The sequence below is a fragment of the Pseudomonas sp. TZ252 genome (assembly GCF_056110345.1).
In genome coordinates, this window is the sequence record NZ_CM148566.1 from 3,290,913 (window position 1) to 3,402,565 (window position 111,653).

At 68.1% G+C, this 111,653-nt stretch carries 98 protein-coding genes and 1 pseudogene (2 of these 99 cut by a window edge); 36 read left to right on the forward strand and 63 right to left on the reverse strand.

Annotated features, from left to right (window positions below):
- Positions 1-935 carry the 5' portion of an acyl-CoA synthetase gene (locus ACYAF3_RS15235; protein WP_003093598.1) on the reverse strand. It extends 688 nt beyond the left edge of the window, so only the first 935 of its 1,623 coding nucleotides appear in the window; its start codon is at positions 933-935; its stop codon lies beyond the left edge, outside the window.
- Positions 936-1,180: 245 nt separating this feature from the next.
- Between ACYAF3_RS15235 and bfiS the strand changes: the two genes are divergently transcribed.
- The 7 genes from bfiS to ACYAF3_RS15270 all read left to right on the forward strand — a co-directional run bounded on the left by bfiS (position 1,181) and on the right by ACYAF3_RS15270 (position 8,327).
- Positions 1,181-3,457, forward strand: coding sequence for a two-component system sensor histidine kinase BfiS (bfiS, locus tag ACYAF3_RS15240; RefSeq protein WP_003123960.1), 2,277 nt, complete (start codon positions 1,181-1,183; stop codon positions 3,455-3,457).
- Between the two features lie 2 nt (positions 3,458-3,459).
- On the forward strand, positions 3,460-4,104 hold the full coding sequence (gene bfiR, locus ACYAF3_RS15245) for a two-component system response regulator BfiR (protein WP_003101391.1): 645 nt from the start codon (positions 3,460-3,462) through the stop codon (positions 4,102-4,104).
- A gap of 155 nt (positions 4,105-4,259) precedes the next feature.
- On the forward strand, positions 4,260-5,090 hold the full coding sequence (locus ACYAF3_RS15250; protein ID WP_033886973.1) for an ABC transporter substrate-binding protein: 831 nt from the start codon (positions 4,260-4,262) through the stop codon (positions 5,088-5,090).
- An 84-nt stretch (positions 5,091-5,174) separates the two neighbouring features.
- A complete protein-coding gene (locus ACYAF3_RS15255) occupies positions 5,175-5,873 on the forward strand; it encodes an amino acid ABC transporter permease (protein WP_003101388.1) in 699 nt (232 codons plus the stop codon).
- Positions 5,870-6,574: an amino acid ABC transporter permease gene (locus ACYAF3_RS15260; protein ID WP_010793457.1), complete on the forward strand. Its 705-nt coding sequence runs from the start codon at positions 5,870-5,872 to the stop codon at positions 6,572-6,574. The genes ACYAF3_RS15255 and ACYAF3_RS15260 overlap by 4 nt, the downstream gene beginning before the upstream one ends.
- Positions 6,571-7,314: an amino acid ABC transporter ATP-binding protein gene (locus ACYAF3_RS15265; RefSeq protein ID WP_128669623.1), complete on the forward strand. Its 744-nt coding sequence runs from the start codon at positions 6,571-6,573 to the stop codon at positions 7,312-7,314. The genes ACYAF3_RS15260 and ACYAF3_RS15265 overlap by 4 nt, the downstream gene beginning before the upstream one ends.
- Before the next feature lie 8 nt (positions 7,315-7,322).
- Positions 7,323-8,327 carry an isopenicillin N synthase family dioxygenase gene (locus ACYAF3_RS15270; RefSeq protein ID WP_003101381.1) on the forward strand — a complete coding sequence of 335 codons (1,005 nt, stop codon included), beginning with the start codon at positions 7,323-7,325 and terminating at the stop codon, positions 8,325-8,327.
- A 40-nt stretch (positions 8,328-8,367) separates the two neighbouring features.
- On the opposite strand, the gene pqsL is transcribed toward ACYAF3_RS15270, so the two are convergent.
- The 6 genes from pqsL to ACYAF3_RS15300 form a co-directional block, all read right to left on the reverse strand.
- Positions 8,368-9,564, reverse strand: a complete 1,197-nt coding sequence (pqsL, locus tag ACYAF3_RS15275) for an FAD-dependent monooxygenase PqsL (protein ID WP_003101379.1) — start codon at positions 9,562-9,564, stop codon at positions 8,368-8,370.
- Positions 9,565-9,731: 167 nt separating this feature from the next.
- Positions 9,732-11,222, reverse strand: coding sequence for an aldehyde dehydrogenase (locus ACYAF3_RS15280; protein ID WP_003101377.1), 1,491 nt, complete (start codon positions 11,220-11,222; stop codon positions 9,732-9,734).
- The gene (locus ACYAF3_RS15285) at positions 11,215-12,126 is read right to left on the reverse strand and encodes a dihydrodipicolinate synthase family protein (protein WP_003093588.1); all 912 of its coding nucleotides are present in this window, start codon (positions 12,124-12,126) and stop codon (positions 11,215-11,217) included. Before ACYAF3_RS15285 ends, ACYAF3_RS15280 begins: the two co-directional genes overlap by 8 nt.
- A gap of 64 nt (positions 12,127-12,190) precedes the next feature.
- Positions 12,191-13,519: an MFS transporter gene (locus ACYAF3_RS15290; protein ID WP_003129340.1), complete on the reverse strand. Its 1,329-nt coding sequence runs from the start codon at positions 13,517-13,519 to the stop codon at positions 12,191-12,193.
- 135 nt (positions 13,520-13,654) lie between these two features.
- The gene (locus ACYAF3_RS15295; protein ID WP_009877094.1) at positions 13,655-14,974 is read right to left on the reverse strand and encodes an NAD(P)/FAD-dependent oxidoreductase; all 1,320 of its coding nucleotides are present in this window, start codon (positions 14,972-14,974) and stop codon (positions 13,655-13,657) included.
- Between the two features lie 92 nt (positions 14,975-15,066).
- Positions 15,067-15,795 (reverse strand): GntR family transcriptional regulator, encoded by a 729-nt coding sequence (locus ACYAF3_RS15300; protein WP_010793455.1) that lies wholly within the window; start codon positions 15,793-15,795, stop codon positions 15,067-15,069.
- A 306-nt stretch (positions 15,796-16,101) separates the two neighbouring features.
- Between ACYAF3_RS15300 and ACYAF3_RS15305 the strand changes: the two genes are divergently transcribed.
- Positions 16,102-17,124, forward strand: coding sequence for a GlxA family transcriptional regulator (locus ACYAF3_RS15305; protein ID WP_003118991.1), 1,023 nt, complete (start codon positions 16,102-16,104; stop codon positions 17,122-17,124).
- Between the two features lie 25 nt (positions 17,125-17,149).
- Entirely contained in the window at positions 17,150-17,617 is a 468-nt protein-coding gene (locus ACYAF3_RS15310) for a VOC family protein (protein WP_004351747.1), read from the forward strand.
- Positions 17,618-17,620: 3 nt separating this feature from the next.
- Here the strand turns inward: ACYAF3_RS15310 and ACYAF3_RS15315 are convergent, their stop codons facing one another.
- A complete protein-coding gene (locus tag ACYAF3_RS15315) occupies positions 17,621-18,259 on the reverse strand; it encodes an FMN-binding negative transcriptional regulator (RefSeq protein ID WP_003101360.1) in 639 nt (212 codons plus the stop codon).
- Positions 18,260-18,286: 27 nt separating this feature from the next.
- On the reverse strand, positions 18,287-19,006 hold the full coding sequence (locus tag ACYAF3_RS15320) for a B3/B4 domain-containing protein (RefSeq protein WP_003144549.1): 720 nt from the start codon (positions 19,004-19,006) through the stop codon (positions 18,287-18,289).
- A 300-nt stretch (positions 19,007-19,306) separates the two neighbouring features.
- On the opposite strand from ACYAF3_RS15320, the gene ACYAF3_RS15325 reads away from it, so the two are divergent.
- Complete coding sequence (locus tag ACYAF3_RS15325) at positions 19,307-20,950, forward strand: acetolactate synthase large subunit (RefSeq protein ID WP_003101357.1); 1,644 nt, start codon at positions 19,307-19,309, stop codon at positions 20,948-20,950.
- 42 nt (positions 20,951-20,992) lie between these two features.
- Here ACYAF3_RS15325 and ACYAF3_RS15330 read toward each other — a convergent pair whose 3' ends face one another.
- From ACYAF3_RS15330 to ACYAF3_RS15340, 3 genes are all read right to left on the reverse strand, one after another.
- Positions 20,993-22,288, reverse strand: coding sequence for an OprD family porin (locus ACYAF3_RS15330; RefSeq protein ID WP_004351744.1), 1,296 nt, complete (start codon positions 22,286-22,288; stop codon positions 20,993-20,995).
- 236 nt (positions 22,289-22,524) lie between these two features.
- Positions 22,525-23,268 carry a class I SAM-dependent methyltransferase EftM gene (eftM, locus tag ACYAF3_RS15335; protein WP_003101353.1) on the reverse strand — a complete coding sequence of 248 codons (744 nt, stop codon included), beginning with the start codon at positions 23,266-23,268 and terminating at the stop codon, positions 22,525-22,527.
- A gap of 99 nt (positions 23,269-23,367) precedes the next feature.
- Positions 23,368-23,769, reverse strand: a complete 402-nt coding sequence (locus tag ACYAF3_RS15340) for a GFA family protein (protein WP_058876692.1) — start codon at positions 23,767-23,769, stop codon at positions 23,368-23,370.
- Positions 23,770-23,911: 142 nt separating this feature from the next.
- Here ACYAF3_RS15340 and ACYAF3_RS15345 point away from each other — a divergent pair, with 142 nt between their 5' ends.
- Positions 23,912-24,193 carry a peptidylprolyl isomerase gene (locus tag ACYAF3_RS15345; protein WP_003101349.1) on the forward strand — a complete coding sequence of 94 codons (282 nt, stop codon included), beginning with the start codon at positions 23,912-23,914 and terminating at the stop codon, positions 24,191-24,193.
- Positions 24,194-24,513: 320 nt separating this feature from the next.
- Here the strand turns inward: ACYAF3_RS15345 and piv are convergent, their stop codons facing one another.
- Complete coding sequence (gene piv / locus ACYAF3_RS15350; protein ID WP_003101348.1) at positions 24,514-25,902, reverse strand: protease IV; 1,389 nt, start codon at positions 25,900-25,902, stop codon at positions 24,514-24,516.
- A gap of 534 nt (positions 25,903-26,436) precedes the next feature.
- The gene (locus tag ACYAF3_RS15355; protein WP_023082755.1) at positions 26,437-27,360 is read right to left on the reverse strand and encodes a LysR family transcriptional regulator; all 924 of its coding nucleotides are present in this window, start codon (positions 27,358-27,360) and stop codon (positions 26,437-26,439) included.
- 139 nt (positions 27,361-27,499) lie between these two features.
- Between ACYAF3_RS15355 and ACYAF3_RS15360 the strand changes: the two genes are divergently transcribed.
- Positions 27,500-27,898 (forward strand): RidA family protein, encoded by a 399-nt coding sequence (locus tag ACYAF3_RS15360; protein WP_003101334.1) that lies wholly within the window; start codon positions 27,500-27,502, stop codon positions 27,896-27,898.
- 31 nt (positions 27,899-27,929) lie between these two features.
- On the opposite strand, the pseudogene xth reads toward ACYAF3_RS15360, so the two are convergent.
- The 3 genes and pseudogenes from xth to ACYAF3_RS15375 form a co-directional block, all read right to left on the reverse strand.
- A pseudogene (gene xth / locus ACYAF3_RS15365) lies at positions 27,930-28,729 on the reverse strand (exodeoxyribonuclease III).
- A 22-nt stretch (positions 28,730-28,751) separates the two neighbouring features.
- On the reverse strand, positions 28,752-29,315 hold the full coding sequence (locus ACYAF3_RS15370) for a type 1 glutamine amidotransferase (protein WP_003118177.1): 564 nt from the start codon (positions 29,313-29,315) through the stop codon (positions 28,752-28,754).
- Between the two features lie 135 nt (positions 29,316-29,450).
- Positions 29,451-30,383, reverse strand: a complete 933-nt coding sequence (locus tag ACYAF3_RS15375; protein WP_073637146.1) for an NAD(P)/FAD-dependent oxidoreductase — start codon at positions 30,381-30,383, stop codon at positions 29,451-29,453.
- 80 nt (positions 30,384-30,463) lie between these two features.
- On the opposite strand from ACYAF3_RS15375, the gene ACYAF3_RS15380 reads away from it, so the two are divergent.
- Positions 30,464-30,892 (forward strand): Rrf2 family transcriptional regulator, encoded by a 429-nt coding sequence (locus ACYAF3_RS15380; protein WP_003115857.1) that lies wholly within the window; start codon positions 30,464-30,466, stop codon positions 30,890-30,892.
- Positions 30,893-30,956: 64 nt separating this feature from the next.
- Here the strand turns inward: ACYAF3_RS15380 and ACYAF3_RS15385 are convergent, their stop codons facing one another.
- Positions 30,957-33,365, reverse strand: a complete 2,409-nt coding sequence (locus tag ACYAF3_RS15385; protein ID WP_128669618.1) for a TonB-dependent siderophore receptor — start codon at positions 33,363-33,365, stop codon at positions 30,957-30,959.
- A 342-nt stretch (positions 33,366-33,707) separates the two neighbouring features.
- Here ACYAF3_RS15385 and dkgB point away from each other — a divergent pair, with 342 nt between their 5' ends.
- On the forward strand, positions 33,708-34,526 hold the full coding sequence (dkgB, locus tag ACYAF3_RS15390; protein WP_016263076.1) for a 2,5-didehydrogluconate reductase DkgB: 819 nt from the start codon (positions 33,708-33,710) through the stop codon (positions 34,524-34,526).
- 49 nt (positions 34,527-34,575) lie between these two features.
- Here dkgB and ACYAF3_RS15395 read toward each other — a convergent pair whose 3' ends face one another.
- Positions 34,576-35,034, reverse strand: coding sequence for a GNAT family N-acetyltransferase (locus ACYAF3_RS15395; protein WP_003159290.1), 459 nt, complete (start codon positions 35,032-35,034; stop codon positions 34,576-34,578).
- A gap of 131 nt (positions 35,035-35,165) precedes the next feature.
- Here ACYAF3_RS15395 and pdxR point away from each other — a divergent pair, with 131 nt between their 5' ends.
- A complete protein-coding gene (gene pdxR / locus ACYAF3_RS15400) occupies positions 35,166-36,656 on the forward strand; it encodes a MocR-like pyridoxine biosynthesis transcription factor PdxR (RefSeq protein ID WP_003101316.1) in 1,491 nt (496 codons plus the stop codon).
- Between the two features lie 15 nt (positions 36,657-36,671).
- On the opposite strand, the gene ACYAF3_RS15405 is transcribed toward pdxR, so the two are convergent.
- Both ACYAF3_RS15405 and ACYAF3_RS15410 read right to left on the reverse strand, forming a co-directional pair.
- Positions 36,672-36,998: a gamma-glutamylcyclotransferase family protein gene (locus ACYAF3_RS15405; RefSeq protein ID WP_003093540.1), complete on the reverse strand. Its 327-nt coding sequence runs from the start codon at positions 36,996-36,998 to the stop codon at positions 36,672-36,674.
- Between the two features lie 61 nt (positions 36,999-37,059).
- Positions 37,060-38,769 carry an amidase gene (locus ACYAF3_RS15410; protein WP_003101313.1) on the reverse strand — a complete coding sequence of 570 codons (1,710 nt, stop codon included), beginning with the start codon at positions 38,767-38,769 and terminating at the stop codon, positions 37,060-37,062.
- A gap of 304 nt (positions 38,770-39,073) precedes the next feature.
- On the opposite strand from ACYAF3_RS15410, the gene ACYAF3_RS15415 reads away from it, so the two are divergent.
- Positions 39,074-39,790 carry an SDR family oxidoreductase gene (locus ACYAF3_RS15415; protein WP_003101310.1) on the forward strand — a complete coding sequence of 239 codons (717 nt, stop codon included), beginning with the start codon at positions 39,074-39,076 and terminating at the stop codon, positions 39,788-39,790.
- A 9-nt stretch (positions 39,791-39,799) separates the two neighbouring features.
- On the opposite strand, the gene ACYAF3_RS15420 is transcribed toward ACYAF3_RS15415, so the two are convergent.
- From ACYAF3_RS15420 to fepB, 3 genes are read right to left on the reverse strand one after another with little or no spacing between them, the layout of a single operon-like run.
- Entirely contained in the window at positions 39,800-40,831 is a 1,032-nt protein-coding gene (locus ACYAF3_RS15420; protein ID WP_003119001.1) for a FecCD family ABC transporter permease, read from the reverse strand.
- Entirely contained in the window at positions 40,828-41,850 is a 1,023-nt protein-coding gene (locus ACYAF3_RS15425) for a FecCD family ABC transporter permease (protein ID WP_003118181.1), read from the reverse strand. The genes ACYAF3_RS15420 and ACYAF3_RS15425 overlap by 4 nt, the downstream gene beginning before the upstream one ends.
- A 30-nt stretch (positions 41,851-41,880) precedes the next feature.
- Complete coding sequence (gene fepB / locus ACYAF3_RS15430) at positions 41,881-42,786, reverse strand: Fe2+-enterobactin ABC transporter substrate-binding protein (protein ID WP_003093531.1); 906 nt, start codon at positions 42,784-42,786, stop codon at positions 41,881-41,883.
- 126 nt (positions 42,787-42,912) lie between these two features.
- Between fepB and ACYAF3_RS15435 the strand changes: the two genes are divergently transcribed.
- On the forward strand, positions 42,913-43,710 hold the full coding sequence (locus ACYAF3_RS15435; protein ID WP_016562281.1) for an ABC transporter ATP-binding protein: 798 nt from the start codon (positions 42,913-42,915) through the stop codon (positions 43,708-43,710).
- A gap of 6 nt (positions 43,711-43,716) precedes the next feature.
- Here the strand turns inward: ACYAF3_RS15435 and ACYAF3_RS15440 are convergent, their stop codons facing one another.
- Complete coding sequence (locus ACYAF3_RS15440) at positions 43,717-44,505, reverse strand: IclR family transcriptional regulator (RefSeq protein ID WP_003119004.1); 789 nt, start codon at positions 44,503-44,505, stop codon at positions 43,717-43,719.
- A gap of 255 nt (positions 44,506-44,760) precedes the next feature.
- Between ACYAF3_RS15440 and ACYAF3_RS15445 the strand changes: the two genes are divergently transcribed.
- From ACYAF3_RS15445 to ACYAF3_RS15455, 3 genes are all read left to right on the forward strand, one after another.
- Positions 44,761-46,845 carry a TonB-dependent receptor gene (locus ACYAF3_RS15445; protein ID WP_023083970.1) on the forward strand — a complete coding sequence of 695 codons (2,085 nt, stop codon included), beginning with the start codon at positions 44,761-44,763 and terminating at the stop codon, positions 46,843-46,845.
- A 67-nt stretch (positions 46,846-46,912) separates the two neighbouring features.
- Positions 46,913-48,220, forward strand: coding sequence for an NtaA/DmoA family FMN-dependent monooxygenase (locus ACYAF3_RS15450; protein WP_003104777.1), 1,308 nt, complete (start codon positions 46,913-46,915; stop codon positions 48,218-48,220).
- Positions 48,221-48,657: 437 nt separating this feature from the next.
- Positions 48,658-49,326, forward strand: a complete 669-nt coding sequence (locus tag ACYAF3_RS15455) for a TIGR04211 family SH3 domain-containing protein (protein ID WP_003104779.1) — start codon at positions 48,658-48,660, stop codon at positions 49,324-49,326.
- Positions 49,327-49,409: 83 nt separating this feature from the next.
- On the opposite strand, the gene ACYAF3_RS15460 is transcribed toward ACYAF3_RS15455, so the two are convergent.
- Genes ACYAF3_RS15460 through ACYAF3_RS15485 form a run of 6 tightly spaced genes read right to left on the reverse strand, consistent with a single transcriptional unit; the run spans position 49,410 to position 55,510 of the window.
- Positions 49,410-50,471 carry a 2,3-butanediol dehydrogenase gene (locus ACYAF3_RS15460; RefSeq protein WP_223656448.1) on the reverse strand — a complete coding sequence of 354 codons (1,062 nt, stop codon included), beginning with the start codon at positions 50,469-50,471 and terminating at the stop codon, positions 49,410-49,412.
- Positions 50,472-50,514: 43 nt separating this feature from the next.
- Entirely contained in the window at positions 50,515-51,627 is a 1,113-nt protein-coding gene (locus ACYAF3_RS15465; RefSeq protein WP_128669616.1) for an acetoin dehydrogenase dihydrolipoyllysine-residue acetyltransferase subunit, read from the reverse strand.
- Positions 51,624-52,643, reverse strand: a complete 1,020-nt coding sequence (locus ACYAF3_RS15470) for an alpha-ketoacid dehydrogenase subunit beta (protein WP_003104786.1) — start codon at positions 52,641-52,643, stop codon at positions 51,624-51,626. The genes ACYAF3_RS15465 and ACYAF3_RS15470 overlap by 4 nt, the downstream gene beginning before the upstream one ends.
- 32 nt (positions 52,644-52,675) lie before the next feature.
- A complete protein-coding gene (locus tag ACYAF3_RS15475; protein WP_012613564.1) occupies positions 52,676-53,650 on the reverse strand; it encodes a thiamine pyrophosphate-dependent dehydrogenase E1 component subunit alpha in 975 nt (324 codons plus the stop codon).
- 22 nt (positions 53,651-53,672) lie between these two features.
- A complete protein-coding gene (locus tag ACYAF3_RS15480; protein ID WP_003112999.1) occupies positions 53,673-54,713 on the reverse strand; it encodes an ATP-NAD kinase family protein in 1,041 nt (346 codons plus the stop codon).
- Positions 54,710-55,510 (reverse strand): SDR family NAD(P)-dependent oxidoreductase, encoded by an 801-nt coding sequence (locus ACYAF3_RS15485; RefSeq protein ID WP_003104791.1) that lies wholly within the window; start codon positions 55,508-55,510, stop codon positions 54,710-54,712. Before ACYAF3_RS15485 ends, ACYAF3_RS15480 begins: the two co-directional genes overlap by 4 nt.
- Before the next feature lie 331 nt (positions 55,511-55,841).
- On the opposite strand from ACYAF3_RS15485, the gene ACYAF3_RS15490 reads away from it, so the two are divergent.
- Positions 55,842-57,719: a sigma-54-dependent Fis family transcriptional regulator gene (locus tag ACYAF3_RS15490; protein WP_003104795.1), complete on the forward strand. Its 1,878-nt coding sequence runs from the start codon at positions 55,842-55,844 to the stop codon at positions 57,717-57,719.
- A 204-nt stretch (positions 57,720-57,923) separates the two neighbouring features.
- Positions 57,924-58,535 carry a LysE family translocator gene (locus ACYAF3_RS15495; protein ID WP_019371441.1) on the forward strand — a complete coding sequence of 204 codons (612 nt, stop codon included), beginning with the start codon at positions 57,924-57,926 and terminating at the stop codon, positions 58,533-58,535.
- On the opposite strand, the gene ACYAF3_RS15500 is transcribed toward ACYAF3_RS15495, so the two are convergent.
- From ACYAF3_RS15500 to ACYAF3_RS15530, 7 genes are all read right to left on the reverse strand, one after another.
- Complete coding sequence (locus ACYAF3_RS15500) at positions 58,522-59,412, reverse strand: LysR family transcriptional regulator (protein ID WP_019371442.1); 891 nt, start codon at positions 59,410-59,412, stop codon at positions 58,522-58,524. The two genes, ACYAF3_RS15495 and ACYAF3_RS15500, sit on opposite strands and share 14 nt — an antisense overlap.
- Positions 59,413-59,507: 95 nt before the next feature.
- On the reverse strand, positions 59,508-60,923 hold the full coding sequence (locus tag ACYAF3_RS15505) for a TolC family protein (RefSeq protein ID WP_128669614.1): 1,416 nt from the start codon (positions 60,921-60,923) through the stop codon (positions 59,508-59,510).
- Positions 60,923-63,082, reverse strand: a complete 2,160-nt coding sequence (locus ACYAF3_RS15510) for a peptidase domain-containing ABC transporter (RefSeq protein WP_003105688.1) — start codon at positions 63,080-63,082, stop codon at positions 60,923-60,925. The genes ACYAF3_RS15505 and ACYAF3_RS15510 overlap by 1 nt, the downstream gene beginning before the upstream one ends.
- 9 nt (positions 63,083-63,091) lie before the next feature.
- Entirely contained in the window at positions 63,092-64,348 is a 1,257-nt protein-coding gene (locus ACYAF3_RS15515) for an HlyD family secretion protein (RefSeq protein ID WP_003159293.1), read from the reverse strand.
- A gap of 96 nt (positions 64,349-64,444) precedes the next feature.
- Positions 64,445-64,744, reverse strand: coding sequence for a type I secretion effector TesG (gene tesG / locus ACYAF3_RS15520; protein ID WP_003093484.1), 300 nt, complete (start codon positions 64,742-64,744; stop codon positions 64,445-64,447).
- 308 nt (positions 64,745-65,052) lie between these two features.
- The gene (locus ACYAF3_RS15525) at positions 65,053-66,846 is read right to left on the reverse strand and encodes a cholesterol oxidase substrate-binding domain-containing protein (RefSeq protein WP_003113002.1); all 1,794 of its coding nucleotides are present in this window, start codon (positions 66,844-66,846) and stop codon (positions 65,053-65,055) included.
- Positions 66,847-66,977: 131 nt separating this feature from the next.
- A complete protein-coding gene (locus ACYAF3_RS15530; RefSeq protein WP_003093477.1) occupies positions 66,978-67,277 on the reverse strand; it encodes a hypothetical protein in 300 nt (99 codons plus the stop codon).
- A 758-nt stretch (positions 67,278-68,035) separates the two neighbouring features.
- Between ACYAF3_RS15530 and tyrS the strand changes: the two genes are divergently transcribed.
- A complete protein-coding gene (gene tyrS, locus ACYAF3_RS15535; RefSeq protein ID WP_003113003.1) occupies positions 68,036-69,274 on the forward strand; it encodes a tyrosine--tRNA ligase in 1,239 nt (412 codons plus the stop codon).
- A gap of 28 nt (positions 69,275-69,302) precedes the next feature.
- Here tyrS and ACYAF3_RS15540 read toward each other — a convergent pair whose 3' ends face one another.
- Positions 69,303-70,559 (reverse strand): OprD family porin, encoded by a 1,257-nt coding sequence (locus ACYAF3_RS15540; RefSeq protein WP_003105682.1) that lies wholly within the window; start codon positions 70,557-70,559, stop codon positions 69,303-69,305.
- Between the two features lie 364 nt (positions 70,560-70,923).
- On the opposite strand from ACYAF3_RS15540, the gene ACYAF3_RS15545 reads away from it, so the two are divergent.
- Together ACYAF3_RS15545 and hpaR are read left to right on the forward strand one after the other, a co-directional pair.
- Positions 70,924-72,132 carry a Bcr/CflA family multidrug efflux MFS transporter gene (locus ACYAF3_RS15545; RefSeq protein WP_114012160.1) on the forward strand — a complete coding sequence of 403 codons (1,209 nt, stop codon included), beginning with the start codon at positions 70,924-70,926 and terminating at the stop codon, positions 72,130-72,132.
- 85 nt (positions 72,133-72,217) lie between these two features.
- Positions 72,218-72,640: a homoprotocatechuate degradation operon regulator HpaR gene (gene hpaR / locus ACYAF3_RS15550; protein ID WP_003093470.1), complete on the forward strand. Its 423-nt coding sequence runs from the start codon at positions 72,218-72,220 to the stop codon at positions 72,638-72,640.
- 15 nt (positions 72,641-72,655) lie between these two features.
- Here the strand turns inward: hpaR and ACYAF3_RS15555 are convergent, their stop codons facing one another.
- From ACYAF3_RS15555 to ccoG, 4 genes are all read right to left on the reverse strand, one after another.
- Positions 72,656-72,898, reverse strand: a complete 243-nt coding sequence (locus ACYAF3_RS15555; RefSeq protein ID WP_003093468.1) for a hypothetical protein — start codon at positions 72,896-72,898, stop codon at positions 72,656-72,658.
- 83 nt (positions 72,899-72,981) lie between these two features.
- A complete protein-coding gene (gene ccoN, locus ACYAF3_RS15560; RefSeq protein ID WP_003093467.1) occupies positions 72,982-74,409 on the reverse strand; it encodes a cytochrome-c oxidase, cbb3-type subunit I in 1,428 nt (475 codons plus the stop codon).
- 263 nt (positions 74,410-74,672) lie between these two features.
- A complete protein-coding gene (gene mapR, locus ACYAF3_RS15565) occupies positions 74,673-76,088 on the reverse strand; it encodes a GntR family transcriptional regulator MpaR (RefSeq protein WP_003101248.1) in 1,416 nt (471 codons plus the stop codon).
- 97 nt (positions 76,089-76,185) lie between these two features.
- The gene (ccoG, locus tag ACYAF3_RS15570; protein WP_128669610.1) at positions 76,186-77,907 is read right to left on the reverse strand and encodes a cytochrome c oxidase accessory protein CcoG; all 1,722 of its coding nucleotides are present in this window, start codon (positions 77,905-77,907) and stop codon (positions 76,186-76,188) included.
- Between the two features lie 105 nt (positions 77,908-78,012).
- On the opposite strand from ccoG, the gene ACYAF3_RS15575 reads away from it, so the two are divergent.
- Together ACYAF3_RS15575 and ACYAF3_RS15580 are read left to right on the forward strand one after the other, a co-directional pair.
- Complete coding sequence (locus ACYAF3_RS15575; RefSeq protein ID WP_003101256.1) at positions 78,013-79,686, forward strand: nitrite/sulfite reductase; 1,674 nt, start codon at positions 78,013-78,015, stop codon at positions 79,684-79,686.
- Entirely contained in the window at positions 79,683-80,171 is a 489-nt protein-coding gene (locus ACYAF3_RS15580) for a DUF934 domain-containing protein (RefSeq protein WP_003101258.1), read from the forward strand. The genes ACYAF3_RS15575 and ACYAF3_RS15580 overlap by 4 nt, the downstream gene beginning before the upstream one ends.
- An 81-nt stretch (positions 80,172-80,252) precedes the next feature.
- Here the strand turns inward: ACYAF3_RS15580 and hpaI are convergent, their stop codons facing one another.
- The 8 genes from hpaI to ACYAF3_RS15620 all read right to left on the reverse strand — a co-directional run bounded on the left by hpaI (position 80,253) and on the right by ACYAF3_RS15620 (position 87,654).
- The gene (gene hpaI, locus ACYAF3_RS15585; protein WP_003101259.1) at positions 80,253-81,059 is read right to left on the reverse strand and encodes a 4-hydroxy-2-oxoheptanedioate aldolase; all 807 of its coding nucleotides are present in this window, start codon (positions 81,057-81,059) and stop codon (positions 80,253-80,255) included.
- A 12-nt stretch (positions 81,060-81,071) separates the two neighbouring features.
- Complete coding sequence (hpaH, locus tag ACYAF3_RS15590; RefSeq protein ID WP_003101261.1) at positions 81,072-81,875, reverse strand: 2-oxo-hept-4-ene-1,7-dioate hydratase; 804 nt, start codon at positions 81,873-81,875, stop codon at positions 81,072-81,074.
- A 17-nt stretch (positions 81,876-81,892) separates the two neighbouring features.
- Positions 81,893-83,197 carry an MFS transporter gene (locus ACYAF3_RS15595; protein WP_003101263.1) on the reverse strand — a complete coding sequence of 435 codons (1,305 nt, stop codon included), beginning with the start codon at positions 83,195-83,197 and terminating at the stop codon, positions 81,893-81,895.
- A 92-nt stretch (positions 83,198-83,289) separates the two neighbouring features.
- Positions 83,290-83,682: a 5-carboxymethyl-2-hydroxymuconate Delta-isomerase gene (locus ACYAF3_RS15600; protein ID WP_003101265.1), complete on the reverse strand. Its 393-nt coding sequence runs from the start codon at positions 83,680-83,682 to the stop codon at positions 83,290-83,292.
- A 10-nt stretch (positions 83,683-83,692) separates the two neighbouring features.
- Positions 83,693-84,616, reverse strand: a complete 924-nt coding sequence (gene hpaD / locus ACYAF3_RS15605; protein ID WP_003093449.1) for a 3,4-dihydroxyphenylacetate 2,3-dioxygenase — start codon at positions 84,614-84,616, stop codon at positions 83,693-83,695.
- 131 nt (positions 84,617-84,747) lie between these two features.
- On the reverse strand, positions 84,748-86,208 hold the full coding sequence (hpaE, locus tag ACYAF3_RS15610) for a 5-carboxymethyl-2-hydroxymuconate semialdehyde dehydrogenase (protein ID WP_003110130.1): 1,461 nt from the start codon (positions 86,206-86,208) through the stop codon (positions 84,748-84,750).
- On the reverse strand, positions 86,205-86,984 hold the full coding sequence (locus ACYAF3_RS15615; RefSeq protein WP_003101268.1) for a fumarylacetoacetate hydrolase family protein: 780 nt from the start codon (positions 86,982-86,984) through the stop codon (positions 86,205-86,207). The genes hpaE and ACYAF3_RS15615 overlap by 4 nt, the downstream gene beginning before the upstream one ends.
- Before the next feature lie 10 nt (positions 86,985-86,994).
- A complete protein-coding gene (locus ACYAF3_RS15620) occupies positions 86,995-87,654 on the reverse strand; it encodes a fumarylacetoacetate hydrolase family protein (protein WP_003110133.1) in 660 nt (219 codons plus the stop codon).
- Positions 87,655-87,873: 219 nt separating this feature from the next.
- On the opposite strand from ACYAF3_RS15620, the gene hpaA reads away from it, so the two are divergent.
- Complete coding sequence (gene hpaA / locus ACYAF3_RS15625) at positions 87,874-88,785, forward strand: 4-hydroxyphenylacetate catabolism regulatory protein HpaA (protein ID WP_003113010.1); 912 nt, start codon at positions 87,874-87,876, stop codon at positions 88,783-88,785.
- A 51-nt stretch (positions 88,786-88,836) separates the two neighbouring features.
- Positions 88,837-89,643: an APH(3')-II family aminoglycoside O-phosphotransferase gene (locus ACYAF3_RS15630; protein ID WP_003101274.1), complete on the forward strand. Its 807-nt coding sequence runs from the start codon at positions 88,837-88,839 to the stop codon at positions 89,641-89,643.
- A gap of 123 nt (positions 89,644-89,766) precedes the next feature.
- Here ACYAF3_RS15630 and ACYAF3_RS15635 read toward each other — a convergent pair whose 3' ends face one another.
- The 4 genes from ACYAF3_RS15635 to ppnN all read right to left on the reverse strand — a co-directional run bounded on the left by ACYAF3_RS15635 (position 89,767) and on the right by ppnN (position 94,718).
- On the reverse strand, positions 89,767-90,336 hold the full coding sequence (locus ACYAF3_RS15635; RefSeq protein WP_003101275.1) for a COG3904 family protein: 570 nt from the start codon (positions 90,334-90,336) through the stop codon (positions 89,767-89,769).
- 77 nt (positions 90,337-90,413) lie between these two features.
- Positions 90,414-92,600 carry a bacteriophytochrome BphP gene (gene bphP, locus ACYAF3_RS15640; RefSeq protein WP_057387199.1) on the reverse strand — a complete coding sequence of 729 codons (2,187 nt, stop codon included), beginning with the start codon at positions 92,598-92,600 and terminating at the stop codon, positions 90,414-90,416.
- A 27-nt stretch (positions 92,601-92,627) separates the two neighbouring features.
- The gene (locus ACYAF3_RS15645) at positions 92,628-93,215 is read right to left on the reverse strand and encodes a biliverdin-producing heme oxygenase (protein WP_003132314.1); all 588 of its coding nucleotides are present in this window, start codon (positions 93,213-93,215) and stop codon (positions 92,628-92,630) included.
- Between the two features lie 117 nt (positions 93,216-93,332).
- The gene (gene ppnN / locus ACYAF3_RS15650) at positions 93,333-94,718 is read right to left on the reverse strand and encodes a nucleotide 5'-monophosphate nucleosidase PpnN (protein WP_003093432.1); all 1,386 of its coding nucleotides are present in this window, start codon (positions 94,716-94,718) and stop codon (positions 93,333-93,335) included.
- Positions 94,719-95,137: 419 nt separating this feature from the next.
- On the opposite strand from ppnN, the gene ACYAF3_RS15655 reads away from it, so the two are divergent.
- The 3 genes from ACYAF3_RS15655 (at position 95,138) to ACYAF3_RS15665 (ending at position 101,372) form a co-directional block, all read left to right on the forward strand.
- On the forward strand, positions 95,138-95,647 hold the full coding sequence (locus ACYAF3_RS15655) for a GNAT family N-acetyltransferase (RefSeq protein WP_003101282.1): 510 nt from the start codon (positions 95,138-95,140) through the stop codon (positions 95,645-95,647).
- Between the two features lie 153 nt (positions 95,648-95,800).
- Positions 95,801-96,991, forward strand: coding sequence for a sugar transporter (locus ACYAF3_RS15660; protein ID WP_003093428.1), 1,191 nt, complete (start codon positions 95,801-95,803; stop codon positions 96,989-96,991).
- Positions 96,992-97,118: 127 nt separating this feature from the next.
- Positions 97,119-101,372: a PAS domain-containing hybrid sensor histidine kinase/response regulator gene (locus tag ACYAF3_RS15665; RefSeq protein ID WP_128669608.1), complete on the forward strand. Its 4,254-nt coding sequence runs from the start codon at positions 97,119-97,121 to the stop codon at positions 101,370-101,372.
- Between the two features lie 163 nt (positions 101,373-101,535).
- On the opposite strand, the gene ACYAF3_RS15670 is transcribed toward ACYAF3_RS15665, so the two are convergent.
- Together ACYAF3_RS15670 and ACYAF3_RS15675 are read right to left on the reverse strand one after the other, a co-directional pair.
- On the reverse strand, positions 101,536-101,934 hold the full coding sequence (locus tag ACYAF3_RS15670) for a hypothetical protein (protein WP_003093424.1): 399 nt from the start codon (positions 101,932-101,934) through the stop codon (positions 101,536-101,538).
- Between the two features lie 64 nt (positions 101,935-101,998).
- Complete coding sequence (locus ACYAF3_RS15675; RefSeq protein WP_003119095.1) at positions 101,999-103,192, reverse strand: extended-spectrum class C beta-lactamase PDC-5; 1,194 nt, start codon at positions 103,190-103,192, stop codon at positions 101,999-102,001.
- Between the two features lie 148 nt (positions 103,193-103,340).
- On the opposite strand from ACYAF3_RS15675, the gene ampR reads away from it, so the two are divergent.
- A complete protein-coding gene (gene ampR, locus ACYAF3_RS15680; RefSeq protein ID WP_057393215.1) occupies positions 103,341-104,231 on the forward strand; it encodes a LysR family transcriptional regulator AmpR in 891 nt (296 codons plus the stop codon).
- A gap of 16 nt (positions 104,232-104,247) precedes the next feature.
- Here the strand turns inward: ampR and ACYAF3_RS15685 are convergent, their stop codons facing one another.
- On the reverse strand, positions 104,248-104,469 hold the full coding sequence (locus tag ACYAF3_RS15685; protein WP_003101293.1) for a hypothetical protein: 222 nt from the start codon (positions 104,467-104,469) through the stop codon (positions 104,248-104,250).
- 320 nt (positions 104,470-104,789) lie between these two features.
- Positions 104,790-106,034, reverse strand: a complete 1,245-nt coding sequence (locus ACYAF3_RS15690) for a cyclic di-GMP phosphodiesterase (protein WP_057393217.1) — start codon at positions 106,032-106,034, stop codon at positions 104,790-104,792.
- Between the two features lie 323 nt (positions 106,035-106,357).
- Between ACYAF3_RS15690 and ACYAF3_RS15695 the strand changes: the two genes are divergently transcribed.
- The 3 genes from ACYAF3_RS15695 to ACYAF3_RS15705 all read left to right on the forward strand — a co-directional run bounded on the left by ACYAF3_RS15695 (position 106,358) and on the right by ACYAF3_RS15705 (position 108,478).
- On the forward strand, positions 106,358-106,825 hold the full coding sequence (locus ACYAF3_RS15695; RefSeq protein ID WP_003121936.1) for an HvfA family oxazolone/thioamide-modified RiPP metallophore: 468 nt from the start codon (positions 106,358-106,360) through the stop codon (positions 106,823-106,825).
- A 74-nt stretch (positions 106,826-106,899) separates the two neighbouring features.
- The gene (locus ACYAF3_RS15700) at positions 106,900-107,730 is read left to right on the forward strand and encodes an HvfB family MNIO-type RiPP peptide maturase (protein ID WP_003118206.1); all 831 of its coding nucleotides are present in this window, start codon (positions 106,900-106,902) and stop codon (positions 107,728-107,730) included.
- Complete coding sequence (locus ACYAF3_RS15705) at positions 107,723-108,478, forward strand: HvfC family RiPP maturation protein (RefSeq protein ID WP_003118207.1); 756 nt, start codon at positions 107,723-107,725, stop codon at positions 108,476-108,478. The genes ACYAF3_RS15700 and ACYAF3_RS15705 overlap by 8 nt, the downstream gene beginning before the upstream one ends.
- Before the next feature lie 252 nt (positions 108,479-108,730).
- Here the strand turns inward: ACYAF3_RS15705 and ACYAF3_RS15710 are convergent, their stop codons facing one another.
- The 4 genes from ACYAF3_RS15710 to bfmR form a co-directional block, all read right to left on the reverse strand.
- The gene (locus ACYAF3_RS15710) at positions 108,731-109,240 is read right to left on the reverse strand and encodes an HvfX family Cu-binding RiPP maturation protein (RefSeq protein ID WP_003113020.1); all 510 of its coding nucleotides are present in this window, start codon (positions 109,238-109,240) and stop codon (positions 108,731-108,733) included.
- A gap of 31 nt (positions 109,241-109,271) precedes the next feature.
- On the reverse strand, positions 109,272-109,901 hold the full coding sequence (locus ACYAF3_RS15715) for a ferric reductase-like transmembrane domain-containing protein (RefSeq protein ID WP_031755690.1): 630 nt from the start codon (positions 109,899-109,901) through the stop codon (positions 109,272-109,274).
- A 129-nt stretch (positions 109,902-110,030) separates the two neighbouring features.
- Positions 110,031-111,335 carry a sensor histidine kinase gene (locus ACYAF3_RS15720; RefSeq protein WP_003113022.1) on the reverse strand — a complete coding sequence of 435 codons (1,305 nt, stop codon included), beginning with the start codon at positions 111,333-111,335 and terminating at the stop codon, positions 110,031-110,033.
- Positions 111,332-111,653 carry the end of a two-component system response regulator BfmR gene (gene bfmR, locus ACYAF3_RS15725; protein WP_003113023.1) on the reverse strand. 419 nt of this gene lie beyond the right edge of the window, so only the last 322 of its 741 coding nucleotides appear in the window; its start codon lies off the right edge, out of view; the stop codon is at positions 111,332-111,334. The genes ACYAF3_RS15720 and bfmR overlap by 4 nt, the downstream gene beginning before the upstream one ends.

Below are 111,653 nucleotides of genomic sequence, written 5' to 3' on the forward strand. Positions count from 1 at the left end.
ATCACCTTGGCCGGTGGCGCGGCGCCGGCGACCATGGCATGCACCGGGTGGTCGATGGCGGCCTTGGCCGAGTCGGGCATGTTGATCAGGGCGTTGAGCACGATGGGCGCGCCGCACAGGTGGCTGACCTGGTGCTCGCGGATCAGGGTGAGGACCTTTTGCGGATCGACCCGCCGCAGGCAGACGTGGACGCCGGCCAGCGCGGTCACCGTCCACGGATAGCACCAGCCGTTGCAGTGGAACATCGGCAGGGTCCAGAGGTACACCGGGTGCTGGCCCATGGACCAGGTCATCTGGTTGCCCAGCGCGTTCAGGTAGGCGCCGCGGTGATGGTAGACCACGCCCTTGGGGTTGCCGGTGGTGCCCGAGGTGTAGTTCAGCGAGATCGCCTGCCACTCGTCCCGGGGCCATTCCCAGGCGAACTGCGGGTCGCCCTCGGCGAGCAGCGCCTCGTAGTCCAGTTCGCCAACCGGGCGGCCTTCGCCATACTCGGGGTCGTTGACGTCGACCACCAGCGGCGGGTGGTCGAGCATACCGATGGCGGCATGGATCACCTCGTGGAATTCGTAGTCGGTGATCAGCACCTTGGCTTCGCCGTGTTGCAGCATGAAGGCGATGGCTTCGGCGTCGAGGCGTACGTTGAGGGTGTTCAGCACCGCGCCGATCATCGGCACGCCATAGTGCGCCTCGAGCATCTCGGGGATGTTCGGCAGCATCACCGCCACCGTGTCGCCCTGGCCGATGCCGCGCCCGGCCAGGGCCGAGGCCAGGCGTCGGCAGCGTTGGTAGGTCTGCGCCCAGTCGCGGCGGATGTTGCCGTGGATCACCGCGGGGTAGTGCGGATAGACGCTGGCGGTGCGCTCGATGAAGCTCAGCGGCGTCAGGGCGATGTGGTTGACGGCGGCGGGCGCGAGACCCTGTTCGAAGATCGACATGAAGAGTACCCCGTGGCTGATTGTTAGCTCTGTTCTGGGTAAGGGTCACGATCTGCCGCGCGCGGAGAGACTGCGTCGAAAACGGCTGGTTTCTCTGGCTCGGCAGATCGTGAACAGCTTCCAAGGACCAGGCGAAGCGCTCCTTGGGTTGGGGCGATTTATAGCAACGATGAAAAATATATGGAAGTTAAACCATAAGCTTATAGTATAAATACCATATAAATTCTCAGGATCATCTTCCGCCCATGAGTCCGCTTCCCGCTTCGCCTGCCCTCAACAGCCTCCTGCGCCTGCTGCGCGAGGGCGCGCCGCTGGTCGAGCGGGTCGGTGCGCTGCGCCGCTTGCTGCTCGAACATCCGGGCACGCGCCAGGCCTGGTACCTGGCCTGGCAGCCGCAGGCGCAGACCTATACCCCGGTGCCGCCGTCGCCGGCGCTGCCGCCGGGCGCCGGCGAGCCGAACCGGGCCAGCGACCTGGCGTTGCGCGAGCGGCTGGTGCGCGACGGCCGGCTGGCTCTGGACGAATTGCGGCGTTCCGCGTCCTGGCTCGGCGCGCGCTTGCGGCGTGCCGGCGTGGAGCATGGCATGGCCTTCGCCCTCGACCTGCAGGCCGGCGACGAAGGCCTGCTGCTGGTGGCCAGCGATACGCCGCAGAGCGCTGCGCTGGACTGGCTCGGCCTGCTCCTCGCACCGTTGCTCGCCGCCGCCCGTGGCGTCACCCGCGCTGCGCCGTTCCTCGCGGCCGACCCGCAGCCGGCGCTGCTGCTCGACGGCGAGGCGCAGGCGGTGGAATTCAACCAGGCCTTCCTTGCCTTGCTTGGCGAGCGGCCGCGCGAGGCCTGGCGCGCTTACCTCCCGGCCAACCATGGGCAACTGGTGCGCGCCAGCCTGGGGCAGGCGCGGGCCCTCGGCGAGGTGGAGGCGGAGTGCGACGGGCGCATCCTGCTCTGGCAGTTCATTCCCGACAGCGCCGAGGCCCGGGTGCTGGCGCGCTGCCGCGACGCCACCGCCAGCCTGCGCGGCGAGCGCGAGGCGGCGCGGGCCAGCCGGCTGTACCGGCTGATCACCGAGAACACCACCGACCTGATTTCCCGGCATACCCTCGACGGCATTTTCCTCGACGCCTCGCCGGCTTCCTGGACCCTGCTCGGCTACTGGCCGGAGGAACTGCGCGGGCGTCCGGCGCAGGCGTTGTTCCACCCCCAGGACCGCGGCCAGGTGGCGCTGCGCGCGCGCGAAGCGCTGGAGCAGGACGGCTACCTGACCATCACCTACCGTATCCGCCACCGCGACGGCCGCTACCGCTGGTTCGAGACCGCCAGCCGGGCGATCCGCGAGACCTACACCGGGGCGGTGGTGGAGGTGGTCAGCGTGTCCCGCGATGTCACACGGCGGGTCGAGGCGGAGGAGAACCGCCGGCGCCTGGCCGAAGTGGTCGAGGCGAACACCGACCTGGTGCTGTTCGTCGAGCATGGCGGCCGCGTCACCTACCTCAATCCTTCGGCACGTGCCGCCCTCGGCATCGCCGACGGGCAGGAGGCGCCGGCGCTGGAACGCCTGCTGGCCGGCGACACTCCGGCGCGGCTGGCCGAAGAGGGTTGGCGACAGGCGCGCGATGGCGGCGTTTGGAGCCGCGAGGGGCGCCTGCAACCGCAGGACGGGCGTCCGTCGCTGCCAGTCTCGCTGGTGTTGCTGGCCCATCGCGGCCGCGGCGAGGAGCGCTATTACTCGCTGGTGGCCCGCGACATGACCGAACGCGAACTGCGCGAGGCCCAGCAGCGCCGTCACCAGGACGAACTGGCGCACACTGCGCGGCTGGTCACTCTCGGCGAACTGGCCTCGGGCATCGCCCACGAGATCAACCAGCCGCTGGCGGCGGTGATGAACTACGCCAGCGCCAGCCAGCGTTACCTGGCCGTCCTCGGCAGCCAGCCCGAGGCCGCCGGGCGGGTGGCCGAGGGGCTGGCGCGGATCGGCGAGCACGCCGGCCACGCGGCGGAGGTGATCAAGCGCCTGCGCGCCTTCCTGCGCAAGGGCCAGCGGCGCCTGCAGGCGCTCGACCTCAACCAGGTGGCACGCGAGGCCATCGGCCTCTGCGCGTGGGAAGCCGGGCACTGGCAAGTGGCGGTGGAAGAGGCGATGACCGACAATCCGCCGCCGCTGTATGCCGACCGCGTGCTGCTCGAACAGGTGTTCCTCAATCTGCTGCGCAACGCCATCGAAGCCAACCGCGAGGCGCATCCCGGCTCGCCGTCGCGGGTCGTCATCGGTAGCCGCGTCGAGCCCGGCGGGCTGCTCTGCCTGTGGGTTCGCGACCAGGGACCGGGAGTGCCGGCGGATCAGCTGGAACACATTTTCACGCCGTTCCACACCAGCAAGCCGGAAGGGCTGGGCCTGGGCCTGTCGATGAGCCGCAGCATCGTCGAGGGCTTCGGCGGCACCCTCGAAGCCGAGCTGCCGGCGGATGGCGGGTTGCTCATGAACTGCCGGCTGCCGCTCGCCGCCGGCGCCACGGGAGGGTAACGATGGCTATGCCTGACGAAGCGCTGGTCTACGTGGTCGACGACGACCAGGGCATGCTCGAATCGACGGTCTGGCTGCTGGAATCGGTCGGCCTCAAGGCACGGCCCTTCACCCAGGGTCGGGACTTCCTCGATGCCTGCGAGGGCGGCCGCCATGCCTGCGTCCTGCTCGACGTGCGGATGCCCGGCATGGGCGGGCTGAACGTGCAGGACGAACTGCTGGCGCGCGGCATCGACCTGCCGGTGATCTTCGTCAGCGGCCATGCCGACGTGCCCATCGTGGTGCGCGCCTTCAAGGCCGGTGCGGTGGATTTCATCGAGAAACCCTACAACGAACAATTGCTGCTCGACAGCGTGCAGCAGGCCCTCGATCGCCACGCCCGTCGGCGCCGGCACCGCGATCTCGACGCCGGGTTGCGCGAACGCCTGGACAGCCTCACCCCGCGCGAGCGCGACGTGCTCTTGCCGCTGGTGCGCGGCTATACCAGCCGCGAGGTGGCCGAGCAACTGGAAGTCAGCGTGAAGACCGTCGACCTCTACCGCGCGCGGGTGATGAAGCGCATGCAGGCCCAGACCCTGCCGGAGCTGGTGGGCATGGCCATCGCCGCCGGGCTGGTGGACCCGCTGCGCTTGCGCGAGGGCACCTGAGCGCGCGCGGGCCCTGGCGCAGGGCGGGAAGTGGCATAGTTTGATATCTCATATGGTTATATGAAAACCATATTTCACCGGATGTTTGGTTATTAATAGACTGCGGCCCACCCGGCGCCCGACGTCGAACCCCATTCCTCCGCGAGATACCCATCATGAAGATTCGCCTGCTTGGCGCAGCCGTGGCGGCTGTGTTCACCCTGATCGGCAGCGCTGCCCATGCCGACGACCTGGCCGACATCCGCAAAAAGGGCGAGATCGTCATCGGCACCCTTGGCACCGACGAGCCGAACAGCTTCATCGACCCGAAGACCCGTCAGATCATCGGCTACGAGGTCGATCTTGGTACCGAGATCGCCAAGGCCATCGGGGTCAAGCCGGTGTTCAAGCAGATTTCCGTGGCGGCGCGTATCCCGGAGTTGCAGCAGGGCCACGTGGACCTGCTCGCCGCCTCGCTGACCCACAACAAGGAACGCGAGGCGCTGGTGGATTTCTCCTATTCGATCATCGTCACCGGGCAGAAGGCCCTGGTGAAGAAGCACGCCGGCTTCGCCTCGCTGCATGACCTCGACGGCAAGAAGGTGCTGACGGTCAAGGGCGGCACCCAGGAGCCGAACATCCGCAAGGCGCTGCCCAACGCCCAGGTGGTCACCTTCGAGACCAGCCAGCAGGCGCTGCTGGCGTTGCAGCAGGGCAAGGGTCAGGCCTTCGTCGACGACGAGTCGGCACTGATCAACGATTTCGGCAAGCTCGGCGCGGCGGCCGGCGGCTACGCCATCCTGCCGGAGAACCTGAGTACCGAGGCCCTGGCCATCGCCTTCCGCAAGGGCAATCCGCAACTCAAGCAACTGGTCGACTCGACCCTCGCCGGCCTGGAGCGCAGCGGCGCGGCGGAGCAGCTGTACCTCAAGTGGTACGGGCCGGGCACCAAGTCCAACCTCAGCGAGCGCCACTTCAAGATCGATTCCGACCGGATCCCCGAGTGAGCGCCTGACGTCTCTGCGTGACGGCGACCATGCGCGTCGCCGCCCGTCCCCTGTGAGTCCTCGCGGACAGCGTGCGCCTTTCCCATGTTCGAGTTCGATTTCTCCCTGCTGCTGCGCGGCCAGTACCATGAGATGCTGGTCGCCGGCCTGCTGCTGTCGCTGAAGCTGGCCGCCGTCACCCTGGTCTTCGCCGTGCCGCTGGCGATGCTGGTGGCGCTGCTGCGCCTGGCGCCGTTCCGCGCCCTGCAATGGCTCGGTTTCGCCTATGTCGAGAGCATCCGCAACGTACCGCTGCTGGCGCACATGCTGTTCTGGTACTTCGCCGCGCCGGAATGGCTACCCGAGGACCTCAAGGCCTGGCTCTACGCCGGCAACATCGAGGCCGCCAGCGCTATCGTCGCGCTGACCCTGTACACCGCCGCGTTCATGAGCGAGGACATGCGCAGCGGCATCCGCGCGGTGCCCACGGTGCAACTGGAGGCCGCCCGCGCGCTGGGCTTCGGCTACCTGGCGAGCATGCGCCTGGTGATCCTCCCGCAGGCCTTGCGGATCACCGTACCGCCGCTGATCTCGCAAACCCTCAACCTGTGGAAGAACACCAGCATCGCCACGGTGATCGGCGTCGCCGAGCTGATGTACCAGGCCGGCCAGGTGGAGAGTTCGACCTTCCGCAGCTTCGAGTCCTTTGCCTTCGCCACCGCGGCCTATCTCAGCGTATCGCTGCTGATCACCGGCGCCGCCGCCTGGTACCAGCAGCGCTATCCGGGAGTCGAACGGCGATGACCACCCTGGAACTGATCGATAGCTACTGGCTGTACTTCCTCGTCGGCCAGTACCCCAACGGGCCGTTGGGCGGGCTGGCCCTGACCCTGGTCCTGGCCTCGCTGGCGCTGCTGCTGGCGCTGCCGCTGGGCATCCTGCTCGGCCTGGCGCGGGTCAGCCCCTGGCGCTGGCTGCGCTGGCCGGTCACCGCGCTGGTCTTCGTGGTGCGCGGGGTGCCGTTGCTGATGGTGATCTTCTGGGCCTATTTCTTCCTGCCGACCCTCACCGGCCAGCGCACCGACCAGTTCACCACCATGCTGCTGGCGCTTGTGCTGTTCGACGCGGTGTACCTGGCCGAGATCGTCCGCGCCGGCATCCAGGGCCTCGACCGTGGCCAGTTCGAGGCGGCGCGTTCGCTCGGCCTGGGCTACCTGGCGAGCATGCGCCTGGTGATCCTCCCGCAGGCGCTGCGCAACATGCTGCCGTCGTTGGTCAACCAATTCGTCTCGACGATCAAGGAGACCTCCCTGGGCTACATCATCGGCCTGGCCGAAGTCAGCTTCATCGCCTCGCAGATCAATACCCAGGTGTTCACCCTGCCGACCCAGGTCTACCTGATCCTCGGCCTCACCTATTTCATCCTGTGCTTCGGCCTGTCGCGTTTCGCCTTCTGGCTCGAACGCCGCCAGGCGCAGCGTGGCAATCCCAAGGAGGCCCGATGATCCGGCTGGAAAAGGTCAACAAATGGTACGGTGCCTACCACGCCCTGGCGGATGTCGACGAACAGGTCGGCCGCGGTGAGGTGGTGGTGGTCTGCGGACCCTCGGGCTCCGGAAAATCCACCCTGATCCGTACCCTGAACCGCCTGGAACCGATCCAGGGCAGGCGCATCCTGATCGATGGCCAGGACATCCACGCTCCCGGCCTGGACCTCAATCGCTTCCGCTCGCACATCGGCTTCGTGTTCCAGCAGTTCAATCTGTTCCCGCACCTGAACGTGCTGGACAACTGCACCCTGGCGCCGCTCCGTTTGCGCGGCCTGAAACCCGCGGAGGCACGCCGCCAGGCCATGGCGCTGCTGGAGCGGGTCGGCCTGGCGGACAAAGCGGCGGCGTTCCCCGCACGGCTTTCCGGCGGCCAGCAGCAGCGCGTGGCGATCGCCCGCGCGCTGGCGATGGAGCCGCCGCTGATGCTGTTCGACGAACCGACCAGCGCCCTCGACCCGGAGATGGTCGGCGAGGTGCTGCTGGTGATGCGCGACCTGGCCCGCGACGGCATGACCATGGTGGTGGTAACGCATGAGATGGGCTTCGCCCACGACGTCGCCGACCGCGTGCTGTTCATGGACGCCGGCCGGGTGCTGGAGCGCGCCAGCCCCGACGATTTCTTCAACCGCCCGCAGCACCCGCGTGCGCGGAAGTTCCTCGCCGACATCCGCACCCCCTTCGCCCAACCCCTGTGAGGAACGCCATGAGCACTCCGAGTCTGCCGATCATCGATATCGCCGCCCTTGCCGGCAGCGACCCGGCGGCGCGACGGTCGGTCGCCGTGCGAATCGACCGCGCCTGCCGCGAGCAGGGCTTCTTCTACGTGGTCGGGCACGGCGTCGAGGCGCAACTGGTCGAGCGCCTGGAGCGCCTGGCGCGGCAGTTCTTCGCCCTCGACGAGACGAGCAAGCTGCGCTGGCGCATGGAGCTTGGCGGGCGCGCCTGGCGCGGCTATTTCCCTCTTGGCGGCGAACTGACCTCCAACCGCCCGGACTGGAAGGAAGGCTTGTACCTGGGCAGCGAACTGGACGCTGAGCATCCCGAAGTGCGCGCCGGGACGCCGCTGCATGGCGCCAACCTGTTCCCCGAGGTGCCCGGCCTGCGCGAGACGCTGCTGGAGTACCTGGACGCAACCACCCGCGTCGGCCACCGGCTGATGGAGGGCATCGCCCTCGGTCTGGGACTGGAAGCCGACTACTTCGCCGCGCGCTATACCGGCGATCCGCTGATCCTCTTCCGCCTGTTCAATTACCCGAGCCAGCCAGTGCCGGAGGGCCTCGACGTGCAGTGGGGCGTCGGCGAACACACCGACTACGGCCTGCTCACGCTGCTCCACCAGGACGCCATCGGCGGCCTGCAGGTGCGCACCCCACAGGGCTGGCTGGAGGCTCCGCCGATACCGGGCTCGTTCGTCTGCAACCTCGGAGACATGCTCGAACGCATGACCGGCGGCCTCTACCGCAGCACGCCGCACCGGGTGGCACGCAACACTTCGGGGCGCGACCGCCTGTCGTTCCCGCTGTTCTTCGATCCGAACTTCCATGCCCGCGTGCAGCCCATCGAAGGGCTGCCCGAGGTGCCGGAACAGGATGACAGCGCCCGTCGCTGGGACCAGGCCAACGTCCACGCTTTCCACGGCGAGTACGGCGACTACCTGCTGAACAAGGTGGCCAAGGTATTCCCGCAGTTGCGCCGCGACCTGCTCTAGGCGCGCGGCCGGACGCTACGCTCCGGCCGCGCTGGCGGGTTCAGCCGAGCGGCGCCGGCGACCGCACCGGCTGGTAGGAGCGCTCGCCGCCCAGGGCTTCCGGCGTACGGCTGCTGCCCTGCAGGGCGGTGTCGAAGACCCCGGCGAAGCGCTGGCGATCCTCCAGGCTGGTGGCCAGCGCATGGCCATAGGAGACGATCGCCTGGTTCACCGGGAAGCGCTCGGCCTGGTAGCCGGCCAGGGCATCCTCCAGCGCGCAGGCGTCGCGCAAGGCCAGGTCGAGGGCGTCGGCCAGGGCGCTGGCGTCCTCGATGGCCAGGTTCATGCCCTGGCCGGTGATCGGATGCACGTTGTGGATGGCGTCGCCGAGCATCGCCACGTTGTCCGCCCAGTAGCGGTCCAGGTTCAGGTAGCCGATGGGGATGCCCTTGAAGCGCGAAGTGCCGGTGACGGCGGCGATCGCCTCGGCGCTCTCGTCGCCGACGAAGCGTTGCAAGCGCCGGCGCAGCGACTCGCCGCGGGTGTCGGCCATCAGCTCGCGCGCCTCCTCCCTGGGGAAGCTCACCACCAGTCGCGCGCGGTCGAAACCGATCGGATAGAAGTAGGCCAGCCCGCCCTGCGAGTCCACGTACAGGCGGTTGCGCTCGGCCACGCAGGGCGCCAGGGCGAAGGTGCCGACCAGCATCGGCGACGGGTAGGGGCGGCGTTCCACATCGATATCGAGCAGCCGGCGGCGCACGTAGGAGGCGATACCGTCGGCTCCCACCACCACCCGCGGACGCAGCACGCGGCCGTCGTTCAGGCGCACCTGGTCGATCGCGTGGCGCTCGTCGCGCTGCACCGCTTCGATGCGGGTCTCGAACAGCATCTCGACGGTCGCTTCGCCGTCGATCTTTTCCAGTACCAGGCGGCGCAGCGACTCGCAGGGCATGAGGATGAAATAGCCGCGCGCGTCGACGCTGGAATAGTTGAAATAGCGAAGCAGCTCGCCGTCGTGATAGACCTCCAGCTCATGGCGGACCCGCCCACCGCGACGGGTCACCTCGGCCAACAACCCGGCCGCCTCGACCACCCGGATGCCGGCCGGCTTGAGCAGGTCGGCGCCGTTGATCGCGCGTTCGCGCCGTGCCTGCTCCACTACCACCACGCGGTGGCCCTGGCGGCCGAGCAGGTAGGCGAGCATCGCCCCGCCGATGCCGCAGCCGTTGATCAGTACATCGATATGGTTGTCCGTCATGGATGAGTCTCCGTGTCGTTCCTGGCGGAAAAGGGAAGGGTGGAGGCAGCAGCATAGCGACGGAACGTTATGCAGAATGGGTGTTGTCTGCACTTGGTCGCCTGTCCGGCCCGGTTGTCCGGTCTCGCCGCCAGGCGGGAGTGCCGGCCCTTGCGGGCCGGACAGCTTCAGGAAGCGTCGATCCAGATGGTCTTCAACTCTGTGTACTGGTCGTGTGCCCAGACCGACTTGTCGCGACCGCCGAAGCCTGACTCCTTGTAGCCGCCGAAGGGCGTCGAGGCGTCGCCCTCGCCGAAGCAGTTGACGGTGACGATCCCCGCGCGGATCTCCCGCGACAGGCGCAGTGCGTGGCGCAGGCTGCCGGTGTAGGCCGAGGCGGCGAGGCCGTAGACGGTGTCGTTGGCCAGGGCGATGGCTTCGTCGATGTCGTCGAAAGAGGTGACCGAGAGCAGCGGGCCGAAGATTTCCTCGCGGAACAGCCGGCTGTGCGGCGAGACGCCATCGACCACGGTCGGCTCGACGAAGATGCCAGCCTCGGTGGCGCCGCCGAAGCGCACCGCCAACCGCTCCGTCCTGGCCTGGTCGAGGTACGCGCGGACCTTCTCGAAGTGCGCCGGGCTGACCAGCGCGCCGAGGCGATTACGCGGATCCAGCGGGTCGCCCATGCGCCACTCGCGGAGCTGCGCGCCGATGCGTTCGAGCAGCGCCTCGCGGACCTCGGCGTGGACGATCAGCCGCGAGGACGCCGAGCAGTTCTCGCCCATGTTCCAGAACGCGCCGTTGACCACGTGTTGCGCCACCAGGTCGAGGTCCTCGACATCGTTCATCACCACCGCCGGGTTCTTGCCGCCGCACTCCAGTACCACCCGCTTGAGGTTGGACTCGGCGGCGTACTTGAGGAACAGGCGGCCGGTCGCGGTGGAGCCGGTGAAGCTGACCATCGCCACGTCCGGGTGGCGGCCCAGCGGTTCGCCGGCCTCGCGGCCGCCGCCGGGGACCACGTTGAACACCCCGGCGGGGATCCCCGCCTGGCTGGCCAGTTCGGCGACGCGCAGGGCGGTCAGGCTGGTCTCGGGGGCCGGCTTGACCACTACGGAGCAGCCTGCCGCCAGCGCCGGGCCGATCTTCCAGGCGAGCATCAGCAGCGGGAAGTTCCACGGCAGCACCAGGCCGACCACGCCGATCGGCTCGCGCACCACCATGGCCAGCGCCGCCGAACCGACCGGGGCGGTGCTGTCGTAGATCTTGTCGATCAGTTCGGCATGCCAGCGCAGGGTATTGATGGTTTCCGGCAGGTCGGTGTGCTGGCATTCGCGGATCGGCTTGCCGCTGTCGAGGCTCTCCATCACCGCCAGTTCCAGCAGGTGCTCTTCCAGCAGCTCGGCCAGGCGCAGCAGCGCCGCCTTGCGCTCGGCGGGCGTGCGCGAGCGCCAGCGGCCGTCCTCGAACGCCCGCCGCGCGCTGGCCACGGCGTGCCCGACGTCCTCCGCGTCGCAGGCGGCGACCTGCGCCAGCAGCTCGCCGGTGGCCGGGTTGGTCGAGGCGAAGGTGCGGCCGCCGCAGGCATCGCGGAACCCTCCGTCGATGAAGGCGCGCTGGGGAAGGTCCAGCGTCGCGGCGATGGCCGCGTATTCCTCCCGGCTCAGCAGCTCAGTCATGGCGGCCACCCTCGACGATCCGCGCGACCTCGCCCTTGAGCCTGGCGACGATCTCCGCCAGTGCCGCCTTGCCGGCCTCGTCCAGCGCCTTCAGCGGCGCACGTACGCCGCCGGCGCGCAGGCCGGCCAGCTCGCAGCCGTGCTTGATCGACTGGACGAAGTGACCGCTTTCGAGAAAGTCCATCAGCGGCATCATCGCCGCCATGATGCGCCGGCCCTTGGCGAAGTCGTTCTCGACCACGCAGGCCTGGTACAGGGCGAGGTGTTCGCCAGGGATGAAGTTGGAGCCGGCGCAGACCCAACTGCGCGCGCCCCAGGCGAAGAACTCCAGGGCCTGGTCGTCCCAGCCGCAGGACAAGGCGATCCGCGGGTGGCGGCAGGCCAGGCGGTGCAATTGCGCGGTGGAGCCGGAGCTTTCCTTGATCGCGACGATGTTGCGGCAGCCGGCGACGGCGGCGAAGAACGCCTCGTCCATCTCCACGCCCATCCGCGCCGGATAGTTGTAGAGCATGATCGGCAGGCCGGCGGCGCGATCCACCGCCAGCACGTGCTCGGCGATCTCCCGCGAGGTCGGCAGCGCGTAGGGCGGCGAGCCGACCAGGATGGCGTCGGCGCCGATGGCGCGGGCGGCTTCGGCGTAGGCCAGCGAGTCCTCGGTGCGGATCGCGCCGGTTCCCACCACCAGCGGCAGGCGCCCGGCGATGACTTCGCTGGCGTGGGCGGCGAGGGCCAGGCGTTCCTCGGCGGTGTGCGCGTAGTACTCGCCGGTGGAGCCGCCGATCACGATGCCGTGCACCTTCGACTCGACGAGAAACTCCAGGACCTCGGCGAAGGCCTGGGTGTCGATGCTGCCGTCGGCGCTCAGCGGGGTGATGGCGGGGGTATAGATACCTTCGAATTTCACGGGGGTTCCTCCTGTGGGATGCTGGGCCGCGGCGCACCCGGCGGACGCTGCCGCGGCGGGTGGTTCAGGTGAGCGAAGCCGCCTGCTGCAGGTTCAGCGAACGGGTTTCCGGCGCCAGGGCCCAGGTCACGAGCAGCCCGAGCAGGGTCACCAGCGCGGCGGCGTACATGGTCTGGGCGGTACCCAGGGTTTCCAGGGAAAGCGGCACCAGGTAGGTGCCCACCGCGGCGCCGACGCGCGATAACGAGGTGCCGACGCCGACCGCGAAGGCGCGGATCTCGGTGGGGAACAGTTCGTTCGGGTAGACCAGTTGCAGCACCTGGGCGCCGCCGATGAACAGCGCGTAGGCACCGAACAGGCCGAGGATGGTCGCCTCCGAGCCGGCGTGGAAGACGCCCAGCCCGAGCAGCGCCAGGCCGGACCAGAGGAAGCTGTGCAGCAGCATGCAGCGCCGGCCGATGCGGTTGATCAGGCGGGTGGCGATGATGCAGCCGATGACGAACAGCAGGGTGATCGCCACCGAACCGTAGGAGGCCCAGTCGCCCTTCAGGTTCAGCGCCAGCAGCACCTTGGGCGCGAAGGCGTAGACGGCGAACACGGGGATCACCGAGCAGGTCCAGAACAGGGTGACGAAGAGCATGCGCTTGCCGTAGCCGGCGTAGAGCAGGTGCCAGATGGTGACCTTCCGTTCCAGCGCCTGTTCGGGCAGGTTCGCCAGCGAGAAGGCTTCTCCGTAGACCTGGCGGATGACCCGCTCTGCGTCCGCGTCGCGGCCCTTGCTCAGCAGCCAGCGCGGCGACTCGGGGGTGCCGATGCGTAGCAGGAACAGCACGGCACCGATCGCCGCGGTGCTGGCCAGTACCAGGCGCCAGGCGTCCTCGCCGCCGCTGCGCAGGATCAGGTCGCCGACCAGGTAGGCGAAGGCGGCGCCGGCGAACCAGAGGATGGTCAGGGTGGCCAGGCGCGGTCCGCGATACTTCTTCGGCAAGAACTCCACCAGCAAGGCGGTGGCGACCGGGTACTCGATGCCCACCGCCACGCCGATCAGGAAGCGCAGGACGAACAGCGCCGCCGCCGAGTCGACCCCGTACTGCGCCAGGGAAGCGAGGACGAACAGGCTGGGGCCGACGAAGAACAGCCTGCGGCGGCCCAGGCGGTCGGTCAGCCAGCCGCCGAGGAAACCGCCGAAGAAGATGCCGACCAGCGCCGAGGCGGCGATCATGCCCTGCCAGAAACTGCTCAGTTGCAATGCCGCGGTCATCTGCAGCATCGCCACGCCGATGATGCTCAGCACGTAGCCGTCGACGAAGGAGCCGCCGCCGGAGCGCAGGGTCAACAGCCGGTGGAAGGCGTTGAGGGGTACGTCTTCGATCGAGGTCGTAGGATTTGTCATTATTGTCTCCTGGTTCTAACCGCTGCCGGTGAATTCGGGCCGAGCGAATCCGCGAGGCTGGAACGCTCTCCAGCTCCGGTCTTCAATGGCCGTCTGAATCGAAGTCGGCGCCCGTGGGCGCGTTACTAGGGATGCCTAGCTTTCTCTACCTGCTCGATACTGCCCCCACCTCAGGTTGAGGTTCACGCCAAGGGAAAGGAGTGGTTCGGGTGGATTGCCGCTGGGACCGGGCGCGCGCAGCAGGAAGTCGATCAGCTCGTTGCGTTCGCCCGCCAGCCAGTCGGCCAGCAGCTTCCCGGTGACGGTCCCGCGGGTTACCCCCAGGCCGTTGCAGCACAGGGCGCCATAGACGTTGGGCGCCAGCTCGCCGAAGTGCCCCATGTGGTTCCTCGACAGCGCCAGCGAGCCGCCCCAGGTGTAGTCGAAGCCGACTTCCGGGAGCATCGGGAAGCGCTGGCGGAACGAGGCGCGATGGCGTACGGCGAAGCGCTCAAGGTACTTCCCGGCGCTGCGTCCGTCAGGGTTGAAACTGAAGCTGTTGCGGATCAGCAGACGGTTGTCCGGGGTACGCCTCACCGTGGTGCCGTAAGGGTCGGCCGGGATCAGGCCCCAGTAGGGGCGCCCGCCGAGGCTGGCCTGCTCCTCGGCATCGAGCGGCCGGGTCAGGCTGGCGTAGGTGAAGATCGGCAGCATCCGCCCCTGGAGGAAGCCGAAGCTCATGCCGAAGGCGTTGTTGGCGAGGACCAGGCGGTCGGCCAGGATGCTGCCGTGGGGATGGCTCAGCAGGGTCCTGTCGCCATATTCCACGGCGGTGATCGGTGTGTGTTCGTAGAGGCTGACGTTGCCCGGCAGGCTGTCGGCCAGGCCCTTGACCAGGGCCGAGGGCTGCACCAGCAGGGTACCGGGGGTGAACAGGGCCTTGCGATAGAAGGCGGTGCCGATGTGTCCCGGGAGGTCGTCCGCCTCGATCACCTCGTAGGCCTGGCCGAGCCGATCGAGGCCGCGCCGGTAGGCGTCGAGCACAGCCACGCCGCGCGCCTCGACGGCCGCCTGGTACTTGCCGCAGGCCTTCATCTGGCAGTCGATGGCATGGCGCTGCACCTGTTCGCGGAGCAGCGACTGGCCGGCGAGATTGAGCTTCAGGCCGATCCGGGCGGTCGCTATGTCGCCGATGTAGTCGTCGGCGCCGATGTCGTGGGGCAGGTCGATGGCGAAGCCGGCGTTGCGCCCGGCGGTACCGAAGCCGACTTCCTGGGCCTCGACCAGGACGATCTCCTCGTCGGGAAAATGCAGCGCCAGCTGGCGCGCGGCGGCGAGGCCGGTGAAGCCGGCGCCGACCACCACCCAACGGGCGGCGCTCCTGCCGTAGTGGGCCGGCTTCGGCCGCCGCGGCGGGCTGAGGTGATACCAGCCGCAGGAACGGTCGTCGGCCGGAAGGTGGGTTACTTTCGTCATCGCAGGGACCTGACTCTTGTTATTGGAACCCGGTAACCATCCCCTGCGTGACCGCCTCCGCTTCTCGGGCGGGGCCGTGGCGCGGGGGCTCGCTAACCCTCGTAGACCAGCGCCACCTCTACTCCGGCCGGCGCCGCGTACTCGGCCATGCGCCGGCGCGACAGCTCGAAATGCGCACGGACGATCTCCGCCGCCGCATCCGGATCGCGCCGCTGGATGGCATCGACGATCTGGTCGTGCTGGTCGCAGGCGAGTTCCAGGTCGCGTTGCATGTCGTCGGTGGTCGGATGGCGGTAGAAGATCTTGCCCAGCCGCGCATGGTCGATCAGCAAGCGGCGCAGGCTCGGCATGAGGTAGTCGTTGTGGGCCATCCTGCCGATCTCCAGGTGGAAGGCGTCGTTGTGGATGACGCGGTTTTCCACATGCTTCTCTTCGATGGCCTTGCGGAAATCTTCCTGGATCGCCTTGAGCGTCTCGATCTCCGCTTCGCTGGCATGGGTGGCCGCCAGTTGCGTGGTGGCGATGTAGATCAGCGGCGCGGCGAGAAAGAAGGCGTGCAGCGAGTCGTGGCTCATGGCCGCGACGCGCGGCGCACGGTTGGCTTCCAGTTCGATGTAGCCCTCGGCGGCGATCTGCCGCAGCAGTTCGCGCACCGGCGGGCGCGAGAGGCCGAACTCGTCGCACAGGGCGAGTTCGTCGACGACCGCGCCGGGCGCCAGTTCCATGCTCAGGATCCGCCGGCGCAGCGCATCGCCCAGCACCGCCTTGCGGTCGAAGGGGGCATCGGCGCTGTTCGAGTCGACGTCGGGTTGGGCTTTCATGGAGGCCTTTCTACTTGTCATGGGCTTTGTCTACAGTTTGTATAATGACTATAGGGTTCTGTTAGACAATATGTCTACAGGTTTTCGGGGCGTCTCCGCACCGTTCGTCCGCGCTGTTTCCGCTGACGCCGTGGCGTGTGAAAGGGGCAGCCCCCCGAGGGCGTATTTGAGCACATTCCCCCGGCGCGCCAGGGAGGCGCCAAGTCACATGGCTTGCGCATATGATGGAGCGCCCGGGGTTTTCGCCGTGACGGCAGGCGTCGCGGCCCGCTGGCCGGGAACAAGAAGAACAAGAGGCACGAATCGATGGAAAGAAGGCGTTTCAGCGCCGCCCTGCAAGGGCAGAACCTCAGGTTCACCGGGGCCGGGGAGGGGGGCTCGGCACGGGCGCGGGTGGGCTTCCTGCTGCTCGAACACTTTTCCCTGCCGGCCTTCACCCAGGCGCTGGACACCCTGGTGACCGCCAACCTGATCCGCAGCGAGTCCTTCGCGGTGAGCAACTTCAGCCTGAGCGGCGAGCCGGTGACCAGCGACCTCGGGTTGCTGATCTGCCCGGACCTGGCGCTCGCCTCGGCGGCGTTGCAAGGACTCGACCTGCTGGTGGTCTGCGGCGGTTTGCGCACGCCCCTGCGCTCGTCCGCCGCGCTGCGGGAAGCGTTGCAGGACGTGGCGTCGCGCGGCGTCGCCCTGGCCGGGCTGTGGAACGGTGCCTGGTTCCTCGGCGACGCCGGCCTGCTGGATGGCTACCGCTGCTGCATCCATCCCGAGCACCGCGCCGCCCTCGCCGAGATCGCCCGCAACAGCCAGGTGACCAGCGACAGCTATATGGTCGACCGCGACCGCCTGACCGCGGCCAGCCCCACCGGCGCCTTCAACCTGGCGCTGGAGTGGATCGCCCGGCGCCACGGGCGCGACCTGGTGGAGGCGGTGGTGGATATCCTCGCCTTCGAGGAGTCGCGCTACCGGCGGGTGCGCCCCGCCCTGCACGAGAAGATGAGCGAGCCGCTGCGCGAAGTGATCAACCTGATGGCGGCGAATATCGAGGAACCGCTCAGCCAGGAGCAGCTCGCCCACTACGTGGGGCGCTCGCGGCGGCAGATCGAGCGATTGTTCCAGCAGCAGCTCGGAACCACGCCGGTGCGCTACTACCTGGAGTTGCGGATCACCGAGTGCCGGCGCCTGCTGCAACATTCCGACCTGACCATGCTGGAGGTCCTGGTCGCCTGCGGCTTCGTCTCGCCCAGCCACTTCAGCAAGTGCTACACCGCCTTCTACGGCTACCCGCCGTCGAAAGAAGTGCGCTACGGCAACGTCCGCTCGACGAAATGAGGGCGTTTCGCCGGACGCGGCCGGCATGCTAGAACGGACCTTTCGCCCTGGCCTGCGGAGGTCCTGCGCCATGTCCCAGCCTTTTCTCTGGCGTCGCGTCAACGACTCGTCCGGTTTCGCCGAGCCGCGGGTGTTCATCCGTGTCTACCTGGAACCGGGCAGCATCGATGCGGCCATCGCTTTCTACGAAGACCTGCAGGGCGTCGCCCACGACATGCGCTTCGACTTTCCCGAGAAACGCCTGACACTCGCCGCAGTCGGCGCCTTCCTCCTGCTGGAGGGCAGCGACGAGGCGCTGGCGCCGTTCCGCAGCACCACTGGCACCCTGCTGGTGGACGACATCGAGCCCTATCACCGGCGGTTGCTGGCTGCCGGCGCGCAGGTCATCTTCGGGCCGGCGCGCGCGCCCACAGGTGCCTGCTTCAATGCGCTGCTGCCGGACGGCACGGTGGTCGAGTTCGTCCACCACCGGCCGCAGCCGGGCGAGGCCTGAGCCTCAGCCGTCGCGCCGGGCGGCGCAATCGTCCATGGCCGCGCCGATCGCCTGTTCGCCGCGCGCCAGCAGCGCTGCGCTGGCGCCGCGGATATCGCGGGCTTCCTTGTTCTGGCTGAGCTTGAACTTGCCGACCAGGCGGGTGATCTCGATTTCGATGCCGACGATCAGCCGGAGCATCTCGTCGATGTAGTCGGCGGGGCCGTCGGTCATTTTCCAGGGCGTTTCCTGGGTCGCCTCGTGGGTGCGGGTCAGGCGCGCCACCAGTCCGCGCACATAGCGTTCGTCGTCGCGGATCCGCACCCGGCCGTGGGCGTGGACCACCCGGTAGTTCCAGGTCGGCACCTGGCGGTGGTGCTCCTGCTTGCTCGGGTACCACTGCGGCGAGATGTAGGCATCGCCGGCGCGGAACACCACCAGCACCTCGTCGCCGTCGCGCAGCTCGCTCCAAACCGGGTTGTTGCGCGCGACATGGGCTTCCAGGGTGCCTTGCGCGCCCTTTTCCGGGCTCAGCTCGAACGGCAGGTGGTTGGCGTCCAGGCCCGCTTCGCCGTGGCTGACCAGCAGGCCCAGCGGATAGTCCCGGATCAGCGCGTGCAGCGCCTGCGGGTCGGACTCTTCGAAATGCGAAGGCAGGTACATGTTCTGTTCTCCTCGGGGACTCGGCCCTTATACGCTGTCGGTGGGTTCCGTCGCCACGCACAGCAGGCGCGAGTCGGCGCGCATGCCGGGCATCATCAGGCGCAATTCGTCGAGCAGCAGGCCGCCCGCTTCGTGCAGGGCCGCCAGCGGCATTTCCGGCAGGCTCTCGAGGATGAACCACATGCGCCGGGCGCTGGCGTCCAGGCGGGTGCGCACGCCCTGGCGCCAGTTCCAGCGGCGGCAGGTGACGCCGAGGTCGTCGCGCCAGACCACCTCGCCGGGGTCGGGGGATTCGTCGACCGCCTCGCCGTTCTTCAGGGTGTCGAAGGTCTCGCTGCCGTCGGCGACCACCAGGCGCGGCGTGCCGGCATAGGCGGCGAGGTTCTCGCCGCCTACCGGAATGGCGAATTGCACGCTGATGGCGTTGTACAGGTCCACCACCGGGTCGATGCTCGGCAGCCCACCGTCGCGCAGCGCACGCTTGCGCAGGGCTTCGGCGGAGCAGGGGGTGCGCTGCGGCTTGGCGCCGAAGCGGCGGAACGCCTCGGCCCAGGCTGCCAGGTGCGCCTCGGCCCAGTCCGGTTCGCCACGCGCCAGCGCCTGGCAGGCGCGCTCTACGGCGCGGTCGGCGATTTCCGGACGAACGATCGGCGCCGCCTCGACGGTGAGGCTCAGGGCGCGGAAACCGGGGGCGAGGGCGGCCACCTCGGCGGCGATGACGGGGAGGATCGGGGCGTGCTCGGGCATGGTCGTCTTCAGGGTTCGGTGAGATGGAGGGGGCGGGGCATTCGGCTTGGCCGGCGCGTAAAGCGGTAGGTGGATTTCTACCATCCGGGCTCCGCCCTCACCATGAAATCAGCGAATGAATTATTAGCTGTGCTGATGATCAGGTGGTCGGGTTCAGCTGCGCTAATGGCGGGAGCGCCGTTCGCTTGCCGGCGAAGCCGGCGCCAGAGCCTTCCGCCGGCCGGGCGGGGCTGGACAGCGAGGCGCGAGGGGCGCAGTGTTCGAGCGGTCAGAACCGCCACCACCCGAGGTAGAACGCAGATGGCCAAGGCAGCCGATGTGGTTGTGCAATGCCTGGAAAACGAGGGCGTGCAGTACGTCTTCGGAATTCCCGGCGAGGAGAATCTCGACCTGCTGGAGTCCCTGCGCAAGTCGCAGATCCGGCTGGTGCTTACCCGCCACGAACAATCGGCCGGCTTCATGGCCGCCACCTACGGGCGCCTCACCGGCAAGACCGGGGTCAGCCTGTCGACCCTCGGCCCGGGCGCCACCAACCTGGTCACCGCCGGCGCCTACGCCTACCTGGGCGGCATGCCGATGCTGATGATCACCGGGCAGAAGCCGATCAAGAAGTCCAAGCAGGGCCGCTTCCAGATCCTCGACGTGGTCGGCATGATGCAGCCGCTGACCAAGTACACCCACCAACTGGCCTCCGCCGACAACATTCCCTCGCGGGTCCGCGAGGCGTTCCGCCTGGCCGAGGAAGAGAAGCCCGGCGCGGTGCACCTGGAGCTGCCGGAGGACATCGCCGCCGAGCAGACCGACAGCCTGCCCATCCCGCCGAGCCTGAGCCGCCGGCCGCTGGCGGAATACAAGGCGATCTGCGCCGCGGTGGAGAAGCTGCGCGCCGCGCGCAGCCCGATCCTGGTGATCGGCGCCGGGGCCAACCGCAAGATGACCGCCAAGGTCCTCAAGCAACTGATCGACAAGACCGGCATTCCCTTCGTCACCACCCAGATGGGCAAGGGCGTGGTCGACGAGCGTCACCCGCGCTTCCTCGGCAACGCAGCGCTATCCGCCGGCGACTTCGTGCATCGCGCGGTGGAGGCGGCCGACCTGATCGTCAACGTCGGCCACGACGTGATCGAGAAGCCGCCGTTCTTCATGGTTCGCGGCGGTACCGAGGTGATCCACGTGAACTTCCGTTCCGCCGAGGTGGACCCGGTGTATTTCCCGCAGATCGAAGTGGTGGGCGACATCGCCAACGCCATCTGGCAGATCGGCGAGGCGCTGGACGATACCGCGCACTGGGACTTCACCCGCCTGCTGGCGATCCGCGAGGCCAACGAGGCGCAGGTCGCCGAAGGCGCCGACGATCCGCGCTTCCCGCTCTATCCGCAGCGCCTGGTGGCCGACGTGCGCCGGGCGTTGCCGTCGCAGGGCATCGTCGCCCTGGACAACGGCATGTACAAGATCTGGTTCGCCCGCAACTACAAGGCACACATGCCCAACACCGTGCTGCTGGACAACGCCCTCGCCACCATGGGCGCCGGCCTGCCCTCGGCGATGGCCGCGCACCTGGTCTACCCGGACCGGCCGATCGTCGCGGTGTGCGGCGATGGCGGCTTCATGATGAACAGCCAGGAACTGGAAACCGCGGTGCGGCTGAAGATGAACCTGACGGTGATCATCCTGCGCGACAACGGCTACGGGATGATCCGCTGGAAGCAATCGAACATGGGCTTCGCCGACTTCGGGCTGGACTACGGCAACCCGGACTTCGTGCACTACGCCGAGGCCTACGGCGCCCACGGCCACCGGGTCGACAGTGCCGAGGGCTTCCTGCCGCTGCTGGAGCGCTGCCTGGGCACGCCCGGGGTGCATGTGATCGATTGCCCGGTGGATTACTCGGAGAACGACCGCATCCTCAACGTCGAGCTGCGCGAACGCGCCCTGGCGGTCTGAACCGCCGGAGCGTCGCGCCGGCGTGCGTTCCGGCGCGACGGCTCAGAACAGCGACAGGTTGTAGCTGGCGATCAGGCGCACCTCGTCCACGTCGCGCGCCGAGCGCTCGAAGTCGGTGCGGTAGGTGGCGTTGCGCAGGCGCAGGCTGAGGTCCTTGAAGCGGCCGCTCTGCACGATGTACTTCAGCTCGATGTCGCGCTCCCATTCCTTGCCCTCGTCGCCGTTGGCCAGGCGGATATGGTCGCCGTTGACGTAGCGGGTCATGAAGCTCAGGCCGGGCACGCCGACGCTGCGCAGGTCGAAGTCGTAGCGCAGTTGCCAGGAGCGTTCCTCGGGGTTGGCGAAGTCGTTCACCTGCAGGTAGTTGGCCAGGTACGGATTGCTGCCGTCGAGGTAGGGCATCGAGCTGGCGCCGTTCATCCGCTGCCAGCCGGCGCTGAGCGTGTGGCCGCCCTGGGCGTAGGCGAGCAGCAGGCTGAGGGCGCGGTTGTCGATCTTGCCGGCGCGGGCCGCGCCGGCGTCCTCGCTGTCGAACCAGCGCAGGTCGGCGCTCAGCTTGCCGGCGCCGAGCTGCCGCTTGCCCACGGCACCGAGGTAGCGCTGGCGATAGACGTTGCGCAGGCCGCCCTGGGCGTATTGCAGCAGCAGGCCGTCGTTGACCTGGTAGTCGAGTTGGTAGGCGTCGAAGCGGTTGCCGGTGGTGTCGCAGGCGTAGCGTTTGTTCTTGCAGTGCAGGCGGATGTCCTGGGCGTCGCTGGAGTCCCGCGCGGTGTAGCGCTCCAGGCGGGTGGCGGAGAACCTGAGCCCGGCGATCTCCTCGCTGGTCAGCTGGGCGCCGTGGAACAGGGTCGGCAGCAGGCGTCCGTCGTTGTATTTCAGCAACGGCATGTCCGGCAGCATCGCCCCGTACCTGAACTGTGTCTGCGAGAAGCGCATCTTGCCGGCTACGCCGGCCTTGGCGTACTGGTCGACCGAGCGACGCGGATCGTGGCCGCTGGAAGGCAGCAGGCCGCTGTTGCTGTCCGCGGGGCTGGAGTCGAGCTTGATCCCGAGCATCGCCAGGGTATCCACGCCGAAGCCCAGCGCGCCCTCGGTATAGCCCGAGCGCAGGTCGAGGATGAAGCCCTGCGCGGCTTCCTCGCGCTTGGAGGCGCCCTGGGGGTTGGCCGAGCTGCCGTCGCGGAAGTCGCGGTTGAAGTAGACGGTGCGCGCTTCCAGGCGCGCGCTGCCGTCCTCGAGGAAGGCGGCAGGGGCCGGGGCGACGAATCCGCCGCACAGGGCGAGGGCGCCCAGGCCGCGAAGGGTGCGGGGCGAACGGGGGGAAAACGGGGAGGACATGCGGTGACTCTCGACAGCGGGGGTAAAAAAGCGCGCGAAGGTGTCACAGATGGCCGGCGGGGTCTTTGCGACCTTGGTCTAGCCGAGAAGGCGCGCACGGATCGTCGGCCAGGCAGGCCTCTAGCGGGTCGGACGCAGCGTGCCGAAAGCGACGAAGAATCCTCCGCAGCCCCCTGTGAAACGCTGCCCCGCCCGTGCCAGCCTGATCGTCACGTTTGCGCCAGGATATCCGGAGGCTAGCGCTTCACGCAGACGAACAGGGCATTCCCGGAGCTGCCGGCCCAGGGCGTGATCCGTTCGTAGTCGTGTTCGAAGACCTGCACCTCGAAATGCGTCTGCAACAGGTGCTGCAGCTCGGCGAAGCCGAGGGCGACCATGGGGTGTTCGTCCTCCCAGGTCTGGGTCGTTCCGTCCGTGGTTTTCTCGATACCGAGGCGCAGCGCCTGGCGCTCGCCCTCGCCGCTGTAGTACCAGCCGGAACCGAAGGTGAAGCGGCTGCCTCGATGCTCCACGGAATGGCGGACGAACGCGCGATTGTCGATCTGCCCCTTGTCCACCGTGTTGAAACAGAACACGCCGCCATCCGCCAGTGCGCCATGCACGCTGGCCAGGCATGCGCGCAAGCGCTCCAGCCCTGCGTTGTAGTGGATCGAATAGAGGAAACAGGTGATCAGGTCCAGCGGCTCGTCCACCTGGAAGCCGGCCATGTCCTGCCGGCTGAAGTGCGCTTCGGGACAGCGCTGTCGGGCGAGGTCGAGCATCGGCTGGTTGATGTCCAGGCCGGCGCTGCGATAGCCGAAATCGAGGAAGTGCCGCACGTGAGGGCCGGTACCGCAGGCCAGGTCCAGGTGCCGCCGGCCCTGGTTGCCGAACAACTGGTGCAGGCGACGCACGCAGTGGCTCTGCGCCTGGTAGTCGATGTCGGCGCACATCAGGTCGTAATAGTGGGACAGGTCGGTGTACAGCGCGGTGGCGGACATGGGCGGCAAGGACCGGCGGCGAAGGGCGCGGCATGGTACCCCAGGCCCGGGCCTTGCCGGCGAAAAAACAGGCACCGGCCGGCGGATCGCGGGCGGACTTCAGTCGAAACGCGGCCAGTCGTCGGCGATCCTGCACCAGCAGGCCATCGATGCGACCTGGACATGCTTCTGTTTCGCCGCCGGGAAGGGCGTGTCCAGGCTGCCGAGGGCGACCGATACCCAGTCGGCGAACTCGCCTTCGCTCTTCGACCAGAACAGCGGCGAGCCGCAGCGCGAGCAGAAGCGCCGGAGCACGGCGGGTGAGGAGCGGAACGCGGCGAGCAGGTCGGCGCTGCGGTCGATGTGCAGGTCCGCGACGGGGACGCTGCCATAGCTGGCGAATGCCGCGCCATGGGCCTTGCGACACTGGCCGCAGTGGCAGTGAGAGAGTGCGCGCGGGGGCGAGGACAGTCGGTAGTGCAGCGCGCCGCACAGGCAACTGCCGTGGAAGGTCTGGCTCATCGGAGGGCGTTCCCGGATTCGCAAAGGCGGCGAGTCAAGCAGCCCGCGCCACGCTTGTCGAGCGCCTCCTCCGGTCGCGGGCTGTCGGTGCGGGCGTCGATGTCTGCTAGGCTCTGCCGTTTCACCCTAGGAGTATTTCCCCATGGCCCGAGCCACTGCCCGCCACATCCTGGTTTCCAGCGAAGCCAAGTGCAACGAACTGAAGACCGCCATCGAAGGCGGTGCCGACTTCGCCGAAGTCGCCCGCGAGCATTCCTCCTGCCCCTCCGGCCGCGACGGCGGCAACCTGGGCTCGTTCGGCCCCGGCCAGATGGTCCGCGAGTTCGACCAGGTGGTCTTCAGCGCGCCGCTGAACGTGGTCCAGGGGCCGGTGAAGACCCAGTTCGGCTACCACCTGCTGGAAGTCACCAGCCGCCAGGACTGAACGTGCGGCGGCGCATAACGCCCCTCTTCCACGCGCCGATCCAGGCGTGGGGCGAATAGCCGCTGCACGGGGTAAACGGCGGATAACGCCGTTGGCGTTATGCGCCCTACCTGTCCCGGACCGATGAAGGAAGCCGCACTTCCACGCGCCAATCCGGGTGTGGGGCGAATAACCGCTGCGCGGGATAAACGGCGGATAATGCCGTTGGCACCTGTTCCGGACCGATGAAAGAAGCTGCACTTTCACGCGCCGATCCAGGCGTAGGGCGAATAACCGCTGCGCGGTTATCCGCCGGTGCGCGATCGATAGCCTGGCTGGCCTCAGGGCGCGAAGTAGCGGGAGATCTGCGAATAGACGCCGCTGAAATCGGAGAAGTAGTCATTGCGCTGTGAGGTGGGCGCGCCGCAGTACGAGGGGCCGCCGTACAGGCCACCGCGCAGCTGGTAGGAGCCGTCGCCGGCGACGGTCAGCAGGCCCGAGCCGGACGAGCCGCCTTCGACCACCGCCGACGGCCAGTCGACGCGGGTCAGGGCGGTATGCCCGTCGTAGGTGACGCCCACTGCCGAGACGTTGCCCTGCGAGTACTTCTTGGCGTCGCCGCGCGGATGGTGGATGTCATGGCCGAGCGAGCCGTTGGCGATCGGCGTGGCGCTCCAGCCCTGGTAGAACACGCCGGCCGGCGGAGTGCGCTTGAGTTCCAGCAGCAGGGTGTCGCGCTTCGCGTCGCGGTGCAGGATATTCGCCCCGCCGGTCAGCACGGTGACGCTCTGGTTGATGGTCGAGGCGTCGCCGTAGCACTGGGTGGTGTTGTAGAACCAGATGGTCTGCAGCGTCGCGGCGGTGGCCTGGTCCTCGATGCAGTGCGCGGCCGACCAGAACAGCTGGCGCTTGGGCGAGTTGCCGTTGTTCAGCAGGGTGCCGGTGCAGATGTAGCTGCCGCCGTCCGCCGAGCTGGTGAAGACCATCTTCGCCACCGCTGCGGTGGCGTTGTCGTAGGCCCGTGTGCCGCTCTGGGTCGCGCAGACCGCATCCACCTCGCAGCTGCCGCTGGCGCCGAAGCCGTCGCGGTAGCCGGCCTTGTACAGGGAGTCGGCGAAATACGATACCTGGGGTACCGACAGGCGCAGGTCGCCCGGTTGCAGGTTGGCCGGCAGCACCAGTTCGACGGTCAGGGTATCGCCCTCGATGACCGGGCTCCAGTAGGGACGGTTGACCGAGAGGTCCTTGCCGCTGGCCTCGAAGATTTCCTTGCCGGCGCCGGCGAAGTGCAGCAGCACGTCGTCGGGCAGCGAGCCGCTGCGGGTTTCCAGGCGAATCGCGGCGCGCAGGCTGGCGGCACCCGCAGCGCTGATCGGGAAGCGCGCGGTGTGGCGCCCGTCCGGAGTGTCGATCCATTCGAGGGTTGTCAGGTCGATTTCCGGAGTCGCCGTTTTCAGGCCCACGCCCACTTGCAGCGGCGTACCCGGTTTCGGCGCCAGCGGCGCGGCGCGGGCCACGCGGCGGGCGGGGGGCGCGGCGAAGTGGATGCCGGCCGCCGAGATCGCCGCGTTGGGGTTGGCGAAGCGGGCGTGACCGGTGCTCGCCGGGGAGGCCTGGAGCACGGCGACGTCGCCAGCCATCTCGCTCGCACCGGGCGCCGCCAAGGCCTGGCTCGCGCCGGCAGCCAACGCCAGAACCAGGCATGCATTCAGGTACGTTCTCTTATGCATGAATCGACTCCTTCAGTTTTTTGGGAGGGCAACTTCCTCAATCGTTCGCGTGGCGAAAGATATGCAGGTGTGACGGAGTCGTTCAAATATTTTTTATATTCGTTTCTGCTAGCTATTAAATATGAAGAAGCGTTTGTGGATAGCAGAATAGATAGCTATTTCCTTCACTTGCCATTGATGTTGGATTGCTCTCTCTACCAACTAAAGTTTGGTCTGGAGTGGCTCTGCAGAGCCTTCGGTTTGCTTCAGAGAGGTGCAGGATGTAGTGCATGAGTGCTTTACTGGTGCAGCTGTCGATGTGATCGGGTTAACGAAATCCTGATTTTCAAGTTATCCGGTTTGACCACTGCCGAATATAAGGCTGGGTGAATCTTCCATTCACCGCTCGGAAACCGTTCCGATGTTGGCTTGGTTGAATTCCAGGATATCCGGCTTATGGTCGTATAAGTCATCTCTATAATCGCGGGGCATATATAGAGCCCTGGCCGCTTACCATTACTCCAGGGTTTTCCAGGATACGCCGCCGCCCTTGTTTCAGAGCGGCGGATGCAACGGCGGCGCATGCCGCGCGATCAGTTCGGCGACCCACTCGATGAACACCCGCAGCTTGCCGCTGACGTGGCGGTTCGGCGGGAACGCCAGGTACAGCGGCATCGGCTCCAGGCTCCAGTCCTCGAACAGCGGCAGCAGCTCGCCGCGGGCGAGGGGCTCGCGCGCCATGTAGTGCGGCAGCCAGAGGATGCCCAGGCCGGCCAGCCCGGCCGCCAGGTAGGCGTTGCCGTCGTCCACCGCCAGCACATGACGGCCCGCCACCCGCAGGCATTCCTCGCCCCTGCGTATGGCGTAGGGCAGGGCCTTGCCGGTGCGCGCCCAGAGGAAGCCGACGATACGCTGGTGGCTGTCCTCCAGTTCGCGCGGGTGGCTCGGCACGCCGGCGCGCTGCAAGTAGGCCGGTGCCGCGTAGACCCCCAGTTGCAGGTCGCCGACCCGCCGCGCCATCAGCGACTGGTCGCGCAGTTCGCCGCCGCGGATGACGCAATCGACGTTCTCGTCGATCAGGTCGACGAGCCGATCGCTCACGCCCAGGTCGATCTGGATCTCCGGATAGCGCGCATGGAACTCGGGCAACGCCGGGATCAGCAGCAGCCGCGCCAGCGGGCTCGGTACGTCGATCCGGAGACGCCCGCGGGGCGCCAGGGCGGCGCTGGAGAGGCTGGTCTCGGCATCGTCCAGTTCCGCCAGCAGACGTACCACCCGCTCGTAGTAGGCGGCGCCGTCGGCGGTCAGGTTGAGCTTGCGCGTGGTGCGGTTGAGCAGGCGTACCCGCAGCCGCGCTTCCAGTTGCTGGACCAACTGGGTGACGCTGGTGCGGCTCATGTGCAGCGTCTCCGCCGCCTTGGTGAAGCTGCCGGTATCCACCACACGGGCAAAGGCCTGCATCGCATCGAAACGGTCCATCGGGACTCCGGGTCGTCGGGGATTGTTTGGATTCTACAAACAGTCATGGCCAGGGTTGCGCGTTTATCCACGGCGCGCACGACCTTACCGTTCTTCCATCGACGATGACGGGGCCGGAGCCCCAGGATGGAGGTATCGCATGACTGTACGCGACGTGGTTTTCCCCGCCGGCCGCCAGGCCCTCTACGAGCGCAACCGCTATTCCCCGGCGGTCCGCAGCGACGGCCTGCTGTTCGTCTCCGGCCAGGTCGGCAGCCGCGACGACGGCTCTCCCGAACCCGAGCTGGAGACCCAGGTCCGCCGCGCCTTCGACAATCTGAATGCGGTGCTCGCCGCGGCCGGTTGCGGGTTCGACGATGTGCTCGACGTCACCGTGTTCATGGTCGACGCCGAGGCCAACTTCGAGCGCATCTGGAAGATCGTCCCGGAGTACTGGGGCGAGGCGCCGTACCCCACGCTGACGGCGGTGGGGGTGAACTGGCTGTATGGCTTCAGCTTCGAGATCAAGGTGGTCGCGAGGTTGCCGGAGGGGCGGTGAGAGCCGATGCGCAGTGCCGGGGCCAGCTCGGCTAGCGCCGGGGCTCTGAGGGACGCCGCAGGCTTACCCAGGCCGGCGCGTGGTCGCTGGCGTGCTCCTCGCCGCGCACCCAGCGATCCACCCCGGCGTCTTCCAGGTGGTCCGCCAGGCTGGCGCTGAGCAGCAGGTGGTCGATGCGCAGCCCGGCGTCGCGTTGCCAGTGCTGGCGGAAGTAGTCCCAGAAGGTATAGAGGCGCCGGTCGGGGAAACGCTGGCGTAGCGCGTCCACCCAGCCCTGCCGCAGGAGGCGCTCGAAGCACTCGCGGGACTCCGGCTGGAGCAGGGCGTCCTTTTTCCAGGAGCGGGTGTCGTAGATATCGAAGTCGCTGGGCACCACGTTGAAGTCGCCGGCCAGCACCACCGGATGGCCGCTCTCCATCAGCTCGGCGGCGTGTCGGATGAGGTGCTCGAACCAGGCCAGCTTGTAGTCGAACTTCGGTCCCGGCTGGGGATTGCCATTGGGCAGGTACAGGCTGGCCACCAGCAGGCCGTCGACGGCCGCTTCGAGGTAGCGGCTGTGGGATCGCTGGCGTTGCCCGGCAGGCCGCGGCGTACCTCCAGCGGCTGGCTGTCGCGGGCGAGGATGGCGACGCCGTTCCACGCCGACTGGCCCTGCCAGATCGCGCCGTATCCGGCCTTCTCCAGCGCCGCGGCGGGGAAGCGCGCGTCGGGCGTTTTCAGTTCCTGCAGGCAGACGATGTCCGGCGCTTCCCGCTCCAGCCAGGCCAGCAGCGCGGCCAGCCGGGTCTGGATGCCGTTGACGTTGAAGGTGGCGATCTTCAGGGTGTCCACCGGTCGCCTCCGCGAATGACGATCAGGCGGCCGCCTGCAGGGCTTCGCCGATGGCTTCGTTGAACGCCTGCAAGTCACCCGGGTTGCGCGAGGTGATCAGGGTCCAGCCGTTCGCCGGGCAGACTTTCACCCGCGTGTCGACCCAGTCCGCGCCGGCGTTGGTCAGGTCGATACGCACGCTGGAATAGGAGGTCAGGGTCTTGCCGCGGGCGACACCGGCGTCGATCAGCAGCCAGGGGCCGTGGCAGATGGCGGCGACCGTCTTGCCTGCGTCGCTGAATTCCCTGACCAGGCGCCGGGCCTCGCTGTCCTGGCGTAGGGTGTCGGCATTCACCGTGCCGCCGGGGACCAGCAGCAAGTCGTAGTCCTCGGCGCGCAGGCCTTGCAGCCTGGCGTCGGAATTGACGATCAGGTCCTTCTCGCTGTCGTGCACCCAGGTCTGCGCTTCGCCGCCCTCGATGGTCGCGTGGGTGACCGTGGCGCCCTGTTGCTTCAGGGTCTTCAGCGGTTCGAGCAGCTCGTCGCGCTCGATGCCGGTGTTGGCGGTGATGACCAGGACGTTCTTGCCTTGCAGCTTCGCGCTCATGGTTTTCTCCTCTGCTGGGGCGCCCGTGGCGGGCGCCGTGGCGTGACATGCAGGAGAGTGGAAAGCTGGAGCGCCGGGGAGTTCGAAAGATTTGCCGGGCGGTGGGCCGGATCCTTGGCCTGTCAGCCTCCGGCGTCAGCGGAACAGCAGCGAATGATGCGCCGCGCCACCGGTGCGCGCGCCGTCGCCCACCGCGATGGCGACGTTGCCGGCCGGCAGCGCCGCGTCGCCGCAGGCGAAGACGCCGGGAACGCTGGTTTCGCGCATGCCGTCGGTCCTGATGAACGGCCCGCTCGGGCCGTCCTCGAACTCGCAGCCGAGCAACGCCGCCAGCGGGCTGGCCATGCGCGTACGCGGCTGGGTGAACAACCCCGCGAGCGTAATCGTGCGGCCACTGGCCAGGGTCACGTCGGCGCGCGCGCCGCCCAGCGCGACCACGGCTTCGCGCTCGATCGTCACGCCGCGCCGGTCCAGCCTGGACATTTGCTCGGCATCCGGTTCGAAGACGCCGTTGAGGAAAAAGGTGGTCGCTCCCCAGTCGGGCAACATCAGGGCGTGGTGGATGGCCAGCGGCGAGGCCGCCAGTACGCCAATCGGCCCGCCGTCCAGTTCGTAGCCGTGGCAATACGGGCAATGGAACACGTGCCGTCCCCAGCGCTCGGCAAGACCGGGGATCTCCGGCAGCTCGTCGGCGACCCCGCTGGCGAGGATCAGCCGGCGCGCGGTGAAACGTTCTCCGTTGGCGGCCTTCACCACGAAACCGTCCGCCTCCTTCTTCGCCGCGACGGCGGCTTCGGACAGCCACTCGACGCTGGGATAGGCCAGCAACTGCGCGCGGGCGTCATCGGCGATGGCCGCCGGATCGCGGCCGTCCTGGCCGAGAAAGCCGTGGGAGGCCCGGGCGAAGCGGTTGCGTCGCAGTCCCGTATCCATCACCAGCACCCTGCGCCGCGCCCGCGCCAGTTGCATGCCCGCGGAGATGCCGGCGTAGCTGCCACCCACGATGATCACGTCGAAAGTCATGGCGTATCTCCCATTCGGATAGTCACGAAACAACGTAAGTTTCATGAGATGCGCTTGTCAACGCTCTCGTAACTTTTTCTGTAGCGAGACATACTCATGGTCTTTCCGTCACGAGCCCGCCGTTCATGAGAAACGACACCCGCCTCTCGCGCATGCTCCATGTGCTGATCCATATGGCCCGCCACGAAGGGCCGGCGACGTCCGAAGCCATCGGGCAGATGCTCGGCACCAACCCGGTGGTGGTGCGACGGACCATGGCGCTGCTGAAGAACGAAGGCTACGTGAGTTCGGAGAAGGGCCATCGCGGCGGTTGGCGGCTGGCCAAGCCGTTGGCGGACATCACCTTGCTGGATATCCACCAGGCGCTGGGAGCGTCCTCGATCTTCGCCATCGGCCTGTCTACCGATCATCCGGAATGCCTGGTCGAGCAGGCGGTCAACGAAGCGCTCGGCGAGGCGTTCGAGGCGGCGCAGGCGTTGCTCCTGGAGCGCCTGGGGAGCGTCACGCTGGAGCAGTTGGCGAGCGAGTTCGAGCGCCGCTATCGGCCCTGCTGAGGCGCCTCGAAGGGCCGTTCGGACACCGCCGCCGCGCCTGCGGAGGCACGCCGGCGGTCCGGGATCAGAGCGAGTACTTCACCGTGAACATCAGGTTGCGCGGCTCGCCGTAGTTGAGGTTGCCGAAGTCGATGCCGCTGTAATAGTACTTGTCGAACAGGTTGTTGAAGTTCAGCCGCGTGTCGATCCGTTCGTTGACCTTGTAGCCGAGCATGGCGTTGACCACGGTGTAGCCGCCCTGCTGGAAACCGGTGCTGCTGTCCTCGGTCTTGCTCTGGGTGGCCAGGTCGCCGCCGACGCGCCATTTGTGCAGTTCGCCGGGTAGCGTATAGCTGGTGGCGAGCTTGAACAGGTGGCGTGGCTTGGCCGCGTCGAATGGCTTGCCCTCGTTGGCCTTGTTGCTGTCGTGCTTGTACTTGGCGTCGACGTAGGTATAGCCGGCCATCATCTGCCAGTCGTCGCTCAGCGCACCGCTCAGCTCCAGGTCGACGCCCTGGCTGCGGACCTTGCCCGAAGCGCGCGAGCAATAGCGCGAGGTGGGGCTGAAGGGGCATGGCGAGGGGCCGCCGACGTCCTCGGTGGCGCGGTTTTCCTGGTCGATCTGGAACAGCGCGATCTGCGAATTGAGCGCGCCGCCGAAGTGTTCGCCCTTCAGGCCGATCTCGTAGTTCTTGCCGGTGATCGGGTCGAGCAGGCCGCCGCCGGCGTCGAAGTTGCTCTGCGGCTTGAAGATGTCGGTATAGCTGGCGTAGACCGAGTAGGTCTGGTTCAGGTCGTAGATCACCCCGGCATAGCGGGTGACGTTGCGGGTGACCTTGTAGCTGTCGGTATCGGCGTCGGCCTTGTACCAGTCCAGGCGCCCGCCGAGGATCACTTTCAGCGGGTCGGCGAGGTTCAACCGGGTGGTGAGGTAGGCGCCTTTCTGTTCCTGGTCGAGCTTCATGCCCCACAGGCTGGTGTTCAGCCTCGGCTTGAGAGTCGAGCTCGGGTCCCACTGGGTCGGGTCCATCGGCCCGGTGGGGGTGCCGTCCTTGTTGAACAGGCTGCCCCAGCCGCCGTGGCCGTCGAAGCGTTCCTGGCGATAGCTGGCGCCGACCACCAGCTCGTGCTCGCGGCCGAGCAACTGGAAGGGACCGTTGGCATAGGCGTCATAGCTGTCGTGGTCGTCGGTGTAGCTGTAGTCGCCGGGGTTCTGGGTCATGCTGGCGCAGCCGGTGGTCGAGTAGTAGCAGTCGTTGTACAGCCCGAGCATGTTGATTCGCGCCCACAGCTTGTCGGCGGCCAGCTTCATCTGCCAACCGTTGGCGAAGCGGTGGGTCAGGTCGCTGAACAGGTGGGTGGTGTCGGTATCCCAGTAGGACCAGTCGGCGCCGTAATAGGACGAGCGCTTGAGGTCCAGGTGGCGGCCGCCCAGCGGGCTGGGCAGGCCTACCCAGTTGTCGTTGCGGTTGTCGTTCTGGTTCGAGGCGCCGATGGCGAAGGTGGTGTCCGGGCTCAGGTCGGCTTCGGCGATCCCGTAGAACACGCCGCGTTCGCTGCTGACGTAGTCCTGGAAGCTGTTGCCTTTCTGGTAGGCGACCACCGCGCGGCCGCGCAGGGTTCCTTCGCTGTTCAGCGGGCCGGAAACGTCGGCCTCGCTGCGATAGCGGTCCCAGGTGCCGACGCTGCCTTGCAGGGAGGCGCGGAACTCCTGGGTCGGACGCTTGCGCACCATGTTGATCGCCGCCGCCGGGTTGCCTGCGCCCTGCATCAGTCCGGTGGCGCCGCGCACCACTTCGACGCGGTCGAACATGGCCAGGTCGGCGGCGGAAATGACGTCCTGGGTATAGGTGGAAATGCTCGTCGGCAGGCCGTCGTACATGATGTTGTCGACGTCGAAGCCGCGCGCCGCGTACTTCACCCGGGCCGGCCCGTACTGTTGCACGGTGAGGCCGGTGACGCCCTTCACCGCGTCGTTGAGGTCGCGCATGCCCTGGTCGTCCATGCGCTGGCGGGTGACCACGCTGACCGACTGAGGGGTCTCGCGGATCGACATCGCCAGCTTGGTCGAGGTGCGCATCGCCCGCGTGGTGTAGGAGCCGCTGTCTTCGGTGATGGCGGCGGTGGCCGGGTCCTGGGTGGCGACCACGCTGAGCGCGCCGAGGTCGACGCTGTCGCCGGGGGCGATGCCGGCACCTGTCGCCGCGGCCTCGACCCAGGCGTCGCCGCCCCGTACCTCCCCGCTCAGTCCGGAACCTGCGAGCAGACGCTGCAGTGCCTCGCTTGGCTCCAGCGTGCCGCGTAGGGCCGGTGCGCGCCGGTCGGCCACGGCCGCGCGGTCGAAACGGATGCGCAGGCCGCTGGCGCCCTGCAATTGCTCGAGGGATGCGGCCAGGGGCTGGGCGGGAAGGTCAAGGGCGATGGGAGCGGCCTGGGCGGCCAGGGAAAGCGAGGAGAGACCGAGCAATAACGCACTGGAAACGACGTGTTTCATCTGCAGTGTCCTGGATGGCGGCGCAGGCAGGCCGTTGGCGCGACCGGCTGCGTTTCTTGTTTATGTGGGAAACCGGCGTAGGAATTCGCGGCGGGGCAAGTGTATGTAAATGTAAAAATGGAGTAAATGATATAGATTATCGTTATCAGTAGTATTCGCAGGAATCCGATGAACTGCGTCCTGCCAGCGGCTGACGGGGATTTCCGCTGGATACCTCCCGTGAAGGCCGTCTGGATTCGTGACTCCAGCGCAAATGAATTTGCTCGATTCGGGTCTTAATCGAAGAGATGTAAGCCGCCACACTGCGCTTCATTCGAGCCATCCCGTCCACGGAGCGCAGCCATGTCGTCCACCATCCACCCCCTCCCGTCCTTCGGTCTCGGCACCTTCCGCCTTACCGGCCAGGTCGTCGTCGACTCGGTGCGCAGCGCCCTCGAACTGGGCTATCGCGCCATCGATACCGCGCAGATCTACGGCAACGAGGCGGATATCGGCCGCGCGATCGCCGAGAGCGGCGTACCGCGTTCCGAGCTGTTCCTCACCACCAAGGTCTGGGTCGACAACTACGCCCGCGAAAAGCTGCTCGCCAGCCTGCGCGAGAGTCTGGAGAAACTGCGCACCGACCGGTTGGACCTGGTCCTGATCCATTGGCCGGCACCCGGCAACGGCGTCGAGCTGGCGGAGTACATGGCGGCGCTGGCGGAAGCCAAGTCCCTGGGCCTGACCCGGCGGATCGGCGTCTCCAACTTCAACATCGAACTGACCCGCCAGGCCATCGCCGCGGTCGGTGCGGGCGAGATATCCACCAACCAGATCGAACTCAGCCCTTACTTGCAGAACCGCGCGCTGACCGCCTACCTCGAGGAGCAGGGCATCGCGGTCACCTCGTACATGACCCTGGCCTACGGCAAGGTGCTGAAGGACCCGACGCTGGCCGGGATAGCCGCCAGGCACCGGGCCACGGTCGCCCAGGTGGCGCTGGCCTGGGCGATGCAACTGGGCTACGCGGTGATTCCGTCCTCGACCTGCCGCGAGAACCTCGCCAGCAACCTGCTGGCGCGCGACCTGCGCCTGGACGCCGAGGACATGGCGCGCATCGCCGGCCTCGAGCGTAACGGCCGCGAGGTCAGTCCGCAGGGCCTGGCGCCGGCCTGGGACTGAGAACCGCGTCGAGGGTCCGCCGCGCCGAGGCTCCGGTCGCGCGGCCGGTTCAGAGCTCGATGCGGTATTCGATCACCCCCGGCTTGTCCGCCACCCAGTCGTACAGGCGCTGCGCCCTGTGGTTGCTTTCCTGGGTATGCCAGTAGAGCCGCGCGCAGCGACGTTCCTCGGCCTGCCGGCGGACGTACTCGATCAACTGCTTGCCGATCTGCTGGCCGCGCACGTCGGGCGAGACATAGAGGTCTTCCAGGTAGCAGACGTCCTGTGCCGCCCAGGTCGAGCGGTGGTAGAGGAAGTTGACGATGCCATGCAGGCGGCTACCGTCGGTGGCCACGGCGCAGTGCATCGGTTCGCCCTCGTCGAAGAAGCGCCGCCAGGTGGCCTCGGTGGCCTGTGCCGAGAGTTCGACTTCATAGAACGCCTGGTAGGCCTTCCAGTATTCGAGCCACTGCTCGAAGTCCTCGTGTGCCACGGGGCGTACCGATACCAGTGTGTGCAGGGATTGCATCCAGTGCTTCCTTCTTTGGCTTGATGGGGCGATCCGGCGGAGGCCGGGACCGAGGGTCTTGACCCGGCTGTTTTTATAGCCGCCTAATGGCTTGCCATACCCCACCAATTAGATAATCGAGGGCAGACCATTTGTTCAGGCAGTCACTGCTCGAGTCGGTCAAGGCGCGCCTCCTCCATCCACAGCTCCAGGCCCTGCCGCTGCATGCGCGAATCCAGCGCGCGATCCGCCAACTGATCCTCGACGGTGCGCTGGCGCCGGGCAATCCGTTGCCGGCCTCGCGGGCGCTGGCGCAGTCGTTGGGGGTATCCCGCGACACCGTCGAAGCGGCCTATTCGCACCTGCATGCCGAGGGCTTCATCGAGCGTCGGGTCGGCAGCGGCAGCGTGGTCGCCGCGGCTACCCGGCTGTCCCCCGGCCGGCGCGGCGCGGGCGCTCCACGACGGGGCGGCGGCGCGCCGCGACTGAGCCGGCGTGGCGAGGCGATGCAGGCTGGCGGCGGGGTTCGCGAGCAGCTCGTCCCGCGCCCCTTCGCTCCCGGCGTGCCGGAGACCCGCACCTTTCCCCTGGCGACCTGGGAGCGCCTGCAGCGCCAGGTCCTCAAGGAATACGGCGCGCGCGCCCTGACCCATGGCGACCCGCAGGGTGCCGAACCGCTGCGCCAGGCGATCGCCGACTACGTCAACCTGGAGCGTGGCGCACGGGCCACGGCCGACCGGGTACTGGTGCTGACCAGTTCGCAACAGGCGCTGGGTCTTTGCGCCAGCGTGCTGCTCGACGCCGGCGAGCGGATATTCGTCGAGGACCCGGCCTACTACGGCGCGCGCAAGGCCTTCGAGGCCGCAGGCCTGGAGTGCCTGCCGGTCCCGGTCGACGAACAGGGCCTGCGGCCCGAGCCGATCCTCGCCCAGCCGCAGGCAGCGCGGGCGCTGTGCCTGACCCCGTCGCACCATTACCCGACCGGCGTGACCCTGTCGCTGGAGCGCCGCCTGGCGCTGATCGAATGGGCGCAGCGGCAGCAGGCATGGATCATCGAGGACGACTACGACAGCGAGTTCCACTACGCCGGCCGGCCCACCGCCTGCGTGCAAGGCCTGGACGCCCACGAGCGGACGCTCTACATCGGCACGTTCACCAAGTCGCTGTTTCCCGGCCTGCGCATCGGCTACATGGTTCTGCCGCCGGCGCTGGTGGCGCCGATGACCGTCGCCCGCTCCCTGCAGGACGGGCACAACGCCTCGCTGGCGCAACTGACCCTGGCGCGCTTCATCGCCGGCGGCCATTTCGGCGCCTATGTGCGCGGCATGCGCAATCTCTACGGCGAGCGCCTGGGATTCCTCGCGGAGCGGGTGGGCAAGCGTCTGGGCGGCCTGGTCGAGCCGCGCGTGCCGGCCGGCGGGCTACAGATGCCCGGGCTGCTTTGCGCGGGAATCGACGAAACGCGCGCCATCGCGGCGGCATACCGCGCCGGTGTCGAGCTGGTCGGGCTCAGCGCCCTGCATCTCGCCGCGCCACCGCGAGCGGGTTTCCTGATGGGCTTCGCCGCCTACACCACGGACGAGCTGGAGGCGGCGGTCGGGGTCCTCGCGAAGACCCTGCGCGGTTTGCGTGCGAATCCCTAGGCCGCCGGCAAGCGCTCAGTCGCGCAGGGCGTAGACGTAGGCATCGACCTGGGCGCCGTCGGCCAGCGTTACCCGGGTCGCCACGCGCCGGTATTCGGTGCCTTCGAATTCATCCAGCGCGGGCCAGTGCTCGGCGAGGCGGTCGGAGACGAACACATGGCCGTGGATTTCCTCGCCGTCGGCGTCGATCGCCAGGCCCGGAAAGCCCATCCCGGCACCCCAGCCCTTTTCCAGCAGGCGACCGCGGAGGCTGGCCGCCTGCCATTGCCCGCCGATCTTCTGCATCAGGTGTTCGTTGGGACGGCCGGGGCCGAGGCTGCCGTAGACGAAGAGTCGCTGCATCGATAACTCCCTTGAACGGAACAGCGTGGGCGCAAGACGCGAAGCCTTCCGCCCGCGCCTTTCACTTGCTTGCCAGCGGTGGAGTACGCGGCGGCACGATACGCCGCGAGCCGGTCGACTCGAAGGCCGCGGCGAAGCGCAGCAGCGCCGAGTCGTCGTAGGCGCGGCCGGCGAAGGTCAGGCCCACCGGCATGCCGATGTCGGCCATCACCCCCATCGGTACGGTGACCGTCGGCACGCCGAGGTGGCGGATGGCGAGGTTGCCGTTGGCGACCCAGACACCGTTGCTCCAGGCGATGTCGGCCGAGGCCGGGTTGACGTCGGCGTCCGCCGGGCCGACGTCGGCGACGGTGGGGAAGAGCACGGCGTCCAGGCGCAGGCGTCGCATCCACTCCTCGAGGTCGATCCGCCGGGTTTCCTCGAGGCCGCGCAGGCCATCGGGGAGGGTCGCGATCCGGTCCCAGGGCTTGATGCCGCGCTCGGCCATCCGCACGTATTCGTCCATGCCGGCGGCCAGGTCGCCCTCGCGGTTGGGCAGGGTGCCGGGGTCGTGGGGGAAGATCTGCGGGCCGTCGACATCCGCCAGGCGGTTCAGCTTCGGATCGCCATTGGCGCGCAGGAAGTCGTCGAAGCCCCAGGCCGAGAGTTCCCACAGCTCGTCGTGGAGGAATTCCTTCGACACCAGGCCGCGGTTGAACACGGTGGGCGCGCCGGGTCGGTCGCCTTCGCAGTTCGACACCAGCGGGAAGTCCACCTCGATCACTTCGGCGCCGGCGGCTTCCAGGGCCTTGCGCGCCTGTTCCCAGAGGGCGATGACCGAGGGCCGGGTATGGATGCGCTGGCCGGTCGGGCCGCCGATCCCGGGGGACTCGCTGGTGCCCGCATCGGGGTCGGCGTTGATGAACATGCGCGGCACGCCGAAGCGCTTGCCGGCCAGGGCCTCGGCGCCTGCGGCCAGGGCCGGGTAGCTCGCCGGGCGTACCTCGGAGGCCTTGGGGATCGGCACCCAGGGCTGCATGCGCCAGAGGTCGCCGCGAGTATCGGGATCGTCGGCGACCACTACGTCGAGGATTTCCAGCAGGTCGGCCATGCTCCGCGCATAGGGCACCACCACGTCCATGGTCGGCGTCAGCGGCCAGTTGCCGCGCACCGAGATCACCCCGCGCGAAGGGGTGTAGGCGCACAGGCCGTTGTTCGACGCCGGGCCGCGCCCGCTCGACCAGGTTTCCTCGGCCAGGCCGAAGGCGGCGAAGCTGGCCGCGGTGGCGGTGCCGGCGCCATTGGAGGACCCCGAGGCGAAGGGCGCGGTGAGGTAGGCGGCATTGTACGGGCTCTCCGCGCGGCCGTAGACGCCGCGCTGCATGCCGCCGTTGGCCATGGGCGGCATGTTGGTCTTGCCCAGGCAGATCGCCCCGGCGGCGCGCAGGCGCTCGACGGTGAAGGCATCGCGCTGGGCCACCAGGTCCTTGAACGCCGGGCTGCCGGAAGCCGCGGTGAGGCCCTTGACCAGGTAGCTGTCCTTGGCGGTGTAGGGAATGCCGTCCAGCGGACCGAGGGGCTCGCCACGCGCCCGGCGGGCGTCGGAGGCCTGCGCTTCGGCCAGCGCATCGGGATTGCGCACCACCACCGCGTTCAGCGCGGTGGGCGTGCCGGGTGCATCGTAGGCGTCGATCCGCGCCAGGTAGGCCTGGACCAGTTCGACCGCCGTGGTACGACCGGACTCGAGCGCGTCACGCAGCTCGGCGATGGAAACCTCGGTGACCTCGATCATGCTGTCACCGCCTGGCGAATGGAGACGGGGAGACCGTTAGCGACGCTCATCATCGTTCCTCTTGTTCTCTGCTTGCTGCGACGGGGGCCGCGAGGCGGCCGGGTCGATACAGGGGATGCAGTGTACATCCTGGCCGGCGCTCGCGGCTTCCCTGGCGGGGCGCGGCAACGGCCTCGCAGGTCCTGGCCAGTGTCTGGGGTTGCCGCCGAAGCGCGGCGTCGGAGAAAGTCCGCGGGCTGTCGCCGGCCGCCGGCGAGGCGTAAGGTGCGGCGTCGGGGGGACCATTTCACACAGGGGAATCGTCATGACGAATCATCGTACCGCGCTGGTCACCGGCGCCACCCGTGGCATCGGCCTGGCCCTGGCCAGGCGCTTGGCGGCCTCCGGCTGGAGTGTAGTGGGCATCGCCCGCCATGCGAGCGACGACTTTCCTGGACGTCTGCTGTGCTGCGACCTGGCCGATCCTGCGCAAACCGCCGAGACGCTGCGCGGATTGCTCTCGGAAAGCGCCGTGGATGCCTTGGTCAACAACGCCGGGATCGCCTTGCCGCAAAGCCTGGAGAACCTCGACCTGGCCGCTCTGCAACAGGTCTTCGACCTCAACGTGCGGGTCGCCGTGCAGCTTGCCCAGGCCTGCCTGCCGGGGCTCAAGCGTTCGCCGGCGGGCCGCATCGTCAACCTGTGCAGCCGGGCGATCCACGGCGCCCGCGAACGCACCGCCTACGCCGCGGCGAAGAGCGCGCTGGTCGGGGTGACTCGCACCTGGGCGCTGGAGCTGGCGCCGCTGGGCATCACGGTCAACGCGGTGGCGCCCGGGCCGATCGAGACCGAGCTGTTCCGCCAGACCCGCCCGGTCGGCGGCGAGGAGGAACGGCGGATTCTCTCGACCATCCCCATGCAGCGGCTCGGGCGGCCGGACGAAGTGGCCGCGCTGATCGAGTTCCTGCTCAGCGAGGGCGCTTCGTTCGTCACCGGCCAGGTGATCGGTGTCGACGGCGGCGGCAGCCTGGGCGGTCGTTGAGGCCGGGGCTCAGATCCGGCGGCTGCGCAGCAGTAGCCAGAGCAGGTAGAAACCGCCGAGCAGGCCGGTCATCAGGCCGATCGGCAGGTTGGCGACGTATGCCAGGCGCTGGCCGAGCAGGTCGGCGGCCAGCAGCAGGACCGCGCCCATCAATGCGCCGGACAGCAACGGCACCCCGGCCGAGCGGGTCAGGCGCCGGGCCAGTTGCGGGCCGGCCAGGGCGATGAAGGCGATGGGGCCGGCCGCGGCGGTGGCGATGGCGGTCATGCCGACGGCGACCAGGACCATCTGCAAGCGCACGCGCTCCACCGCCACGCCGAGCTGGGCGGCGCTGGCATCGCCCAGCTCCAGCACTTCCAGGCGACGACCGTGGTACAGCGCCAGCGGCACGCTGGCGAGCAGGCCCAGCGCTGCCGGGACGACGTGCGACCAGGTCCGGGTGTTCAGCGAGCCGGCCAGCCAGAGCTGGGCATACATCGCCTGGTCGAGGTTGCCGGTGACCAGCAGCAGGCTGTTCAGGCCCGACAGGCTGGCGCCGACACCGATGCCCACCAGCACCAGGCGGTAGCCGCCGGCGGTGGCGCCCCGGCGCGCCAGCAGCACCACCGCCAGCGCCGTGCAGAGGCCGGCGGCCAGCGCCGCCAGCGAGGTGGCCAGCGGGCCGGCATCGAACAGGATGATCTGCACGATGGCGCCGCTGGCGGCGCCGGTGGTGAAACCGATGACGTCGGGCGAGCCCAGCGGATTGCGCGAGATCGACTGGAAGATCGCCCCGGCCATGCCCAGCGCGGCGCCGACCAGGCAGGCGGTGAGCACCCGTGGCAGGCGTACGCGCTGGACGATGCGCTGGGCGGTGGGGTCCTGGCCCTGGCCGAGCAGGCTGGCGAACACCTCTGCCGGGCCCAGCGCCAGGCTGCCGGTCCCCAGCAGCGCCGCCGCCAGCGCCAGTCCGACCCCCGCGAGGACCAGGCAGGCCAGCGCCGCCCGTGGCCGCCAACGCAGCGACAGGGAGCCCAGGCGCAGGGCGTGGAGACCGTTCACAGGCGGCTCAGGCGGAAGCGCCTGACCAGGACGATGAAGGCCGGTCCGCCGAGCAGCAAAGCGACGATTCCGGCGGCGATCTCCGCCGGCGCCGCCAGCAGCCGCCCGAGGATGTCGGCGCCGAGCAGCAGGCCGGCGGCGATCAGCGCCGAGAAAGGCAGGATCCAGCGCTGGTCCGGTCCGGCCAGCAGTCGCGCGAGGTGCGGGGCGACCAGGCCGACGAAGGCGATCGGCCCGGCCAGGGCGGTCGCCGCGCCGGCCAGCAGCATCACCGCCAGGCAGGCGAGCAGCCAGGTCAGGCGCAGGTCGACGCCGAGCGCCCGGCCGATCTCCTGGCCCAGGGCCAGGGCATTGAGCCTGGCGGCGAGGGCGAAGGCGGCGGCCAGCCCGGCGCCGATGGCCAGGCCCGGCCATCCGAGCAGGGCGAAGCCGCTGCCGGAAAGCGAGCCGGCGGCCCAGTGGCGGAAGCGGTCGAAGACTTCCGGCGGGGCGTTCAGCACGATGATACCGGTCAGCGAGGCGAGCATCACTGACAAGCCGGCACCCGCCAGCACCAGGCGCACCGGGTTGGTGCCGGTCTCGCGGGCCTGGCCGAGAAGGAATACGGCGATGCCGGCCAGGCCGGCGCCGAGGAAGGCGCAACCGAGGTACTGGCCCATGCTCGCCAGGTCGAACAGCGCGACCCCGACGATCACCGCCAGCGCCGCGCCGGCGTTGATCCCCAGCAGGCCGGGTTCGGCCAGCGGATTGCGCGTCAGCGCCTGCATCAGCGCGCCGGCCACTCCCAGCGCCGCGCCGGCCAGCAGCGCCACCAGGGTGCGTGGCAGGCGCAGTTCGCGTACCACCAGGTGGCGATCATCGTGCGGATCGACGGCTTGCAGGGCGTCCAGGGTGACCGCCAGGGGCACCGGCCGCGAGCCCAGCGCCAGGCTGGCCAGGGCCGCCAGCGCGAGCAGCAGCGCGCCGGCGAGCAGGCCCCAGGCGCGCAGGCGCCGGCGGCGCATCGGGGACGCCTGCATGAGCGGACTTCCGGCGAACGGGCGCATGGCTCAGCGGAAATGGCGGGCGACGTTGTCGATCATCTGCCGTCCCGAGTAGTAGTCGATGCGGAAGGAACTGGGGCCCAGGGCGTACACGCGCTTTTCGCGGACCGCCGACAGGTTGGCCAGCACCGGGTCGGCGAGGAACGCCTGCACGTCGTCGTCGCTGGCGCCGAGCAGGAACACGCTGTCGCCGGCGATGGCGGCGGGCAGGTTTTCCCGCGAGATGAACTGGAAGTCCGAGGCGCGCGTCACCTTGCCTGCCAGCGCCTCCGGCAGTTCCGCCACCTGGAAGCCGAGGGCCTCGAGCAGGCGTGCCTGGGGGCTGGCCTGGCGGCCGATGGAATAGCTGCCGGCGATGTTGTAGCCGACCACGCTGACCGGGCCCTGCGGCGGCGCGATGGCCGCGGCGACTTCGGCGGTGTAGGCGTCGAAGCGCTGGATGGCGGCCTGCGCCTGGCGTTCCAGGCCGGTGTGCCGGCCCAGCTCGGTAGCCAGTTCCTGCCAGCTGTGTTTCGAGTAGTCGACCACCAGCGTCGGTACGCCCTGCGCCTCCAGCTCCGCACGGTATGGCGCGGCGCTGTCGGCGCCGGTGGCGGAGGCGACCAGCAGGTCCGGATCCTGGGCGATCACCGCTTCGATGTCGAAGCGCAGGTTGCGGTAGAGCACCTCGACGCCACGTTGGTCGGCGACCTTCGCCCATTGCGAGAAGAAGCCCTTGGCGTCGGTCAGGCGACTTGGCGTGGTGGCGGCGCTGGCCACCAGCGGTGCGTCCATCGCCAGCAGGATGCCGGTGACGCTCGGGGTGGTGGAGACGATCCGCGCCGGCTTCGGCTCCCCGGCCGCGGCGAGGGTGGCGAACAGGCTCAGGGCGAGGGCGAGTAACGGCAGGGCGGAGCGGCGGCGGGTCGGCATGAAGGCTGTTTTCGCTGTAGGGGAAGCCGGGCGGACGGATTCATATGATAATGCTTCTCATGCAGTCTATTCCATAATGTAGAATCGATTCCACATATTCGAGCCATTCTTATCCAGGAACCTCCCATGACCCATCGCCTGCACGCGGACGCCGTGACCTTGCGCCGCGACGCGCGAACCGTTTCGCGGAATCTCTCGCTGGCCATCCCCGAGGGTTCGTTCAGTGTGATCGTCGGGCCCAACGCCTGCGGCAAGTCGACCCTGCTGGCGGCATTGTCGCGCCTGTTGGCGCCGGCCGAGGGCCGGGTGGTGCTGGACGGCAGGGATATCCACAGCCTGCCGGGACGGGAAGTGGCGCGGCGTCTCGGCCTGCTGCCGCAGAGCGCGCTGGCGCCGGATGGCATCACGGTGGCCGAGCTGGTGGCGCGCGGGCGCTATCCGCACCAGTCGTTCCTGCGCCAGTGGTCGCCGGCGGATGAGCGCGCGGTAGCGGCGGCGTTACGCGCCACGCGGGTCGACGGCCTGGCCGAGCGACCGCTCGATGCGCTCTCCGGCGGCCAGCGGCAACGCGTGTGGGTCGCCATGGTGCTGGCGCAGGAAACCCCGTTGCTGCTGCTCGACGAGCCAACCACCTACCTGGATATCGTCCACCAGATCGAATTGCTCGAACTGCTCGCCGAGCTGAATCGCCAGGGGCGCACCATCGTCGCCGTGCTGCACGACCTCAACCAGGCCTGCCGCTATGCCTCGCACCTGATCGCCATGCGTGACGGCGCGATCCTCGCCGAGGGCGCGCCGGCGCATATCTTCACCGAGCGTCTGGTGGAGGAGGTGTTCGGCTTGCGCTCGTTGATCATCGCCGACCCGGTCAGCGGCACGCCGCTGCTGGTGCCGCGCGGGATCGCCGCCGACGCGCGGGGCTGAGGTGGCTCAGCGCGGCGGCGGCCGCATGCCGGGGTGGAGTACCAGGCCACCGGTGGACTGGTTGACCTGCAGCGCCTCGTGGAACAGCGCGTCGCGGTCTTCCGCCGACTGCAACTGGCCGAGATCGGTCACCGTGGTCATGGCGCAGACGATCTCCTGCTGGGCGTCGAACACCGGCGCCGCCTGGCCGGTGACATTCGACAGCAGGTGGCTGGTCAGTTCGGCCCAGCAGCGCTCACGCACCTCGTCGAGCAGCGCGCGGCTCGGCGGGCTGCCGCGGAAGTGCGCCGGTTGCTGCTTGCGCGCGGCGTCGACCACGGCCTTCGGCAGGAAGGCCTGGAACACCAGGCCGCAAGCGGTATTGTCGATGGGCAGGATATCGCCCAGGGCCAGCGGGTTGATCGAGAAATAGGCGCTGCGGTACCAGCGCACCAGGGTCGGGCCGCGCTCGGTCCAGATCGCCACCCCGCCGCTGGCGGCATGCCGTTGGGCCAGGGCCTTCATGTGGCGGGCGGCGATATCCACCGCGTCGATCCGCTTCAGCGCGCCTATGCCGATGCTCAGCGCCGCCGGCCCGAGGTCGTAGAGACCGCTGAGCGGGTCCTGGCGGGCCAGGCCTTCCTTCACCAGGCTCTGCAGGTAGCGGTGCGCGGTGGAGCCGCCGGTGCCGGTGCGCCGGGCCACTTCGCCGAGGGCCAGCTCGCCTTCGGCGTTGGCCAGGGTCTTCAGGAAGCGCGCGGCGATGGACACCGACTGGATGGTGCCGGAGCGCTTTTCGCCCGGGGCGTCCGGCATCTCGTGCGCCGGGGGCTGCGAAGTATTCAACGGCTCGGTCTCCTCACCACGGTTGATCCATAGGCTTCGGTCCGCGCTGCGGTGGCGCGGGCGGCGCCCATGATACCGATTCCCCGGGGCGGTGGGGCGCCGCGGAAGGGACGGGCGTAGGAGATTTCATATTTCGCAATGAGGAATCTATTCCCCATTGAGGAATATTCTGGTGGCGTGATAGCCTGAATGGAAAAGAGAGTCATTCCCATTTGGAGAAGATCCTTGAACGCCCGCACGCACCGCAAGCTCAACCGGGGAATCGGCGTCGTCACGCTGTCCACCCTGCTCGCCTCGCCATCGGCACTGGCCCGGGAAAACCCGCCCGCCGAGGACGAACCCGCCGCCCTCGAGGCGCTGGTCGTGACCGGCGAGAAACGTGAACGCTCGCTGAAGGACACGGCGTCCTCGGTATCGCTCACCAGCGCCCGCGACATCGACCGCAAGCAGACCGGCAACGCCTCGGTCGCCGAGGTGATCAATGGCAGTCCCAACGTGGTCTACACCGACTCGGTGGGCGCGCCGATCATCCGCGGCCAGGACACCCAGGGCCCGAACAACGGGCAGAACGTGTTCTGGGGCGGCACAGTGCCGCGGGCGACGATCAACCTCGATGGCCACTACCTGAACTACAACGAGATGTTCTTCGGCGCGACCTCGGTCTGGGACGTCGACAGCATCGAGGTGTTCCGCGGCCCGCAGACCACCTCCCAGGGCGCCAACGCCATCGCCGGGGCGATCATCGTCAACACCAAGGACCCGACCTTCAGCCCCGAGGCTGCCTACCAGGCGGAGATCGGCAGCTACCATTCGCGGCGCAGCTCGATCGCAGTGTCCGGCCCGCTGGCGCAGGACTTCGCCGGGCGCCTGGCGGTGGACTACGCGGGTCGCGACACCTTCATCGACTACGACAACCCGAAGTTCCAGGACAGCGGCACCGACCAGGACTTCCGCGCCCTCAACGCGCGCGCCAAGCTGCTCTGGCTGCCCAGCGGAATTCCGGGCCTGGAGAGCAAGTTCACCTTCTCCCACAACGACAGCAACCGCCCGACCCAGGAAGCGGCGACCCGCCCGTTCGACAAGCTCGACCATCGCTCGACCACCATGCCCAGCTGGGAGCAGGACACCAACACCAGCATCCTTGACGTCGCCTATGACCTCGACAACGGCATCCGCCTGTTCAACCAGGCGCAGTACTCGCTGTCCTCGGTGCACCGCACCACCGGCGCGGGCGGCGAGGGCGACGCCGATATCCGCCAGAAGAACGCCTCCAACGAATCGCGGATCAGCTTCGGCGAGCAGGAGGACCGGATCAGCGGCATGGGCGGGGTCTACTACGCCCGCACCCGCACCGACGAGACACTGCACCTGCGCGGGCTGTCGGCCTTCGACGACACGAAGAAGAACCTCGGTGTGTTCGGCGAGCTGAACTACCGCCTGAGCGACCGCTGGACCCTGACCACCGGCCTGCGCTACCAGGAGGATCGCATCGAGCGCAGCGGCAACTCGGTGCTGGCGCCGCGTCCGCTGGACTACCAGAAGACCTTCTCGGCCTTCCTGCCGAAAGTCTCCCTGGCCTTCGCCGCGACCCCGGACTGGACCGTCGGCGGCCTGGTCAGCCGCGGCTACAACCCCGGCGGCGTGTCGCTCAACCTGACCACCCGCAACTGGGCCTACTTCAAGGAAGAAACCATCTGGAACTACGAACTGTTCACCCGCGCCAGCCTGCTCGACGGCCGCCTGCTGCTGAACGGCAACCTGTTCTTCATGGATTTCAAGGACGCCCAGTACAACATCCCGGTGGTGGTTTCGCCGGGGGTGGCGCAGTCGTACACCATCAACGCCGAGAAGGCCCACGCCTACGGCATGGAGCTGGACCTCGACTATCGCCTGCGCGACGACCTGCGGCTGAAGGCCAGCGCCGGCGTGCTACGCACCCGGATCGACGAGATGTCCGGCAATACCGGCTACGAGCACAACGAGTTCGCCCGCTCGCCGGGCTATACCCTCAGCTTCGGACCGAGCTGGGACGTCACCGAGCGCCTCAACCTGAACGCCCAGGTGCGCTACCTGGACGGCTACTACTCGGACACCGCCAACACCAAGGCCTACTCGATCAAGGCCTACACCCTCACCGACGCCCGCGCCAGCTACCGCTTCAACGACCAGGTGCAGCTCTATGGCTACGTGAAGAACGTGTTCGACGACCGCTCGCCCACCTACATGCAGGAAAACCGGGGGATCGGCGGCATCGAGGCGAGCATGACGCAGCCGCGGACCCTCGGCATCGGCATCAAGGGCACCTTCTAGGCGCCCCGAGAAGCCGGCCCCGCGCAGGGCCGGCCCAGCCCCAGAGCCCATACAGGAGATTGGCACGATGAGTACCCCGAAACGCCTGCACATCGGCATGTCGCTGGCCCCCACCTGGCTCAGCGGCGATGCCTGGCGGCGCCCCGACAGCAATATCGAAGGCATCTTCGGCAGCGATTTCGCCGTCGACATCGCCAGGCGCTCCGAAGCCGCCCACCTCGACTTCGTGTTTCGCCCGGACGTCAGCAGCCTGCCACTGGACGTGCTGGAGACCGGCTCCGGCTTCGCCAGCCTGGATCCCACCGTACTGCTTGCCGCGGTCGCCCGCGAAACCTCGCGGATCGGCCTGGTGTCGACGGTCTCCACCACGTTCTATCCGCCCTACGTGGTGGCCCGGCAGCTGCAATCGCTGCACTGGATCAGCAACGGCCGCGCCGGCTGGAACATCGTCACCGCGCTGCAGGGCCACGAGAACTTCGGCCTGGACGCGATGCCCGATGCGGAGCAGCGCTACGCGCGCGCCGCCGAGTTCACCCGGCTGGTGCACGACCTGTGGGACAGCTTCCCCCGCGAGGCACTCCTGGTCGACCGCGAGAGCGGCCGCTACGCCGACGTTTCCCGGGTGCACCCGGTCGACCACGACGGCGAATTCCTCAAGGTCAAGGGACCGCTCAACCTGCCGGCCTTCGGCGAGGCGCGGATTCCCCTGGTGCAGGCCGGCGCCTCCGAGAGCGGGCGCGACTTCGCCGCCTCGGTGGCCGACCTGGTGTTCGCGCCGACCCCGGACAAGGAGGCTGCCCTGGAACTGCGCCGCGACCTTTCCCGCCGCGCCGAACGCCACGGTCGCTCGCCGCGCGACGTGCGCCTGCTGCCGGGCTTCAGCCTGTACCTGGCGGAGAGCCGCGAGGAGGCGCGGGAAATCTTCATGCAGACCCACGCGCGCCTGGACCGCGCGCGCAAGTTCGCCACGATCAGGCAGATGCTCGGCCTCGACCTCAGCGACTGGCCGCTGGACCGGCCGATTTCCGCGGCCGACCTGCCGCCGCCGGTGGCCAACCCCGGCAGCCGCACCCACACCGACCTGCTGCGGCGCCTGATCGAGCGCGAGACGTTACGCCTGGACCAGTTGCTGCTGCGCCCCGAGGTGGTTTCCGCGGCGCACTGGCAGGTCATCGGTACGGTGGACGATGCCGTCGAGCAGATCGTCGACTGGGCCGCCGCCGGCGCCATGGACGGTTTCATCGCCGCGCCGGGAGGCTCGGTCGGCTCGCTGCGGCTGTTCCTCGAACAGGTGGTGCCGCGCCTGGTGGAAAAGGGGCTGTTCCGCGAGCGCTACAGCGCCACTACCTTCGCCGGGCACCTGGCAGAGGAATGATGGAAAGGGCCGGCGACGGCCGCGTCCTGGCGGCGATGGCGAGCGAGTGACCGCCTGCGGATTGGCCGCCTGACGGGCCCGCTGTATCGCAGCACGCCATCCGACCGGTGGGACGTGGTACAGGCGAGGGAGCCTCTGCCTTGGCGTAGATACCGTCGTACCCCGGGGATCATCCGGACAGGTCGCAGCCTGGGCAGCGCTGGCCGTCGGCAGGCCTGGCATTCTGCTGTTACAACCATCCATCCATTCCTGCGGAAACGAGTGAACTCAATCGCCCCGAGCGCTGTCTGTCAGCCGTCGGCCCAACCGGGCCGGGCGCATGGCCCTTGGCCATGCGGTAGCCCCGCCCCGGTCGCGCGCTTGTCCATAACAATTCGACTGGCCGGCTTTTTCGCTCCCCTTTGCGGGTTTCGTTCTCTCGCCATGTGAAGATTGCCATGTCCCTATCCCGTCGCATCCCCGCCGCTCTTTCCCCGTTCCAGAACCGCGTCATCGGAGCCTGCCTGCTCGGCGGCCTGCTGGCGGCCGGCGCCCCGGCGCAGGCCGAGGAGGCGACCGGCAACGCGCGCTGGGTGAGCGACAGCCTGACCACTTTCGTGCGCAGCGGCCCCACCGATGGCTATCGCATCGTCGGCACCCTCACCTCCGGGCAGAAGGTCGAGCTGCTTGGCACCCAGGGCAACTACAGCCAGGTGCGCGGCGAGAACGGCAGCACCGTGTGGATTCCCAGCCGCGACTTGCAGGAGGTTCCCGGCCAGGCCGAGCGCCTGCCGCAACTGGAACAGAAGGTGGCCGCCCTGACCGCCGAGCTGGACGGCATCAACGACACCTGGAAGACCCGCGTGCAGGGCATGCAGGAAACCCTCGACACGCGCAAGAAGCTGATCGACGAATTGCAGGCGGCGCGCAGCAACCTGGACGCCGAGCTCGGCAAGGCCCGCTCCGACCTGCGTGCGGTGCAGGCGCAACTGGGCGACGAGAACAAGCAGGTGCTGATGCGCTACATGGTCTACGGCGGCAGCATCGCCGGCGCCGGCCTGTTCGCCGGGCTGATCCTGCCGTCGCTGCTGAGGGTGCGGCGCAAGCGCAACGACAAGTGGTTCTGAGCCTCCGCCCGCGTCTCTGCGTTTCGTAAAGCAAGCCCCGCCGGCCGCGGGGCTGTGTCGCAAGCGCGACAAGGGCTGAAGCGTCAGCCGCCCGGCGAGACGATGATCTTCACGTTGTGCTCCTTGTTGTTCACCAACTCTTCGAAACCGCGCTCGACGATTTCTTCCAGGCCGATGCGACCGGTCACCAGCGGTGCGATGTCGAGGCGGCCGTCGGCTATGAAGGCGATCACGTCGGCGAACTCGCCGTTGTAGGCGAGGGCCCCGAGCAACTGCTTCTCGGTGGAAACCAGCTCGAAGAAATTGAATTCACTGGGCTCCTCGAAGATTCCCACAAGCACGCATTTGCCGGCCTTGCGGATGGCATCGATGGCCAGCTTGGCGGTGTGCTTGTTGCCGATGCATTCGAAGCTGACGTCGGCGCCAAGCCCGCCGGTGAGGGCGCGGATTTCGCCTAGGGCGTCGCACCGCGAGGGGTCGAGCACCTGGCTGGCGCCGACCTCCAGGGCCTTGGCCTTGCGCGCCGAGGACATCTCCAGGGCGATCACCTGTGCCGCGCCGGCGGCGCGCGCGCACATGATGGTGCACAGGCCGATGGTGCCGGCGCCGACCACCACCACGTTCTGCCCGAGCAGGCTGCCGGCCTTCTTCACCGCGTGCATGCCCACCGCCAGCGGCTCGATCAGCGCGCCGGCCTCGCTGGGAAATCCGGCCGGCAGGGCGTAGAGCAGGTTGGCCGGTACGTTGACGTATTCGGCGAAGGCGCCGTTGTTCATCAGCCCGGTGAAGGCCAGGTTCTCGCAGATGTTGTACAGCCCATGCCGGCAGTAGTAGCAGGTGCCGCAATGCTGGCAGGCGTCTGCGGCGACCGCCTGGCCGACGGCGAAGCTGGTCACGCCGTTGCCGAGGCGGACGATTTCGCCGCTGAACTCGTGGCCGAGGATGCATTGATCCTTGAGGCCGGTGAGCGGGTGCGGCGCCTCCACGGGGATGAATACCGGGCCGGCCAGGTATTCGTGCAGGTCGGAGCCGCAGATGCCGCACCAGTGCACACGGATCTGCACCCAGCCGGGCGGCGGCTCGGCCGGGAGCGGCACGTCTTCCACGCGGATATCGTGGCGGCCGTGCCAGACGGCGGCGCGCATCGCCGCGTTGGCTTGCGGGGAACTGTTCATGTCGGTCGTCTCCTCAATGCTGGCGGAGGAAGTCGAGCAGCAGGCGGTTGACCTGCTCGGCGGCTTCCATCTGCACCATGTGCGCCTGTCCGTGAATGATCTCCACCTGGGCTGGCAGGCCCTCGGCATGCCGCGCCGGGATGATCGCGTCATCGCTGCCCCAGATCGCCAGGACCGGCTGGCGGCCGTCGCTCGCCACGGCACGCAGGTCGTTGCGCTGGCGACCGTCGGCGAACAGGTTGTCCAGCAACTGGCGCAGGGCCGCATCGACGCCTTCCAGGCGCTTGTAGCGGAGCATGTCCTCGAGCATCTGCCGGGTGACCAGCGCGGGGTCGGAGAACAACTGCACCAGTTGCGGCTTCAACGCGTTGCGGTTGGCCGCCTCGACGAAGCCGCGCAGGTAGTCGCCGTTGATCTCCTCGCCGAGGCCGGCGCTGCCGATCAGGCTCAGCGACAGCACCCGCTGCGGCGCCAGGCGCGCGCAGTTCAGCGCCACCGCTCCCCCCATGGAGTGACCGGCCAGGTGTACCTGTTCCAGGTCGAGGTGGTCGAGCAGGGCCAGCACGCTGCCGCTGAGTTCATCGAGGTCGCCGCGCACCAGGGCCTTGCCGGACTCGCCGTGGCCCGGCAGGTCTAGAGCGATCACCCGCCGCTCGGCGGCCAGCGCCTCGTGGTTGAACAACCAGTTGTTCAGGTCGCCACCGAAACCGTGGATCAGCAGTAGCGCCGGATCGCCCTCGCCGCGGTCGAAATAGCGCAGGAGGCGCCCGTCCAGCTCGACTTTCCGCGGTGCCGGTCCGCTATCCCCAGCGTCCTCGTCGGCGGGTACGAATTCGGCCTGGAAGCGTTGCACCAGTACGTCGATCTCCTCGTCGCTCGCCTCGCCCTCGACCACCACGCCGAGCAGCGCGCCGACCGCCAGGGTCTCGTCCTCGCGCGCCACCTTGCGCCGCAGCACGCCCGAGAAGGGCGCCTCGACGCTGCTGGAGATCTTGTCGGTCTCCACGTCGAGCACCTCGTCGCCTTTCTCGATATGCGCGCCCTCTTCCTTGAGCCAGGCGTCCACCCGACCCTCGGTCATCGACAGGCCCCACTTGGGCATGGTCAGTGTATGGATCCGGCTCATGCCGCGTCCCTCCCTTCCAGGGCCTGGCGCACGGCTGCCTCGATCTTCGCCGCGTCGGGGATGTAGAGGTCTTCCAGGGCGTCGGAGAAAGGCACCGGCGTATGGGGCGCGGTGACCCGGCGGATCGGCGCGCGCAGCGCGGAGAAGGCCCGTTCGGCGACCAGCGCGGCGATGTCGGTGGCCATCGAGCAGCGTGGGTTGGCTTCGTCGACCACTACCAGGCGGCCGGTCTTTTCCACGCTTTCGAGAATGCTGTCCTCGTCCAGCGGGCTGGTGCTGCGCAGGTCCAGTACTTCGCAGGAGATGCCCTGGCGCGCCAGGCTGGCGGCGGCGTCCAGCGCCAGGTGGACCATGCGGCCGTAGGTCACCAGGGTGACGTCGTCGCCGTCGCGGAGGAAGTTCGCCTCGCCGAAGGGTACGCTGTACAGCTCCTCGGGTACCTCGCCCTGCATCGAATAGAGCAGCTTGTGCTCGCAGAAGATCACCGGGTCGTTGTCGCGGATCGCCTGGACCAGCAGGCCCTTGGCGTCGTAGGGCGACGACGGGCAGACCACCTTGAGGCCGGGGATGTGGGTCCATAGCGAAGTGAGCATCTGCGAATGCTGGGCGGCGGCGCGCAGGCCGGCGCCGACCATGGTACGGATCACCAGCGGGGTGACCGCCTTGCCGCCGAACATGTAGCGGAACTTGGCGGCCTGGTTGAGGATCTGGTCCAGGCAGCAACCGGCGAAGTCGACGAACATCAGTTCGCACACCGGGCGCATGCCGCGGGTGGCGGCGCCGACCGCGGCGCCGACATAGCCGATCTCTGACAACGGGGTATCCAGCACACGGCCGGGGAACTGGTGGTAGAGGCCCTTGGTGACCCCCAGCACGCCGCCCCAGGCGTCGTCCTCGCCGGGCGCGCCGGCGCCGCCGGCATTGTCTTCGCCCATGATGAAGACGCTCGGGTCGCGGCGCATTTCCTGGGCCAGCGCCTCGTTGATGGCCTGCTGGTAGCTGATCTTTCTCGCCATGATGGTTCTCCTCGTTCTTGTTTTCGGGCGGCTCAGGGATAGGACACGTAGACGTCGCGCAGCAGGTCGTCCGGCTCCGGCTTGGGATCGTTCTTCGCGCGCTGCACGGCATCCTCGATGCGCGCCTCGATCTCGGCGTCGATGGCGTCCAGGTCGCTGGCGGAGAGCAGGCCGGCGTGGCAGGTGCGTTCGCGGAACTGCTTGAGGCAGTCGCGGGTTTCCCGGTAGTGCTTTACTTCGTCGGGATCGCGGTAGGTCTGTGCGTCGCCCTCGAAGTGTCCGTAGTAGCGGGTCAGCTTGACTTCGATCAGCGACGGCCCCTCGCCGGCGCGGGCGCGCTCGATGGCGGCGCCGGCAGCCTCGTGGACGGCGAAGAAGTCGAAGCCGTCGACGGTCACCCCGGGCATGCCGAAACCGGCGGCGCGGTCGGCGATGTGGTCGCAGGCCACCGACCAGTTGGCCGCGGTGGCCTCGGCATAGCCGTTGTTCTCGGCGACGAACAGGCACGGCAGGTTCCACACCGAGGCCAGGTTCATCGCCTCGAACACCGCGCCTTCGTTGGAGCCGCCATCGCCGAAGAAGGCCACCGCCACCGCATCGCTGCCTTTCAGCTTGGCCGCCAGCGCGGCGCCGGCGGCCAGCGGCGCGCCTGCGCCGACGATTCCGTTGGCGCCGAGCATGCCTTTCTCCAGGTCGGCGATATGCATGGAGCCGCCCTTGCCCTGGCAGACCCCGGTCTTCTTGCCATAGATTTCCGCCATCATGCCGTGCACGTCTACGCCCTTGGCGATGCAGTGGCCGTGGCCGCGATGGGTGGAGGCGATGCAGTCGTCGTCGCGCAGGTGCGCCATCACGCCGGCGGCGGAGGCTTCCTCGCCGGCGTAGAGGTGGACGAAGCCGGGTATCTCGCCCGTGGCGAACTCGACGTGCAGGCGTTCCTCGAAGGCGCGGATGGTGCGCATCACGCGGTAGGCATGGAGCAGTTGGTCGGTGCTCAGAGTGGACATCTTGTTGTTCTCCAGGTTGTCTTCACGGGGTCATCGGGGTTCGCTGGCCGGCCAGCAGGCGATGGCGGGCGGCGTAGGCGAGGGTGGCCGGCACATCGACGCTGAACGGGCCGGAAGGGTCGAGGGTGATGCTCGGGCGGTCGGTGGCGCTGAACTCGATCTCGCGCTCTCCGTCCAGCGCCAGGGTCCCGCTGGACAGGCTCGGTGCGTGGGCCACGCCGGGTTGCAGGTAGCCGGCGGCAGAGACCCCGCAGCCCACCAGCAGGCCCGGCGCCAGCGGCACCAGCAGGCTCTCGCGGGCGTCCGGATGCAGGCGCATCCAGGCGCCGTGGGGCTCCTCGCGGCTCACCGGCGACCACAGTCCGCAAAGCGCCGAAAGGCCGATGGCGTGGGGTTCGGCGAAGCTGACGAAGACTTCGGCGAGGTCTTCGGCGCGACTGATGGCGCGGGCGCCGATGAACGGCTGCGGCGACACCGCGACGTCCACCAGCGCCCACTCGCAGAGCCCGCGGCGCGGCTCGCGCACCAGCAGGCGCTTGTTGCGTCGCAGGCCGATCTCCGGCGGCACCCGGTTGCTGGCGCAGAGGCCGCCGGCGAGCCCCGCGCCGGTGGCTTCGCGCAGCTCCGGGAAGGCGTTGTTGGTCCCGGTGGACAGCGCCAGCAGGGGGACGTCGCCGACCTCGGCGGCCACTGCCTTGTGCGTGCCGTCGCCGCCGAGCACGGCGATCAGCGCCACGCCGCGCTCGACCATGCGCCGCGCCGCCAGGCGGGTATCCTCGACGCTCTGGCGCAGCGGCATGTCGAGGAACTCCAGGAACGGCCAGTGGCCGTCGCGGGCCTGGCGGGTCTGGCTGGCCCGGAGCACGGCGGCGGCGATGCCGGTCATGTCCGGCGGCAGCAACGCATGGCGGATGCCGGTGGCGCCGAAGGCGGCGAGCAGGCGTTGCACCACCGATGCCTTGTCGGTGCTGGAGTGCAGCCCGGCATGGGCGGTGAGGCGACGCAGGTCGCGACCGGAGGCCGGGTTGGCGATGATGCCGACGATCGGCGAGGGCGGGGTCATAGCGAGAATCCGCCGTCGACGGCGATGGCCTGGCCGGTGACGTGCGGCGCGCAGGCCAGGTAGACGACGAGCTGGCCCATGTCTTCGACGGTCTGCGCCTCGCCCTGGGGCAGCAGGCTGGCCTGGTGGCGTTCCCAGGACTGCGCCTCGCTTTCGCCGGCCTGCCGCCAGCGGCCCGACAAGCCGTCCTCGCCGCGCCACATTCCGGTGCCGACGATTCCCGGGCAGAGCGCGTTGACCGTCACCCCGTCGCGCGCGACCTCCTTGGCCAGGGCATTGCTGAAACCGATCACGGCAAACTTCGAGGCACAGTAGTGGGCGAGGTCGGGGAGACCGACCTTGCCGGCGATCGATGACAGGTTGACGATCCGCCCCCAGCGCTGCGCCTGCATCAGCGGCAGTTCGGCCTGGCAGCAGAGGAACACGCCGCGGGCGTTGACGTTCATCACCCGGTCCCAGTCGGCGAGGCTGAGTTCGGCGACCTTGCGGATGCTGATCACCCCGGCATTGTTCACCGCCACGTCGAGCCGGCCGAACTCCGTGGCGACCCGCTCGACCATCGCCCGGACGCTGTCGCCGTCGCTGACGTCGACCCCAAGGGCCAGGCTGCGGCGACCGAGGCTGCGGATCGCGGCGGCGGTTTCCTCGGCGACCTGCGGATCGAGGTCGGCCACCGCCACGTCGGCGCCGGCGCGCGCCAGGGCGAGGGCGATGCCCCGGCCGATGCCGCGTCCGGCGCCGGTCACCAGCGCGACCCGGGAAGACAGGGAGAAATCGTCGGACGACGTAGCGTGCATGCTTCACCTCTGATTGTTCTTGTAGGTGTATGCGGCAGGGCGTTGGGAGGAGCGGACAGTCCGCCCTGCCGTCGCCGTGGCTGGAGCAAGGCCGATGCCAGGTTGCGGTGTGGCGGCCGGAAGTCCCGTCGTAGAGCGCCGGCATGGGAAGGCCGGCGACCGCCGGGGCGACGTCCGGCGAGACAACCCATGTCATCGCGCACGGGTTCCCGGCGAGACGCTGAGACGCTCCGTCTCAGTCGTCGGCTGTGGCGGCCCGGCGCTTGTCGAGGGTCGCCGATGGGCGCTTAATGGGCGGCACAACAACAAGATGCCGAGCAACGGAGGCCCCATGCTTTCCGCACACTCGAAGGACCATGTGGACTGTGTCAGCCGTGTCCTGAGGAACGCCGCGCGCCTGCCGCAGGCGCCGGTGCCGACGCCGATCCTCGACTCCTGGCGCCGCTCCATGGAGCAGCACCGTCTCGATCCGGGGTCCCTGCAAGGGCCGCGGATTCTCTCGCAGACCCTCCTCGACGAATGTCGCGAGCGTTCCGAACTGTTCCTGCGCATCGCCAGCGAAGAAGTGGCGCGACTGCATGGTCGGGTGCGCGATGCCGACTACTGCGTACTGCTCACCGATGCCCAGGGGCGGACCATCGACTACCGTGTCGAGTCGACCATCCGCAACGACTGCCGCAAGGCCGGGCTGTACCTCGGCACCTGCTGGTCGGAAGGCGAGGAGGGCACCTGCGGGGTGGCCGCCGTACTCACCGACAGGACTGCGGTGACGGTGCACAAGCGCGATCACTTCCGCGCCGCCTTCATCGACCTGACCTGTTCCGCGGCGCCGGTCTTCGATCCGCAGGGCGAGTTGCTCGGTGTGCTCGACGTTTCCGCCGTGCAATCGCCGGACGACCGCCGTAGCCAGCATCTGATCCGGCAGATGGTGGCGCAGAGCGCGCGGGAGATCGAGAACGCCTTCTTCATGCACAGCGCCCAGGGCCATTGGGTGCTGCGCGCGCACCGTGCGCCGGGCTACGTCGACAGCCAGCCGGACTACCTGTTCGCCTGGGACGCCGATGGGCGCCTGCTGGCGTTGAACCCGGCGGCGCGGCACTACCTGCGGCAGCGCCTGGGGCAGGTGCCGAGCCACATCGGCGAGGTGTTCGACCTCGACGCCCTGCACGCCGCCGCCGACCAGGCGCCGTGCCTGCTGCGCGGCCAGGCCGGCGAGCTGCACGTGCGTCTCAGCGCGCCGCGGGCCAAGGCGCGGCGGCTGGAGCGCGAGGTGCCCGACGACGCTGCGCTCGACCCGCGCATCGCCGAAAGCCTGCGCCTGGCGGTGCGGGTCAAGGACCGCAACCTGCCGGTGCTGATCCAGGGCGAGACCGGCGCCGGCAAGGAGGTTTTCGCCCGCCAGTTGCACCAGGCCAGCGCCCGTCGCGACAAACCCTTCGTCGCGCTCAACTGCGCGGCGATTCCCGAAAGCCTGATCGAGAGCGAGCTGTTCGGCTACGTTGGCGGAGCCTTTACCGGCGCGGCGGCGAAAGGGATGCGCGGCCTGCTGCAGCAGGCCGATGGCGGTACCCTGTTCCTCGACGAGATCGGTGACATGCCGCTGGGCCTGCAGACCCGCCTGCTGCGCGTGCTGGCCGAGGGCGAGGTGGCGCCGCTGGGGGCTGCGCGCCGGCAGGCTGTGGATATCCAGGTGATCTGCGCCACCCACCGCGACCTGGCGGCGCTGGTGGCGGCCGGCGGCTTCCGCGAGGATCTCTACTTCCGCCTCGGCGGCGCCCGCTTCGAACTGCCGCCGCTACGCGAACGCAGCGACCGGCTGGCGCTGATCCGGCGCATCCTCGACGAGGAAACCGCGCACTGCGGCGTACGCATCGAACTCGGCGAGGCAGCCCTGGAATGCCTGCTCGGCTATCGCTGGCCGGGCAATGTCCGCCAGTTGCGGCATGTGTTGCGCTACGCCTGCGCGCTGTGCGGCGGCGCCACCCTGCAACTCGCCGACCTTCCGGCAGAGCTGCGTGGCGAAGGCCGGACACCGGCCAGTGCGTGCGAGAGCGGCGGCGGTCCGGAGCGCGACGCCCTGCTCGACGCCCTCGTGCGGCATCGCTGGAAACCCATGGCCGCGGCGCGGGAACTGGGTATCTCGCGAGCGACCCTGTATCGGCGGGTGCGCCGGCATGGCATCCGCATGCCGGGCCAGGCGGACGACTGAGGTGCGCCGGCGGCCGGCGCAGTCGTCAAGCGCGGAAAATCAAAACCAGCCTTGAGCCTTGCCCCGTTAATGCCGGTGGGCTTTCCCTGTAGCGTTCCGGGCAGCGGCGCAACCCGTTCGGTCGCGCCCCGCCAGGAGCCTACGGAGGAAACCCATGCCCGCCCCGCACCAGCCAGCCCGCAATCCGACCGGGGAGTTCGACCCATGCCGCTAGCCCTGCTGCTCGCCATGGGCGCGTTCTCCCTGAGCCTGTCGATTTCCCCCGGTCCGGTGAACCTGACCATCGTCGCTTCCGGCGCCAACCATGGTTTCCGCCGGACCCTGCCGTTCGTCACCGGCGCCACCCTCGGCTTCGTCCTGCTGCTGGCCTTCGTCGGCTTCTGGTTCGTCCGCGCGATCGAGGCCTACCCGCGCTTCTTCGACTACCTGGGGATGGCCGGCGCGGCGTTCATCGCTCATGTGGGCTACCGCATCGCCACCGCGGATCCACGCCTGGCCCTGGAGGAAAACGGGGTCCCCGGGTTCTTCCAGGGCGTGCTCCTGCAATGGCTCAATCCCAAGGCCTGGATCGCCTGCGCTTCCGGCGTGGCCTTGTTCGCCAGCCCGAGCACGCACGCGCCGCTGCTGGTCTTCATGGCCATCTACCTGGTGGTCTGCTACCTCTCGCTGGCCGCCTGGGCACTGCTCGGTGACCGCGTGGCGCTGCTGCTCGACAGCCCCCGGCGGGTGCGCCTGTTCAATCGGGCGATGGGCGGCACCCTGGTGCTGACCGCTGGCTACATGCTCTACCTGCAGCTCGCCGTTAGCCCGGATTGAAGGCCTCGTAGAGGCGATTGATGAGGGTATAGGCGATGCTGCTGGCGGGTACGTTGGGCGGCCACACCGCATACACCTTCAACGGCTCCAGGCGCCATTCCGGCAGCACCGCGCGCAACTCGCCGCGGCGGATCGGCTCGTCGCTCAGGTAGGTCGGCGGCGCGGCCAGGCCGACGCCGAGGCGGGCCAGGCGGCAGGAGGCTTCGACGCTGTCGACGCGCACCCGCGGGGTGTAGTCGACGCGTGCCTCCTCGTCGTCCCGCGCATGACGGAATAGCCGGCTGTCGGGGCGCATGCCGAGCCCGATCCATTCCAGCCGCTGCAGGTCGCGCGGGTGTTCCAGCGGCGCGTGCCGGGCCAGGAATGCCGGTGCCGCCACTACCTGGCGCGGCAGCAGGAACAGGTGACGGGCCTTCAGCGAGCTGTCCGGCAGGTCGCCGATGCGGAAGGCGATGTCGATGCCGTCGCCGATGATGTCGTGGCGGCTGTCGTCGCAGGCGATGCCGAGGTCGAGGTCGGGATGCTCCTCGATGAAGGCTGCCAGGTGACGGGTGAAGTCGCCGTTGACGAACACCGCGGGCATCGAGATGCGCAGGCTGTTGCGGGTCGAGACGGCGCGCTGGCGGAACTCGATGAAGCCCTTCTCGTAGAGTTCCAGCATGGAGCGGGCGGTGTCCAGCAACTGCGTGCCGTCCTGGGTCAGCGACAGCTTGCGGCTGTTGCGGTAGAGCAGCGCACGGCCCAGGTTCCGTTCCAGCCTGGACAGGTGCAGGCTGGCGGTCGCGGCGCTCAGGCCCAGCGCCTCGGCGCCGCCGGAGACGGAGCCGGTCTCGGCGATCTTGGCGAATACGATCAGGTAGCGGATGTCGTCGATCATGCGGTCTCTCGTCGCGGGGGCTGGGTGCATCCTGCGCGATGGCGGCCAGCCGGACAAGCGCGAGAGGTAGAGAGCGGCGGCGCTTCCCGGGCTTTTCAGCGCAGGCTCCAGAAACCCAGGCGACCGAGGCTCGCCGCCAGTCGCAGACGCGAGGTCTGCCAGTTGCCGAGGGCGCGGATGTGCTGGTCCTCGGCGCTGGCGTAGGCGGTCAGGGCGTTGAGCAGCTCGATCATGCTGCCGACCCCTGAGCGGTAGCGGCCCTGCACCACCTCCAGGCTTTGCCGCGACTGTTCGACCAGTTCGCGGGTGCGCGCCAGGCTGCGGGTCTCGACGCTGAGCGACTGGTAGTTGTTCCACACCTCCAGCGAAACCTGCTGCTCGGTGTCGGCCAGCTCCGCTTCGCTGGCTTCGCGGCGGGCCAGGGCGTTGCGGACCTGGTAGGTGCGTTCGAAGCCTTCGAACAACGGGATGTTCAGTTGCAGGCCGATGCTGCGGTCGCGTTCGCGGGTATCGCCGTTGAACGCCATCGCCTGGTCGCTATGGCTGCGTGCCAGGTTGGCGCTCAGCGCCAGGCGCGGCCGGCCGGCGGCGCGGCTTTCCTCCATCGAGGCGGCGGCGGCTTTCAGCCGCGCCTGGGCGGCGAGCAGCGCCGGATGCTCGCGGCGGGCTTCGGCGAGCATCTCGTCGATGGCCTTGACGAAGCCGGTGTCGGGTTGCGCCTCCAGCTCGCCGGAGAGGCGCAGCGGGGTATCCGGCGCCAGGCCCATGCGCAGGGCGATGACGCCGAGGGCGTTGCTCAGGGCGCCTTCGTCGCGGACCTGGGCGAGGCTCGCCTGGGACAGCGCGGTCTGCGCCTGCAGGCGATCGGAAAGGGCGGCGGCGCCGGCCCGGTACTTGGCGTCGGCGGCTTCCAGGTTCTGCGCCGCCAGCTCCGCGACCTGACGCGAGGCGGCCAGGCTGCGCTGGGCGGCGAGGGCGTCGTAGTAGGCCTGGGCGGCGAGGGCGAAGGTGTTCTGCAGGGTCGCGTCCTGGCTGGCGTTGGCCGCCAGCAGCAACTGCTGGGCGTTGCGCAGGGCGGCGCTGCGGCGGCCGAAGTCGAACAGCACCCAGCTCAATTGGAGGCTGGCGCCACGCCGGTGGCGATGGCCGTCGCCGGAGAGGTAGGGGGCATCGCGATAATCCATGTCGCTGTAGCCGCGACTGGCGTCGAGACGGCCGTCCAGGCGCGGCAGGTAGGCGGACTTGCCGATCCCGACCTGGGCCGCCTGGGCCTTGGCATTGGCCCAGGCGAGGCGGGTCTGTGGGGCGTGGCAGAGGATCCGCTCGATGGCTTCCTCCAGGCTCAGCTCGGTCGGTGGCGGCCCGCCGCGGCAGGGCAAACCGCTGCCGCCGAGGTCGTAGACCGCCTGGCCGGCGACCTGGCCGGCGGTGCCGAACACGTCCGGCTCGTAGGCGGCGGCGCCGGGAACCAGGCCGAGCAGGCCGCACAACAGGCCGGCGAGGGCACGCATCAGGCCTGCTCCCGCGCCGCGGCGGCCTGGCGTTCGGCCAGGCGCGCGGTGCTTTCGTCGAGGCTTACCTTGCCCTGGCCGAGGACTATCACGCGGTCCGCCGAGGCGATGGTCTCGGGCCGATGGGCGACCATGATGCGGGTGATGCGCAGCGCTCGAATGGCGGCGTTGACCCGCTGTTCGCAGTGTACGTCGAGGTGGCTGGTGGCTTCGTCGAGGAACAGGATGCGCGGCTTCTTGTACAGCGCTCGGGCCAGCATCACCCGCTGCTTCTGGCCGCCGGAGAGCACCGTGCCCATGTCGCCGACCAGGGTGTTGTAGCCCATCGGCATGGCCTGGATGTCATCGTGGATGGCAGCCATCTGCGCGCACTGCAGCAGCCAGGGCATGTCCGGTTGCGGGTCGAAGAAACTGATGTTGTCGCTGAGCGAACCGGCGAACAGCACGTCGTCCTGCAGCACCGTGCCGACCAGTTCGCGCAGGCCGTCCAGGCCCAGTTGCGCAAGGTCCAGGCCGGCCATGCGGATCTGTCCCTCCACTGGCGGGAGGATGCCCAGCAGGACGTTGAACAGGGTGCTCTTGCCGCAGCCCGAGGGGCCGACGATGGCCACCGACTCGCCGCCGGCGATGCGCAGGTCGAGGCCGTCGAGGACCCAGGGCTCCTGTTCCGCGTAGCGGTAGCGCAGGCCCTGGATCTCGATGCTCGCCTCGCGCTCGCGGAGGTTCTCCGGGAGGATGTCGCCGTGGCTGACCTCCGGGGCCTGGAGCACGATGTCGGCCAGGCGCTCGCCCTGCAACTGGAGCATGCGCAGCTCGAAGAACTTGTCGATCAAGCTGCCGACGCGGCTGTCGAACTGCGACTTGTAGGCGTTGAAGGCCATCAGGATGCCGACGCTGAACTGGCCGTCCATCACCATGGTCGCGCCGAGCCAGATCACCAGCAGGTTCTCCACGCCGAACAGCAGGCCGTTGAGCTGCTGGTAGAACAGTTGCAGCTTCTGCGTACGCAGGCCGGCGTTGATCTGTTCCACCAGCAGGCCGAGCCATACCGAGCGGCGCTCGTCCTGGCGCTGGAACAGCTTCAGCGGGCGGATGCCGCGCACCGTCTCGAGGAAATGGCTCTGCTGGCGCGCGGCGTGGACGATCTGCTCCTCGGTGGCGTTGCGCAACGGCCGGTACCAGATCCAGCGGCCGAGGGCGTAGAGGCTCATGGCGGCGATGGCGATGGCCGCCAGTGGCGGACTGTAGAGCAGCATCATGCCGAGGGTGGCGACGGTCATCAGGCCGTCCAGCACCGCCGAGAGGAAGGCCGCGGTGAGGGTCTGCTGGATGCTGTTCACCGCGCCGAAGCGCGACACCACGTCGCCCAGGTGGCGCTTCTCGAAATACTGCGCGGGCAGCCGCAGCAGGTGGCTGAAGACGTTGGCCTGCCACTGCACGCCGAGCAGGGTGCTCATGTGCATCATCACCCAGGCGCGCACCCCGCTGACCGCCTGCTGCATCAGCAGCAACAGGCCGAAGCCGATGGCCAGGGTGCTGAGCAGGTCACGGTCTTCGCTGACGATGACGTTGTCGATGGTCCATTGCAGGAAGAACGGACTGATCAGCGAGAACACTTCCAGCGCGCCGGCGAGCAGCAGCACCTGGGCCAGCGAGCGGTACAGCCCGGTGACCTTGCCGAGCATGCCCAGCAGCTTGATCCGCGGCGGCGCCTCCTGTTTCTCGAAGCCGCTCTCCGGCCAGAGTTCCAGGGCTACCCCGGTGAAGCTCCGCGAGACTTCCTCCAGGCCCAGCCGGCGCTGGCCGTGGGCGGGGTCGTGGAGCACCGCGCCGCGCCCGTCGACCGCCTTGAGCACGACGAAGTGGTTGAAGTTCCAGTGCAGCACGCAGGGCAGCTTGAGCTTGCCGAGGTCGCCGAGGTCGAGCTTCACCGCGCGGGTACCCAGGCCGAGGCGGTGGGCGGTCTGGATCAGTTGCTTGAGGGAGATGCCCTTGAGCGATACGGAGAAGCGCCGGCGCAGTTCCATCAGGCCGGTATGGTGGCCGTGGTAGCCGGCGATCATCGCCAGGCAGGCCAGGCCGCATTCGGTGGCTTCGGTCTGCAGCACCAGCGGCAGGCGGCGGCCCAGGCGCAGGGCGAGAGCGTCGAGAAAGGCCATGGGTCGTTCCTAGAGTTTGCCGGTCAGGCTGTAGAGCGGTTCCAGCACCCATTCGTAGAGGCGCCGGGTGTCCTGGAGGATGTCGGCGTCCAGCAGCATGCCGCTCTGCAGCGGACGCGGCTGGCCGTAGGCGGTCACCGCCTGGTCGTCGAGGGTTACCCGCAGCCGGTACAGCTGCTCGCCATCCTGGCCGAGCCCCGGTACGCCGCCGACCATGCTGGAAAGCTCGGCATAGGAGACGCTGGCGCGGGAGATCGACTGCACCTTGCCGTGGTACTGGCCGAACTTCTGGTACGGATAGGCCTGGTAGCGGATCAGCACCGCGTCGCCCGGCCGGATGAAACCGATGGACTTGCTCGGCGCGTAGAGTTCGGCCTGCAACGGGGTGTCGGCGGGAACGATGCTCAGCAGCGGACGCGAGCTGTCGACGGTCTGCCCGGCTTCGGCGAGCACGGCGGTGGCGATGCCGCTCTCCGGCGCGGTGACCAGCAAGGTGCGCTTGGCTTCGCTTTCGGCCAGGTCCTGCTCCACCGCGCTGAGCTGGCGGCGGGTTTCCGCGAGCTGGTTGGCCTGGCGCGCGGAAAGCCCGGCGAGTTCGTTGCGGCGCTCGGTCAACTGCTGCCGCAGCGACGTGCGTTCGCGCTCCAGGCCTTGCAGGGTCTGGCGCTGGCCGAGCAGCTCGGCCTGGCGCTGCTGCAACTGGTCCATGGAGATGTAGCCCTTGTCCATCAGCCCCTGGTAGCGCGCGGCGGCGTCGCTGGCCAGCGCCAGCAGGCGTTGCTGGCTGTCGGTCTGGGCGGCGAGGGTGGTGAGTTCGCGCTGCAGGCTGGCGACCTTGCTGGTCAGGCTGTCGCGCTCGTCGTCTTGCAGGCGGCGAAGCTTTTCCAGTTCGTCGCGCAGGGAGTCGCGGCGTTGTTCCAGGCGCCTGCTGATGCCGGCCTGCACCGGCCCGGCATCGCTGCCGTAGCGTTCGCTGGAAAGCACCATCAGGCGCTCGCCGCGTCGTACCGCCTGGCCTTCCTGGACGAACTTGCGCAGCACGATGCCGGCCTGCGGTGCGTGCACCTTGACCTGGCCGCTGGCGGGCACCAATTGGCCGCTGACGGTGCTGCGCTTGGTGTAGCTGCCGAACAGGAAGAAGCCCACCACCAGCAGCGCCATCACCGCGGCCAGCAGGGTGAGAAAAGTGAAGGAGACCGGGCGGATCAGCACGATCTCGCCCAGGCCGCCGGCATGCTGGGCGTCGAGGGCTTCCTGGCGAAACATGGTGGCTGGATCCTGGATTCGAATAATACTTGCATGACACTCCGACACCCTTGCGAAAGTTCAAACGCATGAAGTGCCGGAGTGCGACTTTTCTAATTAGATGGTGGTGCGGCCTACATCACCGGGACCGAAGTTTTCCCGGTATTGGCCCAAGTAACCGACAGCCGTCTCTGCATTGGTGAAGAGACCGACCGTGCCCCCGGCAATAGCACCCATGGCGGTTGGCACGATCAGGCCGACCAACTGGGAAAGAGCGCCGAAGCCGAAGCCGCCGGCACCGCCCCATTTCCCGCCGATTGCCATGCCCGTCGCGGCGCCGTCGACGGCGCCTACGATCATGCCGGAAAGAGTTCCACCCGAAACGCAGGTGACTTCAATGTCATTGAGTTCTTTCATTTCATATATCTCCTTTAGGCTTTCCGTGAGTCTGGAAAGCCATTCGATGGTACTAATCCGAAAGAGTGGGATGAACTGCCAGGATTAGCGGTTTTTCATGGGATCGATAATTCGTTTGACAATGAGTTTCAATATTCGGCGGATGAAGGTTTGCCACTCCGGGTAAACTTTGCGAATGATTAAGGCCGGTTCGTGCGACACCTCGATAAGACCTGTTGAACAAGTCAACGCCGTATCGAGGGCTCATTCATATCGGCTCCGGCCAACCGCTCTTCGTCCGAGTCAGTACGGCCTCGCATAGCGGCATTTCATGGCATCAGCCGGTCGAGCAGCGGCGAGCTGAACAGCCGATGCGGATCGGCTTCGTTCAACTGGCGCACCGCGCTGTCCCAATCGTTGTCTGCGACCAGGCCCTGGCGTAGCGACTGCGCCACCAACTGGTCGACCACCGTCGGCTCGTCCCAGGCGGCGGCGGGGCTGTAGCCCCAGCCCTTGCTCCACTCCACCCGCAGCGAGGCGTAGTCGCCGCTGAAGTGGTCGAACAGCCAGGCCTCGAACTCGTGGTAGAAGGCATTGGCCTGCGGGGTACCGGGCAGGCTGAGGATGTCCAGCCAGATCGCCGTGTCCCACTCCGGTTGGTCGGGGCGCGGACGGATCGCCGACAGGCTGGGCACCTGGGCGCCGGGAACGATCGACTCGCCGGGCTGGTCGAGCCCGCTGACGCGAATCTCCACCGGGCCGTTCATGGGGTAGTGGCCGTTGGCGCGGTAGGCGGCGACCATCGTCTGGTACTGCAGGTAGAACTCGTTGATCACCCGCTGCACGTCGCGACGCCGGGTCAGTACCGCGTAGCCGTTGGCGGTGACGCGCAGCGTGCTGGGCTTGATGTACAGCAGCAGGTCCTTGCTCCAGCCCCACAGGTCGTAGCCCAGGGTCAGCGCCATGCCGCCCACTACCAGGTCGTACTGCAGCTTGCCGAGCAGCGGGGTGAGTTCCGGGTGGCCGGTGTTGATCGCCGCCAGCAGGTCGGACAGCGCCTTGGGAATGTTGTCGGAGAAGGGGTAGTTGAACGGGCCGTTGACCGCGCGGGCGCCGAACGGGCAGCGCGGGGTCGGCGTCCAGACCTTCAGCCAGGGCTTGTCGGTGAAGGGGAACCAGATGGCCTCGGCGCGTCCGCTTTTCTGCAGGAAGCTGTCGAAGGTCCTTCCGCCGCTGCCGGCCGCGGCGAACATCTCGCTCGCCGGGATGTTCACGTAGCTCTGGCAGCGCATGCGCTTGTTGACCCCGGCCTGGAGGGTCGCCTCGACGATGAAGGCGCGTCCGAGGTGGACGAGGAACGGCGCGCAGGCCGGATCGTCGCGGCGGAAGGTCTTCAGCACGTATTGTCCGGCGGCGCCGTCCCAGACCACCGCGGTCAGCGCCACGATGCTGTTGCTCAGGGAGCCGTAGCTCTGCCCCGGCAGGCGGCTTTCGCCCTGCGCCGGGATGCCGGTGCCGTGGCCGTCGATGGCGAGCACCCCGCCGAGGGTCAGGTCACCCGGCGCCGGCGTGGCGACGAAGCCGAGCTTGACCCGCTCCAGTTGTTTCAGCAGGGCTTCCATGGTGACGCCGGTCTGCGCGCTGAACAGGCCGAACTCGCCCTGGGCGTCGATCCGTACGCGGGTCAGGTAACGGCTGGTTTCCACCAGCACGATGCGGCTCTCGCAGTTCTCGCCGCCTTTCAGCAGCAGCGGGGACCAGTTGTGACCCATGCCGCGCGGGCGCACCTTGAAGCCGTTCTGCCAGGCCCAGTTGACCACCGCGAGAACCTCTTCGTTGGTGCGCGGGGCGCAGCTCCAGAGGTCGTCGGCGGCGATTTCCCCCGACCAGTTGCGGAACGCCCGCCGATAAAGTTCGAGGCCGGCCGGAAAGCCTGCCGGCGCCGGACAACTGCTGGCGGCGGCTTCGGCGGGCTGGATGACGAAGGCCGGGGTCCAGCCGGCCACCAGGCCGACCGCGCCGAGCGTGGCACTCTTGCCGAGGAAGCTGCGGCGCGACAGGCCGCCGGATTCCTGGTCGGGATCGCCGACGAAGGCGTCGGCGTGCTGGATGAGGTCGTGCATGGCGGTTCTCCTGATCGGGGCGCTGGTCGCCCCTTCCCGGTTGCCGGGTCCTAGGTCGCCGCCGGGGGCGTCCGGGTCTCCGGCGACGGTGGAGGCCCGCTCCGCGACGGGAGCGGGCCGAGGTCCTGGGATCAGGTCCACTCAGTGTCGTAGTGGTAATCGATGCGGCTGGTGTCGCCGCCGAGCAGGCCGCCGACCGCGGCGACGCCCTTGAACACGCCGTAGCCGAGGGTGTCGGCCAGTTGATGGATGGGGGTCAGGCCGACGGCGTTGAACACCTTGCCGACCGAAGAGATGACCGACGTGTTGAGCAGGTCGTTGGACACCTTGACCACATCGACGATGGCATCGCCGACGAAGCTGAAGAGTCCGGCGCCCGATACCTGGTCGATTTCATCGAAGCTCAGTTCCTGAAGTGTGGCGAGTTGCATGGCGCTATTCCTTCATCAATCAAGTTTTGAGCGATAGCCGGCCCTCTCGCATAAACATCGGTTTGCGAAGATAGAGTGACTATCGGTTGCCAGCCGCTCTGGAAAAGTACTTTGCCGGCTGGTCGCTGAAAATTACTGATCTGCCGGCGAGAGTGTCAATCTGGGAAGTTGATAGGGTGAACTTGGAATATCCATGCTAGGCAAATGACGCCGATATTCTGTCAGTGGAATTGGTCGATGTTTTTTCGAATGCCGCGATAAGCATCTGGATATTGCTGATCCATTGATATTCGTGGGTACTGGGAAGCGGTTCGCTATTTTTACGAGATGATGCGCCAATCCAGAAAAGTATCGAATTATTGCTTTCGGAAAAAATTCAACTGCCTTGCTGATAGGTTTCTTCCGGTCGAGTTATTGAAGTCCATGTCCGGTCTTGCGTTGTTTTTCAAAGTAGAGAAACCGGCGTCATAAATTTGTGCGGATAACTGGCGGGCAAACTTTCCCAGGCTGCGCTTCTGTTGCGGGGAAGTGCTTCGGTTCGTGTCGAGGCGCTTTCCAGTCTTGACAGCCCGGCACAGGCGCGTAGAGTGCCGCGCATGAATCGTGCAGCCCTGACCTTCAAGCGCTATTACGCCTATCTGCTCCCTCATTGAGGCGGTAGATGCGTCGCTGCATTCCCGAACCGCCCGAGGCGGCGGTCCGGTGAACTCCCTCCCAACCTGTCTCCTCGGGCATCCACCGTGCCAAAGGAGATACCCGTGTCCGTCCCGACCCATCAGCAAGACCTGATCGCCCTGCTCGAAGAGCGTGGCTTCGTCCACCAGTGCACCGACCGCGACGGCCTCGCCGCGCACCTGGCCGCCGGTCCGGCAACCGCCTACCTGGGCTTCGACGCCACCGCCGACAGCCTGCACGTCGGCCACCTGCAGGGCCTGATGCTGATGCGCTGGCTACAGAAGGCCGGGCACCGCCCGTTGCTGCTGATCGGTGGCGCGACCACCCGGATCGGCGATCCGAGCTTCCGCGATTCGAGCCGGCCGATCCTCACCGAGGCGCAGATCCAGGCCAATATCGACGGCATCGCCCGGGTTTTCTCGCGCTACGTCGAACTGCACGACGACAGCCTGGTGAACAACGCCGAATGGCTGGACGGCGTCGGCTACCTGGAGTTCCTCGACCGGGTCGGCCGGCACTTCTCGATCAACCGCCTGCTGACCTTCGACGCCATCAGGCAGCGCCTGGACCGCGAGCATTCGCTGTCGTTCCTCGAGTTCGGCTACACCCTGCTGCAGGCCTACGATTTCGTCGAACTGTCGCGCCGGCGCGGCTGCACCCTGCAACTCGGCGGCGCCGACCAGTGGGCGAACATCATCAACGGCGTGGAGCTGTCGCGACGCCAGGGCGGCGCCCAGCTGTTCGGCCTGACCATGCCGCTGCTGGCCACCAGTGACGGGCGCAAGATGGGCAAGTCGGCGCAGGGTGCGGTATGGCTCAACGCCGAGCGCCTGGCGCCGTTCGACTTCTGGCAGTTCTGGCGCAACTGCGATGATCGCGACGTCGGTCGCTTCCTCGCCCTGTTCAGCGAACTGCCGATGGATGAGGTGCGCCGCCTGGGCGCCTTGCAGGGCGCCGAGCTGAACGAAGCGAAGGTGGTCCTGGCCAATGCCGCCACCGCCCTGGCGCACGGCGAGCACGCCGCGCGATCCGCCGCCGATGCCGCGCGCGGGGTGTTCGCCGACGGTACGCGGGACAGCGGCCTGCCGGTGATGAAGCTATCCCGCGCGCGCCTGGCGCAGGGACTGTCGCTGACCGACCTGCTGCTGGAACACGCGATCCAGCCCTCCCGCAGCGCGGTCCGCCGCCTCGCCGCCGGCGGCGGCCTGCGCCTGGACGGCACGCCGGTCAGCGATCCGGACACGCCGCTGGCGGGCGAGGTCGACGGGCTGCGCTTGAGCCTGGGCAAGAAGCAGCATTTGCACCTGCGACTCGAGGATTGAGGTGCCTGCGGCCCCAAGGGGCCGCGCTTCACCAGAGCTTTAGCGTGTAATTGACGATGAAGCGGTTCTCGTCCAGGTCCGCACCGTAGCGGCTGCGGTAGGTGATGTTGCGCCATTTCAAGGCGACGCTCTTCAGCGGTCCGCTCTGGATCACGTAGGACAGGTCGGTGTTGCGCTCCCATTCGCTGTCGTCGGCGCGGCCGGCGCCGCGGTCGATGTCGCGGCCCTGTACATAGCGGGTCATGAGGTTCAGGCCGGGCAGGCCGAGGCCGGCGAAGTCGTAGTCGTAGCGCAGTTGCCAGGATTTCTCCTGCGGTCGGGTGAAGGTCTGGTAGGCCATGAGGTTGGCCACGTAGGGCGTGGTGTAGCCGTTGAGCACCGGAAAGGCGTCGTTGCCGATCATCTTCTGGACACCGATGCCGAAGGCGTGGGCGCCGGCGCGCAGGGTGAGCATGGCGTTGAGGTTGCGATTGTCCACCGGCCCGGAGATCGCCGCGCCGTCTTCGCCGCTGTCGAAGTAGCGCAGGTCGCTGCGCAGCGACAGCCCTTCGCCCAGCGGCAGGGTGTGCAGCAGGCCGAGATAGTGCTGCCGGTAGATGTCCTTGAGCTGGCCGTAGTAATAGCTGGCGCTGAGCCGAGGGGTGAAGGCGTAGGTCGCGCCGGCGAGATTGAACTCGTCGCTGGCGTGGGCCTTGTCGCGGCCCATGATGTACATGTCGTCGCTGCCGGCCGACTCGCGAGTGCGCGACTTCCACAATTGCCCCGCGGTGAGGGTGAGACCCTCGATCTCGCTGGAGGTCAGCAGCGCGCCGTCGAAGGTCTGCGGCAACAGGCGCACGTCGTCGCGGAACGCCACCGGCAGTTGCGGCATGAGGATGCCGACCTGTAGCTGGGTCTGCGAATAGCGCAGCTTGGCGGTCAGGCCGAGGTGACTGTAGTCGTCCACCGGCTCCTTCGAATTCGCTCCGAACGGCAGCGTGCCATCGTTGCTACGCCCGCGTCCCGAGTCGAGCTTGACGCCGAGCAGCCCGGTAGCGTCCAGGCCGAAGCCGAGCGGGCCGCCGGTGAAACCGGATTGCAGGCGCAGGACGAAGCCCTGCGACCAGTTGCCGGCCTGCGATTGGGGCGCATCGTGCTGGCGGTAGTCGCGCAACTGGTAGAAGTTGCGGAGGTCGAGGTGGGCGCTGCTGTCCGCGAGGAATTCCGCTTGCGCGGCGAGGGGCAGGAGGCCGAGGCCAAGCGCATAGCTGCGCCAGGCGCACGGGCGGGGGCATGCCGTGATCATCGATTCTTCCCTTGGTTGTTGTTCTTGTAGGTATGGGTGACGCCGATTGCACGGTGAGTTTTAGCATATTGTTAACTTGTTAATGAAGTGTTGGCGATGCTCCCGGAAGCTTCGCTAGCCTCTGCCCCTTTCCATGCTCATCGAGCATTGACGGTAAGGCGCTGGAGAGCGAAGCCAGCCTGGAATCTTTCGCCTTCTGCGCATTTGGTTAATCTGTTAACGTTGTCGGCCCGCGAAAGGAGCCAGGCCCGCGCGCTGCCAGGGTGAACGAGGTCGCGGCGCGAGGATTTCCCGGACGGCGAACTTGCATCCGCGTGCACGGCGGTGTCGTCTGGACCGAAAGGCGAAGAAGAGGAGGGCGAGCGTGCCTGCGAGTGCATCGAAGATTCAGGTCGGAAGCGGCGAACGACGCCTGTTGCTGCTGTTGTCGGCGCTGGTGGCGTTCGGCCCGCTGTCGATCGACATGTACCTGCCGAGCCTGCCGGCGATCGCCGCCGATCTCGGCGCCAGCGATGCCCAGGTGCAGCGGAGCATCAGCGGCTTCCTGGTCGGCTTCTGCGTCGGCATGCTGTTCTACGGCCCCTTGTCCGACCGTTTCGGCCGGCGCCCGGTGCTGCTGGCCGGTATCGCCTTGTACCTGTTCAGCAGTCTGGCCTGCGCGCTGGCCGACAGCGCGGGGCAACTGGTCCTGCTGAGGGTGCTCCAGGCCCTCGGCGGCGGCGCCGCGTCGGTGCTGGCGCGGGCCATGGTGCGCGACCTCTATCCGTTGGGCGAGGCCGCCCGGATGCTGGCATTGATGCACATGGTGACCATGCTGGCACCGCTGGCCGCGCCGCTGCTCGGCGGCTACCTGATGCTCTGGGCCGGCTGGCGCGCGTTGTTCGTGGTCCTGGCGCTGTTCGCCGGGCTCTGCCTGCTGGCGGTCTGGCGGGTCGCCGAAAGCCACCCGCCGGAGCGCCGCGGCGGCAGCCTGGCCCAGGCCTTTCTCGCCTATGGGCGGCTGCTCGGCGACCGTCGCGCGCTGGGCTACGTGCTGTGCATGGGGCTGGCGTTCGCCGGGATGTTCGCCTACATCAGCGCCGCGCCCTTCGTGTTCATCGAGCATTTCGGCGTGCGCGCGGAGCGCTTCGGCTGGTTCTTCGGCCTGAACATCCTCGGCGTGATGCTCGCCACCTGGTGCAGCGCGCGCCTGGTGCGCCGCCACGGTCCGCGGCCGCTGCTGCGGGCCGGCAGCCTGCTGGCCTGCGTGTCCGGGCTGTTCCTCCTCGGCTATGCGGCGCTCGGCGAGCGGGGCGGGTTGTGGGCGCTGGTGCCCGGGCTGCTGTGCTTCGTCAGCGTCACCGGCCTGCTCGGCGCCAACTGCATCGCCAGCCTGCTGGCGTTGTATCCCGGACAGGCCGGGGCGGCTTCGGCGGTGGCGGTGTCCGGGCAGTTCGGCCTCGGCTGCCTGGCCAGCCTGGCGGTCGGCTGGCTGGCGCTGCCCGGCGTGCTGCCGATGGCGCTGGTGATGGTCGTCTGCGGCGTCGGCAGCCTGCTCGCGCTGGGCTTGGCCCTGCACGGCGGAAACCGTTGATTTCCTTCTGCATACCCGCATGCAGCCTGTGTTTTTTCCGCTACTCTTCTGCACTTTCGAAACCAGTCATCCAAGCTCGGACCCTATGTCAACGCCAAGACCCTCCCTGACCCTGACCCTGTTGCAGGCTCGCGAAGCCGCGATGAGTTTCTTCCGCCCCTCCCTCAACCAGCACGGCCTCACCGAGCAGCAGTGGCGGGTGATCCGCATCCTGCGCCAGCAGGGCGAGATGGAGAGCTACCAGTTGGCCAACCAGGCCTGCATCCTGCGCCCGAGCATGACCGGCGTGCTGGCGCGCCTGGAGCGCGACGGCATCGTCCGGCGCTGGAAGGCGCCCAAGGACCAGCGGCGGGTCTACGTGAACCTGACGGAAAAGGGCCAGCAGTGCTTCGTCTCCATGAGCGGCGACATGGAGAAGAACTACCAGCGCATCCAGGAGCGGTTCGGCGAGGAAAAGCTCGCGCAGTTGCTGGAACTGCTCAACGAGCTGAAGAAGATAAAGCCCTGAAGCGACTGGCCGGCGTCATGCCGGCCAATTCTTGTCCCAGTGCCGGCAGTCGCCCTGGCAGCGACCTGGACAGCCGCAGCCGGTGCGGCTCCTGCCGGTTTCCCGCTCGACCCGGCGGGCCACCTCCTCGTCGTCGGCGAACGGCAGCATGCTCGCCTGGTCCAGGGTCTTGGCGTGGCGCAGGCTCCAATGCACGCCGAAGAACAGCACGGCGACCGCCAGCAGCTCCAGCAGGATCTCGCTCCAGCTGAATTCCATGATGATTCTCCTCGTCGGCTGTCGAGCCTTGCCCGCAGCGTGGCGGGCGAGGCTCGGGAAGGGAAGGGACGCGCTGTCGCGGCTCAGGCCATGCGGGCCGCCGCGAGGATTCCTTCCGGGCGCGCCTGGCGTACCGTGCGCCAGGTGTTGTAGCTCATCAGCAGCATGCCGGTGAGGAAGAACCCGCCACCGACCAGGCGCACGATGAAGCCCGGATGGCTGGCCACCAGCGACTCGACGAAGGAGTAGGTCAGCGTGCCGTCCTCGTTGACCGCGCGCCACATCAGGCCTTGGGTAATGCCGTTGACCCACAGCGAGGCGATGTACAGCACGGTGCCGATGGTGGCCAGCCAGAAGTGCGCATTGATCAGGCCGACGCTGTGCATCTTCTCGACCCCGTAGACCTTGGGAATCAGGTGGTAGAGCGAGCCGATGGTGATCATCGCGACCCAGCCGAGGGCGCCGGCGTGGACGTGGCCGATGGTCCAGTCGGTGTAGTGGGAGAGGGCGTTGACGGTCTTGATCGCCATCATCGGGCCTTCGAAGGTGGACATGCCGTAGAACGCCAGGGACACCACCAGGAAGCGCAGGATCGGGTCGTCGCGCAGCTTATGCCAGGCCCCGGAGAGGGTCATCATGCCGTTGATCATGCCGCCCCAGCTCGGCGCCAGGAGGATCAGCGACATCACCATGCCCAGCGACTGCGCCCAGTCCGGCAGCGCGGTGTAGTGCAGGTGGTGCGGGCCGGCCCAGATGTACAGGGTGATCAGCGCCCAGAAGTGGACGATGGACAGCCGGTAGGAGTAGACCGGGCGCCCGGCTTGCTTGGGCACGAAGTAGTACATCATGCCGAGGAAGCCGGTGGTCAGGAAGAAGCCTACGGCGTTGTGCCCGTACCACCACTGGACCATGGCATCGGTGGCGCCGGAGTACATCGAGTAGGACTTGAACCAGCTCACCGGCAGCGACATGTGGTTGACGATGTGCAGCATCGCGGTGGTCAGGATGAACGAGCCGAAGAACCAGTTGCCGACATAGATGTGCTTGACCTTGCGCTTGATCAGGGTGCCGAAGAACACCACCGCGTAGGCGACCCAGACGATCGCCAGCCAGATCGCGCCGGTGAACTCGATCTCGGCGTATTCCTTGGTGGTGGTGTTGCCCAGCGGCAGGCTGACCAGCAGGATCACCGCCACCGCCTGCCAGCCCCAGAAGGTGAAGGCGGCCAGGGTGTCGGAGAACAGTCGCACCTGGCAGGTACGCTGCACCGTGTAGTAGCTGGTGGCGAACAGCGCGCAGCCGCCGAAGGCGAAGATCACCAGGTTGGTATGCAGCGGCCGCAGGCGGCCGAAGCTGGTCCAGGGCAGGTCGAAGTTCATCTGGGGCCAGACCAGTTGCGAGGCGATCAGTACGCCCAACCCCATGCCGATCACGCCCCATACCACGGTCATGATGGCGAACTGGCGAACCACCTTGTAGTTGTAGGCAGGTTCCGTCGTTGCTTTGTTCATCTGTACAGTCCCGAAAGAAATGAACAGCCGGCGACCGCCGTCGAGGGGGGAGACGGGGCGCCGGCCGGAGCCTGCAATCTAAGGGCTGGGGCGGGGGTAAAACAGCTTCAGGTCGATATGGAATTTGGGTATCAGATGGGGCGGGGGAAGGCGTTCGTGCTGGGCGGCGGCGCATACCGGGATGGGGGACGCGAGCCGATCATGGCGGATGACCGCGCGCGGTTATCCGCCCTACGCCGGGGTGGCTTTCCGTCTGCGGGGCGTCATCCCGCCAGCGACTGGGCGATCCGCCCGAGTGTCTCCATCGCCTTCTCCTGCCGCGCGCTCCACGGGTGCCCGTAGTTGAGCCGGGCGCAATGGGCGAAGCGGCGGGTGGCGGAGAAGATCGGCCCCGGGGCGAGGCTGATGCCCTGGGCCAGGGCCAGTTGGAACAGGCGCAGCGAGTCGACCGCCTCGGGCAACTCCAGCCAGAGGAAGTAGCCGCCGCTGGGACGGCTGACCCGGGTCTGCTCGGGGAAGTAACGCGCCACCGCCGCGAGCATGGCGTTCTGCTGGGTCTCCAGGGCGTAGCGCAGCTTGCGCAGGTGGCGGTCGTAGCCGCCGTGCTGGAGATAGTCGGCGATGGCCGCCTGGGCCGGGATCGACGCCGACAGGCTGGTCATCAGCTTCAGTCGCTCGATCTGCTCGGCGTAGCGTCCGCCGGCCACCCAGCCGACCCGGTAGCCCGGCGCCAGGCTCTTGGAGAAGGAACTGCAGTGCATCACCAGGCCTTCCTGGTCGTAGGCCTTGACCGGTTTCGGCGCCTGCTGGCCGAAGTACAGTTCGGCGTACACGTCGTCCTCGATCATCGGCACCTGGTGGCGCGCCAGCAGCTCGGCGAGGGCGCGTTTCTTCTCGTCGTCCATGCTCGCGCCCATCGGGTTCTGGAAGTTGCTCATGAACCAGCAGGCCTTGATCGGCAGGCGCTCCAGGCTGTCGGCGAGCACTTCCAGGTCGATGCCTTCACGCGGATGCACGGGGATTTCCACCGCCTTCAGCTTCAACCGTTCCAGCACCTGCAGGGTGGCGTAGAACGCCGGCGCCTCGATGGCCACCAGGTCGCCGGGACGGGTGACCACCTGCAGGCAGAGGTTGAGTGCCTCCAGCGCGCCGTTGCTGATGACCAGTTCTTCCACCGGCAGCAGCAGGCCGCCGACCATGTAGCGCAGGGCGATCTGCCGGCGCAGGCCATGGTTGCCCGGCGTCATGTCGGCGACCACCGACTGCGGGTCCATGTCGCGCACCGCGTGGGCCATCGAGCGCGCCAGGCGCGGCAGGGGAAACAGTTGCGGGCTGGGGAACGCCGAGCCGAAGGGCACGGTGTCCGGGTCCTTGATCGAACTGAGTACGGAGAACACCAGCTCGCTGACGTCGACCTCGGTGGCGTCGGCCTGGCGCGGGCTGATCTCCGGTTCCGGCAGCGGCCGCTGCACGTGCTGGCAGACGAAGTAGCCGGAGCGTGCGCGGGCCATGATCAGCCCACGGCTTTCCAGCAGGTAGTAGGCCTGGAACACGGTGGAAGCGCTGACCCCGTAGGTACGACTGGCGTGCCGTACCGAGGGCACCTTCTGCCCGGGGGCGAGGACGCCGGTGCGGATCAGCTCGGCAATCTCGTCGGCGAATTTCTCGTAGCGCTTCATCTTGTCCTGGCCGCTGTCCTGGCTGGCCGTGGGCACGGCCGCTGGCGCCCACTCTATGCGCGCCGGGACCGTGTTGTCATGCCTCATCGCGGCCTCCTCAGCGCGCCGGCGAAACGAAGGTGCTGGTGCTGCCGACCGCCAGGCTCGGGTCGTCGATGCCGCGCAGGCTGAACGCCAGCGGTTGCGAGCCGGCCCTGGCGCGTTCGGCGGTAGAGGCCACCGACACCGGGAAGTCGAGGATCTCGCCGGGCTTCAGGCTCAGGGTGTGCTCACCCTGCAGGCGGAACTCCGGCGCGTCGTCGAGTTGCAGGCGATAGCGCTGCGGCTGCTGGGTCTTGTTGATGACCTTGAGGGTGTAGATGTTCTCGATCTGCCCGGCGGCGTTCTCGCGGAACAGCCCACGGTCGCGGGTCACGTCCAGCGAGGCCAGCGGGCGGGCATCCAGGGCGACGACGAAGGCGCCGATCATCGCCAGCATCACCGCCGCGTAGCCGACCAGGCGTGGACGCAGGAAGCGGGTCTGGCCACCTTCCAGGGCGCGTTCCGAGGTGTAGCGCACCAGGCCGCGTTCATAGCCCATCTTGTCCATGATCGAGTCGCAGGCGTCGACGCAGGCGGCGCAGCCGATGCAGGCGATCTGCAGGCCGTCGCGGATGTCGATGCCGGTGGGGCAGACCTGCACGCACTGCTGGCAGTCGATGCAGTCGCCGAGCCCTTGGGCGCGCGGATCGCTGCCTTTCTTGCGGGCGCCGCGGGACTCGCCGCGGGCGGCGTCGTAGGACACGATCAGGGTGTCCTTGTCGAACATCACGCTCTGGAAGCGCGAGTAGGGGCACATGTGGATGCACACCTGCTCGCGCAGCCAGCCGGCGTTGATATAGGTGGCGGCGGTGAAGAACAGCACCCAGAACAGGCTTTCCAGGTCCAGCTGGAAGCTGAACAGGTCGGCCACCAGCGGCCGCACCGGAGTGAAGTAGCCGATGAAGGTGATCGCCGTGACCAGGCTCACACCCAGCCACAGCGCGTGCTTGGCCGTTTTGCGCAAGAGCTTGGCGGCGCTCGCCGGACCCTGGTCGAGCTTGATCCGCGCATTGCGGTCGCCCTCGGTGACCTTCTCGCACCACATGAACACCCAGGTCCACACGCTCTGCGGGCAGGTATAGCCGCACCAGACGCGGCCGGCGAACACGGTGATGAAGAACAGGCCGAAGGCGGCGATGATCAGCAGCGCCGAGAGCAGGATGAAGTCCTGCGGCCAGAAGGTCGCGCCGAAAATGTAGAACTTGCGTTCGGGTAGGTCCCAGAGCACCGCCTGGCGGCCGTTCCAGTTCAGCCACAGGGTGCCGAAGAACAGCAGGAACAGCAGGCCGCCGCCGAGGCGGCGGAAGTTGCGGAACAGACCGGTGAAGCTGCGGGTGTAGATCGGGCCGTTCACCGCCGACGGCAGCTTGCCGGGCGCGGGCGGCTGTTTCGACGGAGCGGCCGGTGCGGCGGGCTCGACCTGGATCGCGGGAATTCTTTCGCTCATTTTTCGTAGGCCCATCAGGCTGGAGAGGCGGTTGCGACTATAGGAACCGGCTGATGGGCGAAACAGCGGCAGATCGAGCGGGAAAAACCGTATCAGATGCCTCCGGAAAGCAGCGGCCCAGCATTGCCGCGGGATGCCGAGCGACCTCGGGCAGTACAGATATGCGCCCCGTGGCAACCGGTCGCAGGCGGCACGAATTCGCCGCCGTCGGCCATCTGATGTGTTTTTTTCGGCGGAATCTGCCGCTGTTTCGCTGTCTGTACGCGGGCGATAGTGGGTGCCAGTGAACACCGGCCCATCCTGTCGCCAGAAACAGGGGCGCAGCCGGTCCCCGGTTTCTTCGCCACGCACCCTGCCCGTCATCGGTGGAGAAACCCTGTCGATGAGGGCTTTGCGATGTACCAGTACGACGAATACGACCAGGCGCTGGTGAGCGAGCGGGTGGCGCAGTTCCGCGACCAGATCGCCCGCCGCCTCGACGGCGAACTGAGCGAGGAGGAGTTCCTCCCGCTGCGCCTGCAGAACGGCCTGTACCTGCAGAAGCACGCCTACATGCTGCGCGTGGCGATTCCCTACGGCACCCTCTCGTCGCCGCAACTGCGCGCCTTGGCGCACGTCGCCCGGCACTACGACCGCGGCTACGGGCACTTCACCACGCGGCAGAACATCCAGTTCAACTGGATCGAACTGGAGCAGGTCGGCGATATCCTCGAACACCTCGCCGGCGCGCAGATGCATGCGATCCAGACCTCCGGCAACTGCGTGCGCAACATCACCACCGAAGCCTTCGCCGGGGTCGCCGCGGACGAATGGACCGACCCCCGGCCGCTGGCCGAGATCCTGCGCCAGTGGTCGACGGTGAACCCGGAGTTCCTGTTCCTCCCGCGCAAGTTCAAGATCGCCCTCAGTTCGGCGGTGGAAGACCGCGCCGCGGTGCAGATGCACGACATCGGCCTGTACCTTTACCGCCACCCCGACGCCGGCGAGTTGCGCCTGCGGGTCCTGGTCGGCGGCGGCCTGGGACGCACGCCGATGCTCGGCCAGGTGATCCGCGACGACCTGCCCTGGCAGCACCTGTTGTCCTACGTCGAGGCGATCCTGCGGGTCTACAACCGCTACGGCCGGCGCGACAACAAGTACAAGGCGCGGATCAAGATCCTGGTCAAGGCGCTGGGCATCGAGGCTTTCGCCCGCGAGGTGGAGGAAGAGTGGCAGCACCTGCGCGACGGCCCGGCGCAACTGACTGCCGAGGAGTGCCAGCGGGTCGCCGAGCGCTTCGTATTGCCGCGCTACCTGCCGCCGGCCGGCGGCGAGCTGGCCTACGGCAGCGCCCGTGCGGCCGATCCGGCCTTCGCCCGCTGGGCCTCGCGCAACGTCCAGGCGCACAAGGTGCCGGGCTACGCCTCGGTGGTGCTGTCGACCAAGCCCGGCGCCAGCGCGCCGCCGGGCGACGTCACCGCGGAGCAGATGGAACGCGTCGCCGACTGGGCCGAGCGCTACGGTTTCGGCGAGATCCGTGTGGCCCACGAACAGAACCTGGTGCTCCCCGACGTGCGCCTGGAGAACCTCCACGCGCTGTGGCGCGAGGCCTGCGCAGCCGGCCTCGGCACGCCTAACCAAGGCCTGCTCAGCGACATCATCGCCTGTCCCGGCGGCGACTACTGCGCGCTGGCCAACGCCAAGTCGATCCCCATCGCCCAGGGTATCCAGCAGCGCTTCGAGGACCTCGACCACCTGCACGACATCGGCGAGCTTAGCCTGAACATCTCCGGCTGCATGAACGCCTGCGGCCACCACCACATCGGCAACATCGGCATCCTCGGCGTCGACAAGAACGGCAGCGAGTGGTACCAGGTCACCCTCGGCGGCGCCCAGGGCAAGGACAGCGCGCTGGGCAAGGTGATCGGGCCATCGTTCAGCGCTGCCGAGGTGCCGGCGGTGATCGAACGGATCGTCGAAACCTTCACCGACCTGCGGGTCGGCCCGGAACGTTTCATCGACACCTTCAACCGGGTCGGCCTGGAGCCGTTCAAGGCCCGGGTCTACGCCAGGATGGAGGAACCGGCATGAACAACCTGATCCGTTTGCGCGATGGCGTCGCCGAGGTCTGCCGCGACGATCCCTGGCAACTCCTGCGCGAGTTGCCCGACGCGCTGCCGCCGGGGCCGTTGCTGCTGCCTCTGGCGGCCTGGCTGGAGCGCCGCGGCGAGGCCGGAGCCGCCGCGCCCTGGCTGGCGCCGGACGATGAGGTGGAGGCCTTGCTGCCGCACTTCGCCGAGCTGCCGCTGGTCGCCGTCGATTTCCCCAGCTTCCGCGACGGTCGTGGCTACAGCCTGGCCTACCTGCTGCGCGTGCGCCTGGGGTGGAGCGGCGAGTTGCGCGCAGTGGGCGACGTGTTGCGCGACCAGCTCAGCCATATGCGCCAGTGCGGCTTCGATGCCTTCGCGGTGCGCGAGGACAAGAACGTCGAGGATGCGCTCAAGGGGCTGGCGGGCTTGAGCGTGCTCTACGGCCGCTCGGCGATCGAGCCGCGACCGTTGTTCCGCCGACGCTAGGCATACGCCCCCGGACCGACGCCGATACCTGCCGCAACGCCGACCTGGCCCCTCTCCCGCAGCGGGAGCGGGGCGCACCCCTCAGCCGTAGACCGAGGAACTGGCGGACGGCGCCGGCGCGCCGCCCTTGAAGCGCCCCGCCAGCTCGCGCAGCGAACGCATCAGCAGGCTGGTGTCCACGCCCACCGCGACGAACGCGCAGCCCAGCTCCAGGTAGCGCCGCGCCAGTGTCTCGTCGGCGGAGAGGATGCCGGCGGCCTTGCCGGCCGTGCGGATGCGGTGGATGGCGTCCTCTATGGCCGCCTGCACCTCGGAATGGCCTGGATTGCCGCGATGGCCCATGGCTGCGCTGAGGTCGGCCGGACCGATGAACACGCCGTCGACGCCCTCGACGGCGGCGATCGCGTCGAGGTTGGCCAGGCCCTCCAGGTTTTCCACCTGGACCAGCAGGCACATCTGCTCGTCGGCGTGGTCCAGGTACTCCGCCACGCTGTTCCAGCGCGAGGCCCGGGCCAGCGCACTGCCGACCCCGCGTACGCCCGCCGGCGGATAGCGCACGGCGCGCACCAGCCCTTCGGCCTGGGCGGCGCTGTCGACCATCGGTACCAGCAGGGTCTGCGCGCCGATGTCGAGCAATTGCTTGATCAGCGCAGTGTCGCCCTGCACCGGGCGGATCACCGGCTGGCCGGGGTAGGGCGCCAGCGCCTGCAACTGGCCGAGCAGGCTGCGCAGGTCGTTGGGCGCGTGCTCGCCGTCCAGCAGCAGCCAGTCGAAGCCGGCGTTGGCGGCCAGCTCCGCGCAGTAGGGATCGGCCAGGCCGAGCCACAGGCCGATCTGCGCCTCGCCGCTGCGCAGGCGTTGCTTGAAGCGATTGACGGGCAGGTCCATGGAAATGCCTCCTCAGACGAAACGGCAGGAGATGCTGCCGAGCAGGTCGTAGTCGACGTGGAAGGTGTCCCCCGGCGCGGCCGCCACCGGGCGGGTGAAGGAGCCGCCGAGGATCACCTGGCCGGCCTCCAGGCAGACGCCGTAGGGCGCCAGCTTGTTGGCCAGCCAGGCGACGCCCTTGGCCGGGTGGTTGAGCACCGCGGCGGAGACGCCAGACTCCTCGATCACGCCATTGCGGTAGAGGATCGCCGGTACCCGCCGCAGGTCGATATCGCCTGGCCGTACGGCCCGGCCGCCCATCACCACGCCGGCGTTGGCGGCGTTGTCGGAGATGGTGTCGAAGACCTTGCGCGTGACTTTCGTTTGCGGGTCGACCTGCTGGATGCGCGCATCGATGATCTCCAGCGCCGGGATCACCCACTCGGTGGCCTCGAGCACGTCGAACAGGGTGCAGCCCGGTCCCTTCAGCGGCTTGCCGAGGATGAACGCCAGCTCCACCTCGACCCGCGGCACGATGAAGCGCTGGAAGGGGATGTCGCTGCCCTCCTCGAAGAACATGTCGTCGAGCAAGGCGCCGTAGTCCGGCTCGCTGATATTCGACGAGACCTGCATGGCGCGCGAGGTCAGGCCGATCTTGTGGCCCTTGAGCACGCGCCCGTCGGCGATCTTGCGCTCGACCCAGGCGCGCTGGATGGCGTAGGCGTCCTCGATGGCGATGTCCGGGTAGTCGAGGGAGAACTGCCTTACCTGCTGGCGCGAGCGTTCGGCGGCGTCGAGGCGGTTGGCGGCTTCCTGGATCAGACGGGGATCGAGCATGGTCGGGGTCTCTCGGTTCAGCGTGGGTTGACCACGGCGGCGGGGGTCCGCAGGACCAGGCCGGCGCCGAGGGCGATGAGGATGGCCAGCAGGTACAGGGCCAGGCTGGCGCTCTGGGTGGTGTCGCGCATCCAGCCGATCAGGTAGGGCGCGAGGAAGGCGGCGATGCTGCCGAAGGAACTGATCAGGGCGATTCCGGCGGCCAGGGTGGCGCTGGAAAGGAAGGCCGGCGGCAGTTGCCAGAACATCGGCAGGGCGGCGCTGGCGCCCATCCCGGCGATCACCAGGCCGCCCATCACCAGCCAGGCGCTGGTCGGTGCCAGGGCCGCCAGGCTGAGCCCGGCGGCGGCCATCAGCAACGGAATGCCCAGGTGCCAGCGGCGCTCGCGCAGGCGGTCGGAGGAACGGCCGATGAAGATCATGAAGGCGCAGCCGGCGAGATAGGGCACCGCGCTGAGCATGCCGATGCGGCTGTCCTGGGCGATGCCGGCGCCATGGATCAGGCTCGGCATCCAGAACGCGATGGTGTTCACCGCCAGCATCACCGCGAAATAGATCGCCACCAGCAGCCACACCTGCGGATTGCTGAAGATGCCGGAGAAGGAGGTGATGGTCTTGCGCTGCTCCTCGCCGGCCAGTTCCTCGCGCAGCAGGTGCTTCTGTTCGTCGCTGAGCCACGTCACCCGTTCGAAGCTTTCCGGCAGCGAGCACCAGACCACCACGCCGAGCAACACAACCGGCAGGCCTTCGATCAGGAACATCCACTGCCAGCCGCGCAGTCCGAGGGCGTCATGGAAGCCTTCTAGGATCCAGCCCGAAAGCGGTCCGCCGATCACCCCGGCCATGGGCACGGCGATGGCGAACAGGGCGGTGATCTGCCCGCGTCGGCGCGCCGGGAACCAACGGTTCAGGTAGACCAGGATACCGGGGAAGAAGCCGGCCTCGGCGACCCCCAGGAGAAAGCGCAGCAGGTAGAAGCCGCGCGCGGTCTCCACCAGCAGCATGGCGGTGGAGAGACAGCCCCAGACCAGCATCAGGCAGGCGATCCAGCGGCGCGGGCCGATCCGTTCCAGCATCAGGTTGCTGGGCAGGCCGAACAGCGCATAGGCGATGAAGAATAGCCCGGCGCCGAGACCGTAGACGGTGTCGCTGAAGTGCAGGTCGGCGCTCATCTGCAATTTGGCGAAACCGATGTTGATGCGGTCCAGATGGGCGAAGACGTAGCACACCAGCAGCAGCGGCATCAGCCGCCAGGTGACGCGGTCGTGGGTGCTGTCGCTGAGAGGCAGGGTGGTGCTGTTCAGGGTGCTGGCTGTGCTCATGATCTTGTACTTTTTGTGAGCGCCCGGACGTCCCGGCGACCTGTCGGTGGCCGGGAGGCGAGCTGGGTGAGTGCAGCGTTATGGCGGGCTGGTCAGTCCGCCGGGTTGTTCAGGAATTCATGCACGTTGTTGCGCTTGTAGTTCAGCTCCGCGTCCAGTTCGGTGAGTTCGAAGGACAGCGCCAGCAGGCGTCGCGCCTGGAGCTCGGCGAAGTGCGCGGTGATCACCTCGAAAAGTGCCTCGGCGACTTGCCGGCGAGTCTCCAGGTCGCGACCGGCGCCGACTTTCAGGGTCATGTGGACGAAGGCGTAGTCGTGCCTGCCGTCGGCCATGCGCCAGGTGTCCAGGCGCACGCCGCGGCTGCGGATGCCGCCGAGCGGGAACACGCCGCTGGCGCCGAGGCAGGCATGGACCTTCTCGAACAGGCCGGGCAGGTCGGCTTCGGCTTCGATGTTGTCGGTGTATTCGGCGATGAAGTGCGGCATGGTGGCGTCCTCAGAGGCGGCTGGCGCAACTGGCGCCGGCCGGGTTGCCGGCCTGGGCGGCGGGAATCGCCGAGCCGTCCTGGGCGGTGACCGGGAATACCGCGTTGATCTGCCCGGTGCCGGAGGAGCCGAAGTAGGGCGTCACCACCTCCGCCTTGCCGTCGTAGGCCGACCAGCCGAGGGCGCCGAGGAGCATCGCGGTGTCGTGCATGAAGCCTTCGCCATGGCCCTTGGAGGCGTACTCCGGGAGCATCCCGCAGAATTCCGCCCAGCGGCCTTCCTGCCACATCTGCACGACTTCATGGTCGAGGACCTCAAGGAACGGGCTCCAGATGCGGTCGGAGAAGTCCGGCGCCTGGCCGTTCTGGGCGAAGCGGTGGGACAGCGAGCCGCTGGCGAGGAACGCCACCGTGCCGTCGTAGTGCTCTTCCACCGCCTTGCGCATGGCCCAGCCCAGGCGCGCGCTGTCGTTCAGGTAATGCACGGTGCACAGGGCGGAGACCGAGACCACCTTGAAGTGGCGGTCCTGGTTCATGTAGCGCATCGGTACCAGGGTGCCGTACTCCGGGCCGAGGGTAGTGGCGTCGTGGGCCAGGGTCTCCACGCCGAGCGCGTTGCAACCCTCGGCGAGGATGCGGCCCAGCTCCGGGTTGCCGGGGAAGCCGTACTCCATGTTGGCGATGAAGTGCGGCAGCTCGTTGCTGGTGTAGAGCCCCTCGAAGTGCGGCGCGCAGTTGATGTGGTAGCCGGCGTTGACCAGCCAGTGGGTGTCGAACACCACGATGGTGTCGACCCCCAGTTCGCGGCAGCGCCGGCCGATCTCGCGGTGCCCGTCGATCGCCGGCTGGCGGCAGCCGTGGCGCGGGCCGGGCAGCTCGGACAGGTACAGCGAGGGTACGTGGGTGATCTTGGCAGCCAGAGCGACTTTGCCCATGACGATTCTCCTGGTGGCCCGTTGGGCCTGGCAGCGGGCGCGGCCGTTGGCGGCTGGCCCGGATTCTTCTGATTGTGTCTGCACGCCGGCGCTGCTGGCGGCCTCGGGCGGCCGCTCTGCACGAGCGCGCCCTACACGCCCCAGCGGGGGATGTGATGGCTGCCCATGGATATACACACGTTCTTGATCTCGGCGAATACCTCGAAGCTGTATTCCCCGCCTTCGCGTCCGGTGCCCGAGGCCTTCACCCCGCCGAACGGCTGGCGCAGGTCGCGCACGTTCTGGCTGTTGATGAAGACCATCCCGGCCTCGATGCCGCGTGCCAGGCGATGGGCCTTGCCGATGTCCTGGGTCCAGATGTAGGAGGCCAGGCCGTATTCCACGTCGTTGGCCAGGCGCAGCGCCTCGGCTTCGTCCTTGAACGGGATCAGGCAGACCACCGGGCCGAAGATCTCCTCCTGGGCGATGCGCATGCGGTTGTCCACGTCGGCGAACACCGTGGGCTGGATGAACTGCCCCTTGCTCAGGTGCGCCGGCAGGCCGGCCGGACGCTCCAGGCCGCCGGCCACCAGGGTGGCGCCTTCCTCGAGGCCGATGCGGATGTAGCCGGTGACCTTGTCGTAGTGGGCCTGGGTGATCATCGAGCCGACCTGGGTCTTCGGGTCCTGCGGATCGCCGACGATCAGGCGCCTGGCGCGTGCGGCGAACTCGGCGACGAACTGCGGGTAGACGCTTTCCTGGACGAAGATGCGACTGCCGGCGGTGCAGCGCTCGCCGTTCAGCGAGAAGATGGTGAACAGAGCGGCGTCCAGCGCCCGCTCGAGGTCGGCGTCTTCGAAGACCAGCACCGGCGACTTGCCGCCCAGTTCCATCGAGTATTTCTTGATCCCGGCCGCCTCCATGATCCGTCGCCCGGTGGCGGTGCCGCCGGTGAAGGACACCGCGCGCACGTCGCGGTGGCGAACCAGCGCGTCGCCGGCGCTGGCGCCGTAGCCCTGGACCACGTTGAACACCCCCGGCGGAATGCCCGCCTCGTGCACCAGGCGGCCCAGCTCGTTGGCGGTCAGCGGCGACAGCTCGGACATCTTCAGCACCGCCGTGTTGCCCAGCGCCAGGCACGGCGCGGTCTTCCAGGTGGCGGTCATGAACGGTACGTTCCACGGCGAGACCAGGCCGCAGACGCCCACCGGCTGGTACAGGGTGTAGTTGAGCATCTGGTCGTCGACCGGATAGCTGTGCCCGTTCATCCGCGTGCAGACTTCGGCGAAGAACTCGAAGTTGTGCGAGGCGCGCGGGATCAGTACGTTCTTCGTCTGGTGGATCGGCAGGCCGGTGTCGAGGGTCTCAAGTTCCGCCAGGTGCGGCACGTTCCGGTCGATCAGCTCGCCGAGCCGGCGCATCAGGCGCGCGCGCTCCTTGGCCGGGGTATTGGCCCATTTCGGGAAGGCTTCCCGGGCCGCCGCCACCGCCGCGTCGATTTCCGCCGCGCCGCCGCTGGCAACCTCGCCGATCAGCTCGCCGGTGGCCGGGTTGTAGTTCTCGAAGACGTCCTTGCTTTCGACCTCGCGGCCATTGATCCAGTGTTTGATCATTCTGCGTGCTCCTGTGCGCGGGCGCGGAAGAATTCGGCCTCGCTGACGATTCGGTTGACCAGGCGACCGACGCCTTCCACCTCCACCACCACTTCGTCGCCGGGGACCACGTCGGACAGGCCTTCCGGTGTGCCGGTGGCGATCATGTCGCCCGGCTGCAGGGTCATGAAGCTGGAGAAGTATTCGATCAGGTAGGGAATGTCGAAGATCATGTCCGCGGTGCTGCCTTCCTGGCGCAGCTCGCCGTTGACCCAGGTGCGCAGGACCAGCCGGTTCGGCTCGGGAACCTCGGCCGCGTCGACGATCCACGGCCCCACCGGGGTGGTGGCGTCGCGGTTCTTCACCCGCAGGTTGGGCCGGTAGTAGTTCTCCAGGTAGTCGCGGATCGCGTAGTCGTTGCACACCGTGTAGCCGGCCAGGTAGCCGAGGGCGTCCTCGCGGCGGACGTTGCGCGCCGGCTTGCCGATCACCGCCACCAGTTCGCACTCGTAGTGCATGTAGTCGACGTTGTCCGGACGCCAGCTGACCTGGCGGTGGCCGGTGTAGGTGCCCGGCGACTTGATGAACGCCAGCGGTTCGCTGGGCGCCTTGAACGACAGTTCGGCGGCATGGTCGGCGTAGTTCAGGCCGAGGGCGAACATGCTCCCGGTGGCCGGCGGCAGCCACTCCACCCGGTCCTCGGCGAGCAGGGTGCCGTCGGCCAGGCGGACGGCGTTGGCGTCTTCCACGGTGACCTGGTGAACCCGGCCCTGGTAGCGGATGCGTGCGTGTTTCATGGTCGGTTCCTCATTCCGCGACGATGCTGTTGGCGAGGCGGCCGAGGCCGTCGATCTCGACCTCGACGCGGTCGCCGGGATGCACGTCGACGCGCCCTTCGGGGGTGCCGGTGATCAGCACGTCGCCGGCGTGCAGGGTCATGAACTCGCTGATCTCGGCGATCAGCCGCGGGATGTCGCGCACCAGGTTGGCGGTGTTGTTGCGCTGGCGCAGTTCGCCGTTGACGTACAGCTTCAGCTCCAGCGCATGGGGATCGGCGATCTCCTGCGTCGGCACCAGTTGCGGACCGAACGGGCAGAAGCCGTCGCGGCACTTGGCTTTCACCGCCGGGCGGTAGTAGCTGTCTTCCGGCAGGCTGAACTCGTTGACGATCACGTAGCCGGCGACATGCGCCATGGCCTCTTCCTCCTTCACCCGGCTGGCGTCGCGAGCGATCACCACGCCCAGCGCCGGGCCCGGTTGCAGGCGCTCGACGCCGCGCGGGAAGAGCACCGGGGCGTCGTGCTCGTTGCGGGTATTCGGTGTCTTGATGAACAACACCGGCTTCACTGGCGGCTTCTGGTAGGGCGGCTGCTGGAACTCCGGCAGGCGGCTGTCGAGCAGGCCCTTGTAGTTCAGCGCGACGCCGAACAGGGTGCCGGCGGCGACGTCATTCAGTGCGCGGCTCATTGTGGTGGTGTCTCCTGGCGCGATAAGCGAACGGCGAGGGGGCCGTCCTGGCGAAAACTCGTTAATGTGTTAACGTTATATTTAACATGTTAATGATCGTCAACCCCGGTTGCTGCGCCATTCGTCCCGGGGAGGTGGCAAGAGGCGCCGTCTGCGGTATACGGATGCCCGCGACGGCTTGCGTGCGCAGCCGGGAAGAACAACAAAGAGAAGATCGCCATGCCAGAGCGCCAGCCGATCCCCAACATCAACATCGGGCAGGTCTACGACCAGCGCTATGCCGACGCCGAGGTGCACTACGATGCGCTGGGCAACCTGGCCGGATTCTTCGGTCGCAACATGCCGGCGCACCGGCACGACCGCTTCTTCCAGGTGCACTACGTGAAGAACGGCGCGGTGCGGGTCTATCTCGACGAGCGCCAGTACCTGGAGTCGGGGCCGATGTTCTTCCTCACCCCGCCGACCGTGCCGCACGCCTTCGTCACCGAGGCGGACGCCGATGGCCATGTGCTGACCGTGCGCCAGCAACTGGTGTGGAGCCTCACCGAAGCAGAGCCGGGCCTGGCGCCCGGCCCGCAGGTGGCGCCGGCCTGCGTGGCGCTGGGCAACCTGGAGGGCGGCGCGGCCGAGGAGGCGGCGCGCCTGGCGCTGCTCTTCGAGCAGTTGCGCAGCGAGTCGATGGCCAGCCGCTCCGGCCGCCAGCAGGCGCTGCTGGCGCTGACCCGGCTGGTCATGATCAGCCTGCTGCGTCTCTCGGCCAATTCGGTGGCTGCGCGGCCGATGCGCCACGAAGACCTGCAGATCTTCCAGCGCTTCAACGCGCTGATCGAGGAGCGCTATGCCGAGCACTGGCCGCTGTCGCTCTACGCCAGCCGGATCGGCGTCACCGAGGCGCGCCTCAACGACGTCTGCCGGCGCATCGCCGACCTGCCGTCGAAGCGCCTGGTGTACGAACGGCTTATGCAGGAGTCCAAGCGCCTGCTGCTGTTCACCGGCGGCTCGGTGAACGAGATCTGCTACCAGCTCGGCTTCAAGGACCCGGCCTACTTCAGTCGTTTCTTCGTGCGTTACGCGGGGCTCACCCCCAGCGCTTACCGCCAGCGACAGGCCGACGGGGAGTCCCGTCGCTGAGCGGGTGGGCGGGTATACTCGCGCTCCCACTCGAACAGGAAGCGTTTCTCCATGCATGATGCAGCCACCTCCATGCCGCCGCAGGCTCCCTCCACCTGGGCCGACTACCTTGCCGGCTACCGCTGGCGAGGGCAGGGCGAAGGATGTTCCGCGGCCACTGTCCACCGCCTGGAGGTTGCGCGGCGGCCGACCCTGTTCGTCAAGCAGGAAGTGCTGTCCGCACATGCCGAGCTGCCCGCCGAAATCGCCCGCCTGCGCTGGCTGCACGGTGCCGGCATCGATTGCCCGCAGGTGCTGAACGAAACCCAGAGCGACGGCCGGCAATGGCTGCTGATGAGCGCCGTGCCGGGGGACACGCTGTCCGCGCTGGCGCAGCGCGGCGAGCTGGAGCCCGAGCGCCTGGTGCGCCTGGTGGCCGCCGCCCTGCGCCGGCTGCACGATCTCGATCCGGCCGCCTGTCCCTTCGATCATCGCCTGGAACGGCGCCTGGACACCGTGCGCCAGCGGGTCGAGGCCGGGCTGGTGGACGAGGCGGACTTCGACGACGACCATCGCGGTCGCAGCGCCACGGAGCTGTACCGCCTGCTGCTCGACCGGCGTCCGGCGGTCGAAGACCTGGTGGTCGCCCATGGCGACGCCTGCCTGCCAAATCTGCTGGCGGAGGGGCGGCGCTTCAGCGGCTTCATCGATTGCGGGCGGCTCGGCGTCGCCGACCGGCACCAGGACCTGGCCCTGGCCGCGCGGGACATCGAGGCCGAACTCGGCGCGGCCTGGGCCGAGGCCTTCCTCGTCGAATACGGCGGCGATATCGACGGCGAACGGCTGGCGTACTTCAGGCTATTGGACGAGTTCTTCTAGAGTAGGGCCGGTTCGGATCCGGACTGGATTCGGCCTGCCGTTGCACGAAAACGAGGTACAACGGCATCGGCCACTATCGCCAACGCCACCGCGCGCCCTCGCTCGTTCCGCGGAGTCGCCGGTTCAGTTCAGCCGGTACTGCGCCAGTTCCTTCGCCGAAAGCACGCGCATCCGTTTGGGATCGGTGCTTTGCATGGCCTGTACCAAGGTGCTGGGGATATCCATTTCGCGGAAGTAGGCGGCGGAGTCGTAGCGCATGCCGTTGGCCGAGCGCGAGTGCAGCGAGTCGCCGTGGGCGTAGTAGGGACGGTGCAGGCCGACGTAGCCGCGTACGGTCTTGCGCTTGCCGGCCGCCAGCAGGTAGACGCAGGTGCCCTGGCAGACGCTGCTCGACGGCACCAGCGCGTCGAAGCCGGATTCGCGCAGCAGGCGGCCCATGCGGATCGCCTCCGGCACGCTGCCGCCGATGCTGTTCAGCAGGAGCAGCTTGCGCGAGTAGGTTCCCGGATTGTTGCGCAAACCCTTGAGCAGCGTCTCGTAGTCGCCCGGCGCGATCTCCTCCGAGACGCGGACCGTCAGCACCCGCCCCATGCTCTTGTGTTGCAGCGAATGCACTTCGACCCTGGCCAGTGCGGGAGCCGCGCAGAACACGGCGAGGCAGGCGAGGACGGTCCGGAGGCGGAGGCGGGGCATGGAACGGGGCGATCCTGTCAGACGGCGATGGCTGCCGAAGATACCTGCAAGCGTTGCATTGTGCACGGTCCTCGTCGTCAGGACGAGGAGCCGGTCTCCGCCTGGCGCACCGGCAGGCGCAGGCAGAAGGTGATGACGTCGTCGCGGCAGTCCACGTCGATACGCCCCTGGTGGGCCTGGGCGATGGCCTGGGAGATGTACAGGCCGATACCGAGGCCGTTGCGGTTGCGCTGGTTGTCCGCCGACTCGCGCTTGAACGGTTCGAACAGGTTGGCCAGTTGCGCTTCGGAGAGGCCGCTGGTTTCGTTGAGCACGCTCAGGCACACCTCGTCGCCCTGGCGGGTCAGGGTTACCAGCACCGGCCGGCCGGGCAGGCCGTGATGACGGGCGTTGCTCAGCAGGTTGGCGGCGACCTGGGCGTAGCGGTCCGGGTCGACCACGGCACGAACCTGCGGGTCGATGGCGATCTCGATCACCAGGCCGGGATAGGCGACGTCGGTTTCGCAGACGATCTGCTGCACCAGTTGCGAGACGTCGGTGTCGACCGGGTTCACGGTGAGGCCGATGCCCGATTGCAGGCGGCTCATGTCGAGGATCTGGCTGACCAGCCGTTCCATGCGGCTGCTGGACGCGGAAATGTGTTGGCGCAGTTCGGTGGTGCGGGTGTCGCTGGAGGACAGCAGGGCCGCCGCCATGGAGATCGACTGCAACGGGTTGCGCAGGTCGTGGCCGAGCACCGCGATCAGGCGCTGGCGCATGCGGTCGACCTCGGCCGCATGGTTGAGGCACAGTTCCATCAGGTCCAGGCGCAGCTTTTCGGCGATCGCCAGGTCGGTTTCGCTCCAGGGCGTGGAGTGGCCGCGGACCACTTCCTCCCAGGCCTCGAACGAGCCGCGCGGGGTCAGCCGCGGGCCGGAGGGGCCAATGGTCAACAGCTTTTCCGGCTTGCCGCCCCAGCGGATGCGGTGCACTTCCTCGTGGCGGAACCAGAAGATCCAGCCCGATTCCTGGCGGTGGAAACGGATCGCCAGCACACCGCAGCAGTCGCCGCCGTCCGGAGAGTCCTCGCTGGGCTGCGGCCAGTTGTCGGTGTGGTAGATGTCCCGTTCCGGATCGCGCTGCAGGCGTTGCAGGACATTCCCGGCCTGGCGCTCGAAGTCGCCGCGGATGCTCAGGGTGCGGCCGCCGAGCATGACTAGGGCGCCGTCGCAGGGAATCAGTGCGGCGATGCCATCGTCCGGGTGGGCCAGTGCGCCGAACAGGTCGTCGGCGTCCCGCGCGCGGCGAGCCAGGGCCAGCCTGCGCTCGGTGGACACGCGCAGCAGTTCGGCGATACGCCCCTGCTCCAGGCGCTCGACGATGGCGCTGCAGACCTGGGAGAAGATCTGGAACGACATGCGCACCGGGTAGGGAATCAGTTTGGGCGACATGTGATGGCAGGAGAACAGTCCCCAGAGCTTGCCGCCGACCACGATGGAGATGCTCATCGAGGCGCGCACGCCCATGTTGGTCAGGTATTCGCAGTGGATCGGCGAAACGCTGCGCAGCACGCTGTAGCTGAGATCGAACGATTCGTTGGTCTCCGGGTTCAGCGCGGGAAACACGCGCATCGGCGTATAGGCCACGTCGGCGATCAGCCTGATCGGGTTCTGGATGTACAGGCGACGCGCCTGGGCCGGGATGTCCGAGGCCGGGTAGCGTTGCCCCAGGTAGCTTTCGAGGTCTTCGCGACGGCTCTCGGCGACCACCTCGCCGGAGTCGTCATGACGGAAACGGTAGGCCATCACCCGGTCGTAGCCGGTCATCCGGCGCAGCTCGTCGGTGACGTTGCTGAGCAGGCTGGCGGTGTCGTTGTGCAACTGGACCTGGGCGATGATGCGCTGGGCGTTGAGGGTGAAGGAGGTGATCGACAGCGTGTCCGCGGTGCGGATCTCGAACTCCAGGTAGAACACTTCCTTGTAGCTGTGGCCGATCACGTCGAACAGGTGTTCGCCGATCCGCGTCTCGACGCTGTTCGACCATGGGCCGTTGCCGGTCAGTCCCTCTTCGAGCATGCGCAGGACCTCCGGCCCCACCTGCTCCTGCGTCAGGTAGGAACCCGGCGAGGCGACGAAACCCAGTAGCGCCTGGATGTTCTCGCTTGCCGCGAGGACCATGCCGTCCGCGCGCAGGGCGACCAGCGCCCCGTGCGGCTGGATCGCGCCAGGCACGTGGATGGGTTCGTCCTCGCAGTTCGCCAGGGTAACCGGGGTGATGCTCGTCATCTATCGTCCAGCCTGGTCTCCAGGCAGTCAGGCTTCGTCGAGAACCCATCGACGAAACGAAAGGAATGTAGCCTGTGCCGCATCCTGCGCAAGGCCGATGGCTTCGGGGCTGTCGATCTGCCGGGCGAGCTGTTCGAGAAACTCCTGCCAGCGCACCCCGGTTGCCTGGCCGTAGCCCCGCAACCACTGTAGCGGCAGACCGGGCAGGCGTGGAGCTAGTCGTTTGTAGAGATACGCGCCGCCCAGCGTCGCGCCTTCCATCACGTAGGCCACCCCGAAGACCTCCGCGGCCCGTGTCGCATTCGGCAGGTCGGCGCAGCGCGGTAGCGCCTCCACCTGCGCGCGGCTCATGCCGCCGGCCAGCAGGTCGCTTTCCAGCCAGGCGCTCTTGACCAGCCGCGCGTCGGCCCGCAGCGCCGCCGGCCAGCCGCTGCGGTTGTCGCGCAGCGCGCGCTCCAGGGGTTCGAGCCAGCCAAGGATGCGTCCGGCATGGTCGAGGTAGGCGCGGTCGTCGAGATCGTCGTCGCCCAACGGCGAACGGCGGTCCAGTTCTGCGTGCAGGTCACGGGTGGCGTCGCGGAGTGCGGCGAGGGCTGGCGATGGAGATGGGGACATGAGGTCAGGGCCAGCGATTCGAGGCATGAACGGAAAAGAGTAGCAGGAAGCCGTACGCCCGGCTCGGAATAAATGGGCATCCCCGCGCGCGGCGCAGGGATGCCGGAGCGGGCGCGCTCAGGCCGCCTCGGTCTGCACCACCCGGTAGCAGGGGACGTAGGCCGCGCCGCCGGGCAGCTTCATCCGGTGCTGCTTGACGAAGGCCTGCAGCAGGCGGTCCAGCGGCAGCATCACCGCCGGGTCGCCGTGGATCTCGTAGGGCCCGTATTGCTCGATCATGCGGATGCCGTTGTCCTTGACGTTGCCGGCGACGATTCCGGAAAACGCGCGGCGCAGGTTGGCCGCCAACTCGTGGGGCGGCAGGCTGCGGCTGAGCTGGAGGCTGGCCATGTTCTCGTGGGTCGGCTCGAACGGGCGCTGGAAGCTTTCATCGATCTTCAGCATCCAGTTGAAGTGGAAGGCGTCGTTGCGCTCGCGGCGGAACTGCTTCACTTCCTTCAGGCCCTGGGCCATCTGCTTGGCCACCTCGGCCGGGTCGTCGATGACGATCCGGTAGTGGCGCTGCGCCGCATGGCCGAGGGTCGCCCCGACGAATTCATGGAGCTGCTGCAGGTAGGCTTCGGCGCTGCGGGGACCGGTGAGGATGACCGGGAAGGGCAGGTCCTGGTTGTCCGGGTGCATGAGGATGCCCAGCAGGTAGAGGAACTCCTCCGCGGTCCCGGCGCCGCCGGGGAAGATGATGACCCCGTGGCCGACGCGGACGAAGGCTTCCAGGCGCTTCTCGATGTCCGGCAGGATCACCAGTTCGTTGACGATCGGGTTCGGCGCCTCGGCGGCGATGATCCCCGGCTCGGTCAGGCCCAGGTAGCGGCCGCCGACGATGCGCTGCTTGGCGTGGCTGATGGTGGCGCCCTTCATCGGCCCCTTCATCACCCCCGGTCCGCAGCCGGTGCAGACATCCAGGCTGCGCAGGCCGAGTTCGTGGCCGACCCTCTTGGTGTACTTGTATTCCTCGCTGCTGATCGAGTGGCCGCCCCAGCACACGACGATCTTCGGCTCGACGCCGGGGCGCAGCGTACGGGCGTTGCGCAGCAGCTGGAAGACGTAGTCGGTGAGGCCCTGGGAGCTGTCCAGGTCGACGTGCTGGCTGTCCAGCCCGCTCTGGGTGTAGACGATGTCGCGCAGGGCGCTGAACAGCATCTCGCGGGTGCTGGCGATCATCTCGCCATCGACGAAGGCGTCGGCCGGCGCGTTGATCAGCTCCAGGCGCACGCCTCGGTCCTGCTGGTGGATACGCACCTCGAAGTCCTTGTAGGCGTCGAGGATGGTCTTGGCGTTGTCGCTGTGGGCGCCGGTATTGAGGATCGCCAGGGCGCACTGGCGGAACAGTTGGTAGGTCTTGCCGTTGGCGGTTTCGCTCAGTTGTTGCACTTCGCGTTGGGAGAGGGTTTCCAGCGTGCCTTTCGGACTGACCGAGGCGTTGATCACAGGGCGATGAGACATGTGCGATTCCATGCAGGGGATGCGGCGGCGTAGAAGAGCCGCGGCATCCGGATAAGGGAGCGCCGGGCAGGTTGCGTGCCGGGGGAGAGGGCGATCAGCCGTCGGAGTGGGGCGACGAGGCAACCGTGCGCTGGGGCTTGGCTCCAGGGTCTTGGTTAAATGTAATAGCGAGAACCTGACTGATCTGACAAGGAAAATCTCGAATTTATCTGTCGCCGGCCTGGCACCGGGGAAATCCTGCCACTAGCCGTGGACGAAAAGATCCGGCATCGGCTGGGATAATCGACTCTTCTCCTGATATCGTTGCGTTTCCGCCGGATGCTCGGCCAGTCGAAGGGAGGAACGAAGCATGTCGTATGAACAGTCCAGCAGCGTACCTAGCGACTTTCTTTCCTCCTTTTTCCAAGAGCCTGTCATCCATGATCGAACTCAGAACCATCACCCGCGACGATTGGGAAACCTGCATTGACCTGAAGGTCGCCCGCCACCAGGCGCACTTCGTCGCTTCCAACCTCTATTCGCTGGCCCAGAGCCGCTTCCTGCCGGGGTTCCGCGCGGTCGGCATCCACCACGGCGGGCGCATGGTCGGCTTCGCCCTCTACGGCCCCGACGCCGACGACGGCCACTACTGGCTCTACCGCCTGATGATCGACCGCCGCTACCAGGGCAAGGGGCATGGCCGCGCCGCCCTGCAACGGATCATCGCCAGCGTGCGCCGGACGAGGCGGCGCAGCGATCGCCTGATGGTCGCCTACGCCGTCGACAACGATGTGGCCCGCCAGCTTTATCGGGACGCCGGCTTCGTCGAACAGGGCCTCGCGCCCTGGGGCGAGACGATGGCCTGCCTGATGCTGCCGGAGCCGTCCCATCGCTCCGGGAAGGTCGCCGGAGCGCCGGGCGGGCGTGCAGCGCACGGCGTCCCGGCGTAGAATCGCGGGATTCGGCAGTTCCCTCCAATACCTATAACGACCATCCAACGCACATCGCCGCCCCGGACCCTTGCGTCCGGGGCGTTTTCCGTCGTGCGTGGCGAGGGTCGCGGGACCTGCCCGTCCGCCCCCTGCTCCGGAACCGAACGCCCCATGGACAGCACCTCCGAAACCCGCAGCGGCAGCTGGCTGAGCGTGATCGCCCTGGCCCTGGCCGCCTTCATCTTCAACACCACGGAGTTCGTCCCGGTCGGCCTGCTCAGCGACATCGGCCACAGCTTCGAGATGCCCACCTCGCAGGTCGGCCTGATGTTGACCATCTATGCCTGGGTGGTGTCGCTGGCCTCGTTGCCGATGATGCTGCTGACCCGCAATATCGAGCGGCGCAAGCTGCTGGTCGGGGTATTCCTGCTGTTCATCGCCAGCCACGTGCTGTCCGGGCTGGCCTGGAGCTTCCAGGTGCTGATGCTCAGCCGGATCGGCATTGCCTTCGCCCACGCGGTGTTCTGGGCCATCACCGCTTCGCTGGCGGTGCGCGTGGCGCCGCCGGGACAGCAGGCCAAGGCGCTAGGGCTGCTGGCCACCGGCACCACCCTGGCGATGGTCCTGGGCATCCCGCTGGGGCGGGTGGTTGGCGAGGCCCTGGGCTGGCGTACCACCTTCATGGCCATCGCCGGACTCTCGGTGCTGACCTTGCTCTACCTGGCGCGCTCCCTGCCGCTGCTGCCAAGCCAGAACTCCGGTTCCCTGCGCAGCCTGCCGATGCTGTTCCGACGCCCGGCGCTGGTTTGCCTGTACGTGCTGACCGTGGTGGTGATCAGCGCCCAGTTCACCGCCTACAGCTACATCGAGCCCTTCGCCAAGCAGGTGGCGCAGATGAGCGGCGAGGCGACCACCCTGCTGTTGCTGTTGTTCGGCGGCGCCGGGATCTTCGGTTCGATCCTCTTCAGCCGCTACAGCGAGGCTTTCCCGCGAGGCTTCCTGCTGGCCGCGATCCTCGCCTTGGGCAGCAGCCTGGCGCTGCTGCTGCCGCTGTCCGCGCAGCCGACCTGGCTGATGGCGCTCAGCCTGCTCTGGGGCATGTCGATCATGTGCTTCGGCCTGGCCCAGCAGTCCCGCGTCCTGCGCCTCGCCTCGGACGCCACCGACGTGGCCATGGCGCTGTTCTCCGGCCTGTACAACGTCGGCATCGGCGCCGGCGCGCTGCTCGGCAGCGTGGTCAGCGAACGCATGGGCCTGGCCTCGATCGGCAACGTCGGCGCCGCGCTGGCGCTGGCCGGCCTGCTGCTCGCCCTGTTCGCCGCACTGCGCTACGCGGAGGCGCTGAAAAGCACGTCGTTGTGAGCGGTCATACCTGGGGTCGGATGATTCGGCGGAGGAATCCGCCCGCTTGATCTAGTCTTCTGTGACGAAAAGGCGCAGGGAGTGCGGGATTGCCCCGCGCCGGGCCGGCGCAGGGACGGAATATCGGGTGAACGTACAACAGAGCAAGTTCAGGCTGAGCCGCTGGGCGGGCGCGACACTGGCGCTCGGACTGCTGCTGTCCGGGCTGGGCGCCTGGGGGCTGGCGCTGGTCAACGAGCAACAGGCGCGGATGGCGCTGGAACGCGAGGCGGAACTGCTGGCCGATGCGGTGACCCGCCGCGTGGAACTCTACCAGTATGGCTTGCGTGGGGTGCGCGGTGCCTTGCTGACGGCGGGCGAGGCGCACATCGACCGCGAACTGTTCCGCCGCTACAGCCTGACCCGCGACATCGACCGCGAGTTTCCCGGCGCCCGCGGCTTCGGCTTCATACGCCGGGTGGCGGCCGCCGACGAGGCCGGGTTCCTGCGCCAGGCGCGGGCCGACGGCCAGCCGGAGTTCCGCATCCAGCAACTGACTCCGCACGATGGCGAGCGCTACGTCATCCAGTACATCGAGCCGGTGGCGCGCAACGGCCAGGCGTTGGGCCTGGACATCGCCTCGGAAGCCAATCGCCGGGAGGCCGCCCGCGCCGCCCTGGAGACCGGGCAGGTGCGCCTGACGGGGCCGATCACCCTGGTCCAGGCCAGCGGCTTGCGCCAGCAATCGTTCCTCATCCTGATGCCGATCTACCGCAGCGGCATCACTCCACCGCCGGGGCCCCAGCGCGAACTCGAAGGCTTCGGCTGGAGCTATGCGCCGCTGCTGACCGGCGAGGTGCTGGCCGGGTTGCCCATCGACAACGCGGCGATCCACCTCGAACTCAGCGACGTCACCGGCGACGGCGCTGCCGTGCCCTTCTTCGTCAACGGCGCCGCGGCGCCGGCTCAACGCCTGTTCGGCCACATGCTGCGGCGGGAGATCTACGGTCGGCACTGGCAGATGGCGTTCAGCGCACTGCCGCTGTTCGTCCAGCGCCTGCACCAGCCTTCGCCGCGCATCCTGTTCCTGGCCGGCAGCCTGGTCAGCCTGTTGCTGGCGGCGCTGGTCAACGCCAGCGCCCTCGGCCGCCTGCGTCGGCGTCGGGAGGCGGCGACCCAGGCGCGGCTGGCGGCGATCGTCGGCAATTCGGCGGACGGCATCATCGGCGTCGGCCTCGACGGCGTCATCAGCGACTGGAATCGCGGGGCCGAGGCGTTGTTCGGCTACCGCGAGGAGCAGGCGGTCGGGCGGCGGGTGGTGGACCTGCTGGTGCCGCCATCCAAGGAGAACGAGGAACTCGACATCCTCGCCCGCATCGCCCGTAAAGAACAGGTGGTCAGCTTCGATACCGTGCGCCGGCACCAGGATGGCCACCTGCTCGACGTGGCGGTGACCGTCTCGCCGATCCTCGGTCCGGACGGCGGCGTGGTCGGCGCCTCGAAGACCGTACGCGACATCTCCGCGAAGAAGGCCGCCGAGGCCCGCATCCGCGAGCTCAATACCGGCCTGGAGCACCAGATCGCCGAGCGTACCGCCGAACTGCGTCGGTTGAACGTACTGCTCGGCAGCGTGCTGCAGGCGGCGTCCGAGGTGTCGATCATCACCCTCGACCGCGACGGCATCATCAGCGGCTTCAATCTCGGTGCCGAGCGGATGCTCGGCTACCGCGCCGACGAGGTGGTCGGCAAGGCCTCGCCGACCCTGCTGCACAGCGAGCGGGAGTTGCTCGCCCGCGGCCAGGAGCTGGGCGAGGAGGGTTTCCGCGTGCTGGTGGCGCGGGCCGAACAGGAGGGCGCCGAGACCCGCGAATGGACCTATCTGCGCAAGGACGGCTCGCCGCTCAGCGTGACGCTTTCGGTTACCGTCCTGCGCGACGAGGCTGGGGCGATCAACGGCTACCTGGGCATCGCCGTCGATGTCACCGAATGGCGCAACGCCGAGCGCGAGATGGCCGCGGCGCGCGACCAGTTGCAAATGGCCGCCGACGTGGCGCGCCTGGGCATCTGGCGCTGGAACCTGGCCGACGACAGCCTGCAGTGGAACGAGCGCATGTGCGAGCTGTATGGCCAGCCGCTGGCGTTGCGCGACGGCGGCCTGGTCTACGAGCATTGGCGCAGCCGCCTGCATCCGGAAGACCTCGAGCGCACCGAGGCCAGCCTGCGCGCGGCGGTGGAGGGGCGCGGCAACTACGATGTGATCTTCCGCGTGGTGCTGCCCGACGGCGGCATCCGCTTCATCCAGGCCGGCGCGCAGGTCGAGCGCGACGCCGACGGCAACCCGCTGCAGGTCACCGGGATCAATATCGATATCACCAGCGACCAGCAACTGCAGGCGCGCCTGCGCGAGGCCAAGGAGCAGGCGGACGCCGCCAGCGCGGCGAAGTCGTCGTTCCTGGCGAATATGAGCCACGAGATCCGCACGCCGATGAATGCCGTGCTGGGCATGCTGCAACTGGCCCGGCAGACCGATCTCAACGAACGCCAGCGCGACTACCTGGACAAGGCCAGCTCGGCGGCAACCTCGTTACTCGGCCTGCTCAACGACATCCTCGACTACTCGAAGATCGAGGCCGGCAAACTGGTCCTGGAAATGCTCCCCTTCGAGCTGGAGCCGCTGATGCAGGACCTGGCCGTGGTGCTCTCCGGCAACCAGGGCGACAAGGACGTCGAGGTGATCTTCGACATCGATCCCGAGCTGCCCAGCGCGGTGGTCGGCGACCGCCTGCGCCTGCAGCAGATCCTCATCAACCTGGCCGGCAACGCACTGAAGTTCACCGCCCGCGGGCACGTCCTGGTGAGCTTGCGGCGTCTGGCGCACGACGCCCACCTGGTGCGCCTGCGGGTGCTGGTGGCGGACACCGGCATCGGCATCAGCGCGGAACAGCAGCAGCGCATCTTCGAAGGTTTCACCCAGGCCGAGGCGTCCACCTCGCGACGCTTCGGCGGCACCGGCCTCGGCCTGTTCATATGCAAACGCCTGGTCGACCTGATGGGCGGTGAATTGCGGGTCGAGAGCGCGCCGGGCAGCGGTAGCCGGTTCTGGTTCGACCTGGACCTCGACGTCGCCCACGACCAACCGCTGCGTGCGGCCTGCCCCGGGGCCGGAGAACCGCTGCGGCTGCTGCTGGCGGACGACAACCTGGTGGCCGGCGAGCTGCTCGAACGCACGGTCGGCGCCCTCGGCTGGCGCGCCGACTGCGTCGGCAGCGGCAGCGAGGCGGTGGCGCGGGTCCAGGCGGCGATGGCCGAGGGCCGTCGCTATGACGTGGTGCTGATGGATTGGCGCATGCCCGATCTCGACGGCCTCAGCGCGGCGCAACTGATCCGCCAGTTGCAGGGCGACCTGCCGCCGCCCATGGTGATCATGATCACCGCCTATGGCCGCGAGGTGCTGGCCGATGCGCGCGACCACAGCGCGCCGCCCTTCGTCGATTTTCTCACCAAGCCGGTCACGCCCAAGCAACTGGCCGACTCGGTGCTGCATGCGTTGCACGGCGAACAGGGCGCCCCGGCCAACCCGCCGCCGCGCCCGGTGGAGCGCACCCAGCGGTTGCGGGGCGTGCGTCTGCTGGTAGTGGAGGACAACGCGCTGAACCGCCAGGTCGCCGCCGAGCTGTTGAGCAGCGAGGGCGCCCGGGTGGCCCTCGCCGACGGCGGGCTGGCGGGCGTTCAGCAGGTGCTGGAGGCGAGCGTGCCGTTCGACGCGGTGCTGATGGACATGCAGATGCCGGATATCGATGGTCTCGAGGCGACCCGGAGAATCCGCGCCGACGGGCGCTTCGCCGGGCTGCCGATCCTGGCCATGACCGCCAACGCCTCGCTGGCCGACCGCGAAGCCTGCCTGGCGGCGGGCATGAACGACCATGTGGCGAAGCCGATCGACAAGGAGCGCCTGGTGCTTTGCCTGCTCGGTCATCTTGGCAGGAGCGGCGCCAGGGGCGCGCCGGCAACGGCAGCGGACGCGGGCGAACTGGTCGAGGCGCGGGGCGATATCGTCGGGCGTTTCGGCGGCAGCCTGGAGCTGATCGTCCAGGTGTTGCGGCGCTTCGTTCCGGACATGCAGGACCTCTTCGCCCAGCTCGAACGCCAGCTCGGCGAGGGCGATGTCCAGGGCAGCGCCACGACCCTGCATACCATCAAGGGCAGCGCTTCCACCGTTGGCGCCAGCGCCCTGGCCGGCCGTGCCAGCGAGCTGGAGCAGGCCCTGCGCCGCGCCGATCCGCTGCGCGGCATGGAAATCCTCGCCGGCATCCGCCTCGACGAACTGCGCACCCTGTGCGATGCCTGCCTGCTCCGCCTGCAGGCGATGTTCGGCGACGTGCAGGCGGAGTCGGCGAGCTGAACCCCGGCGCGGTGGCCAGTCCCGCCAAGGATTCAGGCGGACCCGGGGCTCGCCTGCATCCGCTGCGGCCTGTAGGGCGAATAACGCCATGGGCGTTATCCGCCGATACTCCTGAAGCCCGCCCAGGTCTTGAGCGACATCCTCTTCCTGTCGTTCAGTGCCTTCAGGCGTCGCGCAGCAGGTCGTGGGCGTTGAGCAGGGCGTAGGCGACTTCCGGGCGCTTCTCCAGGCCGCGGCGGATGGCGGCGGGAATCGCCTGGCGGGTCTTGCGGCAGAGCCCCGGCTGCTCCTCGAAGCGCATGCGGATGCCGCGCATGCTGCGCACCTCGCCGAAGGCCGGGGCGATCCGCAGGCGGATGCCCAGTTGTTCCTCCATGCGCCGCAGCAGGTGTTCCAGGTCTTCCAGGCTGCGCAGGGCTTCCAGGCGGGCGGCCAGGCGCTGCTCTTCCTGGCGGGTCAGGAGGAGGATGCGACGGTCCGCGCCGGGCGCCTCCAGGCGCTCGCGTTCGCAGACGCAGGCGCCGGGCGGGCAGGGCTGGCGGAGGGGCGGGGAAGCGCTCATGGCACCATCATAGCCAGGACCGGCGTCCCGCGCCGCTACGCTCCGTCGCCCTCGCGAGCGCGCTTCAGCGCTTCAGCGGCACCTTGCCCTGCTGCTCCAGGCCGCTGAGGATGGCGTAGGCGATCTTCACCCGCTCGGCATTGGGATAGTTGCGGTTGGCCAGGATCACCAGTCCCAGGTCGCGGCCCGGGACGAACGCCACGTAGGCGCCGAAGCCGTTGGTGGAACCGGTCTTGTTCAGCAGGCGCTGGCCCTCCAGCGCCTGTGGCGCGGGCAGCCTGGCGATCCTGTGCGGTTGCAGCGCCATCGGCGTCGAGTTGCCGGCCTGCAGGCGCTTCAGGGAGATCGGCCAGTCGTAGGCTTCCCAGCCCAGGCCCTGGGTCATGTCGCCGACCTTGTAGTAACCGCGATGGGTGGCATCGAGCGCCTGCGCCCAGGGCCTGTCCAGGCGCTCCGGATGCAGGTTGGCATCGACGAAGCGCAGCAGGTCGGCCGCGCTGGTCTTCACCCCGTAGCCTTCGGCATCCAGCGGGCCGGGACCGACCCGTAGCGGGCGGTCGTCCTTGCCGTAGCCCTGGGCGTACTGCGCCAGCGCCGCCTCGGGCACGTCGAGGTGGGTCTGTTCGAGGCCCAGTGCCGGGAACACTTGCTGCTCCATGAGTCGTTCGAACGGCTGGCCCAGGCTGCGCGCGGCGAGATAGCCGAACAGGCCGATGCTCGGGTTGGAATAGAGGCGCTGGCTGCCCGGCGCATAGGTCGGCTGCCACTGGCGGTAGTAGTCGCGGATCTGTGCCTGGTCCTTCTGCACCGAGTCGGGGAACTGCAGCGGCAAGCCGCCGGCGGTATAGGTCGCGAGGTCGAGCAGGCTGATGCCGTCGAAGCGGCTGCCCTGCAGTGCCGGCCAGTGCTGGCTGGCGCGGTCGTCGAGGCGCATCTTGTCCTGGGCCAGGGCATAGCCGGCGAGGGTGGCGGTGAAGGTCTTGCTCACCGAGCCGATCTCGAACAGGGTCTCCGGCGTCACCTGGCGGCCGTCCTCTTTCGAGGCCAGCCCATAGCTGAAGTAATGCGGTTCTCCTTTCAGGCTGATGGCTACGGCCAGGCCCGGAATGTCATTGGCCTTCATCACCGGTTGTACGGCGGCGTCGACCAGTGCCTTCAGGCGATCCGCCGGGGCCTCGCCGGCAATGGCCGGGGTGGTGGCGAACAGCAGTGTGGAAGCGGCGATGCCGCACAGGCAGGGGAATCTGGTATCGCGCATGAGGATTGGCGTCCTTTGTCGTTGGCTGCATGAGAAACCGCCCCGGGAGCGCTCCTTGATCGGCGGGCGGGGAAAATCTAGGCTTGCGCAGGATTTGCGGCAAACGACGAATACTCGCGGCAGCCATTAGAAAAATTTGGAGCAGAGATTGGTTCGACCCCATTTGCCGCTGAACGCCCTGCGCGCCTTCGAAGCTTCGGCCCGGCACCTGAGCTTCACCCGCGCGGCCATCGAGCTGTGCGTGACCCAGGCGGCGGTCAGCCACCAGGTGAAGAGCCTCGAGGAGCGTCTCGGCGTGGCCCTGTTCAAGCGTCTGCCGCGCGGCCTCATGCTGACCCACGAGGGCGAGAGCCTGCTGCCGGTGCTGTGTGACTCCTTCGACCGCATCGCCGGCCTGCTGGAACGTTTCGAGGGTGGCCACTACCGGGACGTGCTCACCGTCGGCGCGGTCGGAACCTTCACGGTCGGTTGGCTGCTGCCGCGGCTGGCGGACTTCCAGGCGCGCCATCCCTTCATCGATCTGCGCCTGTCCACCCACAACAACCGCGTCGACATCGCCGCCGAGGGGCTCGACTACGCGATCCGCTTCGGCGGCGGCGCCTGGCACGGCACCGAGGCGCTGGCGTTGTTCGAGGCGCCGCTGACGGTGCTCTGCTGCCCGGTGGTCGCCGCCCAGTTGCACAGTCCCGCTGACCTGCTGCAGCACACCCTGCTGCGCTCCTACCGCGCCGACGAGTGGCCGCTGTGGTTCCAGGCGGCCGGACTGCCGACGCACGCGCCACTGACCCGGAGCATCGTCTTCGACACCTCGCTGGCCATGCTCGAGGCGGCCCGCCAGGGTGTCGGCGTGGCCCTGGCGCCGGCGGCGATGTTTGCCCGGCAACTGGCCAGCGAGAGCATCCGGCGTCCGTTCGCCACCGAAGTGAGTACCGGCAGCTACTGGCTGACGCGCTTGCAGTCGCGGGGGGAGACCAGCGCGATGCTGGCGTTCCGGGGGTGGTTGCTGGAGATGGCTGCCGTTGAGGCGCGGGGGAGATAACGGTTATGCAGGCGATTCAAGTGTCGATGAAGAAGTAATCACCTTCCTCGCGCCTTTTTTTATACGCTCGGGCCCTCCCAAGGTTGATACGGTTTGAGGCGTTGGGGTTGTGATTGGAATTGCTGACGGCGTGGCGGATATGGACCGGCTCGTCGGCGTTGCTGATCGCTCCGCTAAGCGTCACTCCCAGGCTGGCGGCATAGGCCCGGCGTGCCGCAACGATCTCGCTCTCGAGCATGCCTGCTTTCCCTGCTGCGGCAACGACGGCAAGTTCGCATAGGCGGCCAGCCTTCCTCGGGGAAACCCTCAGGTCGGCGCCTGCGGACCACAGGGCAAGCAGCGCTTTGGATGGAGCACAGCCATTTCTGCTGTGCTCTTCGATTGTCTCCAGGAGCGGACTCATATGGCCTCTTGAAAACTGTCGGCGGATTGCCAGCAGTATCGACGACGGTGCGCTTAAAGCAACCGGGAGCAGGTGCCGGTTGCGGCGAAACGGCGGATAACGCTTCGCGTTATGCGCCCTACGGGAGCGGTGCTCGGCTTGCCGGCGGAAGGCGTCTACGGATTTCCGGTTCCCGCGTCGAAATAAGAGCCCGTGGACTTGGCCAGTCCCGTCCACATCTCGTCGAGATTGCGGAAGTTCCAGGTTTCCGCCGGCTCGAAGCCGACGATTCGGTCGGTCTGTCCGGCCCTACCCAGGTCTACCACCTGCTGCGGGATCGGCACCTTCGAGCGGGCCGAGAAGAATACCTTGACCCGTGGCGTCAGCAGCGAGCGGCCGTGTTGTTCGAGGACCACGCCGAGGCGCCCGCTTTCCAGCCTGACCAGCGCGCCGACCGGGTAGATGCCCACCGCCTTGACGAAGGCGCGGAACACCTGCGGGTCGAAGTGCCCGTTCCATTCGGCCATGCGTCGGATCGCCTCGGCGGCGTTCCAGCCCTTCTTGTAGGGACGGTCGGAGGTGATCGCGTCGTAGACGTCGCACACCGCGCCCATTCGCGCCAGCAGGCTGATCTGCTCCTGCGCCAGGCCGAAGGGGTAGCCGGTGCCGTCGATGCGCTCGTGGTGGTGCAGGCAGACATCCACCACCAGGGCGCTGACCTGGCGGCAATCGAGCAGCATCCGCGCGCCGTTCTGCGGATGCCGGCGAACCAGGCCGAACTCCTGGTCGGTGAGCTTGCCGGGCTTGTTCAGGATCGGATCGGGCACCGCCATCTTGCCGATGTCGTGCAGCAGTCCGGCCAGCCCCGCCTCGCGTACCAGCGGGTCGGGCAGTTCGAGCTGGCGGGCGAGGGCGATCATCAGCGCACAGACCGCCACCGAATGCATGTAGGTGTATTCATCCGAGGTCTTCAGCCGTACCAGGCTGAGCAGCGCGTTGGGATGGCGCAGCACCGAGGCGGAGATTTCGTCCACCAGGTCCGATGCATGCGCGGTATCGATGGCCTGGCCCATGCGCGCGTCGCGGAACATGCTGACCACGGCGGCCTTGGCATGGCTGCAGAGCAGGGCGGCGTGGCGGATTTCCTCCTCCAGGGCGACCCGCGCCGGCGAAGGGCCGGCCGGCATGGTGACCGGCAGGACCGCAGCGGCCGAGACCGCCGCTTCCTCCGGGAGGTCGAGGCCCTTGCTGGCATCGATCCAGACCTCCTTCACGGCGCTTTCGCGCAGGCGCTGCAGGTCGGCCTGGCTGTCGAGCAGGAAGCCACCTCTTTTCCAGAACGGGTGGTCCAGCCACGAGCCGCAAAGGCTCTGGACGAACATACCGAGGCGAAGCTGGGTTACCGGAATGCGTTTCAGCACGATGGGCTCGACCTCGAGACTGGGCCAGGTGGCTGTCTCCTAACGGTAGCCGAGATGGGCCGGCGGGAGTGAGAGATGCCCGGCACTTCGTCGGCATGCCCGCGCTCGATTGCGTATCGCTTTGTATCCATGCGCGGTTTCGATACCTCCGGCGTACAAATCCACGTGTCGGGCGATACACCCCCGATACATCTCCCAGGCGAAATGGCCACATCCGAACCGCGGCGCCCGGGACGACCCCAGAAGGTCCCGCCGCCCGGTTCGTACCGGCGCCCACCAGCGCCGCGCCTGCGGCCCGGCCGCGTTTACTGTGGAGAAGAAGCATGTCCGTTTTCGATTCGCGTCAAAAGACTTCCGCCAGCCTGCTCGGTGCCGTACTGGTGGGGGGAATGCTGCTCGGCGGTTCGGCGTTCGCCGTCGAGCCGCTGGGCCAGGGGCTGCAAGTGGCGGCGGCGAGCGCCGGCGAAGGCAAGTGCGGAGAAGGCAAGTGTGGTAGCGGCGGCTCCGCGAAGACCCCGGCCAAGGCCGGCGCCGAGGGCAAGTGCGGGGAGGGCAAGTGCGGCGACGCCTCCTTTGCCCGAACCGACACCGATCACGATGGCAAGGTCTCGCGCGCCGAGTTCCTCGCGGTGGCCAAGGACCGTGCCGGTGAGTTCGACAGCATCGATAGCGACCATGACGGCTTCATTTCCGAAGCCGAGGCCTACGAACACCTGCGCAAGACCTACGAGGCCAACGGCAAGCCGATGCCCGCCGGGCTGTTCAGCAAGCTGGAGCAAGGCCGGCACTGAGCCTTTCCACACCCTGGCGGCGCCCTCTCTTTCCCCTGGGAAAGCGGGGGCGTCGCCGTTTCCGGAGCTATCCCATGACCCTGATCGACAACGCCGCCGGCCTCGGCCTGAGGCGCGGCCTGCTTCCGCAACTGCTGGCGATGGCGCCCGGCGCGGTGGACTTCCTCGAATGCGCGCCGGACAACTGGATCGGCGTCGGCGGTGCCTTCGGTGCCGACCTGGAGCGCCTGGTGGAGCGCTTTCCACTGACCTGCCACGGTCTCTCGCTGTCCCTCGGCGGCTCCACACCGCTGGATGCCGCCTTCATCGAGCAGACCCGACGCTTCCTCGTCCGCCACCGGGTCGCGTTGTACAGCGAGCACCTCAGTTACTGTTCCGACGATGGCCATCTCTATGATCTGTTGCCGCTGCCGTTCACCGAGGCCGCGGTGCGTCACGTCGCGGCGCGCATCCGCGAGGCGCAGGAACGCCTGGAGCGGCGCATCGCGGTGGAGAACATTTCCTACTATGCAGCGCCGTACCGGGAGATGAGCGAGATCGAGTTCGTCAACGCGGTACTCGACGAGGCCGACTGCGACCTGTTGCTGGACGTCAACAACCTGTTCGTCAACGCCTGCAACCACGGCTACGACGCCCTCGACTTCCTCGCCCGGCTGCCGCCCGGGCGGGTCGCCGCCTACCATGTGGCGGGGCACTACGACGAGGCGCCGGACCTGAAGATCGACACCCATGGTGCCGCCGTGAAGCCCGGCGTCTGGGCCTTGCTCGGAGCCGCCTATCGTCGCTTCGGCGTGCGCCCGACCCTGCTCGAGCGGGACTTCAACTATCCGCCGCTGGGCGAACTGCTGCTGGAAGTGGAGCAGATCCGCCAATGGCAACGCGACGAGGGACGCCGTCATGGATGAGCGCCTGCGCCAACAGCAGTTCAGCCTCGCCCGGCACCTGCGCGACCCGCTTGGCAATGCGCCGCCGCCGGACATCGAAGAACGTCGCCTGCGGGTCTACCGCGAGCTGTTCTACAACGCCATCGAAGGCCTCCTTGCCAGCGGCTTCCCGCGCTTGCGCGGGCTGCTTGGCGAGCAGCAGTGGCATGGCCTGGTGCGCGAGTTCTATCGCGAGGAGAGAAGCCATACCCCCCTGTTCACCCGTATCGCCGGGGTCTTCGTCGACTACCTGCGGCAGCGGGGCGAGTATCGGCCGGCGTGGCAAGCCGAGTTGGCCCACTTCGAATGGAGCGAAACGCGCCTCTACCTGGCCGAGCCCGACGATCCGCCGTATCGGCGTGAAGGCGACCTGCTCGACGGGGTGCCGCTGCTGTCGAGCCTGGCGCTGCCGCTGGGCTATCGCTGGCCGGTGCATCGGCTCGAAGAGGACGTCGCGCTCGCCGAAGCGCCTGCGGAACCGACCCTGCTGTTGATGCACCGCGATTCCTCGCATCGCGTGCATACCGCGCGCCTGACTCCGCTGGCCTACCGCCTGCTGGAGTCGCTGGCGAGACGGCGCCTGAGCGGGCGCGAGCACCTGGCGGCGCTGGCGCTCGAGGCGCGGAGTGCGCCCGGAGCGCTCGACGCGGCGGGGCTGGAGTTGCTGGCAGCGTTGCGGACCCAGGGTGTCGTGCTCGGAACCCTGGAACGCGATTGGGCGGGCGGATGACGACGCAGCCCTTGTGGAGTCGATGCATCGGCGGATAGCGCCTTTGGCGCTATCCGCCCTACGTGGTGGGTGGGACGGTCTTGGTGTAGGGCGGATAACCGCTTGCGGTTATCCGCCGGGGTGGGTCCGGTGTATCGGCGAATAGCGCCGTTGGCGCTATTCGCCCTACGCGGTGGGTGGGATGGTTCTGGCTTGCTGTGAAAAACCCCGGAGGCGATCGCGTTCCGGGGTTTTTCCGTGGCTGGCCGAATCCTAGCGGGACAGGCCCAGGCGCCGCCCGAGCCAGTGGTCCAGGCTCAGCTTCCCCGCCCCCGCCAACAGCAGCGGCAGCAGCGCCGCCAGGTAGATAGCCGGGAGCTTGAAATTGCCGAAGCCGTGGTCGGTGATCGAGTAGCCGCGGGCCAGTTCCGCCAGGCTCGACCACTCCGCCGGCCAGTGTACGGCGGCGGTCGCCACCAGGGTGACGACGATCAGCACCAGGGCGGTCAGGCGGGTACCGAGGCCGAGCAGGAGGAACAGCGCGCCGAGCAGTTCGGCCCACAGCGACAGTTCCCAGTTGAAGGCGGCGGGCAGGCGGTCGAAGGGAAAGGGGAAAGCCGACTGGATATCGCCGAACCAGTTCTCGCCGTTCCACTTTTCCCAACCGGACTCGAAGAACTCCCAGGCCAGGAACAGTCGCAGGGACAGGTCGGCGCTCCAGCCGCCGCAGCGGTCGAGCAGGGCGAAGGGTCGGCGCCAGGCGCGCAGGTCGGATGCTTGCATGATCGATGTCTCGTTGAGGGCGGTGGATGGGTCAGGCCGGCTGTACGTCGCGACGACGCAAGCGCACGGCGAGCTTGGCGGTGAGCTTGAGGACGATGGCGGAGAAGATCGTGGCGAACGCCAGTACGTACCAGCCGCCCATGGGGATGCGTTTGAAGAACGACAGGCAGAAGATGCCCGCCAGCACCCAGGTGCCGGTCGAGTGCAGGGCTTTCCAGGCGCGTGGGCCGAGCAGTCGGGCCGGGGTGCGGAAGGAGGTGAGGGTGAGCAGCAGGATGAACAGGTAGCCGATCGAGCCGGGGATGTTCGCCGCGACCGAGCGGCCGCTCCAGAATGTCTCGGGGAACAGCTTCCAGTAGGCCAGGATCAGCAAGGCGTGTACTGCGTGGGAGAAGGCGAAGGCCAGGCCCAGGTAGCGCCTTTCACGGAGCAGCGCGCGGGTCCCCGGGCCGGGCAACAGGGTCGCCAGCGAGGACGCGAGGAAAGCGGCGAGGAACAGCGCGAAGGAACTGCGCGCGGTGGCGCGGATGGCGCTGCGCAGGCCCTCCACCGGTTGCGCCTGGAGAGCCAGGACGAGGGCGGTCATGCACAGCACGGCGACGGCGAGGACGGCGAACAGTCGCCAGCCGTGCCAGGCGGATTGAGAGGTTGGGACGGTCATGGTGGGGCTCCTGGTTGCCGGGAGCGGCTCGGCGATGTGCCGCCGCTTCCCGTGGCCAGGAGTGTTGCAAGCGGGTTTATCCGCAGTGTGTCCGCCGAGGGCGGTTATGTATCGCTCTGTACGGGCGCCTCAGGGGTCCAGCTCGATGCGCGCGCAAAGCCCGCCGCCGGCGCGGTTGGCCAGGGTCAGGCGGCCGCCGAGGGCCAGGCTCAGCTGCTGCGCGATGGCCAGGCCGAGGCCGGTGCCACCGGTGTCGCGATTGCGCGAGTTTTCCACCCGGTAGAAGGGCTTGAGCACCTCGTCGAGTTCCTCGGCGGGAATCCCCGGGCCATTGTCCAGCACCTGGATTCGCGTGCCGCCATCGGTACGGCGTTCCACTTCCAGGCGCGCGGCGCCGGCGAACTTCAGCGCATTGTCGACCAGGTTCACCAGCACCCGGCGCAGGGCGTGCGGACGGGTGTCGATCACCGCGCCGGTACGGCCGTCGAGTTGTACCTGCTTGCCGCTGTCCTGGTAGTCGAAGACCAGGCTGTCGAGGAAGGCGTCGAGGTCCACCCGGCAACTGGTTTCGGTGCTGCCGTGCATGCTGCGGGCATAGGCCACGCCTTCGCGGACCAGGTGCTGCATCTCTTCGAGATCGTTCCACAGCTTGTCCCTGTCGCTGGAGGCGTCCATGAACTCGACGCGCAGCTTCATCCGCGTGATCGGCGTCTGCAGGTCGTGGGAAATCGCCGCGAGCAACTGCATGCGCTCCTTGAGGTAGTCGGCGATGCGCGCCTGCATGGCATTGAAGGCCGCCGCCGCATGCGCCACTTCGCGTGGGCCGGTTTCCGCGAGAGGCTGTGCCGGACGATTCGGATCGAGATGTTCCACGGCCTTCACCAGCCGGGTCAGCGGGCCGATGGCGGTGCGCACCGCGAGGCCGGTGCAGAGCAGCAGCAGGAGCAACTGCACCAGCAGTACCAGCGGCAGCCAGCCGGACAGCGGCACCGGGGCCGGCGTGACGTCGATGGTCAGCGGGCTGCCGTCGCGCAGGCGCAGGAGGACCTGGAAGTGCGGACGGCTGTCGGCCACCGTGCGCAGGGTCAGCGGGTATTGACCGTCGAGGGCGCGTTCGATGGAGTGCGCGGCAACCGGCGCGTCGGCCAGCGCCAGCGGCTGGCCGGGCTCGCCGGCGTCGAGGCGATAGCGGTAGGTGCGTCGCTCCAGGCGCGGCAGCCAGGCCTCGCGCTCGGCGGGCGTCAGGCGGTCGAGCATGGCTACCGAGATCGCCACGTCCTGTTCGAGGCTGTCGAGCATCATGTGCTTCGCGGTCTGGTAGCGCTCGTAGAACTGCGAGGCGAAGGACAGCCCGTAGGCCAGCACCAGCCCGGCGAAGAGGATCAGCGCCAGGCGCGCGGCGAGGCTGCGCGGACGCGGCACGGCGAGCTTCATGGATGGGCCTCGACCAGTCGCACCGGCAGCGAGAACACATAGCCCTCGCTGCGCACGGTCTTGATGTACTCCGGTTCGCGGGCGTCGTCGCCGAGGCGTTGGCGCAGGCGGCTGACCAGCAGGTCGATGGAACGGTCGAAGATGTCCGCCTCGCGGCCCTGGGTCAGGTTGAGCAACTGGTCGCGGCTGAGCACCCGTTGCGGATGATCGAGGAACACCCGCAGCAGGCGGTACTCGGCGCCGCTGAGGGCGACCACGGTGCCGGCGTCGTCGAGCAGGTGGCGGGCGCTGGTGTCCAGTTGCCACTGGCCGAAGCCG

Excerpts from the sequence above, each read along its gene's own strand:
- bfiS (WP_003123960.1), top strand. The coding sequence starts at position 1,181 with ATGAGTCCGCTTCCCGCTTCGCCTGCCCTCAACAGCCTCCTGCGCCTG.
- bfiR (WP_003101391.1), top strand. The coding sequence starts at position 3,460 with ATGGCTATGCCTGACGAAGCGCTGGTCTACGTGGTCGACGACGACCAG.
- ACYAF3_RS15250 (WP_033886973.1), top strand. The coding sequence starts at position 4,260 with ATGAAGATTCGCCTGCTTGGCGCAGCCGTGGCGGCTGTGTTCACCCTG.
- ACYAF3_RS15255 (WP_003101388.1), top strand. The coding sequence starts at position 5,175 with ATGTTCGAGTTCGATTTCTCCCTGCTGCTGCGCGGCCAGTACCATGAG.
- ACYAF3_RS15260 (WP_010793457.1), top strand. The coding sequence starts at position 5,870 with ATGACCACCCTGGAACTGATCGATAGCTACTGGCTGTACTTCCTCGTC.
- ACYAF3_RS15265 (WP_128669623.1), top strand. The coding sequence starts at position 6,571 with ATGATCCGGCTGGAAAAGGTCAACAAATGGTACGGTGCCTACCACGCC.
- ACYAF3_RS15270 (WP_003101381.1), top strand. The coding sequence starts at position 7,323 with ATGAGCACTCCGAGTCTGCCGATCATCGATATCGCCGCCCTTGCCGGC.
- pqsL (WP_003101379.1), bottom strand. The coding sequence starts at position 9,564 with ATGACGGACAACCATATCGATGTACTGATCAACGGCTGCGGCATCGGC.
- ACYAF3_RS15280 (WP_003101377.1), bottom strand. The coding sequence starts at position 11,222 with ATGACTGAGCTGCTGAGCCGGGAGGAATACGCGGCCATCGCCGCGACG.
- ACYAF3_RS15290 (WP_003129340.1), bottom strand. The coding sequence starts at position 13,519 with ATGACAAATCCTACGACCTCGATCGAAGACGTACCCCTCAACGCCTTC.
- ACYAF3_RS15295 (WP_009877094.1), bottom strand. The coding sequence starts at position 14,974 with ATGACGAAAGTAACCCACCTTCCGGCCGACGACCGTTCCTGCGGCTGG.
- ACYAF3_RS15300 (WP_010793455.1), bottom strand. The coding sequence starts at position 15,795 with ATGAAAGCCCAACCCGACGTCGACTCGAACAGCGCCGATGCCCCCTTC.
- ACYAF3_RS15305 (WP_003118991.1), top strand. The coding sequence starts at position 16,102 with ATGGAAAGAAGGCGTTTCAGCGCCGCCCTGCAAGGGCAGAACCTCAGG.
- ACYAF3_RS15310 (WP_004351747.1), top strand. The coding sequence starts at position 17,150 with ATGCTAGAACGGACCTTTCGCCCTGGCCTGCGGAGGTCCTGCGCCATG.
- ACYAF3_RS15315 (WP_003101360.1), bottom strand. The coding sequence starts at position 18,259 with ATGTACCTGCCTTCGCATTTCGAAGAGTCCGACCCGCAGGCGCTGCAC.
- ACYAF3_RS15320 (WP_003144549.1), bottom strand. The coding sequence starts at position 19,006 with ATGCCCGAGCACGCCCCGATCCTCCCCGTCATCGCCGCCGAGGTGGCC.
- ACYAF3_RS15325 (WP_003101357.1), top strand. The coding sequence starts at position 19,307 with ATGGCCAAGGCAGCCGATGTGGTTGTGCAATGCCTGGAAAACGAGGGC.
- ACYAF3_RS15330 (WP_004351744.1), bottom strand. The coding sequence starts at position 22,288 with ATGTCCTCCCCGTTTTCCCCCCGTTCGCCCCGCACCCTTCGCGGCCTG.
- eftM (WP_003101353.1), bottom strand. The coding sequence starts at position 23,268 with ATGTCCGCCACCGCGCTGTACACCGACCTGTCCCACTATTACGACCTG.
- ACYAF3_RS15340 (WP_058876692.1), bottom strand. The coding sequence starts at position 23,769 with ATGAGCCAGACCTTCCACGGCAGTTGCCTGTGCGGCGCGCTGCACTAC.
- ACYAF3_RS15345 (WP_003101349.1), top strand. The coding sequence starts at position 23,912 with ATGGCCCGAGCCACTGCCCGCCACATCCTGGTTTCCAGCGAAGCCAAG.
- piv (WP_003101348.1), bottom strand. The coding sequence starts at position 25,902 with ATGCATAAGAGAACGTACCTGAATGCATGCCTGGTTCTGGCGTTGGCT.
- ACYAF3_RS15355 (WP_023082755.1), bottom strand. The coding sequence starts at position 27,360 with ATGGACCGTTTCGATGCGATGCAGGCCTTTGCCCGTGTGGTGGATACC.
- ACYAF3_RS15360 (WP_003101334.1), top strand. The coding sequence starts at position 27,500 with ATGACTGTACGCGACGTGGTTTTCCCCGCCGGCCGCCAGGCCCTCTAC.
- ACYAF3_RS15370 (WP_003118177.1), bottom strand. The coding sequence starts at position 29,315 with ATGAGCGCGAAGCTGCAAGGCAAGAACGTCCTGGTCATCACCGCCAAC.
- ACYAF3_RS15375 (WP_073637146.1), bottom strand. The coding sequence starts at position 30,383 with ATGAAACTTACGTTGTTTCGTGACTATCCGAATGGGAGATACGCCATG.
- ACYAF3_RS15380 (WP_003115857.1), top strand. The coding sequence starts at position 30,464 with ATGAGAAACGACACCCGCCTCTCGCGCATGCTCCATGTGCTGATCCAT.
- ACYAF3_RS15385 (WP_128669618.1), bottom strand. The coding sequence starts at position 33,365 with ATGAAACACGTCGTTTCCAGTGCGTTATTGCTCGGTCTCTCCTCGCTT.
- dkgB (WP_016263076.1), top strand. The coding sequence starts at position 33,708 with ATGTCGTCCACCATCCACCCCCTCCCGTCCTTCGGTCTCGGCACCTTC.
- ACYAF3_RS15395 (WP_003159290.1), bottom strand. The coding sequence starts at position 35,034 with ATGCAATCCCTGCACACACTGGTATCGGTACGCCCCGTGGCACACGAG.
- ACYAF3_RS15405 (WP_003093540.1), bottom strand. The coding sequence starts at position 36,998 with ATGCAGCGACTCTTCGTCTACGGCAGCCTCGGCCCCGGCCGTCCCAAC.
- ACYAF3_RS15410 (WP_003101313.1), bottom strand. The coding sequence starts at position 38,769 with ATGATCGAGGTCACCGAGGTTTCCATCGCCGAGCTGCGTGACGCGCTC.
- ACYAF3_RS15415 (WP_003101310.1), top strand. The coding sequence starts at position 39,074 with ATGACGAATCATCGTACCGCGCTGGTCACCGGCGCCACCCGTGGCATC.
- ACYAF3_RS15425 (WP_003118181.1), bottom strand. The coding sequence starts at position 41,850 with ATGCAGGCGTCCCCGATGCGCCGCCGGCGCCTGCGCGCCTGGGGCCTG.
- fepB (WP_003093531.1), bottom strand. The coding sequence starts at position 42,786 with ATGCCGACCCGCCGCCGCTCCGCCCTGCCGTTACTCGCCCTCGCCCTG.
- ACYAF3_RS15435 (WP_016562281.1), top strand. The coding sequence starts at position 42,913 with ATGACCCATCGCCTGCACGCGGACGCCGTGACCTTGCGCCGCGACGCG.
- ACYAF3_RS15440 (WP_003119004.1), bottom strand. The coding sequence starts at position 44,505 with ATGCCGGACGCCCCGGGCGAAAAGCGCTCCGGCACCATCCAGTCGGTG.
- ACYAF3_RS15450 (WP_003104777.1), top strand. The coding sequence starts at position 46,913 with ATGAGTACCCCGAAACGCCTGCACATCGGCATGTCGCTGGCCCCCACC.
- ACYAF3_RS15455 (WP_003104779.1), top strand. The coding sequence starts at position 48,658 with ATGTCCCTATCCCGTCGCATCCCCGCCGCTCTTTCCCCGTTCCAGAAC.
- ACYAF3_RS15460 (WP_223656448.1), bottom strand. The coding sequence starts at position 50,471 with ATGCGCGCCGCCGTCTGGCACGGCCGCCACGATATCCGCGTGGAAGAC.
- ACYAF3_RS15465 (WP_128669616.1), bottom strand. The coding sequence starts at position 51,627 with ATGAGCCGGATCCATACACTGACCATGCCCAAGTGGGGCCTGTCGATG.
- ACYAF3_RS15470 (WP_003104786.1), bottom strand. The coding sequence starts at position 52,643 with ATGGCGAGAAAGATCAGCTACCAGCAGGCCATCAACGAGGCGCTGGCC.
- ACYAF3_RS15475 (WP_012613564.1), bottom strand. The coding sequence starts at position 53,650 with ATGTCCACTCTGAGCACCGACCAACTGCTCCATGCCTACCGCGTGATG.
- ACYAF3_RS15480 (WP_003112999.1), bottom strand. The coding sequence starts at position 54,713 with ATGACCCCGCCCTCGCCGATCGTCGGCATCATCGCCAACCCGGCCTCC.
- ACYAF3_RS15485 (WP_003104791.1), bottom strand. The coding sequence starts at position 55,510 with ATGCACGCTACGTCGTCCGACGATTTCTCCCTGTCTTCCCGGGTCGCG.
- ACYAF3_RS15490 (WP_003104795.1), top strand. The coding sequence starts at position 55,842 with ATGCTTTCCGCACACTCGAAGGACCATGTGGACTGTGTCAGCCGTGTC.
- ACYAF3_RS15495 (WP_019371441.1), top strand. The coding sequence starts at position 57,924 with ATGCCGCTAGCCCTGCTGCTCGCCATGGGCGCGTTCTCCCTGAGCCTG.
- ACYAF3_RS15500 (WP_019371442.1), bottom strand. The coding sequence starts at position 59,412 with ATGATCGACGACATCCGCTACCTGATCGTATTCGCCAAGATCGCCGAG.
- ACYAF3_RS15505 (WP_128669614.1), bottom strand. The coding sequence starts at position 60,923 with ATGCGTGCCCTCGCCGGCCTGTTGTGCGGCCTGCTCGGCCTGGTTCCC.
- ACYAF3_RS15510 (WP_003105688.1), bottom strand. The coding sequence starts at position 63,082 with ATGGCCTTTCTCGACGCTCTCGCCCTGCGCCTGGGCCGCCGCCTGCCG.
- ACYAF3_RS15515 (WP_003159293.1), bottom strand. The coding sequence starts at position 64,348 with ATGTTTCGCCAGGAAGCCCTCGACGCCCAGCATGCCGGCGGCCTGGGC.
- tesG (WP_003093484.1), bottom strand. The coding sequence starts at position 64,744 with ATGAAAGAACTCAATGACATTGAAGTCACCTGCGTTTCGGGTGGAACT.
- ACYAF3_RS15525 (WP_003113002.1), bottom strand. The coding sequence starts at position 66,846 with ATGCACGACCTCATCCAGCACGCCGACGCCTTCGTCGGCGATCCCGAC.
- ACYAF3_RS15530 (WP_003093477.1), bottom strand. The coding sequence starts at position 67,277 with ATGCAACTCGCCACACTTCAGGAACTGAGCTTCGATGAAATCGACCAG.
- ACYAF3_RS15540 (WP_003105682.1), bottom strand. The coding sequence starts at position 70,559 with ATGATCACGGCATGCCCCCGCCCGTGCGCCTGGCGCAGCTATGCGCTT.
- hpaR (WP_003093470.1), top strand. The coding sequence starts at position 72,218 with ATGTCAACGCCAAGACCCTCCCTGACCCTGACCCTGTTGCAGGCTCGC.
- ACYAF3_RS15555 (WP_003093468.1), bottom strand. The coding sequence starts at position 72,898 with ATGGAATTCAGCTGGAGCGAGATCCTGCTGGAGCTGCTGGCGGTCGCC.
- ccoN (WP_003093467.1), bottom strand. The coding sequence starts at position 74,409 with ATGAACAAAGCAACGACGGAACCTGCCTACAACTACAAGGTGGTTCGC.
- mapR (WP_003101248.1), bottom strand. The coding sequence starts at position 76,088 with ATGAAGCGCTACGAGAAATTCGCCGACGAGATTGCCGAGCTGATCCGC.
- ACYAF3_RS15575 (WP_003101256.1), top strand. The coding sequence starts at position 78,013 with ATGTACCAGTACGACGAATACGACCAGGCGCTGGTGAGCGAGCGGGTG.
- ACYAF3_RS15580 (WP_003101258.1), top strand. The coding sequence starts at position 79,683 with ATGAACAACCTGATCCGTTTGCGCGATGGCGTCGCCGAGGTCTGCCGC.
- hpaI (WP_003101259.1), bottom strand. The coding sequence starts at position 81,059 with ATGGACCTGCCCGTCAATCGCTTCAAGCAACGCCTGCGCAGCGGCGAG.
- hpaH (WP_003101261.1), bottom strand. The coding sequence starts at position 81,875 with ATGCTCGATCCCCGTCTGATCCAGGAAGCCGCCAACCGCCTCGACGCC.
- ACYAF3_RS15595 (WP_003101263.1), bottom strand. The coding sequence starts at position 83,197 with ATGAGCACAGCCAGCACCCTGAACAGCACCACCCTGCCTCTCAGCGAC.
- ACYAF3_RS15600 (WP_003101265.1), bottom strand. The coding sequence starts at position 83,682 with ATGCCGCACTTCATCGCCGAATACACCGACAACATCGAAGCCGAAGCC.
- hpaD (WP_003093449.1), bottom strand. The coding sequence starts at position 84,616 with ATGGGCAAAGTCGCTCTGGCTGCCAAGATCACCCACGTACCCTCGCTG.
- hpaE (WP_003110130.1), bottom strand. The coding sequence starts at position 86,208 with ATGATCAAACACTGGATCAATGGCCGCGAGGTCGAAAGCAAGGACGTC.
- ACYAF3_RS15615 (WP_003101268.1), bottom strand. The coding sequence starts at position 86,984 with ATGAAACACGCACGCATCCGCTACCAGGGCCGGGTTCACCAGGTCACC.
- ACYAF3_RS15620 (WP_003110133.1), bottom strand. The coding sequence starts at position 87,654 with ATGAGCCGCGCACTGAATGACGTCGCCGCCGGCACCCTGTTCGGCGTC.
- hpaA (WP_003113010.1), top strand. The coding sequence starts at position 87,874 with ATGCCAGAGCGCCAGCCGATCCCCAACATCAACATCGGGCAGGTCTAC.
- ACYAF3_RS15630 (WP_003101274.1), top strand. The coding sequence starts at position 88,837 with ATGCATGATGCAGCCACCTCCATGCCGCCGCAGGCTCCCTCCACCTGG.
- ACYAF3_RS15635 (WP_003101275.1), bottom strand. The coding sequence starts at position 90,336 with ATGCCCCGCCTCCGCCTCCGGACCGTCCTCGCCTGCCTCGCCGTGTTC.
- bphP (WP_057387199.1), bottom strand. The coding sequence starts at position 92,600 with ATGACGAGCATCACCCCGGTTACCCTGGCGAACTGCGAGGACGAACCC.
- ACYAF3_RS15645 (WP_003132314.1), bottom strand. The coding sequence starts at position 93,215 with ATGTCCCCATCTCCATCGCCAGCCCTCGCCGCACTCCGCGACGCCACC.
- ppnN (WP_003093432.1), bottom strand. The coding sequence starts at position 94,718 with ATGTCTCATCGCCCTGTGATCAACGCCTCGGTCAGTCCGAAAGGCACG.
- ACYAF3_RS15655 (WP_003101282.1), top strand. The coding sequence starts at position 95,138 with ATGATCGAACTCAGAACCATCACCCGCGACGATTGGGAAACCTGCATT.
- ACYAF3_RS15660 (WP_003093428.1), top strand. The coding sequence starts at position 95,801 with ATGGACAGCACCTCCGAAACCCGCAGCGGCAGCTGGCTGAGCGTGATC.
- ACYAF3_RS15670 (WP_003093424.1), bottom strand. The coding sequence starts at position 101,934 with ATGAGCGCTTCCCCGCCCCTCCGCCAGCCCTGCCCGCCCGGCGCCTGC.
- ACYAF3_RS15675 (WP_003119095.1), bottom strand. The coding sequence starts at position 103,192 with ATGCGCGATACCAGATTCCCCTGCCTGTGCGGCATCGCCGCTTCCACA.
- ACYAF3_RS15685 (WP_003101293.1), bottom strand. The coding sequence starts at position 104,469 with ATGCTCGAGAGCGAGATCGTTGCGGCACGCCGGGCCTATGCCGCCAGC.
- ACYAF3_RS15695 (WP_003121936.1), top strand. The coding sequence starts at position 106,358 with ATGTCCGTTTTCGATTCGCGTCAAAAGACTTCCGCCAGCCTGCTCGGT.
- ACYAF3_RS15700 (WP_003118206.1), top strand. The coding sequence starts at position 106,900 with ATGACCCTGATCGACAACGCCGCCGGCCTCGGCCTGAGGCGCGGCCTG.
- ACYAF3_RS15705 (WP_003118207.1), top strand. The coding sequence starts at position 107,723 with ATGGATGAGCGCCTGCGCCAACAGCAGTTCAGCCTCGCCCGGCACCTG.
- ACYAF3_RS15710 (WP_003113020.1), bottom strand. The coding sequence starts at position 109,240 with ATGCAAGCATCCGACCTGCGCGCCTGGCGCCGACCCTTCGCCCTGCTC.
- ACYAF3_RS15715 (WP_031755690.1), bottom strand. The coding sequence starts at position 109,901 with ATGACCGTCCCAACCTCTCAATCCGCCTGGCACGGCTGGCGACTGTTC.
- ACYAF3_RS15720 (WP_003113022.1), bottom strand. The coding sequence starts at position 111,335 with ATGAAGCTCGCCGTGCCGCGTCCGCGCAGCCTCGCCGCGCGCCTGGCG.